This is a genomic window from Mycolicibacterium xanthum, assembly GCF_019710635.1.
GTDB classification, from domain to species: domain Bacteria; phylum Actinomycetota; class Actinomycetes; order Mycobacteriales; family Mycobacteriaceae; genus Mycobacterium; species Mycobacterium xanthum.
Genome location: NZ_JAIFZS010000003.1, coordinates 1 through 115055, shown reverse-complemented (window position 1 = coordinate 115055; position 115055 = coordinate 1). Strand labels below are relative to the sequence as shown.

Annotated in this window: 104 protein-coding genes, 3 tRNA genes and 1 pseudogene (1 of these 108 running past the window's edge); 51 read left to right on the top strand and 57 right to left on the bottom strand. The window is 69.2% G+C overall.

All coding sequences use genetic code 11. The features are described 5' to 3' along the window. Positions 1–1139 carry the 3' portion of a WXG100-like domain-containing protein gene (locus JDV09_RS02855; protein WP_255604740.1) on the top strand. Its footprint begins 394 nt before the window's first position, so the window shows 1139 of its 1533 coding nt (coding positions 395–1533); its start codon lies off the left edge, out of view; the stop codon is at positions 1137–1139. Positions 1140–1252: 113 nt separating this feature from the next. Here the strand turns inward: JDV09_RS02855 and JDV09_RS02850 are convergent, their stop codons facing one another. From JDV09_RS02850 to JDV09_RS02840, 3 genes are all read right to left on the bottom strand, one after another. After that, positions 1253–4375 carry an ATP-binding protein gene (locus tag JDV09_RS02850; RefSeq protein WP_308123980.1) on the bottom strand — a complete coding sequence of 1041 codons (3123 nt, stop codon included), beginning with the start codon at positions 4373–4375 and terminating at the stop codon, positions 1253–1255. Between the two features lie 302 nt (positions 4376–4677). Continuing rightward, positions 4678–4750: transfer RNA gene (locus JDV09_RS02845), tRNA-Arg, on the bottom strand. A gap of 50 nt (positions 4751–4800) precedes the next feature. Then, positions 4801–4889: transfer RNA gene (locus tag JDV09_RS02840), tRNA-Ser, on the bottom strand. Between the two features lie 94 nt (positions 4890–4983). Between JDV09_RS02840 and hisC the strand changes: the two genes are divergently transcribed. Genes hisC through JDV09_RS02820 form a run of 4 tightly spaced genes read left to right on the top strand, consistent with a single transcriptional unit; the run spans position 4984 to position 7847 of the window. Then, positions 4984–6039 carry a histidinol-phosphate transaminase gene (gene hisC / locus JDV09_RS02835; protein WP_221367599.1) on the top strand — a complete coding sequence of 352 codons (1056 nt, stop codon included), beginning with the start codon at positions 4984–4986 and terminating at the stop codon, positions 6037–6039. Continuing rightward, entirely contained in the window at positions 6036–6518 is a 483-nt protein-coding gene (locus tag JDV09_RS02830; RefSeq protein ID WP_221367598.1) for a DUF4334 domain-containing protein, read from the top strand. Before hisC ends, JDV09_RS02830 begins: the two co-directional genes overlap by 4 nt. A 19-nt stretch (positions 6519–6537) precedes the next feature. Beyond that, complete coding sequence (locus tag JDV09_RS02825) at positions 6538–6987, top strand: hypothetical protein (protein WP_308123979.1); 450 nt, start codon at positions 6538–6540, stop codon at positions 6985–6987. Positions 6988–7022: 35 nt separating this feature from the next. Next, positions 7023–7847, top strand: coding sequence for a crotonase/enoyl-CoA hydratase family protein (locus JDV09_RS02820; protein ID WP_221367596.1), 825 nt, complete (start codon positions 7023–7025; stop codon positions 7845–7847). Positions 7848–7856: 9 nt separating this feature from the next. Here the strand turns inward: JDV09_RS02820 and JDV09_RS02815 are convergent, their stop codons facing one another. Then, on the bottom strand, positions 7857–8201 hold the full coding sequence (locus JDV09_RS02815; protein WP_221367595.1) for a hypothetical protein: 345 nt from the start codon (positions 8199–8201) through the stop codon (positions 7857–7859). Between the two features lie 182 nt (positions 8202–8383). Between JDV09_RS02815 and JDV09_RS02810 the strand changes: the two genes are divergently transcribed. After that, entirely contained in the window at positions 8384–8722 is a 339-nt protein-coding gene (locus tag JDV09_RS02810; RefSeq protein ID WP_221367594.1) for a nuclear transport factor 2 family protein, read from the top strand. Positions 8723–8727: 5 nt separating this feature from the next. Here the strand turns inward: JDV09_RS02810 and JDV09_RS02805 are convergent. Further along, positions 8728–8817: transfer RNA gene (locus JDV09_RS02805), tRNA-Ser, on the bottom strand. A 10-nt stretch (positions 8818–8827) separates the two neighbouring features. Beyond that, positions 8828–9340 (bottom strand): MarR family winged helix-turn-helix transcriptional regulator, encoded by a 513-nt coding sequence (locus tag JDV09_RS02800; RefSeq protein WP_221367593.1) that lies wholly within the window; start codon positions 9338–9340, stop codon positions 8828–8830. Between the two features lie 78 nt (positions 9341–9418). On the opposite strand from JDV09_RS02800, the gene JDV09_RS02795 reads away from it, so the two are divergent. Further along, positions 9419–10393, top strand: a complete 975-nt coding sequence (locus tag JDV09_RS02795) for an NAD(P)H-quinone oxidoreductase (protein WP_221367592.1) — start codon at positions 9419–9421, stop codon at positions 10391–10393. Between the two features lie 9 nt (positions 10394–10402). Here the strand turns inward: JDV09_RS02795 and JDV09_RS02790 are convergent, their stop codons facing one another. Further along, entirely contained in the window at positions 10403–11599 is a 1197-nt protein-coding gene (locus JDV09_RS02790; RefSeq protein ID WP_221367591.1) for a cysteine desulfurase-like protein, read from the bottom strand. 388 nt (positions 11600–11987) lie between these two features. Between JDV09_RS02790 and JDV09_RS02785 the strand changes: the two genes are divergently transcribed. The 4 genes from JDV09_RS02785 to wzm are packed head-to-tail and all read left to right on the top strand — an operon-like array spanning position 11988 to position 15213. Then, positions 11988–12509, top strand: a complete 522-nt coding sequence (locus tag JDV09_RS02785; protein ID WP_221367590.1) for a bacterial proteasome activator family protein — start codon at positions 11988–11990, stop codon at positions 12507–12509. 40 nt (positions 12510–12549) lie between these two features. Next, positions 12550–13347 carry a galactan export ABC transporter ATP-binding subunit Wzt/RfbE gene (gene wzt / locus JDV09_RS02780; protein WP_221367589.1) on the top strand — a complete coding sequence of 266 codons (798 nt, stop codon included), beginning with the start codon at positions 12550–12552 and terminating at the stop codon, positions 13345–13347. Next, complete coding sequence (gene glfT1, locus JDV09_RS02775; protein WP_221367588.1) at positions 13344–14375, top strand: galactofuranosyltransferase GlfT1; 1032 nt, start codon at positions 13344–13346, stop codon at positions 14373–14375. The genes wzt and glfT1 overlap by 4 nt, the downstream gene beginning before the upstream one ends. A 7-nt stretch (positions 14376–14382) precedes the next feature. Then, entirely contained in the window at positions 14383–15213 is an 831-nt protein-coding gene (wzm, locus tag JDV09_RS02770) for a galactan export ABC transporter permease subunit Wzm/RfbD (protein ID WP_221367587.1), read from the top strand. A gap of 7 nt (positions 15214–15220) precedes the next feature. Here the strand turns inward: wzm and JDV09_RS02765 are convergent, their stop codons facing one another. Continuing rightward, positions 15221–15655: a pyridoxamine 5'-phosphate oxidase family protein gene (locus JDV09_RS02765; RefSeq protein WP_221367586.1), complete on the bottom strand. Its 435-nt coding sequence runs from the start codon at positions 15653–15655 to the stop codon at positions 15221–15223. 243 nt (positions 15656–15898) lie between these two features. On the opposite strand from JDV09_RS02765, the gene JDV09_RS02760 reads away from it, so the two are divergent. From JDV09_RS02760 to JDV09_RS02725, 8 genes are all read left to right on the top strand, one after another. Next, positions 15899–16306, top strand: coding sequence for a GtrA family protein (locus JDV09_RS02760; protein ID WP_221367662.1), 408 nt, complete (start codon positions 15899–15901; stop codon positions 16304–16306). Between the two features lie 28 nt (positions 16307–16334). Beyond that, positions 16335–17720: a decaprenylphosphoryl-beta-D-ribose oxidase gene (dprE1, locus tag JDV09_RS02755; protein ID WP_221367585.1), complete on the top strand. Its 1386-nt coding sequence runs from the start codon at positions 16335–16337 to the stop codon at positions 17718–17720. After that, a complete protein-coding gene (gene dprE2 / locus JDV09_RS02750; RefSeq protein WP_221367584.1) occupies positions 17721–18494 on the top strand; it encodes a decaprenylphospho-beta-D-erythro-pentofuranosid-2-ulose 2-reductase in 774 nt (257 codons plus the stop codon). It abuts the gene before it with no gap. Then, on the top strand, positions 18494–20362 hold the full coding sequence (locus JDV09_RS02745) for a galactan 5-O-arabinofuranosyltransferase (RefSeq protein ID WP_221367583.1): 1869 nt from the start codon (positions 18494–18496) through the stop codon (positions 20360–20362). The genes dprE2 and JDV09_RS02745 overlap by 1 nt, the downstream gene beginning before the upstream one ends. A gap of 4 nt (positions 20363–20366) precedes the next feature. After that, positions 20367–23579 carry an arabinosyltransferase domain-containing protein gene (locus JDV09_RS02740; protein ID WP_308123978.1) on the top strand — a complete coding sequence of 1071 codons (3213 nt, stop codon included), beginning with the start codon at positions 20367–20369 and terminating at the stop codon, positions 23577–23579. Between the two features lie 75 nt (positions 23580–23654). Beyond that, a complete protein-coding gene (locus JDV09_RS02735; protein ID WP_221367661.1) occupies positions 23655–26894 on the top strand; it encodes an arabinosyltransferase domain-containing protein in 3240 nt (1079 codons plus the stop codon). Further along, a complete protein-coding gene (locus JDV09_RS02730) occupies positions 26891–30139 on the top strand; it encodes an arabinosyltransferase domain-containing protein (protein WP_372452832.1) in 3249 nt (1082 codons plus the stop codon). Before JDV09_RS02735 ends, JDV09_RS02730 begins: the two co-directional genes overlap by 4 nt. Before the next feature lie 59 nt (positions 30140–30198). After that, entirely contained in the window at positions 30199–31014 is an 816-nt protein-coding gene (locus tag JDV09_RS02725) for an MBL fold metallo-hydrolase (RefSeq protein WP_221367660.1), read from the top strand. A gap of 37 nt (positions 31015–31051) precedes the next feature. On the opposite strand, the gene JDV09_RS02720 is transcribed toward JDV09_RS02725, so the two are convergent. The 17 genes from JDV09_RS02720 to glf all read right to left on the bottom strand — a co-directional run bounded on the left by JDV09_RS02720 (position 31052) and on the right by glf (position 55594). Further along, positions 31052–32359 carry a hypothetical protein gene (locus JDV09_RS02720; protein ID WP_221367580.1) on the bottom strand — a complete coding sequence of 436 codons (1308 nt, stop codon included), beginning with the start codon at positions 32357–32359 and terminating at the stop codon, positions 31052–31054. Positions 32360–32519: 160 nt separating this feature from the next. Next, a complete protein-coding gene (locus tag JDV09_RS02715) occupies positions 32520–33926 on the bottom strand; it encodes a serine/threonine-protein kinase (RefSeq protein WP_221367579.1) in 1407 nt (468 codons plus the stop codon). A gap of 25 nt (positions 33927–33951) precedes the next feature. Continuing rightward, positions 33952–34410 (bottom strand): RDD family protein, encoded by a 459-nt coding sequence (locus JDV09_RS02710; RefSeq protein ID WP_308123977.1) that lies wholly within the window; start codon positions 34408–34410, stop codon positions 33952–33954. Then, positions 34394–34813 (bottom strand): hypothetical protein, encoded by a 420-nt coding sequence (locus JDV09_RS02705; protein WP_372452831.1) that lies wholly within the window; start codon positions 34811–34813, stop codon positions 34394–34396. The genes JDV09_RS02710 and JDV09_RS02705 overlap by 17 nt, the downstream gene beginning before the upstream one ends. After that, the gene (locus JDV09_RS02700; RefSeq protein WP_308123976.1) at positions 34810–35826 is read right to left on the bottom strand and encodes a DUF4331 family protein; all 1017 of its coding nucleotides are present in this window, start codon (positions 35824–35826) and stop codon (positions 34810–34812) included. Before JDV09_RS02700 ends, JDV09_RS02705 begins: the two co-directional genes overlap by 4 nt. A gap of 26 nt (positions 35827–35852) precedes the next feature. Beyond that, complete coding sequence (locus JDV09_RS02695) at positions 35853–37403, bottom strand: acyl-CoA carboxylase subunit beta (protein ID WP_221367578.1); 1551 nt, start codon at positions 37401–37403, stop codon at positions 35853–35855. 4 nt (positions 37404–37407) lie between these two features. Next, on the bottom strand, positions 37408–42894 hold the full coding sequence (gene pks13 / locus JDV09_RS02690; RefSeq protein ID WP_221367577.1) for a polyketide synthase Pks13: 5487 nt from the start codon (positions 42892–42894) through the stop codon (positions 37408–37410). A gap of 55 nt (positions 42895–42949) precedes the next feature. Next, positions 42950–44839: a long-chain-fatty-acid--AMP ligase FadD32 gene (gene fadD32, locus JDV09_RS02685; RefSeq protein ID WP_221367576.1), complete on the bottom strand. Its 1890-nt coding sequence runs from the start codon at positions 44837–44839 to the stop codon at positions 42950–42952. A gap of 174 nt (positions 44840–45013) precedes the next feature. Next, a complete protein-coding gene (gene culp6, locus JDV09_RS02680) occupies positions 45014–46021 on the bottom strand; it encodes a carboxylesterase Culp6 (RefSeq protein WP_221367575.1) in 1008 nt (335 codons plus the stop codon). A 57-nt stretch (positions 46022–46078) separates the two neighbouring features. Beyond that, entirely contained in the window at positions 46079–46516 is a 438-nt protein-coding gene (locus tag JDV09_RS02675) for a DUF732 domain-containing protein (RefSeq protein WP_308123975.1), read from the bottom strand. 106 nt (positions 46517–46622) lie between these two features. Then, complete coding sequence (locus JDV09_RS02670; protein WP_221367574.1) at positions 46623–47525, bottom strand: alpha/beta hydrolase-fold protein; 903 nt, start codon at positions 47523–47525, stop codon at positions 46623–46625. 150 nt (positions 47526–47675) lie between these two features. Next, entirely contained in the window at positions 47676–48734 is a 1059-nt protein-coding gene (locus tag JDV09_RS02665) for an esterase family protein (RefSeq protein WP_221367573.1), read from the bottom strand. Between the two features lie 229 nt (positions 48735–48963). Then, positions 48964–50946 carry a terminal beta-(1->2)-arabinofuranosyltransferase gene (gene aftB / locus JDV09_RS02660; protein WP_308123974.1) on the bottom strand — a complete coding sequence of 661 codons (1983 nt, stop codon included), beginning with the start codon at positions 50944–50946 and terminating at the stop codon, positions 48964–48966. Then, on the bottom strand, positions 50924–51859 hold the full coding sequence (locus JDV09_RS02655; protein ID WP_221367572.1) for a decaprenyl-phosphate phosphoribosyltransferase: 936 nt from the start codon (positions 51857–51859) through the stop codon (positions 50924–50926). Before JDV09_RS02655 ends, aftB begins: the two co-directional genes overlap by 23 nt. Beyond that, on the bottom strand, positions 51856–52395 hold the full coding sequence (locus JDV09_RS02650) for a phosphatase PAP2 family protein (RefSeq protein WP_221367571.1): 540 nt from the start codon (positions 52393–52395) through the stop codon (positions 51856–51858). Before JDV09_RS02650 ends, JDV09_RS02655 begins: the two co-directional genes overlap by 4 nt. After that, a complete protein-coding gene (locus JDV09_RS02645; protein ID WP_221367570.1) occupies positions 52388–54337 on the bottom strand; it encodes a glycosyltransferase in 1950 nt (649 codons plus the stop codon). The genes JDV09_RS02650 and JDV09_RS02645 overlap by 8 nt, the downstream gene beginning before the upstream one ends. Before the next feature lie 12 nt (positions 54338–54349). Then, the gene (glf, locus tag JDV09_RS02640; RefSeq protein ID WP_221367569.1) at positions 54350–55594 is read right to left on the bottom strand and encodes a UDP-galactopyranose mutase; all 1245 of its coding nucleotides are present in this window, start codon (positions 55592–55594) and stop codon (positions 54350–54352) included. Between the two features lie 226 nt (positions 55595–55820). Here glf and JDV09_RS02635 point away from each other — a divergent pair, with 226 nt between their 5' ends. Further along, a complete protein-coding gene (locus JDV09_RS02635) occupies positions 55821–56744 on the top strand; it encodes a hypothetical protein (protein WP_221367568.1) in 924 nt (307 codons plus the stop codon). A 150-nt stretch (positions 56745–56894) separates the two neighbouring features. Further along, positions 56895–58526 (top strand): N-acetylmuramoyl-L-alanine amidase, encoded by a 1632-nt coding sequence (locus JDV09_RS02630; RefSeq protein WP_221367567.1) that lies wholly within the window; start codon positions 56895–56897, stop codon positions 58524–58526. 6 nt (positions 58527–58532) lie between these two features. Here the strand turns inward: JDV09_RS02630 and JDV09_RS02625 are convergent, their stop codons facing one another. Genes JDV09_RS02625 through JDV09_RS02615 form a run of 3 tightly spaced genes read right to left on the bottom strand, consistent with a single transcriptional unit; the run spans position 58533 to position 60896 of the window. After that, complete coding sequence (locus JDV09_RS02625; protein ID WP_221367566.1) at positions 58533–59369, bottom strand: HAD family hydrolase; 837 nt, start codon at positions 59367–59369, stop codon at positions 58533–58535. After that, a complete protein-coding gene (locus tag JDV09_RS02620; RefSeq protein WP_221367565.1) occupies positions 59366–60112 on the bottom strand; it encodes a lysophospholipid acyltransferase family protein in 747 nt (248 codons plus the stop codon). The genes JDV09_RS02625 and JDV09_RS02620 overlap by 4 nt, the downstream gene beginning before the upstream one ends. A 4-nt stretch (positions 60113–60116) precedes the next feature. After that, on the bottom strand, positions 60117–60896 hold the full coding sequence (locus tag JDV09_RS02615) for a lysophospholipid acyltransferase family protein (protein ID WP_221367564.1): 780 nt from the start codon (positions 60894–60896) through the stop codon (positions 60117–60119). A gap of 134 nt (positions 60897–61030) precedes the next feature. On the opposite strand from JDV09_RS02615, the gene JDV09_RS02610 reads away from it, so the two are divergent. Together JDV09_RS02610 and JDV09_RS02605 are read left to right on the top strand one after the other, a co-directional pair. Beyond that, complete coding sequence (locus tag JDV09_RS02610; RefSeq protein WP_221367563.1) at positions 61031–62593, top strand: Rieske 2Fe-2S domain-containing protein; 1563 nt, start codon at positions 61031–61033, stop codon at positions 62591–62593. 4 nt (positions 62594–62597) lie between these two features. Continuing rightward, on the top strand, positions 62598–62939 hold the full coding sequence (locus JDV09_RS02605; protein WP_221367562.1) for a hypothetical protein: 342 nt from the start codon (positions 62598–62600) through the stop codon (positions 62937–62939). A gap of 8 nt (positions 62940–62947) precedes the next feature. Here JDV09_RS02605 and serS read toward each other — a convergent pair whose 3' ends face one another. After that, positions 62948–64204 carry a serine--tRNA ligase gene (gene serS / locus JDV09_RS02600; protein WP_221367561.1) on the bottom strand — a complete coding sequence of 419 codons (1257 nt, stop codon included), beginning with the start codon at positions 64202–64204 and terminating at the stop codon, positions 62948–62950. 94 nt (positions 64205–64298) lie between these two features. Between serS and JDV09_RS02595 the strand changes: the two genes are divergently transcribed. Genes JDV09_RS02595 through JDV09_RS02585 form a run of 3 tightly spaced genes read left to right on the top strand, consistent with a single transcriptional unit; the run spans position 64299 to position 66289 of the window. Beyond that, positions 64299–65678, top strand: coding sequence for a septum formation family protein (locus JDV09_RS02595; RefSeq protein WP_221367560.1), 1380 nt, complete (start codon positions 64299–64301; stop codon positions 65676–65678). A gap of 4 nt (positions 65679–65682) precedes the next feature. After that, a complete protein-coding gene (locus JDV09_RS02590) occupies positions 65683–66033 on the top strand; it encodes a metallopeptidase family protein (RefSeq protein WP_221367559.1) in 351 nt (116 codons plus the stop codon). A 55-nt stretch (positions 66034–66088) separates the two neighbouring features. Next, the gene (locus JDV09_RS02585) at positions 66089–66289 is read left to right on the top strand and encodes a hypothetical protein (RefSeq protein WP_221367558.1); all 201 of its coding nucleotides are present in this window, start codon (positions 66089–66091) and stop codon (positions 66287–66289) included. Here the strand turns inward: JDV09_RS02585 and JDV09_RS02580 are convergent. Next, complete coding sequence (locus JDV09_RS02580) at positions 66269–66973, bottom strand: histidine phosphatase family protein (RefSeq protein WP_221367557.1); 705 nt, start codon at positions 66971–66973, stop codon at positions 66269–66271. The genes JDV09_RS02585 and JDV09_RS02580 overlap by 21 nt on opposite strands. Further along, complete coding sequence (gene pheA, locus JDV09_RS02575; RefSeq protein ID WP_221367556.1) at positions 66970–67902, bottom strand: prephenate dehydratase; 933 nt, start codon at positions 67900–67902, stop codon at positions 66970–66972. The genes JDV09_RS02580 and pheA overlap by 4 nt, the downstream gene beginning before the upstream one ends. Positions 67903–68014: 112 nt before the next feature. Here pheA and JDV09_RS02570 point away from each other — a divergent pair, with 112 nt between their 5' ends. From JDV09_RS02570 to JDV09_RS02560, 3 genes are read left to right on the top strand one after another with little or no spacing between them, the layout of a single operon-like run. After that, positions 68015–68815: a DUF2470 domain-containing protein gene (locus JDV09_RS02570; RefSeq protein ID WP_221367555.1), complete on the top strand. Its 801-nt coding sequence runs from the start codon at positions 68015–68017 to the stop codon at positions 68813–68815. Positions 68816–68866: 51 nt separating this feature from the next. Further along, entirely contained in the window at positions 68867–69631 is a 765-nt protein-coding gene (locus tag JDV09_RS02565; protein ID WP_221367554.1) for a CPBP family intramembrane glutamic endopeptidase, read from the top strand. Between the two features lie 51 nt (positions 69632–69682). Further along, positions 69683–71032: an LCP family protein gene (locus tag JDV09_RS02560; protein ID WP_372452829.1), complete on the top strand. Its 1350-nt coding sequence runs from the start codon at positions 69683–69685 to the stop codon at positions 71030–71032. Positions 71033–71037: 5 nt separating this feature from the next. Here the strand turns inward: JDV09_RS02560 and JDV09_RS02555 are convergent, their stop codons facing one another. The 3 genes from JDV09_RS02555 to JDV09_RS02545 are packed head-to-tail and all read right to left on the bottom strand — an operon-like array spanning position 71038 to position 73271. After that, positions 71038–71859, bottom strand: a complete 822-nt coding sequence (locus JDV09_RS02555) for a glycerophosphodiester phosphodiesterase (RefSeq protein WP_221367553.1) — start codon at positions 71857–71859, stop codon at positions 71038–71040. Between the two features lie 4 nt (positions 71860–71863). Continuing rightward, a complete protein-coding gene (locus tag JDV09_RS02550) occupies positions 71864–72886 on the bottom strand; it encodes a DUF4328 domain-containing protein (protein ID WP_221367552.1) in 1023 nt (340 codons plus the stop codon). A gap of 34 nt (positions 72887–72920) precedes the next feature. Beyond that, positions 72921–73271 (bottom strand): rhodanese-like domain-containing protein, encoded by a 351-nt coding sequence (locus tag JDV09_RS02545; protein WP_221367551.1) that lies wholly within the window; start codon positions 73269–73271, stop codon positions 72921–72923. 374 nt (positions 73272–73645) lie between these two features. On the opposite strand from JDV09_RS02545, the gene JDV09_RS02540 reads away from it, so the two are divergent. Beyond that, positions 73646–73804: a hypothetical protein gene (locus JDV09_RS02540; protein ID WP_221367550.1), complete on the top strand. Its 159-nt coding sequence runs from the start codon at positions 73646–73648 to the stop codon at positions 73802–73804. Positions 73805–73853: 49 nt separating this feature from the next. On the opposite strand, the gene JDV09_RS02535 is transcribed toward JDV09_RS02540, so the two are convergent. Further along, on the bottom strand, positions 73854–74207 hold the full coding sequence (locus tag JDV09_RS02535; RefSeq protein ID WP_255604736.1) for a S26 family signal peptidase: 354 nt from the start codon (positions 74205–74207) through the stop codon (positions 73854–73856). A 22-nt stretch (positions 74208–74229) separates the two neighbouring features. On the opposite strand from JDV09_RS02535, the gene sodN reads away from it, so the two are divergent. From sodN to JDV09_RS02520, 3 genes are all read left to right on the top strand, one after another. Then, positions 74230–74652 (top strand): superoxide dismutase, Ni, encoded by a 423-nt coding sequence (gene sodN / locus JDV09_RS02530; protein WP_221367549.1) that lies wholly within the window; start codon positions 74230–74232, stop codon positions 74650–74652. A 182-nt stretch (positions 74653–74834) separates the two neighbouring features. Further along, a complete protein-coding gene (locus tag JDV09_RS02525; RefSeq protein ID WP_221367548.1) occupies positions 74835–75368 on the top strand; it encodes a peptidase in 534 nt (177 codons plus the stop codon). Positions 75369–75871: 503 nt separating this feature from the next. Continuing rightward, positions 75872–76270 (top strand): helix-turn-helix domain-containing protein, encoded by a 399-nt coding sequence (locus JDV09_RS02520; RefSeq protein ID WP_011782790.1) that lies wholly within the window; start codon positions 75872–75874, stop codon positions 76268–76270. A 40-nt stretch (positions 76271–76310) separates the two neighbouring features. Here the strand turns inward: JDV09_RS02520 and JDV09_RS02515 are convergent, their stop codons facing one another. The 3 genes from JDV09_RS02515 to JDV09_RS02505 are packed head-to-tail and all read right to left on the bottom strand — an operon-like array spanning position 76311 to position 79081. Further along, a complete protein-coding gene (locus tag JDV09_RS02515; RefSeq protein ID WP_221367547.1) occupies positions 76311–77480 on the bottom strand; it encodes a hypothetical protein in 1170 nt (389 codons plus the stop codon). Then, positions 77477–77968 (bottom strand): ImmA/IrrE family metallo-endopeptidase, encoded by a 492-nt coding sequence (locus JDV09_RS02510; RefSeq protein WP_221367546.1) that lies wholly within the window; start codon positions 77966–77968, stop codon positions 77477–77479. Before JDV09_RS02510 ends, JDV09_RS02515 begins: the two co-directional genes overlap by 4 nt. Positions 77969–78028: 60 nt before the next feature. After that, positions 78029–79081: a hypothetical protein gene (locus JDV09_RS02505; protein WP_221367545.1), complete on the bottom strand. Its 1053-nt coding sequence runs from the start codon at positions 79079–79081 to the stop codon at positions 78029–78031. A gap of 210 nt (positions 79082–79291) precedes the next feature. On the opposite strand from JDV09_RS02505, the gene JDV09_RS02500 reads away from it, so the two are divergent. From JDV09_RS02500 to rraA, 4 genes are all read left to right on the top strand, one after another. Beyond that, a complete protein-coding gene (locus JDV09_RS02500) occupies positions 79292–79957 on the top strand; it encodes a DUF6474 family protein (RefSeq protein ID WP_221367544.1) in 666 nt (221 codons plus the stop codon). A gap of 6 nt (positions 79958–79963) precedes the next feature. Then, positions 79964–80524 carry a copper resistance CopC family protein gene (locus tag JDV09_RS02495; protein ID WP_221367543.1) on the top strand — a complete coding sequence of 187 codons (561 nt, stop codon included), beginning with the start codon at positions 79964–79966 and terminating at the stop codon, positions 80522–80524. A gap of 74 nt (positions 80525–80598) precedes the next feature. Then, entirely contained in the window at positions 80599–81102 is a 504-nt protein-coding gene (locus JDV09_RS27135) for an Rv3852 family protein (protein WP_221367542.1), read from the top strand. A gap of 44 nt (positions 81103–81146) precedes the next feature. Beyond that, positions 81147–81635 carry a ribonuclease E activity regulator RraA gene (gene rraA, locus JDV09_RS02485; RefSeq protein ID WP_221367541.1) on the top strand — a complete coding sequence of 163 codons (489 nt, stop codon included), beginning with the start codon at positions 81147–81149 and terminating at the stop codon, positions 81633–81635. Here the strand turns inward: rraA and JDV09_RS02480 are convergent. Further along, positions 81616–83100: a flavin-containing monooxygenase gene (locus JDV09_RS02480; protein ID WP_221367540.1), complete on the bottom strand. Its 1485-nt coding sequence runs from the start codon at positions 83098–83100 to the stop codon at positions 81616–81618. The genes rraA and JDV09_RS02480 overlap by 20 nt on opposite strands. A 363-nt stretch (positions 83101–83463) precedes the next feature. Here JDV09_RS02480 and JDV09_RS02475 point away from each other — a divergent pair, with 363 nt between their 5' ends. After that, positions 83464–84093: a TetR/AcrR family transcriptional regulator gene (locus JDV09_RS02475; RefSeq protein ID WP_221367539.1), complete on the top strand. Its 630-nt coding sequence runs from the start codon at positions 83464–83466 to the stop codon at positions 84091–84093. A 24-nt stretch (positions 84094–84117) separates the two neighbouring features. Beyond that, positions 84118–85332: a DNA polymerase IV gene (dinB, locus tag JDV09_RS02470; RefSeq protein WP_221367538.1), complete on the top strand. Its 1215-nt coding sequence runs from the start codon at positions 84118–84120 to the stop codon at positions 85330–85332. A gap of 13 nt (positions 85333–85345) precedes the next feature. On the opposite strand, the gene JDV09_RS02465 is transcribed toward dinB, so the two are convergent. Together JDV09_RS02465 and JDV09_RS02460 are read right to left on the bottom strand one after the other, a co-directional pair. Further along, a complete protein-coding gene (locus tag JDV09_RS02465) occupies positions 85346–86350 on the bottom strand; it encodes a PHP domain-containing protein (protein WP_221367537.1) in 1005 nt (334 codons plus the stop codon). Between the two features lie 13 nt (positions 86351–86363). Then, positions 86364–86930 carry a TIGR03086 family metal-binding protein gene (locus tag JDV09_RS02460; protein ID WP_221367536.1) on the bottom strand — a complete coding sequence of 189 codons (567 nt, stop codon included), beginning with the start codon at positions 86928–86930 and terminating at the stop codon, positions 86364–86366. A 62-nt stretch (positions 86931–86992) separates the two neighbouring features. Here JDV09_RS02460 and JDV09_RS02455 point away from each other — a divergent pair, with 62 nt between their 5' ends. Then, positions 86993–87853 carry an LLM class F420-dependent oxidoreductase gene (locus tag JDV09_RS02455; protein ID WP_221367535.1) on the top strand — a complete coding sequence of 287 codons (861 nt, stop codon included), beginning with the start codon at positions 86993–86995 and terminating at the stop codon, positions 87851–87853. 518 nt (positions 87854–88371) lie between these two features. Here the strand turns inward: JDV09_RS02455 and JDV09_RS02450 are convergent. After that, entirely contained in the window at positions 88372–89838 is a 1467-nt protein-coding gene (locus JDV09_RS02450) for a glutamate synthase subunit beta (protein ID WP_221367534.1), read from the bottom strand. Continuing rightward, a complete protein-coding gene (gltB, locus tag JDV09_RS02445) occupies positions 89831–94459 on the bottom strand; it encodes a glutamate synthase large subunit (RefSeq protein WP_221367533.1) in 4629 nt (1542 codons plus the stop codon). Before gltB ends, JDV09_RS02450 begins: the two co-directional genes overlap by 8 nt. A 513-nt stretch (positions 94460–94972) precedes the next feature. Here gltB and JDV09_RS02440 point away from each other — a divergent pair. After that, positions 94973–95767 (top strand): PaaI family thioesterase, encoded by a 795-nt coding sequence (locus JDV09_RS02440; RefSeq protein WP_221367532.1) that lies wholly within the window; start codon positions 94973–94975, stop codon positions 95765–95767. A 3-nt stretch (positions 95768–95770) separates the two neighbouring features. On the opposite strand, the gene JDV09_RS02435 is transcribed toward JDV09_RS02440, so the two are convergent. The 3 genes from JDV09_RS02435 to JDV09_RS02425 all read right to left on the bottom strand — a co-directional run bounded on the left by JDV09_RS02435 (position 95771) and on the right by JDV09_RS02425 (position 97692). Next, entirely contained in the window at positions 95771–96325 is a 555-nt protein-coding gene (locus tag JDV09_RS02435) for a Dps family protein (protein WP_221367531.1), read from the bottom strand. Positions 96326–96396: 71 nt separating this feature from the next. Beyond that, positions 96397–97308 (bottom strand): DNA-3-methyladenine glycosylase family protein, encoded by a 912-nt coding sequence (locus tag JDV09_RS02430; protein WP_221367530.1) that lies wholly within the window; start codon positions 97306–97308, stop codon positions 96397–96399. 6 nt (positions 97309–97314) lie between these two features. Then, entirely contained in the window at positions 97315–97692 is a 378-nt protein-coding gene (locus tag JDV09_RS02425) for a DUF427 domain-containing protein (protein WP_221367529.1), read from the bottom strand. A 41-nt stretch (positions 97693–97733) separates the two neighbouring features. On the opposite strand from JDV09_RS02425, the gene JDV09_RS02420 reads away from it, so the two are divergent. Beyond that, entirely contained in the window at positions 97734–98207 is a 474-nt protein-coding gene (locus JDV09_RS02420; RefSeq protein ID WP_221367528.1) for an SRPBCC family protein, read from the top strand. Here the strand turns inward: JDV09_RS02420 and JDV09_RS02415 are convergent. Continuing rightward, on the bottom strand, positions 98204–99598 hold the full coding sequence (locus tag JDV09_RS02415; RefSeq protein WP_221367527.1) for an NAD(P)/FAD-dependent oxidoreductase: 1395 nt from the start codon (positions 99596–99598) through the stop codon (positions 98204–98206). The two genes, JDV09_RS02420 and JDV09_RS02415, sit on opposite strands and share 4 nt — an antisense overlap. Before the next feature lie 68 nt (positions 99599–99666). On the opposite strand from JDV09_RS02415, the gene JDV09_RS02410 reads away from it, so the two are divergent. Beyond that, positions 99667–100134 (top strand): DUF4262 domain-containing protein, encoded by a 468-nt coding sequence (locus tag JDV09_RS02410; protein WP_221367526.1) that lies wholly within the window; start codon positions 99667–99669, stop codon positions 100132–100134. Here the strand turns inward: JDV09_RS02410 and JDV09_RS02405 are convergent. Then, positions 100098–100370, bottom strand: a pseudogene (locus JDV09_RS02405) (NAD-dependent epimerase/dehydratase family protein); the annotation flags it as partial. The gene JDV09_RS02410 and the pseudogene JDV09_RS02405 sit on opposite strands and share 37 nt — an antisense overlap. A gap of 46 nt (positions 100371–100416) precedes the next feature. Beyond that, positions 100417–100935: a nuclear transport factor 2 family protein gene (locus JDV09_RS02400; RefSeq protein ID WP_221367525.1), complete on the bottom strand. Its 519-nt coding sequence runs from the start codon at positions 100933–100935 to the stop codon at positions 100417–100419. Between the two features lie 83 nt (positions 100936–101018). Here JDV09_RS02400 and msrB point away from each other — a divergent pair, with 83 nt between their 5' ends. After that, a complete protein-coding gene (gene msrB / locus JDV09_RS02395; protein ID WP_221367524.1) occupies positions 101019–101486 on the top strand; it encodes a peptide-methionine (R)-S-oxide reductase MsrB in 468 nt (155 codons plus the stop codon). Next, positions 101483–101992, top strand: coding sequence for a peptide-methionine (S)-S-oxide reductase MsrA (gene msrA / locus JDV09_RS02390; RefSeq protein ID WP_221367523.1), 510 nt, complete (start codon positions 101483–101485; stop codon positions 101990–101992). Before msrB ends, msrA begins: the two co-directional genes overlap by 4 nt. A gap of 104 nt (positions 101993–102096) precedes the next feature. Here msrA and JDV09_RS02385 read toward each other — a convergent pair whose 3' ends face one another. After that, positions 102097–103494 (bottom strand): cytochrome P450, encoded by a 1398-nt coding sequence (locus tag JDV09_RS02385; RefSeq protein ID WP_221367522.1) that lies wholly within the window; start codon positions 103492–103494, stop codon positions 102097–102099. 102 nt (positions 103495–103596) lie between these two features. Here JDV09_RS02385 and JDV09_RS02380 point away from each other — a divergent pair, with 102 nt between their 5' ends. After that, the gene (locus tag JDV09_RS02380; RefSeq protein WP_308123973.1) at positions 103597–104205 is read left to right on the top strand and encodes a TetR/AcrR family transcriptional regulator; all 609 of its coding nucleotides are present in this window, start codon (positions 103597–103599) and stop codon (positions 104203–104205) included. Here JDV09_RS02380 and JDV09_RS02375 read toward each other — a convergent pair. After that, positions 104188–104778, bottom strand: a complete 591-nt coding sequence (locus JDV09_RS02375; RefSeq protein ID WP_221367521.1) for a TetR/AcrR family transcriptional regulator — start codon at positions 104776–104778, stop codon at positions 104188–104190. The genes JDV09_RS02380 and JDV09_RS02375 overlap by 18 nt on opposite strands. Positions 104779–104831: 53 nt before the next feature. Here JDV09_RS02375 and JDV09_RS02370 point away from each other — a divergent pair, with 53 nt between their 5' ends. Beyond that, positions 104832–105557 (top strand): class I SAM-dependent methyltransferase, encoded by a 726-nt coding sequence (locus JDV09_RS02370; protein WP_221367520.1) that lies wholly within the window; start codon positions 104832–104834, stop codon positions 105555–105557. Here the strand turns inward: JDV09_RS02370 and mmpH are convergent. The 4 genes from mmpH to JDV09_RS02350 form a co-directional block, all read right to left on the bottom strand. Further along, positions 105554–106618, bottom strand: coding sequence for an MMP endo-(1,4)-3-O-methyl-alpha-D-mannosidase (mmpH, locus tag JDV09_RS02365; RefSeq protein WP_221367519.1), 1065 nt, complete (start codon positions 106616–106618; stop codon positions 105554–105556). The two genes, JDV09_RS02370 and mmpH, sit on opposite strands and share 4 nt — an antisense overlap. Continuing rightward, positions 106611–107336: a class I SAM-dependent methyltransferase gene (locus JDV09_RS02360; protein WP_221367518.1), complete on the bottom strand. Its 726-nt coding sequence runs from the start codon at positions 107334–107336 to the stop codon at positions 106611–106613. The genes mmpH and JDV09_RS02360 overlap by 8 nt, the downstream gene beginning before the upstream one ends. Next, positions 107330–108565 carry an MMP alpha-(1->4)-mannosyltransferase gene (gene manT / locus JDV09_RS02355; protein WP_221367517.1) on the bottom strand — a complete coding sequence of 412 codons (1236 nt, stop codon included), beginning with the start codon at positions 108563–108565 and terminating at the stop codon, positions 107330–107332. Before manT ends, JDV09_RS02360 begins: the two co-directional genes overlap by 7 nt. Before the next feature lie 215 nt (positions 108566–108780). Next, positions 108781–109236, bottom strand: coding sequence for a PPOX class F420-dependent oxidoreductase (locus JDV09_RS02350; protein ID WP_221367516.1), 456 nt, complete (start codon positions 109234–109236; stop codon positions 108781–108783). 47 nt (positions 109237–109283) lie between these two features. Between JDV09_RS02350 and JDV09_RS02345 the strand changes: the two genes are divergently transcribed. Next, positions 109284–109595 carry a DUF222 domain-containing protein gene (locus JDV09_RS02345; RefSeq protein ID WP_221367515.1) on the top strand — a complete coding sequence of 104 codons (312 nt, stop codon included), beginning with the start codon at positions 109284–109286 and terminating at the stop codon, positions 109593–109595. Positions 109596–109618: 23 nt separating this feature from the next. On the opposite strand, the gene JDV09_RS02340 is transcribed toward JDV09_RS02345, so the two are convergent. Then, positions 109619–110164, bottom strand: coding sequence for a hypothetical protein (locus JDV09_RS02340; RefSeq protein ID WP_221367514.1), 546 nt, complete (start codon positions 110162–110164; stop codon positions 109619–109621). A gap of 87 nt (positions 110165–110251) precedes the next feature. Next, a complete protein-coding gene (locus tag JDV09_RS02335; RefSeq protein WP_221367513.1) occupies positions 110252–112624 on the bottom strand; it encodes a hypothetical protein in 2373 nt (790 codons plus the stop codon). 148 nt (positions 112625–112772) lie between these two features. Between JDV09_RS02335 and JDV09_RS02330 the strand changes: the two genes are divergently transcribed. The 3 genes from JDV09_RS02330 to JDV09_RS02320 all read left to right on the top strand — a co-directional run. Next, positions 112773–113450, top strand: a complete 678-nt coding sequence (locus tag JDV09_RS02330; protein ID WP_221367512.1) for a PAS and ANTAR domain-containing protein — start codon at positions 112773–112775, stop codon at positions 113448–113450. Beyond that, entirely contained in the window at positions 113447–114013 is a 567-nt protein-coding gene (locus tag JDV09_RS02325; RefSeq protein ID WP_221367511.1) for an isochorismatase family protein, read from the top strand. The genes JDV09_RS02330 and JDV09_RS02325 overlap by 4 nt, the downstream gene beginning before the upstream one ends. A gap of 109 nt (positions 114014–114122) precedes the next feature. Then, a partial coding sequence (locus JDV09_RS02320) for an alpha-amylase family glycosyl hydrolase (protein WP_255604745.1) occupies positions 114123–115055 on the top strand: 933 nt, incomplete at its 3' end.

Here is a 115055-nt window from a genome sequence, read left to right as displayed (position 1 = left end):
ACCTGATCCAACCGCTGCTGCAGGCGCTGCCCGGCCTCGGTCCGCTGGCCGGTACCGCCATGACCTGGCCGTCGGGCAACCCGGCGATGATGGGCCTGACCGCCATGCAGTGGCGCAACTTCTCCACCGGGTTCGCGTTGATCGAGCCACAGCTGGCCGGCATCAGATCTGCGGTGAGCGCGCAGTCGATCCCCGAGGGCGCCACCATCATCGCCGCCATCGACAGCCTCGGCCAGGCGATCGCGGCGTTGGCCGACGTGGCTTCGTCGGTGGCACAGGCTGTTTCGGACTTCGCCCACACCGTGCAGGACGCTCAAGACGCCATCCGGCGGCTGCTGGACCGGTTGTCGATCGGCGGCCTGTGGGACACCGTCACCGGATTGCTCACCGGCGAGGGCGACGACATCCTGCGCGAGGTCGCTCGTGATGTGGGGTGCGTGCTCGAGAATTTCCAGTCGCAGGTCAAGGGCATCGTCGGCCTGCTCGACGAGCTCGCGATCCTGATCGGCGACGCGGCCACCGTCTTCCAGAAGTGGATTCGCCCGGTCCTGGTCGAGAATTTCGGCGCCGGGGTGGGCAACGCCCTCGCCGACGGGGTGACGCTGCACACCGACATCCAGGTGGGGGCGATCACCGGGCTGATCGAAACCGTGGCGGGGACGGTGGCCCTGGCCGACGTCGACACCTGGATCGGCAACGCCGAACTGGCGGTCTCGGTGGTCCGGGATCCGACCACGTTGCCCGGTGTGGTGGTCGACACGTTCCAGGACTTCGTCGCCTGGGATCAATGGTTCGGCGAGCATCCCGGCCGCGGCGCCGGCGAGACCGCGTTCAACGTCGGCTCGCTGTTCACGCCGGGCGGGACCCTGTCGAAGACGGGCAGTGTCGCCAGGGGGCTGAACCTGACCAGGCGAATACTGAACCGGGGCCGGGTACCACGGTTGGTTGAAATCAGCGGTAGGACAACGGGTGCCGCCAGGGTGGTCCCCGGAATCCCGCAAGGCGCAGGCGCCCAGGGCGGCCCGGGCGGCCGTGCACCCGTGGAACAGCCAGGCCGGACGCCCACGGGCCCGGCGCCGCGGCGGGAGACCCGGCCATCCCCGACTGGGAGAGCTGAGGGAGGCTCGGACACCGGTTGAGCGCTCATCGGCAAGGGTGCGCAGGTCAATCGAATCCGCGGGATCGTGGCGAGACGGGCGGTGTCTTCGGCGGCTGACATGCATGTGATGCCGGTCGTTTCACGGCACCGCCGCTACATGTCTTCGGCCAACTTCATGTGCCCCTCGAAACCGAGCGCTGTCGCCATGTCGCGGTATCGGTCCCGATAGCTGCGATAGCCGGCCTCGTCACCATGTGCCCTCGCCAGCAGTGCGCGCAGCCTCCGCAACGGCAATTCGTGGAGCACGAAACCGGGTTGGGTTGGCACGGCGGCAAGTTGGTCGACAACGTCCTGGGCTTCCCGAAGGTCCGTTTCGGTGCCACGGCCCAGCAGCGACTCCACCAGAACGGTGGTGGCGGGTCCGCGGTAGAGCATTTCACCACTGGCGAACAGGTCGCTCCGGACGACTCGGGCCCTCTCGATGGCACCATCGATGTCGCCGATTCGATGCTTGTGTTCCGCGGCCGCGATGTCGGCTATTCCCGCGGTGAGCAGGTCCCCGTGTCGTCGTGCTTGTTGCTGTCCGCTCTCCAGAATCGTCACGCCGACATCCTGCTCGGCATCAAGCTGACGGGTCAGAATCATGCCTCGCGCGATCCGGGCCCACGCCAACGACAGGTCGTCACCGAACCGCTCCGCATTTTGCAGGGCGACACACGTGTCCCGATCGATGATCGCGTCCGGCAGAAGCGCTCGGTTCAGAACGGGTACCGCGTAACCGGCTGTGGTGACGCTGAATTGGGTTATCCCGCCGACAGCGCGAGCCATGACGAGTCCGGCCTCGAGATCACCGCGCCACCTTGGATCTCCAAGGCTGCACCTGGCCACGCCACGAAGGGTCATCCCCCACGCCAGGGGTGATTCGAAGAAGAAGTTGCCCTTGGTGGTATCGCCATCGGCCATTTCGACGACCCGCTCGGCCAACCGAAGTGCCTCGGCTATTTCGCCCGCCTGGAGTTTTGGGTGGCCCGCCGTGTTCATCAGACCGACAATCAAGTCGGGATCGCCGATCGACTCGAGCAGGTGGGTGTATTCGTCTATCGGCGCAGCCAATTCGCGAAGTCGCCGGTTGAGCGTCCGCGACACCAGAAATCCGGACAGACCCATGGCCAGTGAGATGTGGTCGCCGGCTGCTGCGCACAGTGTTCGCAGTTCGTCGAAGCCGGTCTCGTCGATAACGCCACCCAGGCGGTACGCGGTGCCGCACAGCATGGCGCGGGGTGCTATCCGGAGCGCCAGCCGATCTGGAGTGCCTTCAGCGAGGCGGTCAGCGATGTCGCCGGCACGTTGCCAACTCGCGCGCGCAGCCCCGATCTCGCGGCTGGCGGCCCACGTTGCCGCGCGCATGTGCCATGAGTAGGCGGCGTGCCAGTCAGCCGCGGCCGCCAGGTGCTCCGCGATCAGTGCGGCGTTCTGGTCAGCCGATTCGAGGTCACGCGTTTCGATCGCGGCGGCCAGCCGCCGGTGCATCTGGGTGCGGTGGGATTTCAGTTGCGATTCGTAAGCGACGGTTCGGACGAGTGGGTGATGAAACACGTACTCGGGTTCGTGGGTGGAGGAGATCCGATCCAAGAACTGTGCGCGCACCAGGTCGTCGAGCACCGGCTCGACGCCTAGCGTGTCGAGCACATCGCGGGTGAACTTCGAACCGATGACCGCCGCCGCGCACAGCGTGCGCTTGGCCGCCGGACCCAAGCGGTCGATGCGGGCGGCGATGGTGGCCTGCACTGTGGCGGGCACGCTGACCTCGGCGACGTCGGCCGTCGAGACGTAGGCACCCCGACTGCCGAGCAGGACGCCGCGTTCGGCCAGCTCCCGGGCGATCTCCTGGGCGAAGAAGGGGTTCCCCGCCGCCCTCTCGACGATCAATGTGGCTACGTCGGTGACCGAAGGATCCGACCCGACCAGCCCGGCGACCAGCGCCGCGGATTCGGTATCACTGAGCGCGTCGAGGGCGATCGTGTGTGCGCCCGCCACCCGGGTAAGCGCCCCGTCGTACTCGGGACGGTGTGTGATCAGAACCAGCGACGGGGTGTGCGGAATCACGGCCAAGAACGCGGTCAGGATCGACTCGCTGACCTCGTCGGCCCAGTGTGCATCCTCGATCGCATAGACCGCTGCGGACTCTCGGGCCAGCAAGGCCGTGTTGACCAGAGCGGTCAACCGCCGCCGTCGTGCGTCCGGATCGATGTTCGGCAGAGCAACCTCGGGATCGGCGATGCCCAGGAGGTCGTCGAAGAGCAACAAATCCTCGGGGTCTGCGTCTGGAATCCGTTCCCGCACGCGGTCGCGGGCCTCCTGCCCGTCCAGATCACTCACCCCGGCGGCTGCCCGCAGCAGCCGCGCCACCACACGGAACGGAACGTCGACGGTGTGTGATTCGCAATAGGCGGTCAGAACCTCGACCTCCCGTTCGGCGGCCAGCGCGGCGACCTCCCGCACGAGCCGGCTCTTGCCGACGCCCGGGGACCCCACCACCGTGACCACGGCGCCGAGACCGTTCATGGCGCTCTCCAGGAGACCCCGGACAACAGCCATCTCCCTGCGCCGTCCCACCAGAGCCGACACAACACCTGCCGCACGATCATTCCGCTCCGGCACACCCAGCAACCGTCGCGCTTGCACCGGCTGGTCCGACCCTTTGATGTGAACACGCTCGGGTTCACCGAGCACCGCCGTGCCCTCGACCAGCCGCGCCGTGCAGGAACTGAGCATCACCCCGCCCGGCGGGGCCACCGACTCCATCCGCTGAGCCAGACCGACCTGCTCGCCGATCGCGGTGTAACCCGTTGCAGCAGTGCCGACCTCACCGGCGATGACCTGACCGGAGTTCAAGCCGATCCGCAGCCGGAGATCAATACCGTCTCGGCGCCCGACCTCATCGGCCAGATCACCGACAGCGCCCTGGACCGCCAAGGCAGCCCGGCAGGCCCGCAGAGCATGGTCCTCCAACGCGATCGGAGCGCCGAACAGCGCCATGATCCCGTCGCCGGTGAACTTGTCCACCGTGCCACCACAGCGGCGCACCACAGTGGCGGCCTGATCGACCAGTCCGGCCATGATCTCGCGCAGCCGCTCCGCACCGACGGTTTTGGCGATTTCCATCGAGTGGACCACGTCGGCGAACAGAACAGTGACCTGTTTGTACTCCGCTGGTGTGGTGGTCGAGGTCACGGGCGCGGCGCATTCGTGGCAGAACTTGGCCTTCGCGCTCAACTGTGTGCCACACGTTCCACACACCAGCCCTGCTGCTGTCATCTCGGGCGGCCCCCACCCCGGCTCACCGCACCATGGTGTCACCGTCGACCCACCAGCGGGTGGCATATCGACGCGGCGATCCCGACTTGGTGATCGCGAGCCGTATTCCGGCGATGTTCGAGGTCAGGCCGGTCGGCCGTGGTGACCGCTGGTCCACCGGTGTGGAGGGCCGCACCCGGTCGGAAGCGGAGGAATGCTGACGCGGGCGGCGCCGGTGTGCAGACTTGGCTGCGGTGCCGCGCACGACATGCTTTAGTGGGCGCGCCCGAAGGGATTCGAACCCCTAACCTTCTGATCCGTAGTCAGATGCTCTATCCGTTGAGCTACGGGCGCTTGGTGTGTTCAGTTTTCAGTTGTCGACGCCGGCGAGCCGGCCGTCAACGCGGAGGCGAGAGGATTTGAACCTCCGGTCCACTTTGAGGTGGACAACTCATTAGCAGTGAGCCCCATTCGGCCGCTCTGGCACGCCTCCTGACGTTTACCGCCGAGCCAAGAGCGTACACAGGGCAGACCTGCAGAAGCAAAGCACATCCAAAGGCGCCCGGGGCTGGCCATAAACTGAGCGGGTGTCCGCCCGACTGCGCCCCGAGCTCGCCGATCTGCCCGCCTACACCCCGGGCCGCACGGTGCCCGGTGCGATCAAGATCGCCAGCAACGAAACCGTGCAGGGGCCGCTGCCCAGCGTGCGGGCCGCGATCGAGAAGGCGATCGAGGGCATCAACCGCTACCCGGACAACGGCTACGTGGAGCTCAAGGAGCGGCTGGCCAAGCACGTCAACTTCGCCCCCGAGCACATCTCGGTGGGCTGCGGGTCGGTCAGCCTGTGCCAGCAGTTGATCCAGATCACCTCGACCGTCGGCGACGAGGTGCTCTACGGCTGGCGCAGCTTCGAGATCTACCCGCTGCAGGTGCGCACCGCGGGCGCCACCCCGGTGCAGGTGCCGTTGACCGACCACACCTACGACCTGGACGCGATGCTCGCCGCGATCACCGATCGCACCCGGCTGATCTTCGTGTGCAACCCGAACAACCCGACCAGCACCGTCGTCGACCCCGGGGCGCTGGCCCGCTTCGTCGCGGCGGTGCCGCCGCACATCCTGGTGGTGCTCGACGAGGCGTACGTCGAGTACATCCGCGACGACCTGGTGCCCGACAGCTTCGAGCTGGTCCGCGAGCACAGCAATGTCGTTGTGCTGCGGACGTTCTCGAAGGCCTACGGGCTGGCCGGCCTGCGCGTGGGGTATGCCGTCGCCGACCCGGACATCGTCAGCGCGCTGTCCAAGGTCTACGTGCCCTTCACCGCGACCAGCGTCTCGCAGTCAGCCGCGATCGCCTGCCTGGACGCCGCCGACGAGCTGCTGGAGCGCACCGACGCCGTCGTCGCCGAACGCACCAGGGTCTCCGAGGCGCTGCGCGACGCGGGCTACGACCTGCCGCCGTCGCAGGCCAACTTCGTCTGGCTGCCGCTGCCGGGCCGCGCCCAGCAGTTCGCCGCCGACTCCGCCAACAGCCGCATCATCGTGCGCCCGTACGGTGAGGACGGCGTGCGGGTCACCGTCGCGTCCCCCGCCGAGAACGACGCGTTCCTCGAATTCGCCCGACGCTGGATAGGACAGCCATGACCGCAGTGAGCACCGCCAGGGAGACCTTCACCGCGCTGAAGAACCGCACCGACCGGATCGGCGACGCCGAGCTCGACGAGTTCTGGGCGGCGCTGCCGCCGGCGACCATCGACTACATGATCGGCGAGTGGAAGGGCGGCGAGTTCGACACCGGTCACAAGGCCAACGGCTTCATGAAGCGGCTGAACTGGTTCGGCAAGACGTTTCACTCCGCCTCCGACGCCAAGCCGCTGGTCTGCCTGGACGCCGACGGCAACAAGTTCTCCAACACCGAGGCGATGAACGGCGAGGCCAGCCTGTGGATGGAGGAGTTCCGCGGCGAGCCGGTGGCGTCGATGGTCTACGACGGCCGACCGGTCCACGACCACTTCAAGGTCATCGACGACAACGCGGTCATCGGGATCATGAATGGTAAGGGCGCACTCGACGACAGCTCCGGCACCCCGCGTCACCTGTACTTTTATCTCGAGCGTTGCTGAGCCGCATATCGTGGCCAGCGTGAACACGCACGTGCGGCTGACAGCGGCCACCCTCGTCGGTCTCGCGGTCGTCCTGAGCCTGACCACGGCGTGCCAGCGCTCCACCGAGGGCGTTGTCGCGCAGACCACCGAACCGGGTCCGCCGCTGACCTCGGCGCCGACCACCTCCCGCCTCCCCACCATCCCCGGGCTGCCGGAACTGCCCAACATCCCGATCCCGAACATCCCGCTGCCGACGCGCAACACCAACGTTCCCGAGGTGCCCGCCCCGCCGAATGCGCTGACGATGACCTGCGAGGAGTACAAGGACCTCGACGAGCCCACCCGGGTCGCGGTGGTCCGGGCCATCCTGTCCGACGAGAACAACCCGCTGGGCCCCGACGGCGAGTTCGTCGGCCAGATCCTGGCCGACGCCGCGTGCCAGTTCCTGCCGGATGCCAAGGTCAGCCAGGTCCTGATGGGCAGCTGACCGGCCGGGCCGGCGGGCCGCTAACCTCTTGCTCCATGGGCAGCTCATTGGAATCAGTCACCGTCGAGATCGCCGAGCACGTTGCGGTGGTGACGCTCATCGGCCCCGGCAAGGGCAACGCGATGGGGCCGGCGTTCTGGGCCGAGCTCCCGGTGGTCTTCGCCGAGCTGGACGCCGATCCCGAGGTGCGGGCGATCGTGCTGACCGGGTCGGGCAAGCACTTCAGCTACGGCCTGGACCTGGCCGCCATGGGCGACACGCTCGGGCCGATGATGGCCGGGGGCGCACTGGCCAAACCGCGGGCGGAGTTCCACGCCCGGCTCAAGACCATGCAACAGTCGATCACCGCGGTGGCCGACTGCCGCACCCCGACCATCGCGTCGGTGCACGGCTGGTGCATCGGCGGCGGGGTGGACCTGATCTCGGCGCTCGACATCCGTTACGCCAGCGCCGACGCGAAGTTCTCGGTTCGTGAGGTGAAGCTGGCGATAGTCGCCGACGTGGGCTCGTTGGCGCGGCTGCCGCTGATCCTGTCCGACGGGCACCTGCGCGAGCTGGCGCTGACGGGCAAGGACATCGACGCCACCCGCGCGGAGAAGATCGGTCTGGTCAACGACGTGTACGACGACGCCGAGGCGTCGCTGGCCGCGGCGCGGGCCACCGCCGCCGAGATCGCCGCCAACCCACCGCTGGTGGTTCAGGGCATCAAGGACGTGCTCGACGAGCAGCGCACCGCCGCGGTGTCGGCCAGCCTGCGCTACGTCGCGGCGTGGAACTCGGCGTTCCTGCCGTCGAAGGACCTCACCGAGGGCATCACCGCGATGTTCGAGAAGCGGCCGGCGAACTTCACCGGCGAGTAGCGGACCGGCTCAGGCCCCACCGCCGCAACCGCCTCCGCCTCCGCAACCGCCGCCTCCGCAACCGCCGCCTCCGCAGCCGCCGCCGGTGCCGACGTCGATGCCGCTCGTCCCGACGACGTAGCCGGCGGCGCCCGCCGCGCCGGCGGCCCAGATCCGGTGCTTCTGCTTGCGGGATACGGCCGCGCGCTTGGTCTTCCACGTCTGCGGGCGGTACCTCAGCCCGACCACGTCACGCTGGTATCGCTGCGCCGGGGTCTCCCCGCGGCGGCGCCTCCGGCCCCCCAACACCAACGAGCACACGGAAACGATGAGCACCCCGCCGAGTGCCACGAGTCCCCACCTCGCGGCGTACATGGCAAGAGCGTACTGCCACACTGTTTCACCTGCACAGGGGCGGAATTCGAACTACCGGAGGTGCTCGCCGGTCAGCCGCGTCACCCGGCCTGGGACCACGACGGCGGGCTCCGTTGACAATCCACCATCCAGTGGGTACGAGTGGCTCACACCAGCCGTGATCACTGGGAGGGGTAACCAGCATGGATCCGCTTGCGCTCGTCGAGGCCTTCGGGGCGGCATGGGCCGACCACGATCTGCCGCTCGCGATGTCCTTCCTCAGTGACGACTGCGTATTCGACGCGACAGGCCCCGCTCCGGACGGGACGCGACATGTCGGGCATGAGGCGATCCGCGAAGCCTGGACGGCCATCTTCGACGATGCGGCATCGAGATTCGAGCCCGAAGAGACTTTCGCTGCAGGGGATCGTGTCATCCAGCTGTGGCGCTACAACTGGGACGGCGGGCACGTCCGCGGTGTCGATGTGTTCAAGGTCAGAGGCGACCGGATCACCGAGAAGCTCTCCTACGTCAAAGGGTAGGAGTGTGGCGGTGGCGGAGGGATTTGAACCCCCGGACGGTGTTAGCCGTCTCTCGCTTTCAAGGCGAGTGCATTAGGCCGCTCTGCCACGCCACCGCGGGACAGTCTAGACGCGGCCGACCTTGGCCGACGGCGCCCCGGTCCGCAGCCCGGTGCTGATCCTGCGGCAGTTCTCCCCCATCGCCGCGACCTGCGGACGTGACAGCCGGTCCAGGAAGTGGCTCCGCACGGCCGCGCCGTAGGTGCGCATGGCATCCGCCAGGGCCATCCGGCCCTCCTCTGTGATGGTGGCGACTACCCCGCGCCCGTCTTCCGGGCTGGCACCGCGGTTGACCAGACCCTGCACCTCCAGGCGCTGGATCTCCCGGGTGACCCGGCTCGGCAACGACATCAACGCCTCGGCGAGATCACCCATCCGGGCCGCGCCCGTCGGCGATTTGGCGAGCAGGTCCAGCAGGCGGACGTCGTTGAGGGTGAGCTTGTGCTCATCGGTCAGCATGTGGTTGATGGTCCCGTAGAGTCGCAGTGCGGCGTCCAGGAAATGCTGCCACGCCCGCTGCTCGGCGATGTCGAGCCCCGGCATGTCGCTTGCCGTGCGCCCCCCGATGATCCCCGCCATCGTCTCATAGTAGGGCGGGTTTGCTCGCCGCTGGTGGAAACCCGGCAGTGTCTGTTCGGCGTCGGTAGCGTGCAGGGAATGTTCGCCATCGTGGCCGAATCGCCGGGCCGGCTCGCCTGGACATCCGTTCCGGATGTGGCGCCCGCTCCGGGTGAAGTCCTGATCAAAGTCATCGCCGCCGGGGTGAACCGAGCCGACCTGCTGCAGGCGGCCGGCCGCTACCCACCCCCTCCGGGCGCCAGCGAGATCCTCGGCCTGGAGGTGTCCGGGACCATCGAAGCGGTCGGCGAAGGGGTCACCCTGTGGTCACCGGGGCAACCAGTCTGTGCTTTGCTGGCGGGGGGTGGTTACGCGGAGTTCGTCGCCGTCCCCGCCGGCCAGGTGCTCCCGCTTCCCACCGGGGTCGAGCCGGTGCACGCGGCCGGACTGCCCGAGGTGGCGTGCACGGTCTGGTCGAACCTGGTGATGACCGCGGGGCTGCGCGCCTCACAGCTGGTCCTGCTGCACGGCGGTGCCAGCGGGATCGGCACCCACGCGATCCAGGTGGCCCGCGCCCTGAACTGCCGGGTCGCCGTCACCGCGGGCTCGGCCAACAAGCTCGACCTGTGCGCCGAACTGGGCGCCGAGATCACCATCGACTACCGCAGCGACGATTTCGTCGAGATCATCCGGTCTGCGGGCGGAGCCGACGTCATCCTCGACATAATGGGTGCGGCCTACCTGGACCGCAACATCGACGCGCTGGCCACCGACGGCCGACTGGTGATCATCGGGATGCAGGGCGGCGTCAAGACGGAGCTGAACATCGGTAAGTTGCTCGCCAAGCGCGGCAGCGTGATCGCCACCACGCTGCGGTCCCGCCCGGTGGGCGGCCCCGGCGGCAAGACCGAGATCGTCGCCCGGGTCATCGACGACGTCTGGCCGATGATCGCCGACGGACTGGTCCGTCCGGTGATCGGGGCCGAGTTCCCGATAGCCGAGGCGCAGGCCGCCCACGAGCTGCTGGAGTCCGGTGATGTGGCGGGGAAAGTGCTGCTACGCGTTGACGATTAGCGCGACGGGTCAGCCGAGCGAGGCCAGCGCACGGACCAACTGGTCGACCTCGGCGGCGGTGCTGTAATGCGCAAGACCGATGGTCACCGCGCCACCGACGTCGTTGACCCCGATCACGTCGAGCACTCGCGAGCCGGCGTTTGCGATCGCCAGCACCCCGTTGTCGGCCAGTCGCTGCACCACCCGATCTGCCGGCACGTTGTTGACCGCGAAGCTGAGCACCGGGATGCGGTCATCCGGGCTGCCGATCACCATCACGGCGGGCAACGACCGCAATGACGTCAGCAGATAGTCGAACAGCCCACCCAGGTAGGAACCGGCCGACTGCATAGATGCCGCCAACCGCTCACGCCGCCCACCCTGGGCTGAATCATCAAGCCCGGCAAGATATTCGATGCTCGCCACTACACCGGCCAGTAGTCCGAACTGGTGTGAGCCCAGCTCGAGCCGGGCCGGGCCGGTGGCGTACGGGTTCAGCGACACCGATCCGAGCGTGTCGATGGCCGAAGGGTCCCGGAACACCAGCGCACCGATCGGGGGGCCGCCCCACGCCAGCGCGTTGACCGCCACCACATCCGCTTCGATCTCGTCGATGTCGATGAGCCGGTACGGGGCCGCCGCCGAATGGTCGACGACGACCAGGCCGCCGACCTCGTGCACCAACTTGGTGACCTCGCGCAATTCGGTGACGGTTCCCAAAGTCGAAGAGGCCGAGGTTATTGCGACCAGCCGCGTGGGCCGGGTGACCAGCTCTTCCCACTGCCAGGTGGGCATCTCGCCGGTCTCGATGTCGACCTCGGCCCACTTGACCTTGGCGCCGAATCGGTTAGCCGCACGTAGCCACGGCCCGATGTTCGCCTCGTCGTCCAGCCGGGACACGACGAGTTCGTAGCCGAGCCCCACCCGCCCCGACGCCGCGTCGGCCAGCGAGGTGAGCAGCACCGCCCGGTCGGGACCCAGCACCACTCCGGCCGGATCGGCGTTGACCAGATCGGCGACGGCCTGGCGTGCCGCGGCCAGTACCGCCGCGCTGCGCTGAGCCGCCGGATGCGGCCCGGTCACGCTGGGCATCGACCCCCGGGAGGCGGTCGACACGGCCCTGCTGACCGCGTCGGGGAGCAGCATGCCGTTCTGCGGGTCCAGATGCACCCAGCCATCGCCCAGCGACGGGTGCAATCCACGCACCCGGGCGACGTCGTATGCCATGCCAGCCCACCTCTTGTGCATCGGGATCTCGCCCTACCCGCCGATCTCCAGACCGGTTGGGGGACGCCCGACCCTCTTTCCGCTGCCCATGCCGTGCCGGAACGGGTCATCTGCGCAGCCATACTAGTCGAGCGCGCCGACGGCGCGGAGCGCTACCGGCTCCGCCGTTGCTGGCTCGATCATCGGCAAATAGGGTCAACGTGGCTGACCGGGGCAACCGGCCTACCCACCATATCCCGCCCGGCCGGAGTGGCGTTTGCCGGATCCGGCACGTCGCGCTGGACAAATCGGACGAGTGGGAGAGTATCGAGGACAACAGTCGGGCCCGCCCATCGGCGGCGTGCAGCCCGACCGCAGCCGGAGAGGAATGTTGGGGCACTCTAGGACCATGACGACCAACACCGACGACGACAACATCGAGATCATCGGCGGCAGTGCGGACGATCTCGCCGACCAGGCCGACGACGCCGACGGCAAGTCTCTGACCGACCTGGTCGAGCAGCCCGCCAAGGTGATGCGCATCGGCACGATGATCAAGCAGCTCCTCGAGGAAGTGCGGGCGGCACCGCTGGACGAGGCCAGCCGCGGCAGGCTGCGCGACATCCACCGGACCAGCATCCGCGAACTGGAGGACGGGCTGGCGCCGGAGCTGCGCGCCGAACTCGAACGGCTGACCCTGCCGTTCACCGAGGACGCCGTCCCGTCCGACGCCGAACTGCGGATCGCCCAGGCCCAGCTGGTCGGCTGGCTCGAAGGGCTGTTCCACGGTATCCAGACCGCGTTGTTCGCCCAGCAGATGGCGGCCCGCCAGCAGCTCGAGCAGATGCGCCAGGGTGCACTGCCGCCCGGCACGATGGCACCCGGGCAGCGGGGCGGGCCGGGACATCCCGGCACCGGCCAGTACCTGTGAGACCGACGTGCCAAGTTCTCCCGATTCGGCAGCACCCTCCATGCCCTACGTCGAGACCCGCAACGCGTGGGTCGAGTTCCCGATCTTCGACGCCAAGACCCGCTCGCTGAAGAAGGCCTTCCTCGGCAAGGCGGGTGGCGCGATCGGCCGCAACGAATCCAATGTGGTGGTCATCGAGGCGCTGCGGGACATCACGATGTCATTGCAGATGGGCGACCGCGTCGGGCTGGTCGGGCACAACGGCGCAGGCAAGTCGACCCTGCTGCGGCTGCTGTCGGGCATCTACGAGCCGACCCGGGGTGTCGCCACCGTGCGGGGCCGCGTCGCGCCCGTCTTCGATCTGGGCGTCGGGATGGACCCGGAGATCTCCGGTTTCGAGAACATCATCATCCGGGGGCTGTTCCTCGGGCAGACGCGGAAGCAGATGCTGGCCAAGGTCGATGAGATCGCCGAGTTCACCGAGCTCGGCGACTATCTGTCGATGCCGCTGCGCACCTATTCGACCGGCATGCGCGTTCGCCTCGCCATGGGCGTGGTGACGAGCATCGATCCCGAGATCCTGCTGCTCGACGAGGGCATCGGGGCGGTCGACGCCGAGTTCCTGAAGAAGGCCCAGTCACGACTGTCCGATCTGGTGGAACGCTCGGGGATCCTGGTGTTCGCCAGCCACTCCAACGAGTTCCTGGCGCGGCTGTGCAAGACCGCGATGTGGATCGACCACGGCACCGTCAAGATGTCGGGCGGGATCGAGGACGTGGTGCGTGCCTACGAGGGCGAGGACGCGGCCCGACACGTGCACGAGGTGCTCGAGGAGACTGCGCGCGAGAGCACAGCATGATCGGCGATGAGCGCTTGCGCGAAGAGCAGACCGGCACCGATGAGCGCTTGCGCGAAGAGCAGACCGGCACCGATGAGCGCTTGCGCGAAGAGCAGACCGTCTGCACGGTGGTGGTCACCCATCGGCGCGTCGATGAGTTGGCCAAGTCGCTGGACGTGGTTACCGCGCAGACCCGCGCCCCCGATCACCTGATCGTCGTCGACAACGACGACGACGAACGGGTTCGCGATCTCGTTGCCGGGCAACCGGTCCCGTCCACCTATATCGGTTCGCGCCGCAACCTCGGCGGGGCCGGTGGTTTCGCGTTGGGCATGCTGCAGGCGCTCGCGCTCGGTGCGGACTGGGTGTGGCTGGCCGATGACGATGGTCGCCCCCAGGACTCCGAGGTGCTGGCGACGCTGCTGGACTGCGCCGAGCGGTACGGCCTGGCCGAGGTGTCGCCGATGATCTGCGATCTGGACGAACCCGAACGCCTGGCCTTCCCGTTGCGCCGCGGCGTGGTGTGGCGCCGGTGGGTCAGCGAGTTGCGGGCCGAGGCGCCGCACGAGGACCTGCTGCCCGGTATCGCGCACCTGTTCAACGGTGCGCTGTTTCGCGCCTCCACGCTGGAGGCCACCGGCGTGCCCGACCTGCGGCTGTTCATCCGCGGCGACGAGACGGAGATCCACCGGCGGCTGTTGCGCACCGGCCTGCCGTTCGGCACCTGCCTGGATGCCATCTACCTGCACCCTCAGGGCGGGGACGAGTTCAAGCCGATCCTGGGCGGCCGGATGCACACCCAGTACCCGGACAACGCCGCCAAGCGGTACTACACGTACCGCAACCGCGGATATCTGCAGTCCCAGCCGGGGATGCGCAAGCTGATCCCCCAGGAGTGGCTGCGCTTCGGGTGGTATTTCCTGGTGTCGCGCCGCGACCCGGCCGGGCTGAGGGAGTGGATCCGGCTGCGGCGCCTGGGCCGACGGGAGAGGTTCTCCCGCAAGGAAGCGACGGGAAAAGGTTCCGGGGCGAGCGAAGCGACGGGATGAACAAGCGATGACTTTCATGGATGCCGCCGCGCAGTCCAGGACGTTCGGGCGTGCCTGGGCAGACCTGGTCGAGGGCTTCGGCAAGCGGGAACTGTGGCTGCACCTGGGCTGGCAGGACATCAAGCAGCGCTACCGGCGTTCGGTGCTCGGGCCGTTCTGGATCACCATCGCCACGGGAACCACTGCGGTCGCGATGGGTGGGCTGTATTCGAAGCTTTTCAAGCTGGAACTCTCCGAGCATCTGCCCTACGTCACGCTCGGCCTGATCATCTGGAACCTGATCAACGCGTCGATCCTCGAGGGCTCCGAGGTGTTCATCGCCAACGAAGGCCTGATCAAGCAGTTGCCGACACCGCTCTCGGTGCACGTCTACCGGCTGGTGTGGCGCCAGATCATCCTGTTCGCGCACAACATCGTCATCTTCGTGATCATCGCGATCATCTTCCCCAAGCCCTGGAGCTGGGCCGACCTGACGTTCATCCCCGCGCTGGCCCTGATCGCGCTCAACTGCGTGTGGGTCTCGCTGTGCTTCGGCATCCTGGCCACTCGCTACCGAGACATCAGCCCGCTGCTGAACAGCCTCGTGCAGCTGTTGTTCTTCATGACACCGATCATCTGGAACGAGGCGACCCTGCAGCACCAGGGCGCCGGCGACTGGGCCAAGATCGTCGAACTCAACCCGCTGCTGCACTACCTGGACATCGTGCGCGCCCCGTTGCTCGGTGCCGAGCAGGACCTGCGGCACTGGCTGGTGGTGCTGGCGCTGACGGTGATCGGCTGGATCTTCGCCGCGCTGGCGATGCGCCAGTACCGGGCACGGGTGCCCTACTGGGTGTGAGCCCGGTTCAGCCCGCGACCGTGCCGCTGTCGGGTTCCGGACCGAAGACGAACCGCCGTCCACTGAGCGACTCCGGCGTGATGCGCACGAACCGCAGCTTCTGGGTGGCCACCCACGGATAGAGCCCGGCGTGCTCGGCATGGGTGATCTCGTCGGAGGTGGTCAGCAGATGAGCGGAGCCGCGCACCACGACGCTCCAGCCCTCGACGACGTTGTGGTCGTCGGCCTCGAACAGCACATGCTCGTTGAGTACCGAGGTGAGCAGCTTGGTGCCCTCGGCGGTGCGGAACAGCAGGGTCTTGTTCTGCACCACGAAGTTGACCGGAAAGATCTCGGTCCAGCCGTCCACCGTGGTCACCAGCCTGCCCAGCGTCACCGCCGACAGCAGCTGCCAGCTTTCGTCGTCGCTGAGCTCGGTGACGGGGGCTGCGGTGGCGTCCATGCCCCCATCGTCGCCGGTACCGGCGCGCCCTTCAAGGGGAATGCGTCGACCCGGATGAGGGTCCAATGGCACTTCCCGCCGGCGCCGGCACCGAGCGTGTGTCCACTGCGATTCGAGGCCTCATTTTTCGCAGTAGATGCACGCTGGGCGAATTGGACCTTGCCCGGTGATCGCGTCCTGTGTCGGCGCTGCGCGCTGGCCACGACCGCCAACCCGTAAGCTGCCCGCGTGGCCGAGCCTCCGATGTCCCCGCAGCTGAGCCTGAGAACTCAGATCTGGCGCTTCATCGCGACCGGCGGGCTGTCGGCGGTCGTGGACTTCGGGCTGTATGTGCTGCTGTACCGGATCGGCGGGATGCAGCCCGACCTTGCCAAGACCATCGGCTGGATCGCCGGAACCACGACGGCCTACCTGCTGAATCGGCGCTGGACGTTTCAGGCGCCCCCGAGCACGGCCCGGTTGGTCGCGGTGTGGGCGCTCTACATCATGACCTTCACCGTCCAGGTCGGGCTCAACCACCTCTTCCTGCATCTGCTCGACTACACACCGACCGCGGTGGTCGTTGCTTTCGTGATCGCGCAGGGCACGGCGACCGTGATCAACTTCGTGGTTCAGCGCGCAATCATCTTCCGGCTGCGCAGCGTGGAGTAGTACCTGCCAGGCGGTACCCTCTGTGTCGATGTCGAGCACCGAGTTTCCGACCACCGCGAAGCGGCTGACCGGGTGGGGGCGCACCGCCCCGTCCGTGGCCCGTGTGCTGTCCACCCCCGATGCCGAGGTCATCGTCGAGGCGGTGCGGCAGGCCGCCGACGGCAAGGCCGGCCGTGGTGTCGTCGCTCGTGGGCTCGGCCGATCCTACGGCGACAACGCCCAGAACGGCGGCGGCCTCGTCGTCGACATGAGCGCACTGCACCACATCCACTCGATGGACGCCGACAGCCACCTCGTCGACGTGGATGCCGGGGTGAACCTCGACCAACTGATGCGCGCCGCGCTCCCACTGGGGTTGTGGGTCCCGGTGCTGCCGGGCACCCGCCAGGTCACCGTCGGCGGGGCGATCGCCTGCGACATCCACGGCAAGAACCACCACAGCGCGGGCAGCTTCGGCAACCACGTGCGATCGCTCGACCTCCTCACCGCCGACGGTGAGGTGCGCCACCTCACCCCCACCGGTGCGGACCACGACCTGTTCTGGGCGACCGTCGGCGGCAACGGGCTGACCGGGATCATCCTGCGCGCCACCATCGAGATGACCCCGACGCAGACCGCCTACTTCATCGCCGACGGCGACGTCACCACCGGACTCGACGAGACCATCGCTTTCCACACCGACGGCACCGAGGACAACTACACGTACTCCAGCGCGTGGTTCGACGCGATGAGCCCACCGCCGAAGCTGGGCCGGGCGGTGATCTCCAGGGGCTCGCTGGCGACGATCGACCAGCTGCCGGTCAAGCTGCAGAAGTCGCCGCTGAAATTCGATGCGCCGCAATACTTCACCGCGCCCGACATCTTCCCCAACGGGCTGGGCAACAAGGTGATCTTCGGAGCGGCCACGGCGCTGTGGTACCGGATGGGCAAGACCTACCGCGGCAAGGCGCAGAACCTGACGCAGTTCTACCACCCGCTGGACATGGTCGGCGAGTGGAACCGCGCCTACGGATCGATCGGTTTCACCCAGTACCAGTTCGTGGTCCCGACCGAGGCGGTCGACGAGTTCAAGCGGATCATGATCGACATCCAGCGCTCGGGGCACTACTCGTTCCTCAACGTGTTCAAGCTGTTCGGCCCCGGAAACGATGCGCCGCTGAGCTTTCCGATCCCCGGCTGGAACGTCTGCGTGGACTTCCAGATCAAGCCCGGGCTCAGCGAGTTCCTCACCGGGCTGGACAGGCGGGTGCTCGAGTTCGGCGGCCGGCTCTACACCGCCAAGGACTCCCGCACCACCGCCGCGACCTTCCACGCCATGTATCCCCGGATCGACGAGTGGATCGCGTTGCGCCGCAAGGTCGACCCCGATGGCGTGTTCGCCTCCGACATGGCCCGACGACTGGAGCTGCTGTAGATGGTCTTCGATGCGACCGGAAACCCCCAGAAGATCCTGCTGCTCGGCGGCACTTCCGAGATCGGCCTGGCGATCTGCGAACGCTATCTGCGCGACGCACCCGCTGGGATCGTGCTCGCGTGCATCCCCGGCGATCCATTGCGCGACGCCGCCAGGACCCAGATGGAGCAGGCCGGCGCAAGCTCGGTCGAGGTGATCGACTTCGACGCGCTGGATACCGCGAGTCATCCGGCGGTCATCGACGCGGCCTGGGCCGGCGGTGACCACAAAGACATAGACGTCGCGATCGTCGCGTTCGGGCTGCTCGGCGACGCCGAGGAGCTGTGGCAGAACCAGCGCAAGGCCGTGCAGATCGCCGAGATCAACTACACCGCAGCGGTGTCGGTGGGCGTGCTGGTCGGCGACAAGATGCGCGCCCAGGGCTTCGGCCAGATCATCGCGATGAGCTCGGCGGCGGGCGAGCGGGTCCGGCGGTCGAACTTCGTGTACGGCTCTACCAAGGCCGGGCTGGACGGGTTCTACCTCGGACTCGGAGAGGCGCTGCGCGAGTTCGGGGTCCGGGTCCTGGTCATCCGGCCCGGCCAGGTGCGCACCCGGATGAGCGCGCACGTCAAGGAAGCTCCGCTGACCGTCGACAAGGAGTACGTCGCCGAGCTCGCGGTCACCGCGTCGGCGCAGGGCAAGGACCTGGTCTGGGCCCCCGGCGCCTTCCGCTACGTGATGATGGTGCTGCGCCACATCCCCCGCCCGATCTTCCGCAAGCTGCCCATCTGATGCGTCCCGCCCTGGCCGTGTTCGGCCAGATGGCCGTCGCGTCGGCCATCAGCGTGGTGGTCGCGGTGGTCAGCCTCGCGGCGATCGCCCGGGTCGAGTGGCCCGCCTACAACTCGTCGAACCAGCTGCACGCGCTGACCACCGTCGGTCAGGTGGCCTGCCTGGTCGGCCTCGTGGCATCCGGCTGGATCTGGCGGCGGGGGCGACAGACGTCGGCCCGGCTGGGCGCGGTGCTGTTCCTGGCCGCGTTCTCCGTCGTCACGCTCGCGATGCCGCTGGGCGCCACCCGGCTCTACCTGTTCGGGATCTCGGTGGACCAGCAGTTCCGCACCGAATACCTGACCAGGCTGACCGACTCGCCGCACCTGCACGACATGACCTACATCGGGTTGCCGCCGTTCTACCCGCCGGGCTGGTTCTGGATCGGCGGCAGGCTGGCCGCGCTCACCGGAACCCCGGCGTGGGAGATGTTCAAACCGTGGTCGATCATCTCGATCACGGTGGCGGTCACGCTGGCGTTGGTGCTGTGGGCCGCGATGATCCGGTTCGAGTACGCGCTGGTGGTCTCCACGGCCACCGCCGCCGCTGCGCTGGCCTACTCCTCCGCCGAGCCCTACGCGGCCGTCATCGCGGTCCTGCTGCCCCCGATCTTCGTGCTGGCCTGGTCGGGTCTGCGCGCCGGCGGGCCGAGCGGCCGGGGCGGATGGGCGGCCGTGGTCGGGGTGGGGATCTTCCTCGGCGTCGCCGCGCTGTCCTACACCCTGTTGTTCGGCTTCGCGGCGTTCACGCTGACGGTGATGGCGGCGGTGGCCGCCGCGGCGGGCAGGCGACGGGACCCGCTGCTGCGGCTACTCACCATCGCGGTGATCGCCGGGCTGATCGCGCTCGTCGGCTGGGCGCCGTACCTGATCGCCGCCGCCCGCGGCACGCCCGCCGACACCGGCACCGCACAGCACTATCTGCCCTCCGACGGTGCCGTCCTGTCGTTCCCGATGTTGCAGTTCACCCTGCTCGGTGCGCTGTGCATGCTCGGCACGCTGTGGCTGGTGGTCCGAGCGCGGCACTCGACGCGGGCGGGGGCGCTGGCCATCGCGGTGTTGACGGTCTACGCGTGGTCGCTGCTGTCGATGCTGACCACGCTGGCGGGCACCACGCTGCTGTCGTTCCGGTTGCAGCCGACGCTGACGATCCTGCTCACCGCGGCCGGCGCGTTCGGGTTCATCGAGGTGACCCGGGCGGTCACCGCGCGGGTGCAGCCGCACAACGCCCGCGCCGTCGTCGCCGTCGCCACCGCGATCGGGGCGCTCGGGGCGGTGACGTTCGCCCAGGACATCCCCGGCGTGCTGCGCCCCGACATCGTGGTCGCCTACACCGACACCGACGGCTACGGCCAGCGCGCCGACCGCCGGCCCCCGGGGGCCGAACAGTACTACCGCGAGGTCGACGACCGGATCCGGCAGGTGACCGGCCGGCCCCGCAACGAGACCGTCGTGATGACCGCCGACTACAGCTTGCTGTCCTACTACCCCTACTACGGGTTCCAGGGGCTCACCTCGCACTACGCCAACCCGCTCGCCCAGTTCGACGAGCGGGCCGCGGCCATCGAGGGCTGGGCCCGGCTGACCGACGCCGACCAGTTCATCGAGGCGCTCGACGCCATGCCCTGGCCGCCGCCCACGGTGTTCCTGATGCGCCGCGGCGCGAACGACACCTACACGCTGCGACTGGCCGCCGACGTGTACCCGAACCAGCCCAACGTGCGCCGCTACCATGTGGCCCTCGACGACGCGCTGTTCGACGATCCGCGGTTCGACGTGTCCACGATCGGGCCGTTCGTCCTGGCCATCCGCAAGCCAATTACCATCTAGCCCCGTGGTCCGAGAGCCGGCAAATGGGGGTGCCAACCACCGCACAGCGCGCCTCATCGCCGTCATCGCGGGTCTGCTGGGGACCGCGCTGGCCGTCGCCACCCCGCTGCTCCCGGTCAAACAGACCACCGCCGAACTGAACTGGCCGCAGAACGGCGTGCTGGCCAGCGTCGACGCCCCGCTGATCGGCTACGTGGCCACCGACCTCGAGATCACCGTGCCGTGCCGCGCCGCCGCCGGGCTGGATCGGCCGGGCCGCACCGTGCTGCTGTCCACGGTCCCCAAGCAGGCGCCCAAGGCCGTCGACCGCGGGCTGCTCATCGAGCGGGTCAACAACGACCTGCTGGTCATCGTCCGCAACACCCCGGTGGTGAGCGCGCCGATGGACCAGGTCCTCGGCCCGGACTGCCGGGAACTACGGTTCACCGCGCACGCCGACCGGGTGACCGGCGAGTTCGTCGGCCTCACCGCAGAGCCCGACGGGGACGACGCGACCGCGCCCCGCGAGCCGTTGCGCGGCGAGCGCAGCGGCTACGACTTCCGCCCCCAGATCGTCGGGGTGTTCACCGACCTGTCCGGGCCCGCACCGCCCGGCCTGCAGTTCTCGGCGACCGTGGACTCGCGCTACAGCACCTCGCCGACGCTGCTGAAACTGCTGGCGATGATCGTCGGGGTCGCGATGACGGCCGTCGCGCTGGGCGCACTGCACGTGCTGGACCAGGCCGACGGAATGCGGCACCGCCGGTTCCTGCCGCCGCGCTGGTGGTCGATGACCCCGCTGGACGGGCTGGTCACCGCGGTGCTGGTGTGGTGGCACTTCGTCGGGGCGAACACCGCCGACGACGGCTACATCCTGACGATGGCGCGGGTGTCCGAGCACGCCGGCTACATGGCCAACTACTACCGGTGGTTCGGCACCCCGGAGGCGCCGTTCGGCTGGTACTACGACCTGCTCGCGCTGTGGTCGCACGTCAGCACGGCCAGCGTGTGGATGCGGTTGCCGACCCTGCTGATGGGGCTGGCCTGCTGGTGGGTGATCAGCCGTGAGGTGATCCCCCGGCTCGGCTCGGCGGTCAAGCACAGCCGCGCCGCGGCCTGGACGGCGGCCGGGCTGTTCCTGGCGTTCTGGCTGCCGCTGAACAACGGCCTGCGCCCGGAGCCGATCATCGCGCTCGGCATCCTGCTGACCTGGTGCTCGGTCGAGCGCGGGGTGGCCACCAGCCGGCTGTTGCCGGTCGCGATCGCCATCATCATCGGTGCGCTGACGCTGTTCTCGGGCCCCACCGGCATCGCCGCGATCGGTGCGCTGCTGGTCGCCGTGGGGCCGCTGAAAACCATCGTGGCCGCCCACACGTCGAGATTCGGCTATCTGGCGTTGCTGGCGCCCATCGCGGCGGCGGCCACGGTCACGATCATCCTGATCTTCCGCGACCAGACCCTGGCCGCCGAGCTCCAGGCCAGCAGTTTCAAGTCGTCGGTCGGCCCGAGCCTGGCCTGGTTCGACGAGCACATCCGCTACTCCCGGCTGTTCACCACCAGCCCGGACGGGTCGGTGGCACGTCGCTTCGGCGTGCTGACACTGCTGCTGGCGCTCGCGGTGTCGGTGGCGATGACGTTGCGCAAGGGCCGGATCCCGGGCGCGGCGGCGGGCCCGAGCCTGCGGATCATCGGCATCACCGTCATCTCGTTCCTGGCGCTGATGTTCACCCCCACCAAGTGGACCCACCACTTCGGCGTGTTCGCCGGACTGGCCGGGTCACTGGGCGCGCTGGCCGCGGTGGCGGTCTCGGCGGCGGCGATGCGCTCGGCGCGCAACCGCGCCCTGTTCACCGCGGCCGTGCTGTTCGTCACCGCGCTGTCGTTCGCGACGGTCAACGGCTGGTGGTACGTCTCCAATTTCGGGGTCCCGTGGTCCAACGACTTCCCGGAGTTCCGATTCGGCTTCATGACGATGCTGCTCGGCCTGTCAGCGCTGGCCCTGCTGGTGGCGACGTGGCTGCACTTCACCGGAAACGGTCACCCACCGCCGGAGGGCGACAAGGCGGGCCGGCGGCGGATCGCGCTGCCCCCGCTGGCGATCGCCACCTGGGCGCTGGTGGTGTTCGAGGTGCTGTCGCTGACCCTGGGCATGATCAACCAGTACCCGGCGTGGAGCGTGGGCCGCTCCAACCTGCAGGCGCTCACCGGCAAGACGTGCGGCATGGCCGAGGACGTCCTGGTCGAACAGGATCCCAATGCCGGCCTGCTCCAGCCGGTCGGGGTGCCGGTTGGCGACGGCCTCGGCGCGGCCACCTCCGAAGGATTCAGCCCGAACGGCATTCCCGCCGACGTGTCGGCCGATCCGGTGATGGAGGAGCCCGGCTCGGACAACTTCGCCGACTCCGCCAGTGGCGTGGTCACCGGCAGCGAGGCGGGCACCGAGGGCGGCACCACGGCCGCCGCCGGCGTCAACGGGTCACGTGCCCGGCTGCCCTACGGGCTGGACCCGGCCCGCACCCCGGTGCTGGGCAGCTGGCGCGCGGGCACCCAGCAGCCCGCGTTCCTGCGCTCGGCCTGGTACCAGTTGCCGCCCCGGGAACAGGCCGGTCCGCTGCTCGTGGTCTCGGCGGCCGGCCGCTTCGACCCCGACGAGGTCACCGTGCAGTGGGCCGGACCCGACGGTCAGCCCGCCAGCGACATCGAGTTCGGCGACATCGGCGCCGCGCCGGCGTGGCGGAACCTGCGGGCGCCGCTGTCGGCGATCCCGGCGCAGGCCACCCGGATCCGGCTGGTCGCCACCGACGACGACCTCGACCCGTCGCACTGGATCGCGCTGACCCCGCCCCGCATCCCCGAGTTGCGCACGCTGCAGGACGTCGTCGGATCCACCGATCCGGTGCTGCTGGACTGGCTGGTCGGCCTGGCCTTCCCGTGCCAGCGCCCGTTCGGTCACCAGAACGGCGTGATCGAGGTGCCCGAGTGGCGCATCCTGCCCGACCGGTTCGGCGCGGAGGCCAACTCGCCGGTGATGGACAACCTCGGCGGCGGCCCGCTGGGCATCACCGAGCTGCTGCTGCGCGCGACGACGGTGCCCACCTATCTGAAGGACGACTGGTTCCGCGATTGGGGTGCCCTGCAACGGCTCACGCCGTTCTACCCCGACGCCGAACCCGCCCGCATCGATCTGGGCTCGGCGACGCGTAGCGGCCTGTGGAGCCCGGCGCCGCTGCGTCATTAGGTTCGTCGCATACCATCGAGCCTCGTGTCCGCCCCGCCTGTCCGCCTGATCGCGATCGTCGCGGGATTCGTCGGGATGGTGCTGTGCGGGTTGACCCCGCTGCTGCCGGTGGTCCAGGCGACGGCGACGATCCACTGGCCGCAGACGGTCGACGCGGACGGCAAGATCATGGACGTCACCGCACCCCTGGTGTCGGGGGCGCCCAAGTCGCTGGATGCCGTCATCCCGTGCCAGGCGATCGCCACGCTGCCCGCCGAGGGCGGGCTGGTGTTCGCCACCAACCCGCCCGGCGGAATCGACGCCGGCCGCAACGGCCTGTTCGTGCGCGCCTACCCCGACACCGTGGTCGTCGCGTTCCGCGACTCGGTGGCGGCGGTCGCGCCGCGCGACGCGGTGGACGGCGGCGCGTGCAGCACCCTGCATGTGTGGGCAAACGTGGCCGAGGTGGGCGCGGACTTCGCCGGCATCCCGGGCGCCACCGGCACGCTGGCCGCCGAGAAGCGCCCTCAGGTGTCCGGGGTGTTCACCGAACTGCGGGCGCCGGCCGGAGCCGCCCCGGCGGGAGCATCAGGCGCCGACAGCGGCGTGACGGCCACCATCGACGTCGACACCCGGTTCATCACCACACCGACGACGCTGAAGCTGGCGGTGATGGTGCTCGGCGTGCTCTGTGTGCTGGCCTCGGTCGTGGCGCTGTCGGTGCTGGACCGTTCCGCGGGCCGGCGCCCGACCGGCGGTTGGCGACGGTACCGTGCGGGGCCGGCGACGTGGCTGGCCGACGTCGGCGTGATCGGCGCACTGCTGGTGTGGCACGTCGTCGGCGCGACGTCGTCGGACGACGGGTACAACGTCACGATCGCCCGGGTCTCCGGAGAGGCCGGCTACGCCACGAACTACTTCCGCTACTTCGGCGCCTCCGAGGCCCCGTTCGACTGGTATCAGAGCGTGCTGGCCCACCTGGCCTCGGTGAGCACCGCGGGCGTGTGGATGCGGCTGCCCGCGACCGCCGCCGCGATCGCCACCTGGTTGATCCTCAGCCACGGTGTGCTGCCCCGGCTGGGCAGGCGGCTGGCCGCCAACCGCGTCACGGTGTGGACGGCGGGAGCGGTGTTCCTCGCGGCGTGGCTGCCGTTCAACAACGGGTTGCGCCCCGAACCGCTCATCGCGTTCGGCGTGATCGCGGTGTGGATGCTCACCGAGCGGGCGCTGGCGACCCGGCAGCTGTGGCCCGCGGCGGTGGCGGTGGTCGTCGCGATGTTCTCCGTCACGCTGGCGCCGCAGGGCCTGGTCGCGCTGGCGCCGCTGCTGGTCGCGGCCCGCGCGCTGTGGCGGGTGATCGCCGGCCGGCGCCGCACCGACGGGCTGGCCGCCCAACTGGCCCCGCTGGCCGCGGCGGCATCGCTGGTGTTCGTCATCGTGTTCCGCGACCAGACGCTGGCCACCGTCGCCGAGTCGGCCCGCATCAAGTACACGGTCGGCCCGACGATCCCGTGGTACCAGGATTTCCTGCGCTACTACTTCCTCACCGTCGAGGACAGTGTGGACGGCTCGCTGACCCGGCGGTTCTCGGTGCTGGTCCTGCTGCTGTGCCTGTTCGGCCTGCTGGTGGTGCTGCTGCGCCGCGGCAGCGTGCCCGGCGCGGTCAACGGGCCGGTGTGGCGGATCGTCGGCAGCACGGCGGTGGGCCTGCTACTGCTGACCTTCACCCCGACCAAATGGGCGGTGCAGTTCGGTGTGTTCGCCGGCCTGGCGGGCGCGCTGGGCGCTGTCACGGCGTTCGCCTTCGCCCGGGTCGGCCTGCACAGCAGGCGCAACCTCGCGCTCTACGTCACCGCGCTGCTGTTCGTGCTGGCGTGGGCCACCTCGGGCATCAACGGCTGGTTCTACACCGGCAACTACGGTGTGCCGTGGTTCGACAAACAGCCGGTAATCGTCGGCCAGCCGGTCACGACGATCTTCCTGGTGCTTGCGATCGCCTGCGGCCTGCTGGCCGGCTGGCTGCACTTCCGCATCGACTATGCCGGCCACACCGAGGTCGCCGACACCGGCCGTAACCGCGCGATCGCGTCCACCCCGCTGCTGGTGGTGGCCACGATCATGGTGGTGCTGGAACTGGGATCGATGCTGAAGGGCGCCGCGGGCCGCTACCCGGTCTACACCATCGGCTCGGCGAACCTGGCAGCGCTGCGTTCGGGGTTGTCCGACGCCAGCTGCGGCATGGCCGACGACGTCCTGGTCGAGGCCGACACCAACGCGGGCCTGCTGACGCCCGTTCCGGGACAGCGGTTCGGAAGGTACGGCCCATTGGGCGGCGACAAGCCCGTCGGCTTCACCCCCAACGGGGTCAGCGACACCCTCGAGCCGCCCGAGCCCTTCGTCGGCAACCCGGGCATGGTGAACTCCGACGCCCCGGTGGACAAGCCGAACATCGGCATCGGCTACGCCGCCGGGACCGGCGGCGGCTACGGCCCGGAAGGGGTCAACGGATCGCGGGTGTTCCTGCCGTTCGGGCTCGATCCGGCCCGCACCCCGGTGATGGGCAGCTACGACGAGAACACCATGGCCGCCAAGGCCACCTCGGCCTGGTATCAGCTGCCGTTCACCGCGGGTGAGCATCCCGCGGACCGGCCGCTGGTGACCGTCGCCGCGGTGGGCGCGATCTGGTACTACAACGAGGACGGTTCGTTCAACTACGGCCAGTCACTCAAGCTGCAGTGGGGTGTGCACCGGCCGGACGGGTCCTACCAGGCGCTCGACGAGGTCCAGCCGATCGACGTGTTCAACCAGCGGGCCTGGCGCAACCTGCGTTTCCCGTTGTCGTCGGCTCCGCCGGAGGCCAACGTGGCCCGCATCGTCGCCGACGATCCGAACCTGTCGGAGGATCAGTGGTTCGGCTTCACCCCGCCGCGGGTGCCGATCCTGCAGACCGCCAGCGAGTTCCTCGGCGCCCAGACGCCGGTGCTGATGGACATCGCGACCGCGGCGAACTTCCCGTGCCAGCGCCCGTTCGCCGAGCACCTGGGGGTGGCCGAGCTGCCGGAGTACCGAATCCTGCCCAACTTCAAGCAGATGGTGATCTCGTCGAACCAGTGGCTGGCCGCAGAGAACGGCGGGCCGTTCCTGTTCATCCAGGCGCTGCTGACCACCTCGGCCATCCCGACGTATCTGCGTGGTGACTGGTACCGCGACTGGGGTGCGATCGAGCGCTACGACCGGGTGGTGCCGGCCGAGCAGGCGCCCGACGCCGTCATCGAGGAGGGGTCGGTACGGGTGTTCGGATGGAGCCGGGGCGGACCGATCAGGGCACTGCCGTGAACGGCGAATCGGGCACCGCCGTGAACGGCGAATCAGACACCGCCGTGAACGGCGATCAGGGCGCTGCCGTGAACGGCGGGGACGTTAGGGTGACCCGGTGGGTCGCCGCCATCGCCGGCCTGCTCGGGTTCGTCCTGGCAGTGGCCACCCCGCTGCTGCCGGTCACCCAGACCACCGCGACACTGAACTGGCCGCAGCAGGGGCAACTCGGCGACGTGACGGCCCCGTTGATCTCCCAGGCCCCGGTGAGCCTGACCGCGAGCGTGCCGTGCCAGGTGATCCGCGACATGCCCGCCGACGGCGGCCTGGTGCTCGGCACGGCGCCGGCGGACGGCAGGGATGCCGCGCTGAACGCGATGCTGGTCAACGTCACAGAGTCCCGGGTCGACGTGATCGTGCGAAACGTCGTGGTGGCCACCGTCGACCGCGACCGGGTCACCGGCACACCCGGCTGCTCGCGCCTGGACATCACGTCGTCGCTGGACGGCACCTACGCCGAGTTCGTCGGGCTGAGAGACACCGACGGCGAGCCGCTGCGCACCGGCTTCGACGATCCCAACCTGCGGCCCGCCGTCGTCGGGGTGTTCACCGACCTGGCCGGCCCCGCGCCGCCCGGGCTGTCGTTCTCGGCGATCATCGACACCCGGTTCAGCACCCATCCCACGGCGCTGAAGCTGGCGGCGATTCTGCTCGCGATCGCCTCGACCGTGGTCGCATTGCTGGCGTTGTGGCGGCTGGACCGGCTAGACGGGCGGCGCATGCACCGCCTGATCCCGACCCGCTGGCGTACCGCAAGTCCCGTCGACGCCGTGGTGGTCGGCGGGTTTGCGCTGTGGTACGTGATCGGCGCGAACTCCTCCGACGACGGCTACATCCTGGCGATGGCCCGGGTGGCCGACCACGCCGGCTACATGTCGAACTACTTCCGCTGGTTCGGAAGCCCCGAGGACCCGTTCGGCTGGTACTACAACCTGTTGGCGCTGATGACCCATGTCAGCGACGCCAGCATCTGGATGAGGCTGCCCGACCTGATCTGCGCGCTGGTGTGCTGGCTACTGCTCTCGCGCGAGGTACTGCCCCGGCTCGGCCCGGCGGTGTCGGGCAGTCGCGCGGCCATGTGGGCGGCCGGACTGGTGCTGCTGGCGGCGTGGATGCCGTTCAACAACGGGCTGCGCCCGGAGGGACAGATCGCCACCGGTGCGCTGATCACCTATGTGCTCATCGAGCGCGCCATCACGACGGGCCGGCTGACCCCCGCGGCGGCGGCGATCACCACCGCCGCCTTCACGCTCGGCATTCAGCCCACCGGCCTGATCGCGGTCGCCGCGCTGGTGGCCGGTGGGCGGCCGATCCTGCGCATCCTGATGCGCAGGCGTCAGGTGGTCGGCACCTGGCCGCTGGTGGCTCCGCTGCTGGCCGCGGGCACGGTGGTGCTGGCCATCGTGTTCGCCGACCAGACATTGGCAACGGTGCTGGAGGCCACCAGGATCCGCACCGACATCGGGCCCAGCCAGGAGTGGTACACCGAGAACCTGCGCTACTACTACCTGATCCTGCCCACCACCGACGGCGCCATCTCCCGCCGGGTGGCCTTCCTGTTCACCGCGATGTGCCTGTTCCCGTCGCTGTTCATCATGTTGCGGCGCAAGCGGATTCCCGGCGTCGCGCGCGGACCCGCGTGGCGGTTGATGGGCGTCATCTTCGCCACGATCTTCTTCCTGATGTTCACCCCGACCAAGTGGATCCATCACTTCGGGCTGTTCGCTGCGGTGGGCGCGGCGATGGCGGCCCTGGCGACCGTGCTGGTGTCCCCGGTGGTGCTGCGTTCGGCACGCAACCGGATGGCGTTCCTGTCGCTGGTGATGTTCGTACTGGCGTTGTGCTTCGCATCCACGAACGGCTGGTGGTACGTCTCCAACTTCGGTGTGCCGTACAACAATTCGGTGCCGCAGTTGGGCGGGATCACGGTCAGTGCGGTCTTCCTTGCGCTGTTCGCCGTCACCGCGGTGTGGGCGTTCTGGCTGCACGTCTCGTCGCGGCCGGGCTCACGGGTGGTCGACCGGTTGACCGCGGCGCCCATTCCGATCGCCGCCGGTTTCATGGTGCTGGTGTTCATCGGGTCGATGACGGTCGGCATGATCCGGCAGTACCCCACGTACTCGAACGGTTGGGCCAACGTGCGGGCGTTCGTCGGCGGCTGCGGCATGGCCGACGACGTACTCGTCGAGCCCGACTCCAACGACGGGTTTCTGACCGCACTGCCCGGCGACTGGGGGCCGCTGGGACCGCTCGGCGGCGAGAACCCGGTCGGCTTCTCGCCCAACGGTGTTCCGGACCGGATCATCGCGGAGGCGATCAGGCTGAACAACCCGCAGCCGGGCACCGACTACGACTGGAATGCGCCGAAGAAGCTGTCCCGGCCGGGTGTGAACGGGTCGACGGTTCCGCTGCCCTACGGGCTGGACCCCGCCCGGGTCCCGGTGGCGGGCACCTACTCCGAAACCGCGCAGCAGGAGAGCCGGCTGGCCTCGGCGTGGTATGAGCTGCCGCCCGCCGATGACGGGCATCCGCTGGTGGTCATCACCGCGGCCGGCACGATCGCGGGCACCAGCGTGGCCGAGGGCTACGCCTCGGGGCAGACGGTGGAACTCGAGTACGCCACCAGGGGACCGGACGGTGCGCTGGTGCCAGCCGGACGCGTCAGCCCGTACGACATCGGACCGCAACCGTCCTGGCGCAACCTTCGCTACCCGCGCTCGCAGATCCCCACCGACGCGGTCGCGGTGCGGGTGATCGCCGAGGATCTCTCGCTCGGACAGGGCGACTGGATCGCGGTGACGCCCCCACGGGTGCCCGAGGTCCGCTCGGTGCAGGAGTACGTCGGCTCCGAGCAGCCGGTGTTGATGGACTGGGCCGTCGGCCTGGCGTTCCCGTGCCAGCAGCCGATGCGGCACGCCAACGGGGTCACCGACATCCCGAAGTTCCGCATCTCGCCGGACTACTACGCCAAGCTGCAGAGCACCGACACCTGGCAGGACGGCGAGAACGGCGGCCTGCTGGGCATCACCGACCTGCTGCTGCGGGCCCAGGTGATGTCCACGTACCTGTCGCACGACTGGGGACAGGACTGGGGATCGCTGCGCCGCTTCGACACCGTCGTCGACGCCCAACCGGCCGAGATCGACCTGGGCTCGGCCACCCACTCCGGGCTCTGGTCACCCGGCCCGATGCGGATCAGGCCTTGACGGGCCGGATCCCGTTCGGCCGCGCGGTGTTGTCGCGGGTGGTGGAGACCCGCGTCCGGATGAGCACATCGCTGTTCGCGCAGACCCCGCCATCGGCCTGGTCCGCGCAGGCCGACCTGCTCGAGCCGCTGTTCTGGGACCGCACCACCGACGAGTGGAAGATCGCGATGCAGACGTGGGTACTGCAGGTCGACGGGTTGACGGTACTGGTGGACACCGGGGTGGGCAACGACCGGGACCGCCCGCACATGCCGCCGCTGGACCATCTCGACACCGGGTTCCTGGACGCGCTGGCCGCGGCCGGGGTCACGGCGGAGGACGTCGACGTCGTCATCAACACCCATCTGCACACCGACCACGTCGGGTGGAACACCCGCCGCGAAGGCAGGCAATGGGTGCCCACCTTCCCGAACGCCCGCTACCTGATGCCCGAACCGGACTTCCGGTTCTTCTCGCCCGACGGCGCGGGCGATACCGAGGCGATGCGGATCGTGTTCTGCGACAGCGTGTTACCCGTCGAACCGCAGATCGAGCTGTTCTCCGGTGAGCACCGGATCAGCGAGTCCCTGTGGCTGCGGCCGGCCCCCGGCCACACCCCGGGATCGTCGGTGGTGTGGCTGGACGCCGGGATGCCCGCGGTGTTCGTCGGCGATCTGACCCACTCGCCGATCCAGCTGTCCAGACCCGGCGACCCGTGCGCATTCGACGTGGACCCGACCGCCGCGGCCGTCACCCGCAGGCGGGTGCTGACCGAGGCGGCCCGGCGGCGCGCCGCGGTCATCCCCGCGCACTACCCGGGCCACGGCGGCGCCACCGTGGTCGCCCGCGGCGACGCGTTCACGGTCGACGACTGGCTGCCGCTGCCCGCGATCTGACCTCGTCACCGAACGTGCCTCCCTCCCGGGCTTTCGCCTACTGGTCGGCCTGGAGGAAGGTCCGGAGCCGGACCAATTCTTCTCGGTCACACTGGTATTCCTGCCAGGTCCAATACATCACGATGTCGTTGGTGGCGGCCTCGAGTTCGGCAATCCGTTCGAGGGCTTGGGGCACCGTCCATCGGTGTGCCTGGTCGAACCAGAAGAGGCCGCACCGGAACACGCCACCGGGCCGATCATCGAGATGGTTCCGGATAGACCGAGCCTGTTCTTTGTCGACCGGTCGATAACCTCGACCGTCAGTCACCATGTCGGCCCAGTCGAGACATCCCGGACTGCCGGCCATCCAGCCCGCTCGCGTTCCCCAATAGCGTTGACCACGACGAGGCGGATCCTCCGATGCCGGGATTCGGATAAGCGCCCCATCGACGGCGGTGAAGTACCGCCAATCGCTTATTGCTGGGGCACCGGGCCGACCGTCTGCGGCGGGAGTTCCACCAAGTGCAGCCGCAGCGTCGATCGCGCTGAACACCGTGTCGGCTTCGTCGGCGGTGAGAACGCCGAGATCTTCGGCAGCATTGATCCAGTACAGGTCGTCATCATCACGTTTCGTCTCGGCGCGGCTGTAGACCTCTGCCCATGAGGCCGGGCCAGTTGGCTTTGCAGGGCGATCCCCCCAACGGGACACAAGTTGGTCAACCAGCTCGCCGAATCCCAAGCTGCCGCAACGGTACCGCTCGATGATCGCCCGGACCGTCCCGCTGTCGATGTCAGAGACGCGACCGTAACGACTGTCGACATCGGCCGAGCCACAGCGGATACGGAGAAATTCCGCTGCGTCCGACAGGTAGGCGGTGAAGAGCATGAAGAGCATGTTGCAGGCTTCGGCATACGCCAGCTGAGCCAGTCGCTCCGCAAGTTCGCAGGCTTCCTCGCGGATGAGGCGGCTGGCCTCCATCGGGGAGAGCCCGTCGATCTGTGGAGTCATCCCGCGGACGGTCATCGAATATTCGACCCAGAACGCATCCACGACGAAGAACTCGGCCGGGTCGAGGCCGAAGTCGGGATCGGTGAGCCGCACAAGCTTCTCGCCGCTGTCATTGCCGGCCAGAAATTTCAAGCGGGCAGCACGGGGGATTCCCACCGATCCCGCTTCCCAAAGGTCGCGAACCAGATGGCGCTGTTGCGCGCGGCGCTCCGCCGACCAGCGCACCCAGCCCCGTTCCAGTCTCCCGCACAATGTGCGGGAATCCACGTTATCGCGACGGAGCTGCTGGAGCGTTTGCTCGACGAACTCGGTGTGGTTCTGCCACTCCTCGTCGCGGTACCCAGATGAGTCGCCCATCGATCCCCCTGAACTCATCGACCGAGCACCACCACTGACGGCGGTGGCCTTCGCAGACATGGTGACTCACACCGAACGTCTGGTCGGCAATTCCGCTGAAGAATCGCAGCTGCCGGCCCCAAAATCGGCCACCTCAGCGACATGCCGCGCGCCTATCCGCTCAGGGAGTGTCGTTGGCACCCGGGTCGGTGTTCTCCTGCAGGATGCCGTCGTGGCAGTCGACGTGGCTCTGCCCGGTCTGCTCCATGCAGACCAGCACCGGGGTGTCGTCGTCGGCACCGACGGACTGCTGGTCGGGAGCCGGCGCGCCGCTGGGGCGCCGAATCTCACCCGGATACAGCGACCACAGCGGCTCGCCGGTGGACGACATCCTGGCGCAGTAGGCCGGGTCGCCGTCCTCGGTCACCCCGGCGGCGCCCAGCGTCGCGCAGTCCGCGCCGACGACGACGACCGGCAGCACCACCTTGCCGTTCGAGGCCGACGGCGTCCCCGACGCGGTCGATCCGGTCTCGTCGGCGTGCCGCCGGTGCCGGTCGTAGAGCACCAGGAACACCACCGAGGCGACCGCCAGCAGCGACAACATCAACGCCAGCGCCAGCATCACCCGCCCGCGCGATCGCCGGGCCGCAGGCGGCTTGGCGTGTCTGGCGCCGGCGGAGGACGGGGCGGCGGCTGCCGCCATCATCGTCTCCGCACCGCGTGCCCCCGCCGAGCTGACCGACGCCGTCCCGGTCCTGTTCGCCAGTGCCCGCGCGAAGTCGGCACACCGCTCGTAACGGTCGGCGGGAGATTTCGCCAGCGCCTTCTGCAGCTTCCCGCTCAGCCCGGACAGCTCGGGTCGGCGCTGCGCGATCGACGGTGGCTGCGCCGAAAGGTGTCGGCTGATCACGATCGCGGGGTTGGAGTGCTCGAACGGCGGCGCGCCGGTCAGCAGCTGGAATGCCGTGGCCGCCAGCGCGTACTGGTCGGCGCGGCCGTCGATGCGCTGATCGGCGGTGAGCTGTTCGGGCGCCGAGTAGGCCACGGTTCCGACCGTCATGTTGGTCGCGGTGAGGGCGCTGACCTCACCCACCCGGCGGGCGATCCCGAAGTCGGCGAGCAGGATCCGCTCGTTCTCGGTTTCCGGGTCCGCGATCAGGATGTTCGCCGGCTTCACGTCGCGGTGCAGCAGGCCGCGCTGGTGGGCGTAGTCCAGTGCGTCACCGACCGCCGCCACGATCCGGGTCACCAGGTCGGGTGGCATGCCGTGCGGATAGCGCGCCGCCAGCAGCGCGCCGGCATCGGTGCCCTCGACGTGGTCCATCGAGATCCACAGCCGCCCCTCGTGTTCACCGCGGTCGTGTACCGCGACGATGTGGGGGTGCCACAGCGTGGCGGCGATGTCGGCCTCGCGGTTGAAACGGGCGCGGTACTCGCTGTCGGTGGACACCGACGCCGAGAGCACCTTCAGCGCGTCGTAGCGCGGCAGCCGGGGGTGTTTTGCCAGGTAGACCTCGCCCATGCCGCCCGATCCCAGTAACCGGGTGATCGTGTAGCCCGCGATCACCTCGCCGTTGGTCAGCGGCATGGGCGAATCCTACAAGCGGCGCCGTTCACCGGCGCGCGTAGACGACCCTGGTGCCCAGCACGATGTCCTGCAGCGATCTGCGCCGGGGGTCCACCGCCACCCAGGCCAGCCCGATCGGGAAAACCACGTAGCCGACACCCCGCAGCAGTGCGATGTGGGGTTTCAGCCGGGAGCCCCCGCGGCCCACCACCTGAAGACCCATCACCACGGCCCCGGCGGTACAGCCCGAGACCGACCAGCAGGCGGCCAGGTAGGTCACCGCGGCACCGAACACGACGGCCCCGGAGAAGACCAAATCCATTGCCGGCAACTGGAAGGCACCCGGCCGGACCGCCAGCAGCGCCAGCAGCAGGCCGACATACATCATCCCCAGCAGCACGCCGACCACACACAGGTCGATGACGGCGGCCACGCTTCTGCTGACGATCCCCGCGGCGCGTGCCGGATCGGGCACACCCGGCTGGTCGCTATCGGGACCGGTCACGCCTGCCCTGCCGGCGGCCCAGCATCCGGTCGACGAACCCGGCGACCGCGTCGTCGGCCCGCTCGCCCTGCGACCGCACGTCGGTCATCACGTCGGCGGTGACCGACGTGGTGGACTCGCGGATGATGGTGGGCAGATCGACGCCGTCGATGACCTGATCGGCGAGGTTGATCAGGTCGATACGGGCGATGACGGCCTCGATCGCCTCGGCATCCAGCTTGTCACGGATGATCGCGGTCAGGTCCAGTTCGTCGATGACGGCCGCCATGATCAGCGACAGTACGGCCTTGGCCTCGAGTCTGCCGCGCGTGAACAGCCCACCCAGCACCGGCAGCCCTTCACAGACCCGGTATGCGTCGACGAGCATCGACTGCGGGGGCCGCGAGTCGGGTTCGGTGGTCACGGCCGGCGCGAGTGCGGGGCACCGAGGTAGGGGAACGCGGGCAGCAGGTCGTCGTGTGGGGCGAGCCCCGACGGGGGACACCCGCCGTCGGTCAGGAAGCCCAACCGGTAGTCGGCGACGTCGTCGGTCAGTGTGCGGCCGTTCGGGTATGCGGTCGGCTTGCCCGGGCGGTAGGTCAGCATGTCCGGCAGCGTGCCCTCGGCGTTGATCGCCTCCACCGCGTCCTCGCGTCGGTATCCGCCGAGCTCGCCCATCACCTCGATGAGCGCCCCGATCCAGCGGTCCCGGTCCCGGTTGGGCTCACCGGCCGCGAACGCCCCGGGGGCGGCGCCGTCCAGGCCGGTCAGCAGGTCGGCGACCAGTGGATGGCCCGTCCGGTCGACGTGGCGCCAGGTGCGGTCCTCGAGCAGGCTGACGCGCGCCCAGATCCGCACGTCGGGACGTGCCCCGAGGTAGTCGGTGGGCAGTTCGATCGCCATCGCGATCACGTCGGCGCCGGCGTGCGCGTCCCGCCCCGTCCACGGGTTCTGCGCGCCGTCTCCGCCCAGCAGGTTCGCGATGCCGTCGCGGTCGACGAAGGCGGCGTCGCTGCGGGCGCCGACGAAGAACAGGAACCCACCCGATCGCCAGACGTGCGGCGTCTTGCCGAAGGAGACCTCGACGTCACCGAAGATGCGCGAGCCCGCCGCGGCGTCCACCCTCGCGGTGGCGCCGAGAGCGAGGTACACGTCGGCCTTCTGCCGAGCACCGTCCGGACCCTCGACGGGTTCGGAGAACACGAAGTTGAAGGCGATGTCGTTGCGCAGGTCGCCGTCGTTGTCGATGGCGACGCGATAGACGGCGCCGGGGCGCATCGGCCCGGCACCCGGGTTGGCCGTCAGGATCAGCACGGTGCGGGCCGGATCGTTCGGCGAGGCGAACACGTACAGATCGCACACGTCCAGCCTCGGGTCGTCGGGCGGCGCGCCGAGGCTCGGTCCGGTGATGTGATTCGACGTGATGTGATTCGACACAGCTCCATCCAACCGCAGGTGGCGCCCTAGATCGGGGTCAAACCGTGTTTGCGTTGCACGCGGTCGATCTGCTTGTCCCGCAGCAGGTGCAGCGAGCGGCGCAGCAGCAGCCGGGTCTGGTGGGGTTCGATGACCCCGTCGATGAAGCCACGCTCGGCCGCCACCCACGGGACGGCCATGGTCGCGTTGTAGCCCTCGATGAATTCGGCCTTGATCTTCTGCACCTCGGGCGCGTTCGGATCCGGGAACCGCTTGACCAGCAGCTGGGCGGCGCCCTCGGCGCCGATCACGGCGATGCGGGCGGTCGGCCAGGCGAAGTTGAGGTCCGCGGTCAGCTGCTTGGACCCCATCACCGCATACGCGCCGCCGTAGGACTTGCGCACCGTGATGGTCACCTTCGGCACGTCGGCCTCCACGACGGCGTTCAGGAAACGGCCGCCCCGCTTGATGATGCCGCCCTTCTCCTGCTGCACACCGGGCATGAACCCGGGCGTGTCGACCACGAAGATCAGCGGGGTGTTGAACGAGTCGCAGAAGCGCACGAACCGGGCGGCCTTGTCGGAGGCCTCGTTGTCGATGGCGCCCGACATGTACATCGGCTGGTTGGCGATCACGCCGACCGGCCGGCCGTCGACGCGGGCGAACGCGGTGATGATCGCCGGGCCGGACTGCTCGCCGACCGCGAAGACGTCGCCGTCGTCGAAGATCCGCAGCAGGATCTCCATCATGTCGTAGGCCTGGTTGTCCGAGTCCGGCACGATCGCGTCCAGCTCCAGGTCGTGCGGCGTCACCTCGGGCTCCATACCGGGGTTGACGATCGGCGCGTCGTCGAACGTGTTGGCCGGCAGGAAGCTCAGGTAGTCGCGCACGTACTGGAAGGCCGCGGCCTCGGATTCCACCACCTGGTGGATGTTGCCGTAGCTGGCCTGCGCGTCGGCGCCGCCGAGTTCGTCGAGGGTGACGTCCTCGCCGGTGACGTCCTTGATGACGTCGGGGCCGGTGACGAACATGTAGCCCTGGTCGCGCACCGCGACGACGAGGTCGGTCTGGATCGGCGAGTAGACCGCGCCGCCGGCGCACTTGCCGAAGATCAGCGAGATCTCCGGGACCAGGCCGCGCAGCAGCTCGTGGCGGCGGCCCAGCTCGGCGTACCAGGCCAGCGACGTCGCGGTGTCCTGGATCCGTGCGCCGGCCGAGTCGTTGATCCCGATGATCGGGCAGCCGACCATGGCGACCCACTCCATCAGCCGGGCCACCTTGCGGCCGAACATCTCCCCGACCGAGCCCTGGAACACCGTCTGGTCGTGGCTGAACACACCGACCGGCCGGCCGTTGATGGTGCCGTGGCCGGTGACGACGCCGTCGCCGAACAACGCGTTGGGGTCACCGGGCGTCTTGGCCAGCGCGCCGATCTCGAGGAAGCTGCCCGGGTCCAGCAGGGCGTGAATGCGGGCCCGCGCCGACGGGATCCCCTTCTTCTCCCGCTTGGCGACCGCCTTCTCCCCGCCGGGTTCCTTGGCCTCCTCCAGCTTGTCGCGGAGTTCGGCAAGCAGTTCGGCGGTAGTCCTGTTGGTCACTCGCCTACGCCTCCTGTTCGGTCCGGCTGCCCTCGATCGCGGTGATCGCCTCGCTCATGTGCGCGCCGACCTTTGCAATGTACGGCTCGTCGATGGCCTGGATGTGCTCGCCCCCGATCGGCACGATCTCGAGGTCGGTGACGAATTCACCCCAGCCGCCGTCGGGTCGGCGGGTGGCGTAGCGGGGCTCGAACATGATCGCGTCGTCGTGGTAGCGGTCGGCCATGTAGAGCGTGACGTGCCCGTCGTAGGGCTCGATCACCGCGGTGTCCAGCGCCCGGTTGTCCAGGTAGGACGTCCGCTGATGCTCGATGATGCCGCCGGGGATGTCCACGCCGCTGTCCTTGACCGCATCGAGCACGAACTTCACCTGCCCCTCGTCGTCGAGCTCCTCGAGCTGCTCGTAGGGCACCTCCGGGATCTCGACGTTGAACGTGCGCTGCGCGAACAGGGCGTAGCGGTCCCAGCGGGCGCGGATCTCCTCCTTGGTCTGCGGCACCTCCTCGCCGGCGCGCACGGTGTCGATCAGCCCGACGAACCGGACGTCGGCGCCGTTACGCTTGAGCCCGACGGCGCAGGCGTAGGCCAGCGCCCCACCCAGCGACCAGCCGGCCAGGACGTAGGGCCCGGTGCCGTACATCTCCATCAGCTTGGGCACGTACTCGCGGGCGCGTTCCGCGATCGACCCGTCGACCCGTTCCAGCCCGTACACCGGAGTGTCCGGCGGCAGCCGCTTGAGCAGCGGCTCGTAGACGACGGTGGAACCGCCGGCCGGGTGGAAGACGAACACCGGGACGCGGTCCGAGCCCTCCTTGGGCGCCCGCAGGGTGCGCACGAAGCCGTCCAGCTCACCGGCGTCCATCACGTCGCGGACATCGGTGGCCAGCGCCTCGATGGTGCGCGCGGCCTTGACCTGCTCGGCGGTGATGACGCCGTCGGCACGTTCGGAGAGCCGCTCGGCCATCTTCTGCGCGGTGGCGTCGTCGACGGCCGGCAGCTCGTTGAAGATGCCTCCCGGGGACTTGCCGGTGACGATCGCCCAGGTCGCGAACGTGACCCGCTCGGCGGCCTCCCGCGGCGGCACGTCGGCGCCGAGCGCATCGGTGACCGCCTCCTGGGTCAGCACCTTGGCGGCGATGCCGGCGGCGCTGGGCTTGTCGGCGGCCGGACCGGACGGGTCGGTCGGTGGCGGGGGAACCACGGGGCCCGACGGGTCGGTCGGCGGAGCGGGGACGCCCGCGACATTCGGCACCGGAGCGGGGACGCCCGCGACATTCGACATCGGCGGCGGGATGTCCAGCGGCGCCTGCGCCGCGGCGGCGTCGGCGTCCTCGGCGATCGGGTGGCCGGCCTCGGCCAGCTTGGCCTCGAGCTCGGCGACGGTGCTCGCCCCACCCATCATCTCGGCCTGCTCGGCGGCGATCTCCTCGGCGGTCTTGCCCTTCTGCGACTCGGCGATCTGGTCCACCTCGTCGCGGTGCTCGACCGCGTAGGTGATCAACTTCTCCACCGCGTAGAGGTTGGCGTCACGGACCGCGGTCAGCTGGATCGGCGGCAGGTCGAAGTCGTACTCGACGCGGTTCTTGATCCGCACCGCCATCAGCGAATCGAGCCCCAGCTCGATCAGCGGCACCTCCCAGGGCAGGTCCTCGGGCTCGTAGCCCATCGCACCGCCCACGATCGCCCCGAGCCGATCGGCGATCGTCTCGCCGGACTCCGGGGACCACTTCGCGAAGCCCGCCGCCAGGCCCGCACCGGCGGTCAGGTTGTCCTGCAGGATCGCCGCCTCCTCGGCCGCGCCTTCTTCGGACTCGGGTTCGGCCGGGGCCGAGGTGATCTCGGCGACCGTGCCGGCGCCGACCGCGGTCGGCAGAGCGGTCTGCGCTCCGCCCTTGGTCACGATCGCGTCGTAGACCAGCGTGAAGGACTCGTCGATACGGGCGTGCACCTGCACCGAAGCACCACCGGGATGGCGGGTCAGGGTGGTCACCAGGCGCGATCCCTCCCCCGGCACCGCCCGCTGCTCGGCGGCGGTCAGCTTCGTGTCCGGAAGCACCGCCGCCGCAGCGGCTTTCACGAGCGCAGCCAGCGCGGCCGAGTCGACGGCACCCCGGGCCGCGTACTCCCAGACGTGCCTGCCGTCGGGTGTTGCCACGTGGTTGCCGGGCATGACAGTCGAACTGTCGCCGGTGAAGTGCGCGTCCAGCCAGTGCGGCTTGCGCTTGAACCGGGTCGGCGGGATGTTCGCGAAATCCGTTGCCGGGTCCTGCGGCCGGTCCGACGGCAGCGGGAACAGGGTCCGGAAGTCCAGGTCATGACCGTGCACGAACAGGTGCGACATGGCCGTGGTCATCGAGTCGACCTCGTCCTGCTTGCGCGCCAGCGTCGCGATCAGCTGCGCGTCGTGCAGACCCGCGGCCGCCGTGGTCAGCCCGACCTGCATCAGCGCCACCGGATTCGGCGCCAGCTCCAGGAAGGTGGTGTGGCCGTTGTCGACGGCGTTGCGGATGCCGTGCGTGAAGTACACGCTGTGGCGCAGGCCCTTCTTCCAGTAGTCGACATCGTGAATAGGCCCCGAGCCGGCCCGGATCAGGTTGCCCTCGTGCACCGTCGAGTAGTAGGCGGTCTGCAGCGGATGCGCCTGGATGCCTTGCAGTTCGGCGGCGAGCTCACCCAGCAACGGGTCCATCTGCGAGGTGTGGCTGGCGCCCTTGGTCTGGAACTTGCGGGCGAACTTGCCCTCCGACTCGGCGCGGGCGATGATCGCGTCCACCTGGTCCGGCGGTCCGCCGATGACCGTCTGGCTCGGCGCGGCGTAGACGCATACCTCGAGATCCTTGAAGTCGGAAAAGACGCTCTCGATCTCCTCGGCGGAGTACTCGACGAGCGCCATCAGCCGGATGTACTCGCCGAACAGCATGGCCTCGCCCTCACCCATCAGGTGCGAGCGCGAACAGATCGTGCGGGTCGCATCCTCCAGCGACAGCCCGCCGGAGAAGTACGCCGCAGCGGCCTCCCCGAGCGACTGTCCCACCAGTGCAGCGGGTTTCGCGCCGTGTGACTTGAGCAGCTCACCGAGCGCGATCTGGATCGCGAAGATGGTGATCTGGGTGGTCTCGATGCCGTAGTCCTGCGCGTCGTCGAGGATCAGCTCGACGACCGAGTACCCGCGCTCGTCCTGGACCAGCGCGTCGACCTTGTTGATCCACTCGGCGAAGACGTCGTCGCGCAGGTACAGGCTCTTGGCCATCTTGCGGTGCTGGGCACCGAAGCCGGCCAGCACCCAGACCGGGCCGTTGGTCACCGGGCCGTCGGCGGACAGCACGATCGGGTTCGGCTTGCCGTCGGCCAGCGCGCGCAGCCCCTTGATCGCCTCGTCGTGATCGTGGGCCAGCACGACGGCGCGCGAGCGGCCGTGGTTGCGCCGCGACAGCGACCGGCCGATCGCCTCCAGCGATGACGCGCGGCCTTCCGCGCTGTCCATCCAGTCCGCCAGCTCGGCGGCGGTGGCCCGCTTGCGTGACGTCAGGAAACCCGAGACGGCCAGCGGCACAACGGGTGTGTGGTGCTCGGCCGCCGGGTCTTGCTGAGTCGCGGCCAGTTCCTCGCGAGCCACCTCGAGCAGTCGCAGCGCCTCGTCGGTCAGCCCGGGCAGTTCCGGTTCGGTGTCGAGCACCTCGCCGTAGAACGCCGGATCCCGCTCTGCGGCAACGCCCTCGTCGTCCTCGTCGTCGTCCTCGACCAGCACACCGCCGACGTAAACCGCCGGCTTGGCCGGTGCGGCCGTGGCCTCGACGACCGGTTCGTCGGCTTCGGGCTCGACCAGATCCTCGGGCAGCACCTCGCGCAGCACCAGGTGGGCGTTGGCGCCGCCGAACCCGAAACCGGACACCCCCGCGATGGCATGGCCCGAGTACCGGGGCCAGTCGGTGACCGTGTCGGCGACCCTGAGGTGTTCGCGGTCGAAGTCGATGTAGGGGTTGGGGCCGGCGTAGTTGATCGACGGCGGGATCTTGTCGTGGAACAGCGCCAACGCCATCTTGGCCAGGCTGGCCGCTCCCGCAGCCGATTCCAGATGCCCCACATTGGATTTCACCGCACCGAGCAGTGCCGGCCGGTCGGCCGCCCGGCCGCGGCCGACCACCCGGCCCAGTGCGTCGGCCTCGATCGGGTCACCGAGGATGGTGCCGGTGCCGTGCGCCTCGACGTAGTCGACGTTCCTCGGATCGATGCCGGCATCCTTGTAGGCCTTGCGCAGCACCGCTTCCTGCGCATCGGGATTGGGGGCCAGCAGGCCGTTGGAGCGGCCGTCGTGGTTGACCGCGCCGCCGGCGATGACGGCCAGGATCTGGTCGCCGTCGCGGCGGGCGTCGGCGAGCCGCTTGAGCACCACCATGCCGCCGCCCTCGGAACGGGCGTAGCCGTCGGCGTCAGCGGAGAAGGACTTGATCCGGCCGTCCGGCGCGAGCACGCCGCCGACCTCGTCGAACCCGACCGTGACCAGGGGCGTCACCAGCGCGTTGACGCCGCCGGCGAGCACCACGTCGGCGTCACCCGCGCGCAGCGCCTTGATGCCCTCGTGCACGGCGACCAGCGAGGACGAGCATGCGGTGTCGATGGCCATCGACGGGCCCCGGAAGTCGTAGAAATACGACACCCGGTTGGCGATGATCGAGCTGGCGGTGCCGGTGATGGCGTAGGGGTGCGCGGTGGCCGGGTCGGCCACGCCGAGGAAGCTGTAGTCGTTGGTGGAGCTGCCGACGTAGACGCCGACGTTCTCGCCGCGCAGGCTCGACGCCGGAATCCTGGCGTGCTCCAACGCCTCCCAGGTCAGTTCCAGCGCCATCCGCTGCTGCGGATCGATGTTGTCGGCCTCCATCTTCGACAGCGCGAAGAACTCGGCGTCGAAGCCCTTGATGTCGCTCAGGTAGCCGCCGCGGGTGCGGGCCTTGGCGACCCGTTCGGCCACCCGGGGCTCGGAGAGGAACTCCGACCAGCGCCCCTCCGGGAGATCGGTGATGGCGTCGCGGCCCTCCAGCAGGGCGGCCCACATCTCGTCGGGCGTGTTCATGTCACCGGGGAACCGGGTACCGACGCCGACGATGGCGATGTTCAATCGGCCCTCATCGGCCGGGCCGGCACCACGCGACCAGTCCTCGGCGTCGAGGTCCGCATCGTCGGGTTCCGGCTCGCCCTCGATGATGACCGTCGCCAGCGCCTCGACGGTGGGATGGCGGAACGCGACGGTGGCGGTCAGCGTGACACCGGTGAGGTCTTCGATGTCGCTGGCCATCGCGACGGCGTCGCGGGAGGACAGCCCGAGCTCGACCATCGGGGCCGTCTCGCTGACCGAGTCCGGCGACTGCCCGGTGGCGTTGCCGATCCAGTTGCGCAGCCACTCGCGCATCTCGGCCACGGTCATGTCCGGGCCACTCTGGGGGACCCCGTTCGTTGCCGGGGTGATGCCGGAATCGTCTTGTGCTTCAGCCATGTTCACATAACCTCACGTTCGACGCGGCGACCCCGGGGGCCGCTGTCTTGTGTCGTCAGTCCGACTCGTCCGGGAAGGCGTTGGCCACCTTCCCGCCGCGCAGGCTGCCGTCCAGGTAGGCCGACCGGCAGGCCCGGCGGCCGATCTTGCCGCTCGACGTCCGCGGGATCGCACCGGCCGGGGTGAGCAGCACGTCGCGCACCGTCACGCCGTGGCGGACCGCGATGGCGGCGCGGATGTCGTCGGCGATGGGATCCAGGTCCAGCTTGTGCGAGCCGGGCGCCCGCTCACCGACGATCACCAACTGTTCGGAGGTGTCGTCGGGATCGCGCTTGAGGCCCGCGTGCGTGTTCTCGAACACCTCGTCGGGAAGCTGGTTGGCGGGCACCGAGAACGCCGCGACGAAACCGGTGCGCAGCGCCTTGGTCGCCTCCTGGGCCGAGTACTCCAGATCCTGCGGGTAGTGGTTGCGGCCGTCGATGATCACCAGATCCTTGACGCGACCGGTGATGTAGAGCTCGCCGTCGTGATAGGCGCCGTAGTCGCCGGTGCGCACCCAGGTCGCGTCGTCGCCGGCCCCCTCGGCGTGCGACGGCGTGGTGCGCGACTTGAGCGTGTTCTGGAACGTCGCCACCGTCTCCTCGGGCTTGTTCCAGTAGCCGGTGCCCATGTTCTGGCCACTGATCCAGATCTCGCCGATCTGCCCGTCGGTCAGCTCGGTGGCGGTGTCGTTGTCGACGATCACCGCCCACTCGGCGACGCCGACCTTGCCCGCGCCGGCTTGCGCGACGGCCTTGGGGGAATCGTCGGGCACCTCGACGAAGCGGTGCGCGTTGAGCTCGTCGCGGTCCACCGAGATGATCTTCGGGGACTCGTTCCACGGTGTCGTCGAGACGAACAGCGTCGCCTCGGCCAGGCCGTAGGACGGCTTGATCGCCTGCGGGTGGAACCCGTACGGGCCGAACGCCTCGTTGAACCGGCGCACGGTGGCCGCCGAGATCGGCTCGCTGCCGTTGAGGATCGCCTTGACGTTGGACATGTCCAGCGGCGGCTCACCGTCCTTGGGCAGCCCGCGGGCGGCGGCGTGGTCGAACGCGAAGTTCGGCGCGACGGAGATGGTGCCGCCGGTGTCGCCCTCCTTGCGGGCCAGCTCCCGGATCCAGCGGCCGGGCCGGCGCACGAACGCCGCGGGCGTCATGAACGTCACGTAGTGGCCGATCATCGGCGACAACAGCACCGTGATCAGACCCATGTCGTGGAAGAACGGCAGCCAGGACACGCCGCGGTCGCCCTCTTCGCCCTGCAGCGCCTCGATGACCTGCACCACGTTGGTGGCCAGGTTCAGATGGGTGATCTGCACACCGGTCGGGATCCGGGTGGAACCCGACGTGTACTGCAGGTAGGCGATGGTGTCGTGGGCGACGTCGACCGGCTCCCAGGTGGCGCCGACCTCGTCGGGCACCGCGTCGACGGCGATCACGCGGGGACGCTGATCGGCCGGGCGGGTACGGAAGAACTTGCGCACGCCCTCGGCCGCGGCGGTCGTGGTCAGGATCGCCGACGGGGTGCAGTTGTCCAGCACCGCGTGCAGGCGGCCGACGTGGCCGGGCTCCGACGGGTCGAACAGCGGCACCGCGATGCGGCCCGAGTAGAGGGTTCCGAAGAACGCCACCAGGTATTCGAGGTTCTGCGGGCACAGGATGGCCACCCGGTCCCCGGGCTGGGTCACCTGTTGCAGGCGCGCCCCGACCGCGCGGTTTCGGGCACCGAAATCGGCCCAGTGCAGATCGCGCTCCACACCGTCGCGTTCGGTGGAGAAGTCCAGGAATCGGTAGGCGAGCTTGTCCCCACGAACCTTCGCCCATCGTTCGACGTGCTTGACCAAGCTGCCGTTGTCGGGGAACTTGATCAGTCCGTCCTTGATGAACGGGTTGTGGAAGGCCATCTGCTACTCCAATCGAACGGGATCGCTATCCCAAACCCCGAAGATCGTACCGGGGAGAAGGCTCCCCACCCCGCAACCGCCGGTCAGCGCTCTTAGATTTCCCTTAATCTCAAGTCATGCTAGGCGACCTGCGCGGCCGCGCCAAATCCCGGCGGACATCTTTCCGGTCACGTGTCAGCCATGTTTCGGCCGCGGCGCATTGTCGATCACGCCCTGTGCCCAGTTCAGGGTCCACGCCGTGGCCGGCTGACCGTCGAGGTTCCAGAACTCCGGTGTGGCGTACATCGCGTGCACGGGTTGTCCGGCACCGCCGGCCAGCACCTCCAGCGTCCTGGGCAGCTCGGTGATGTTGAACGCCGACTCCGGGGCGGCGCAGATCAGATCGCCGCTCGCGCAGATCTCGTTGGTCCGGTCGTCGAGCGCACCGAAACCGCCCGGCCGGGGTCCGGTCATCGTCAGCCCGAGTGCCGACAGCGTCGGCACCTCGTGCAGGGTGATCTCCGCACCCTGCCCGGCGGGGCTGGGGCCGATGTCCTGGCCCACGCCGTCCTGCCGGCGCCCGTCGGCGATCAACGTCACACCGATCACCAGATCCGCGTCGACAGGGCCACGCCCGTTGCCGATGTCGCTGGCGATGTCGCCGGCGATCACCGCGCCCTGGGAGAACCCGACCAGCACGTAGCTGGTCAGCGGGCAGCGGTTGTTCATGTCCGTCATCGCCTGCACCGCGGTGCGGGTGCCCTCGGCGCGGCTGTCGTTGTAGGACATCTGCGCGTCGGCCGACAGCGGATTGTGGAACTGCGCGGTGTAGGGAACCGTGTACACCTCGACACGGTCGGTGCCGAACTGCGCGACGATCGGGTTGGTCACGTTCAGCAGCAGGGCGGCCGGGAACTGCACCGGGTTGAACGGGTCGAGCTGCACCGACGACTCCCAGGTCCCCGGGATCGAGATCAGCTGCACATCCGGGCAGGACGCGTCCTGGAACTCGGGCCTCGGTCGCTTGATCGTCGGAACCGCGGTCGGCGGTACGGCGCTCGGCGGGATCGCCGACGGCGGAGTCGCCGGCCTGCGCACCACGACGATCACGATCGCCAGAACCAGCACGACGACCAGGCCGACCGCCGCGGCCGCCAGCAGCCCCAGCAGGCGGTGGCGTTTACGCCGGTCGGTCTTGGCCATGACGGTCTCGTACTCCTCGGGTGCGTGGGTGGTCGGGTCGATCCGTGGTCGGCTCTGCTAGCAGAGCTGCTCCGTCGCGACCCGAATGTAGTCGGCGGTCGCGGACCTCACCTCGACCGCCGACGGCACGATCGCCGAACCCCCGCCGGACTCGCTGACCTCGTTGCGCACCATCGGCATCACGAAGTCCCACACCTGCTGGTCGGTGTGCTTGGCGGCGCGGGCCTGACACACGTAGGAGCCGATGCTCAGCGCGGCGAGGTCACTCGACGGCTGCACCCCCGCGGCCTGCAAGCCGTCGAGGAAGTGCTGCTGCCGTGGGGTGACCATCAGCGCGTTGGATGCCATGCCGGGCTCCAACGGGCCGGGCAGATCCGCGGTGGACTGCCCGTGCGCGGGGGCCGTCTCGACCTCCGAGCTCAACCCGCCCATCATGTCGTCGCCGAAGGAGCAACCGGTCAGCCACGCCGCGGACGACGCGACCAGCAAGGACATCCCCGTCATCCCTGCCATTCCCGCCATCGTCGGTCGTGACCCGTGCTGCACGCCTCCAAAGTACCGGCTGCCGGCCGGTCCCCCCGGAAGGCTGACCGCGAGTGGGCTACCGGATGGTGGCGGCCAGCTCGCCGGACATCGCTGCAAGCTGCCCGCTCCACGAACCCCAGTCGTGGTTGCCCGTGGACGGGAAGTCGAAGTGCGCGTTGCTGCCGCCGATGGCCCGGTAATGGGCGTAGAACGTGCGGTTACTGCCCTGCGCCTGATCGCAGTAGCCGATCATCGCGGCGGGGTCGCTGCACGTCAGCGTCGCCGGGCTGAAGATCCACAGGCGGGCGTTGCTGTCGACCAACAGCTGCGCGTGCACGTCGGGGTCGTGCCATTTCCACCGGCCCAGCTGTGGCAAACCCCACATGTTGCGGGTGTCCACGCCGCCGTACTGGGCCATGCCGGCGGTGATGGCGCCGTTGAGGGCGGTGGCCGACGGCGTCAGGAATCCCGACAGCGATCCGGCGAACCGGTACCGGTCGGGGTGGAACACCGCCATCGTCAACGCGCCGGTGCCGCCCTGGGCGGCGCCGACGATGCCGTGCCCACCGGGAGCCAGTCCCTTGTTGGCGGCCAGCCAGTTCGGCAGCTCGACGGCCAGGAAGGTCTCCCACTGCTTGCTGCCGTCGGCCTCCCAGTTGGTGTACATGCTCCACGCCCCGCCGGCCGGGGCGGCCACCGAGATACCGAGCCCGGCCAGCGTGTTCATCGCGTTGCCCGCGGTCACCCAGTTGCTCACGTCGGGCGCGGCGTTGAATGCGTCGAGCAGCACGACCGCGTGGGGTCCGCCGCCCTGGAAGGCCACCGGGATGTCACGGCCCATCGCCGCCGACGGCACCATCAGGTACTCGACGCCGTCGGCCCGCGCCGGCAGGGTGGCCGGCGAGAACGGCGTCATGCTGACCACCAACAGCCCCACCGCCATCATCGCGGCTGTGATCAATCGGCTCAACGCACGCATCCGCCCCACCTCTCACTCCGTCGTAGACGCTGGCGCACATCCCGGCCAACGCAGGTAGTGAACCACATCACCATGACGGCCCGGGGCCCAAAACGACTGACGGCGGTGACTCACCCGAGGTGTGTCACCGCCGTCGACTCGGTCGTGGGCCTAGCCGCCGTCGACGACCGGCTCGGCCGGGGCCGCCGGAGCCGAGGGCTGCGGCACCGCGCTCAGCACCCGCTGGATGTCGGGCTTCATCTGCTGCAGCTGCTGGCCCCAGTAGGTCCACTGGTGAGTGCCGTTGGACGGGAAGTTGAACACGCCGTTCGTCCCGCCCGCGGCGATGTACTCCTCCTGGAACGTCTTGTTGGTGCGCAGCGTGAAGCCCTCCAGGAACTTCGCGTTGAACAGGTTGCCCGAGCTCATGCCGGCATCCAGTTCGGAGGGCTTGCCGTTGCCGCAGAAGATCCAGATGCGGGTGTTGTTGGCCACCAGCTTGCCGATGTTGACCATCGGGTCGTTGCGCTTCCAGGCGCTGTCGGCGTCTTCGGTCTTGCCCCACATGTCGTCGGCGTCGTAGCCGCCGGCGTCACCCATCGAGATGTTGACCAGCATCGGCCACCAGCCCTCGGACAGGTTCAGGAAGCCCGACAGCGACCCCGCGTACTGGAACTGCTGCGGGTGATAGATCGCCAGCGTCAGCGCGGCCGAGCCGGCCATCGAGAGGCCCACGGCGGCGTTGCGGGTCGGGTCGACACCCTTGTTGGCCGCCAGGTAGGCGGGCAGCTCACTGGTGAGGAACGTCTCCCACTTGTACGTCTGGCAGCCGTTGTTGCCGCAGGCCGGTGAATACCAGTCGCTGTAGAAGCTGGACTCGCCACCGACCGGCATGATCACGGCCAGGCCGGAGTCGAGATACCACTCGAACGCCGCGGTGTTGATGTCCCAGCCGTTGAAGTCGTCCTGCGCACGCAGGCCGTCGAGCAGGTAGAGGCCGGGCGCATTGACCCCGCCGCCCTGGAACTGCACCTTGATGTCACGACCCATCCCCGCGGACGGCACCATGAGGTACTCCACCGGCAGACCCGGACGGGAGAACGCCCCCGCGGTCGCCGAACCGCCGACGGCACCGATCAGCGCCGGCAGCACCGCGGCGACCAGGGTCGCCGCCGCGAGCCTGCGCCACGTCATCCTGGCTGCGCCGCGCAGCCTTCCAACGAGCTTCATGGTGTTGTTTGTCCCATCTTTCGTGAGCAGCATCTGGCCATCGGTTCCCCGGACCGGGCCTCGTTGCCCGTGTAGTCAACCACACCTTTGTGGTGATCTCTCTTCGCCGCGAACGCGCTGAACCCCCAGCCGGAGTCCCGTCGCGGCCCCCGTCACATCTCTTATCTGACGAACGTGGCTACCGCGTTACGAAAGCAGAAAACCCGGTCCGCCAGCAAATCCGCAGCGTTCAGGGCCCGGTGGCGGGCAGCCCGGTGTAGGGCGGATCGACCGGTTCGGGCACCGGCAGCCCGCACCGCTCGAGTTCGTAGCGGGGCACCCGGTCGATGCGGTAGCGGGTGAATTCCGCGGCGTGCAGCAGGTTGGACAGGAACCGCCGCGGCGTCATCGGAGCCCGGATCGAGTTCAGCACGGCGACGGTGTCCGGGCACTCCAGCGCGACCTCGGCCTGCCGGATCCAGTCCTCGTCCAGATAGGACGGGATGTAGGGATCCTCTTTGAGGAACGGCCCCTCGGCCACCGCCCAATCCGGGAACAGGTTCTTGTCGTGACCGATCCGGCCGTCCTCGATCCTGGCGGTGTGTGCCGCCAGTGGGTTAGCCAGACCGATCTGGTCGATCACCCGGACGTTGAGCCCCACGTTCATGCCGAGCATCCCCAGGTTTGTGAAAAACACTGTGTGCGGCCCTCTCTGCTCACCCGGCTGGGCGGGCGGCGGGTCCGCGGACGGCGGAATAGCTGGCACCACATCCCACTGGATGTAGTTTCCTGAGGGCAGCAGCAGGGCTCCGTCCGGGGTGTTCTCGATCGCTTCGAGCATCGCGCGCATCCGCGGGTAGTCCAGATAGTCCGCCGCGGTCAGCGGATGGGCGTGACCGGTCGCCTGCGCGTAGAAACGCCGCTCGTCGACGATGCCGGTATAGGTGACCCGGGTGGCATCGGCGCCCATTCCCGGCGAGTTGGCTGCCCACAGTGCCCAGCCCGCCACCGCGAGCCACAGCACGCCGGTGGCCCCCGCGTAGAGGTAGCCCGCCCCGCGGGCCATCCGGGTGCGGTCCGGCAGCATCAACGGGATCACCGCAACCGGGGCGATCAGGCAGAACAGCGGCGTCAGCAACACCCGGCCATGCATGAAATCGCCACCCTGGCGAATCCAGTACAACGCCTGCAGCACCCCGCTGAGCAGCATGAACGCCACCACCGCGGCCGGGCTCTGCACCATCCGCGCCAACCGCGGGCCGGCCGCGCCGCGACTTCCCCGGGCCGGCCGGCCCCGCAACAGCAGGACCATGACCGCCAGCCCGATCAACAGCACCGCCGGCGCCCACAACAGGTAGGGCCGGTTGAAGTTGGCCAGGTAGACGAAGCCCTGCTGCCATTTGGAGCCGGTCGCGTCCTTGGCCAGCGCGGTGCCCGGCACCACCAGGCCGTAGTAGCCCATCCGGAAGATCTGGTAGGCGACCGGCAGCAGCCCGCCGGCGACGACGACGAGTGCGCGCCGACGCCAGTCCGGCGCCGCGATCAGCATCATCACCAGGGCCAGACCGCCGATCAGCGCCAGCTCGGGCCGGACCAGCACACTGAGCCCGGCCACCACCGCCAGCGCGGCGTCGAACGCGCGCGATGTCGGCTCCCCTCGCCTGGCCTGCGACCAGCAGACCATCATCCACCACAGCAGGCCCAGGTAGGCCAGCACCAGGCCGTTCTCCAGCCCGGAGGTGGCGAAGTCGCGGGCGGGCGGCACGGCGATGTAGACGAGGGCGCCCGCGGGCAGCAGCACCGCGGTGCGACCCACCAGGCTGGGCGCGTAGAGCCGGGCGGTGCCCAGCATGACCAGCACCACGCCCGCCACGCTGAGCACCAGGGCCAGTACCAGCGCGACGTACTCCAGGCGGGCAGGCCCGGCGACCAGGCCACCCAGGTACATCAGGTAGGACCACGCCGTGGAGGTGTTGGCCTCGACCCGCTCCCCCGCATTGAACACCGGCCCGTTGCCCGCCAACAGGTTTCGCACCGTGCGCAACACGATCAGCCCGTCGTCGGCGATCCAGCGGCGCTGCCAGGCACCCCAGCCGAACAGGACGGCCACCACCGTGACGCTCACCCAGAGGCTCACCCGCACCGAGACGTGGTATGGGTAGGCGGGCCAGTCGTCGAGCCGGTCCGCTACCGCCGTGGCGCGCGGGCGCTCAACTGAGGAAGACTGCGGCACCGATGGTTCCGATCCAGGCCAGCGCCAGCAGCTGCAGCACCCGGTCCTTGAGCGCGATCTCCTCCGGCTCACCGGCCAGCCCGCCGTCGACGTCGACGGCGTAGCGCAGGATGGCGATCGTGAACGGCACCATCGAGATCACGAACCACGAGGCACCACCGGTGGCGTCCCGCTCGAAGGCCCACAGGCCGTAGCACAGCACCAGCGCGGTGGCCGACAGCGTCCACACGAAGCGCAGGTAGGAGCTGGTGTAGCTCTCCAGCGACCTGCGGATCTTGGCGCCGGTCCGTTCGGCCAGCTGCAGCTCGGCGTAGCGCTTACCGGCCGCCATGAACAACGACCCGAACGCCATCATCAGCAGGAACCACTGCGACAGCGGCACGTCGGCGGCGACACCGCCGGCGATCGCCCGGATCAGGAAGCCCGACGACACGATGCAGATGTCGAGGACGGCCTGGTGTTTGAGCCCGAAACAGTACGCCAGCTGGATGGCGATGTAGATCGCCATCACCAGTGCCAGGTTCGGGGTGACCAGCCACGAGATCGCCAGCGACGTGACCCCGAGCAACACCGCCAGACCGTAGGCCAGCCACTCCGGCACCACGCCTGCGGCGATCGGGCGGAACCGCTTGGTCGGATGGGCGCGGTCGGCCTCCACGTCGCGGGCGTCGTTGACCAGGTACACGCACGAGGCGGCCAGGCTGAACACGACGAACGCGAGCAGCACCTTGACCAGGACTTCGCGGAAGTCGTAGACATAGCGGTCATCGCCGAGTGCGGCCACCGGGGCGGCGAAGACCAGTACGTTCTTGACCCACTGCCGTGGACGCAGCGCCTTGACGATGCCGGTGACGAGGTTGCCCGGCGGCCCGCCGGCGGCGGCTGTTTCCTCCCCGACCTGGGATGCGCTCATGAGGGCCCTCCTTCGACCCGGTCGGCCACCCTGCCGACCGTCTTGCCGACCGCCTTGCCGACGATGCCGCCGATGACCACCCCGGCGAGCACGTCGCTCGGATAGTGCACACCGAGCACCATGCGGGACAGCGCCATCGGCGGAACCAGCAGCGCGGGCAACGGCAGCCCGGTGGGACGGGCCAGCAGAACCGCCGCTGCGGTCGTCGACGTGGCGTGCGCCGACGGGAAGCTCAACCGGCTCGGGGTGCCCACGTTCACCGCGATCGCCGGGTGGTGCGGACGCTCGCGGCGCACCACCCGCTTGATCACCACCGCGGCGGCGTGGGCGAGAAACGCGCCGACCCCGGCGGCCAGGTAGTCGCGCCGGCGGGACGGGACCAGCAGCGCACCGAGCGCGGCGAGCGCCAGCCAGCCCAGGCTGTGTTCGCCGAAATGCGACAGCCCGCGGGCCGTGGCGAGCACGCCCGGCCGGTCGGCGAGCGCGTGCTGGACCGCCACCAGCACGGCGTCCTCACCGTGCGGGGCGTCAGGCATCGCCGGCTTCCACACGATCCTGCCCGGAATTGAGCACCGACTCCCAGTTCTGCTTGCTGGTCAGCATCGGCAGCGCGTTGCGGTACACCCTGCGCATCCGGTTGAACTTGCGGGCCAGTGCGATGTGCTGGCGCGCCGAGGTCCGGAGCAGCTCGAACATCTTGGTGCGGTCACGCTGCCGGTAGACCACGCCGCGGCCGTCGGCGGTGGTGACGGTGACGCCGTCGACCATGCAGAGCAGGAACCAGCGTGCGTCCTGGGTGGCGACGTTGAGCTGGGGCCGCTCGTGGTGGGCCGGGTCGTGTTCGCTGAACTGGTGGGCCACGCCGCGCACCAGCCGGACCGCGATCGTCGGCAGCGACGTCGGGATCTTGATCCGCCTGCGCCGCTTGTCCGACGGCGGCGGCAGCGCGGTGGCGCCGGGCAGCACGACGGCGTCGGGGTAGTTCTGGCGCATCGCGCGCACGTCGGGCAGCGCGGACTCCAGGATGTCGAAGATGTGTTCCGGACCGGCCAGGAAGTCCGCCATCGCCCGGTTCTGGATCGCCACCGTCGAATATTCAAGGCACAGAAGATGTTTCAGCGTGGCCTTGACCGACGAGGCCAGCAGGCCGGTCACCTTGCCGTCCCAGTGCAGCGCGGCGACGACCAACCGGTTACGCAGGTGGAAGTAGGCCTGCCAGTCGATCGCGTCGTCCTTGTCGCTCCACGCCATGTGCCAGATCGCCGCGCCGGGCAGGGTGACCGTGCCGTAGCCGTGCTCGGCGGCCCGCAGCCCGTAGTCGGCGTCGTCCCACTTGATGAACAGCGGCAGCGGCTGCCCCAGCTCCTCGGCCACCTGCCGCGGGATCATGCACATCCACCAGCCGTTGTAGTCGACGTCGACGCGGCGGTGCAGCATCTTGCTGCGGTCCTCGTCCTGGTCGACCAGCGGGTACCTGGCGAAGTCGTGGTCGTACTCGGTGTTCGCGGCGTTGGTCCACATGAAGTTCGCCTGTTTGACGATCTCGCCCATCACATGCAGGTGCGAGGGCTCCTGCAGGTTGAGCATCTGCCCGCCGACCAGCGTCGGCGCCTTGGCGAAGCGGTTCATCGCCAGCGCCCGCAGCACCGAGTCCGGTTCGATGCGGATGTCGTCGTCCATGAACAGGATCTGTTCGCAGTCGGTGTTCTTCAGCGCCTCGTACATGACCCGGCTGTAGCCGCCGGACCCACCCAGGTTGGGCTGGTTGTGCACGGACAGCCGGTCGCCGAGCGCGGCGGCGGCCGCGGCGAAGCCGGGGTGGTCCTTGGCCTTGCTGGTGCCCTGATCGGAGACGATGACCGCGCCGATGACGTCGTCGACCAGCGGATCGGAGGTCAGCGCGGCCAGCGCGTTGACGCAGTCGGCGGGCCGGTTGAACGTCGGGATACCGACCGCGATGTTGGCCCGGCCGGGTGCGGGCAGCGGCGCGTACCAGCCGGCCCGCTGCAGCGTCACGGCGCTGTCGGTGGTGACGTCGAACCAGATCCAGCCGCCGTCCTCGAACGGGTCGAGCCCGACCTCGAACTCCACCACGGCGGGCTCGTCGTCGGTGCCGCCGCTGAACGACGTACCGCCATGGGTGATCCGGGCACCGGTGGCCTTGGTCCGGTACACGTCGACGCGGCCGCTTCCGCTCAGTTCGACTCGCAGCACCACCGACTCCAGCACCGACCAGCGGCGCCAGTAGCTGGCCGGGAATGCGTTGAAGTACGTGGCGAACGACACCTCCGATTCGGGGCCGATCTCCAGCTGGGTCCGGTTCGGGGCATGCGCCCGCCGGGCGTTGGTGTCGGATTCCTCGATGTAGAGCTTGCGCACGTCGAGCGGTTCACCCGGCCGCGGCTGGACGATGCGGGCCAGCAGGCTCACCGCCCGTGACGGTCCGGCATCGAGCGCGCCGGCCGGGATGTCACTCAACGGTGTCTCTTTTCATAAGGTGTTGCTTTCTGTCTCGGGGTCGGCCAGCGGCGCACCGTCGCGCAGGTGCGGCGCGAGCACGTTGTCGAACATGTTCAGCGCGCTGGCGATCGCCATGTGCATGTCCAGGTACTGATAGGTGCCCAGACGGCCGCCGAACAACACGTTGGCAGCCGCGGTCTCGGCTTTCGCACGGGCACGGTAGGCGGCCAGCACCGCGCGGTCGGCCTCGGTGTTGATCGGGTAGTACGGCTCGTCGTCGTTCTCGGCGAATCGCGAGAACTCCCGCATGATGACCGTCTTGTCGGTCGGGTATTCCCGTTCGGGATGGAAGTGCCGGAACTCGTGGATCCGGGTGTAGGGCACCTCGATGTCGTTGTAGTTCATGACCGGTGTGCCCTGAAAATCCCCGCAGTCGCTCAACACCTCGAGTTCGAAATCCAGGGTGCGCCATCCCAGCCGGCCGTCGGCGTAGTCGAAATAGCGGTCCAGCGGCCCGGTATAGACAACGGGAGCCGACGGGCTCTGCTCGCGCAACTGCTCACGCACGTCGAACCAGTCGGTGTCCAGGCGGACCTCGATGCGATCGTCGGCGGCCATGTTCTTCAGCCAGGCGGTGTAGCCGTCGACGGGCAGGCCCTCGAAGGTGTCGCTGAAGTACCGGTTGTCGAACGTGTAGCGAACCGGCAACCGGTTGATCGTCGAGGCCGGCAGCTCCTTGGGATCGGTCTGCCACTGCTTGGCCGTGTAGCCCTTGACGAACGCCTCGTACAGCGGGCGGCCGATCAGCGAGATGGCCTTCTCCTCGAGGTTCTGCGCGTCCTCGGTGGCGATCTCGGCGGCCTGCTCGTTGATCAGCGCGCGGGCCTCGTCCGGGCTGAAGTACCGGCCGAAGAACTGGCTGACCAGACCGAGCCCCATCGGGAACTGGTAGGCCTGACCGTTGTGGAGGGCGAACACCCGGTGCTGGTAGCCGGTGAACTCGGTGAACTGCCGCACGTAGTCCCACACCCGGCGGTTGCTGGTGTGGAACAGGTGCGCACCGTAGCGGTGTACCTCGATGCCGGTCTCGGGTTCGGGCTCGGAGTAGGCGTTGCCGCCGATGTGGTCCCGCCGATCGACGACCAGGACGCGCTTGCCCAACTGGGTGGCCGCGCGTTCGGCGATCGTCAGGCCGAAGAACCCGGACCCGACGACGAGGAGATCGAATTCGCCGGTGGGTGGTCCCGCGGCGACCCCGGGATCTTCAGAGTTCATCGGCAGCAAGGGTATCCGACCGCACCGCTGGGACCCGAGTCGGCCGAGCCGCCAAGGTCGCAATTGACTCACGATTCCGCATCGTCACTCTAATCCCAATATTCACATCAGTAACATCGTCCCCGTACGAAGATCCGGCAGCTCAACCCACGGCCGGCCGCACGGTGGCCGCTCGGGTCGGCCGGATCTTCGACGCCCAGATATTCCAGATATTGAGGAGACTTCCGTGCCGAACCGACGCCGACGCAGGCTCTCGACAGCCTTGAGCACAGTCGCCGCTCTGGCCGTCGCAAGCCCGGTAGCGATGGTCGCCGTGTCCGAACTCGGCGGCCCCGACAACCCTGCCCCCCAGCACCGCGAGTTCGTGCAGGCGGCCAGCATCACCGACCTTCCCGGCGAGTTGATCTCGGCCCTGTCCCAGGGTCTCTCACAGTTCGGCATCAACGTGCCGCCGATGCCCACCGGCCTGCTGACGGGCACGTCTTCGGCGCCCACCACGTTGATCCCCGGCCTGGGCAGCCCGAGCCTGACCTCCCCCGGCCTGCTGCCCGGCCTGGGGACCACCGGGATGCCGTCGCTGACCGATCCCGGCCTGGCCAACCCGGCGCTGACCAACCCGGCGCTGACCAGCCCGAGCGGCGCGGCGCCCGGTCTGACCACCCCCAGCCTGACCACGCCGTCGCTGACCGATCCGGCCCTGGCATCGCCCGGTCTGACCTCCCCGACGGTGCCGTCACTGACCGATCCCGCGCTGGCCACACCGGGCCTGACGACCCCGCCCGCGCTGACCGATCCCGGGCTGGGCCTCGCCCCGATCTCGACGGCGGGGCTCCCCGCGACCGGTGAGGTGCCGATCTCGGCGCCGATCGGGCTGGATCCGGCGCTGGGTGCCTATCCGGTGCTCGGCGACCCGTCACTGGCCGCTCCGGTCACGTCCGGCAACACCGGCCTGCTCGGCGATCTGTCCAGCGCCGCCGACACGCTGGGCGCCGGCGAGGCCATCGACCTGCTCAAGGGCATCGTGATGCCGGCGATCATGTCGGCGATCAAGCCGCCGGCCGCCGCCGCGGCCCCGATCGCCACGGCGGCCGGCGATGTCGCGACGGATGCGCCACTGGCGGCCGAGGCGGCCATCGACCCCGGCGCCTGAGCGGCAGCGCACGACCTCACAGTCCTGCCCCCTGACGGCACCGCAGAAGCACCGAATGCTCTGCGGTGCCGTTGCCGGTGCCGGTGATTGGTCGGGCAAAGAGCCGTGTCGAAACACGCGCATCATCTGGCTCATACGTAACATCAGTCCGTGCTGTGTCGCCGTCCTGCACCATCGATGCTGGTCACCGCGCTCGCGGCGACCGTAATGGTGCTGCCGTGGGCGATCACCGGCCCACCCGGCGATGAGCCCGCGGCCTCACAGGCCCCGGTGGTGGTGGCCCAGCAGCCGCTGACCGACCTGGGCGGGGGCGAGACCATCCGGGAGATCCACCAGGACACCGCGTTCTCGCTGGTCGCCCTGACCTCTGAGGATCTCACCGGCACCACCGCGCGAGTGCGCGCGAAGAAGGCCGACGGTTCCTGGGGACCGTGGTACGAAGCCGAGCAACTCGAGGGTGTGGGCGCCGACCTGCCGGGCCCGCGCGGCACCGAGCCGATATTCGTCGGACGCACCAACACCGTGCAGATCGCGGTCACCCGCCCCGCCGACGCGCCGACCACCCGCCCGGCCGCACCGCAGGCCGCAGAGCGGCGGCAGGGACCGCGCCCGGATCTGGGGTACGTGCCCGCCAACGTGGAGCAGCCGTTCGGCCAGAACATCAACGCGGTGCTGATCAGCCCCCCGGAAGCGCCCGCGGACCTGGCGCCGCTGCCCAACGCGGCGACGCCGCCGGGTCAGCCGCCACACATCGTCGGCCGCGGCCAGTGGGGCGCCGACGAGTCCATGCGCTGCGGTGACCCCCGCTACGACGCCAGGATCCAGGCCGGGGTCGTGCACCACACCGCAGGCAGCAACGACTACACCCCGGAGGACTCCGCGGGCATCGTGCGGTCGATCTACGAGTACCACACCCGCACGCTGGGCTGGTGTGACATCGCCTACAACGCCCTGGTCGACAAGTACGGGCAGGTGTTCGAGGGGCGCGCAGGAGGGCTCACCCGGCCGGTCGAGGGTGCGCACACCGGCGGCTTCAACCACGACACCTGGGGGGTTGCCATGCTGGGCGACTTCGAGACGGTGCCGCCCACCCCGATCCAGTTGCGGACCACCGCGCGCCTGCTGGGCTGGGTGCTGGGCCAGTCCGGTGTGGACCCGCACGGCCAGGTCGTCCTGCCGTCGGAGGGCGGCTCGTTCACCAAGTTCCCGTTCGGCGCGGCGGTGGCGCTGCCGACCATCTTCACCCACCGCGACGTCGGCAATACCGAGTGCCCCGGCAACGCGGCCTACGCGCTGATGGGCCAGATCCGCGACATGGCGGCGCGCTTCAACGACCCGCCGGGACCCGCGCAGCTCGCCGAATCGCTGCGCGGCGGCGCGATCTTCGCCAAGTGGGAAGCCCTCGGCGGCAGGAACAGCTACCTGGGCTGGCCGACGTCGCCGGAGGCCTCCGGTCTGGGTGCGACGCGCTACGTCACGTTCGAGCACGGCGCCATGTACTGGTCGCCGGACACCGGAGCCCAGCCCGTCACCGGCGGGATCTACACGGCCTGGGGGTCACTGGGCTTCGAACGCGGCGCGCTGGGCCTGCCGACCAGCGCCGAGATCCCCGAACCGCTGTGGATCGTGCAGAACTTCCAGCACGGCACGCTCAACTTCGACCGGGAGACCGCCCGGGTCACCCGTGTCATCGACGGTGTCGCCGTGGAGCTGACGCCGCCGGCGCCCGACGTCGCGCCGATCCAGCTCGAGCGGTTCACCCCGCCGATCAACCCCGTCTGAGCCGCCTCACGGCCACCACCGCTCCAGCACCCGGGCGACACCGTCCTCGCCGTTGGTCACGGTCACCTCGTCGGCGGCGGCCAGCGCGTCGGGATGGGCGTTGCCCATCGCCACGCCCAGGCCCGCCCAGGCCAGCATCGGGACGTCGTTGGGCATGTCCCCGAAGGCCACCACCCCGTCCGCGCCGATGTCCAGCGGACGGGCCACCTCGGCCACCCCGGTGGCCTTGCTCACCCCGAGCGGCACGATCTCGATCAGCCCGTTGTTGGTCGAGTAGGTGATGTCACCCTCGATACCCACGTGCCTGGCCAGCTCGGCCGCCATGTCCGCACTGGGGGCGCCGGCCTTCCGGATGAGCAGCTTGACCGCGGGTGCGCTGAGCAGGTCCTCGACGGAGACCTCGGTGTTGTCCGGATTCAGCCAGGCGTGCTCGTAGCCCGGTGAACTGACGAACTGCGGGGTCGCCGTGTCGTGCGCGCTGCGGCCCACCCGCTCCACGGCCAGGCCGGCGCCCGGGATCACCCGGGTGGCGATCTCGGCGAGCTCGGCGAGCACCTCGGCGGACAACGTGCGGGCCGCGACGATGCGGTCGGCCTCCGCGTCGTAGATCACCGCTCCGTTGGCGCACACCGCCATCGGGGCGAACCCGAGCTGGTCGACGACGGGTGGCACCCAGCGCGGCGGGCGCCCGGTGGCCAGGACGAAGGGGACGCCCGCGGCGACGGCCGCGAGCACGGTCGCACGGGTCCTGGCACTGACCTTCTCGTCGTCGTCGAGCAGCGTGCCGTCCACGTCGGTGGCGATCAGGGCGGGTGTGCGCCCCCATCGAGCCGGTCCCGTCATGCCGGATCGGCCCGCCTGCGGGCACGCTCGGCCAGCTCGGCCTCGTCGAGGACCTTGGCCTCGGCGGGCGTCGGCGCGGCTCCCCCAAGTCGGCGTGGCACCCAGAACGCTCCTTTCGGCTGCGGATATCCGGCCTGCACATCATGCAGCAGCCGAGTCATCGCCGCGCGCAGTGTGGCATCGAGCTCCTCGACGGTGCCGGTGGGCGCGATCGGTTCCCCGACCGCCACCGTGATCGGGATCTTCTTGCGTCCCAGCGCCCTCGGGTGGTCCTTGGTCCACATCCGGTGCGCCCCCCAGACGATCACCGGGACGATCGGCACCTGCGCATCCACCGCCATCCGCGCCGCGCCCGTCTTGAACTCCTTGAGCTCGAAGCTACGGCTGATCGTGGCCTCCGGGTACACGCCGACGATCTCGCCGTCGCGCAGCGACTGCACCGCCACCGAATAGGCGCCCGACCCGGCGGTGCGATCCACCGGGATCGTCTTGGTGTGCCGGATCAGCCAGCCGACGATCGCCACGTCGCCCATCTCAGCCTTGATCATGAACCGCATGCGCCGCCCGCGTCGGTTGGCGGCCAGCGCGGCGGGCAGCCAGTCGAGGTAGGAGGTGTGGTTGATCGCGATGACCGCGCCACCGGCGGCGGGCATGTTCTGCAGTCCGTGGAAGGTGATCCGTGTCCCGTTGGCCCGGACCGCCGTTTTCGCCACGATTTCCAGCGTGCGGAAGACCGGTTCCATCGGGCTACCCCGGCGCCTCGGTCGACCCACCGTCCCGCTCGGCGCGCGCCGCAGCGCGGGCGGCCGCCTCCTCGGCGTCCATCCGATTCGCCTCGGCCAGCGACGGCGCACCACCACCGAGCCGATGCGGAACCCAGAACGCGCCCGGCGGGTGCGGGCCGTAGGCGTCCTGGACCTGCCCGAGCAGATGCTGCATGCGCGAATGCAGCAGCGCGGTCAGGTCTGCCGCCGGCAGCGTGGGCTCGATGGGGGCGCCCACCGCCACCGAGATCGGCACCTTCGGGCGCCACATGTTCTTCGGGTGGCCCTTGGTCCAGATCCGCTGCGCGCCCCAGACGATGTGGGGCACGATCGGCACCCCCGCCGCGATCGCCATCCGGGCCGCACCCGATTTGAACTCCTTGATCTCGAAGCTGCGGCTGATAGTCGCCTCCGGATAGACGCCGACCAGCTCGCCCTCTTTGAGCTTGCGGCAGGCCTGGTCGAAGGAGGCCGAACCGCTGTCGCGGTCCACCTCGATGTGCCGCAGGCTGCGCATGATGGGGCCGGTCACCTTGTGGTCGAAGACCTCCCGCTTGGCCATGAACCGCACCTTGCGGCCGAGATGCTGCCGGTAGGCGGGCAGCCCGGCGAAGGTGAAGTCGAAGTAGCTGGTGTGGTTGATCGCGATCACCGCGCCGCCGGTGCGCGGCAGGTTCTCCACCCCGGTGACGGTGAATTTCAGCCCCTGGGCCCACCACACCAGTCGGGCGAGCTGGATGACGGTGCCGTATACCGGTTCCACAACCGCCAGCGTAGTGCGGGCCACAGCGCGGGACGAGCCCGGTCGCCGGCCGGCCGTGACGACGCACCGGGACCGCCCGGCTAAGCTGCCGAACGGGGCCCGCAGCCCCAGGCTCGCCGACAGAAGGGGTATTCGTGCAGGTCACCAGCGTCGGACATGCCGGATTCCGGATCGACACCAAGGCCGGCAGCATCCTGTGCGACCCATGGGTCAACCCGGCCTACTTCGGGTCCTGGTTCCCGTTTCCCGACAACAGCGCGCTCGACTGGGCGGCGCTGGGGGATGTCGACTACCTCTACGTCTCGCACCTGCACAAGGACCATTTCGATCCGCAGAACCTGAGCGAGCACGTCAACAAGGACGCCGTGGTGCTGTTGCCGGACTTCCCGGTGCCCGATCTGCGCCGCGAACTGGAGAACCTCGGCTTCCACCGGTTCCTCGAGACGACCGATTCGGTCAAGCACCGGGTCAGCGGCCCCACCGGAGACCTGGACGTGATGGTCATCGCGCTGCGCGCGCCCGCCGACGGCCCGATCGGCGACTCCGCCCTGGTCGTCGACGACGGCGAGACCACCCTGTTCAACATGAACGACGCCCGGCCCGTCGACCTCGATGTGCTGCACACCGACTTCGGCCAGATCGACGTGCACATGCTGCAGTACTCCGGGGCCATCTGGTACCCGATGGTCTACGACATGCCCGCCCGCGCCAAGGAGGCCTTCGGCGTGCAGAAGCGGCAGCGCCAGATGGACCGCTGCCGGCAGTACATCGCGCAGGTCGCGGCCACCTGGGTGATCCCGTCGGCGGGTCCGCCGTGTTTCCTGGACCCCGCGCTGCGCGACCTCAACGACGACCACGGCGACCCGGCGAACATCTTCCCCGACCAGGAGGTGTTCCTGGAGCAGATGCGCTCGCACGGTCACGACGGCGGGCTGTCGATGATCCCCGGTTCGGCGGCCACCTTCACCGGCTCGAACCTGGACTCGCTGACCCATCCGCTGCCCGACGACGAGGTGCACGCGATCTTCGGCCCGGGCAAGGCCGACTACATCGCGGCCTACGCCGAGCGGATGGCCCCGGTGCTGGCCGCCGAGAAGAGCGGCTGGGCACCCGCGGCCGGGGAGCCGCTGCTGGAGCCGCTGCGCGAACTGTTCGAGCCGATCATGGCCGCCAGCGACCAGATCTGTGACGGCATCGGATACCCGGTCGAGCTGCGGCTGCGTGGCGGCGGCCACGACGAGACGGTGGTACTGGACTTCCCCAAGCGGGTGGTGCGCGGCCCGATCCCGGACGAGAAGTTCCGCTACGGATTCGCGATCGCCCCGGAACTGGTCCGCACGGTGGTGCGCGACCGCGAACCGGACTGGGTCAACACGATTTTCCTGTCCACCCGGTTCTCGGCGTGGCGGGTCGGCGGGTACAACGAGTACCTCTACACGTTCTTCAAGTGCCTGACCGACGAGCGGATCGCCTATGCCGACGGCTGGTTCGCCGAGGCGCATGACGACAGCGCGTCGATCGAGCTCGACGGCTGGGAGATCCAGCGCCGCTGCCCGCACCTGAAGGCCGACCTGTCCACGTTCGGCGTGGTCGAGGGGGACACCCTGACCTGCAATCTGCACGGCTGGCAGTGGAGTCTGACCAACGGACGGTGCCTGACCAGCAAGGGCCACGAGCTGCGGTCGACCAGGCGGTGACCCGATGAGCCAGCCGCACCGCTTCTACGACGACGGGCTGATCCAGCTGGATCGCGAGGCCCTGACGCTGCGCCGCTATCACTTCCCGTCGGGGACCTCCAAGGTGATCCCGCTGCGCGACATCCGTGGCTACCAGGCCACCCCACTGGGCCTGTTCGTGCAGCGCTTCCGGCTGTGGGGCAGCTCGGATCTGCGCCGCTGGCTGCCGTTGGACGTCCATCGACCGCTGAAGTCGACGCTGGTCACCCTCGACGTGTCCGACAACTACCCACATCCGGCGTGCACACCGGTGCGCCCCGGGCAGTTCCTCGAACTGCTCGACGACCTGCTGGCGGATCAGCGCTAGGCCGGGTACTACTTCGGCTCGAGTACCTCGGTTCCGACGTACGGCACGAGGGCCGCGGGCACGCGCACGCTTCCGTCGGGCCGCTGGTGGTTCTCCAGGATCGCCACCAGCCACCGGGTGGTGGCCAGCGTGCCGTTGAGCGTGGCGGCGGTCTGCGGCTTGCCGTTCTCGTCGCGGTAGCGCACCGACAGCCGGCGGGCCTGGAACGTCGTGCAGTTCGACGTCGACGTCAGCTCGCGATACGTGTTCTGCGTCGGCACCCACGCCTCGCAGTCGAACTTGCGCGCCGCCGAGGATCCGAGATCACCCGCGGCGATGTCGATCACCCGGTAGGGCACCTCGATGTGGGCGAGCATCTGACGCTGCCAGCCCAGCAGGCGCTCGTGTTCGTCCTCGGCGTCCGCGGGCCTGCAGTAGACGAAGCCCTCGACCTTGTCGAACTGGTGCACCCGGATGATGCCGCGGGTGTCCTTGCCGTAGCTGCCGGCCTCCCGCCGGAAGCACGACGACCAGCCGGCATACCGCAGCGGCCCGGCCGACAGGTCGAGGATCTCGTCGGCGTGGTAGCCGGCCAGCGGCACCTCGGAGGTCCCGACCAGGTACAGATCGTCGGCCTCGACCCGGTAGACCTCGTCGGCGTGCGCGCCCAGGAAACCGGTGCCGGCCATCACCTCGGGCCGCACCAGCACCGGCGGGATCATCAACGTGAAGCCGTTCTCGGTGGCCACCCGCACCGCGAGCTGGAACAGGCCCAGCTGCAGCAGCGCCCCCGCCCCGGTGAGGAAGTAGAAGCGGCTGCCCGACACCTTCGCGCCGCGCTCCATGTCGATCAGCCCGAGCGATTCGCCCAGCTCGAGGTGGTCCTTCGCATCGGCGATCGTGGGCGGCTCACCGACGGTGTCCAACACCACGAAGTCGTCCTCGCCGCCGGCGGGGACGCCGTCGACGATGATGTTCGAGATCGCCATATGCGCCGCGGTGTAAGCCTTTTCGGCCTCGGCCTGGGCGGCTTCGGCCGCCTTGACCCGCTCCGCGAGCTGCTTGGCCGCGGCCAGCAGCGCCGGCCGCTCGTCGGGCGACGCCTTGCCGATCGACTTGCTGGCCGACTTCTGCTCGGCACGCAGGTTGTCCGCGGCCGACACGGCGGACCGGCGGGCGGTGTCCGCCGCGGCGAGCGCATCGACGAGAGCGGGGTCCTCACCACGGGCCTGTTGCGATGCGCGCACCGCGTCCGGGTTGTCTCGCAGCACCTTGAGGTCGATCACATCGGGCAACCCTACGGGGTCGGCCCGGGAGCCGGCGCAGCCGCACAACGTTACAACTGCATCACTTGTCGCTGCATGTGACACGCCTGTCACAATGGAGCAGATGGTGGAGGGATCCGAACGCGAAGAGAACGACTCGACCCACTGGTGGCGCAGCCTGCGGGCCGAGTCGACGCGGCGTGCGCTGCTGCTCACGGCCCTGGGCGGCCTGCTGATCGCCGGTGTGATCACGGTGCTGCCGCAGGCCGACCGCTCGGGCGGGCTGACCGCCAACGCGATCTCGCTCGGCCCCCGGGGCAACGACACGTTCGACCACGCCAAGAGCGGCGACTGCCTCAACTGGCCGGATCGCACCCCCGATGCCGCCGAGATCGTCGACTGCGGCGCCGAGCACCGTTTCGAGGTCGCCGAGTCGGTGGACATGGGTGCGTTTCCCGGCAGCGAGTACGGCACCGACGCCGCTCCGCCGTCGCCCGCCCGCATCCAGCAGATCAGCCAGGAGCAGTGCTCGGCGGCGGTCAAGCGCTACCTGGGCGCCCGGTTCGACCCCAACAGCCGCTACTCGGTCAGCATGCTGTGGTCGGGCGACAAGGCCTGGCGGGCCAACGGCGAGCGCCGGGTGCTGTGCGGCCTGCAGCTGCCCGGTCCCAACAATCAGCAGCTGGCGTTCGCCGGCAGGGTCGCCGAGATCGACCAGTCCAAGGTGTGGCCGCCGGGCACTTGCCTGGGCATCGACCCGGCCACCAACCAGCCCACCGACATCCCGATCGACTGTGCGGCGCCGCACTCGATGGAGGTGACCGGAGCGGTCAATCTGGCCGAGAAATTCCCCGACGCGCTGCCGTCGGAGCCCGACCAGGACACCTTCATCAAGGACACCTGTACCAAGCTGACCGACGCCTACCTGGCGCCTATCCAGCTGCGCAACACGACGCTGACCCTGATCTACAGCACGGTCTCGCTGCCGAGCTGGTCGGCCGGAAGCAAGCAGGTGTCCTGCAGCATCGGCGCCACACTGGGCAACGGCGGCTGGTCGACGCTGCTCAACAGCGCCAAGGGACCGCTGATGATCAACGGGCAGCCGCCGGTGCCGCCGCCGGACATCCCGGTCGAGCGGCTGAACCTGCCGCCGATCCCGATTCCGGACGGGGGTTCGTCCTCGTCGTCCTCGTCCTCTTCGGGCAGTTCGTCCCAGTCGACCTACAGCCAGAGCCCGAGCCAGCAGACCGAGCACATGCCGCAGCTGTCCACCGGAACGGGATCGCAGCCCGAGCAGGCGCCCGCGCCTGCCGACGCCCCGCCCCCGCAGGGCAACACCTTCCTCAACGGCCCGCCGCCACCGCCGGTCGAGGTGCCGCCACCTCCGCCGCCGGATCCGGCCCTGCCGCCTGCCGCAGTGCCGCCGCCCGGCCCGTTGCTGCCGCCACCGCCGGCCGAGCCGCTCCCGCCGGCACCTCCGCCGCCGGGGATCTGATCGCGTGGCCGTGCGGATGACTCCGCAACGGTTCGAGGAGTTGGTCGGCGATGCGCTGGACCTGATCCCGCCCAGGTTGGCCGCGGCCATCGACAACGTCGTGGTCCTGGTCGCCGACCGCCATCCCGACGAGCCGGATCTGCTCGGCCTGTACGAGGGTGTCGCGTTGACCGAACGGGACTCCTGGTACGCCGGGTCGCTGCCGGACACGATCACGATCTACCGCGAGGCGCTGCTGGATTTCTGCCACAGCGACGACGAGGTCGTCGACGAGGTGCGGGTCACGGTGATCCACGAGATCGCCCACCACTTCGGCATCGATGACGACCGGTTGCACGAACTGGGCTGGGCCTGACCGGTGCGCCGCGCGGCAACCCCGCCGTGGGGCCCCGGGGTGCTATGAACGGGTCATGACCGCCGAGTGCCGCGCCTGCAAGGCCGGCCTCGGGCATTGCCACGGGACGCTGATCCACCATCCCCACCGGCGCGACGAATGCACCGAACCCGATTGTGCGACCCCCGACACCGCGCATGCGCTGCACATCGACTGCGGGGCGGTCGGGTGCGCCTGCGCCAGCGCCGATGCGGTGTCAGCCCATCGGGTCGGCTGAGGTACCGGCATCCCCGGCGATCGCCGCGGTGGGTTCCGGATCGAACGGAGGGCTCAGCCGTCCCCAGCGCAGGCAACTCCAACGCCCGTCGGTGATCGGCGCCAGCACCACCGATTCTGTGTTGGCCAGGTGGTTGTCGATCGCGAACCGTCCGTCGACTCCGGCGAGCACCGCCGACACCAGGCGGATGGCCGCGCCGTGGCTGACCACGACGATGTCGTCGTGCCAGCCCTCGTCGTCGAGGTGGCGCCTGCGTAGCCGCTCGAGCACCGGGACGTAGCGGTTCAGCACGTCGTGTCCGGTCTCCCCGCCGGGCAGTGCCAGGCCCAGCTCGCCACCGTGCCAACGCCGGTACACCGAGTTGAACTCGTCGTGGGCACCCTCGTCGGTGCGGTCCTCCAGGTCGCCGACCTGCACCTCGTGGATGCCGTCGAACTCGTGCAGCCGGGCCGCGGCGCTGATCTCTGCGCTGATTGCCGCGCTGATTTCCATGGCGGTCTGCACGGCGCGGGTGGCGATCGAGTGCACGATCATGCCGGGCCGCCGATCCAGGGTCCGGGCGAAAGCGCGGGCCTGGTCGCGGCCGAGCCCGGTCAGCTCGGCGCCCGGCGGCCGGGTGTCCAGGCGCCGATCGACGTTGCCGTGTGATTGTCCGTGCCGTACCAGCACCAGCCGGCCACTCACGGCCGGCCCGCCCGGATCCGGTCCAGCCAGGCGGTGGCCTCGTCCGTCGCCGGCGGCGCTGTGCCCACCATGTCACCGGTCGGCCAGGACCCCAGGTAGCGAAGGTCGGCGCACCGGCGGTGCAGTGCGCGCAGCGCCTCGGCGACCGAGTCGTCCTCGACGTGGCCCACGAAGTCGAGGAAGAACATGTAGGTGCCCAGCTCGGTGCGGGTGGGGCGGGACTCGATGCGGGTCAGATCGATGTCGCGGATCGCCAGCTCCGTCATCGCCGAGACCAGGGCCCCCGGCTCGTTGTCCAGCCGGAGCACCACCGACGTGCGGTCGGCCCCGGTGCGCTTCGGCGGTGGCGCCGGCTTGCCGACCAGGACGAACCGGGTGCGCGCGTTGGGTTCGTCGACGACACCCGCCGCCAGGGTATCCAGCCCGTAGCGTCGCGCGGCCAGTTCCGTCGTCACCGCGGCATCGGCGTGGCCGCCCGCGACGTCCTGGGCCGCCGCGGCGTTCGAATTGGCGGGAACCAGTCGAGCTTTCGCAAGATGCTCGGACAGCCAGTGTTTGACCTGGGCGGCGGCCACCGGGAAGGCCGCGACGGTCGCCACGTCGGAGCCGGCCAGGCCGGGCCGCACGGCGATGGCGAACGCCACGTCGAGCGTGAGCTCGGCGTAGATCTGCAGCGGGGTTCCGGTGGCCAGGCTGTCCAGCGTGGGCAGCACCGATCCGTCGATCGAGTTCTCGATCGGCACGACCGCGAAATCGGCCTGCCCGGACCGCACCGCCGCCAATGCGAGCGGGGTGCTCTCCGCCGGGATCGGGGTGACGCCGCGGGTGTCGAGCAGGTCGGTCTGCGGGATCAGACCGTTGGCCTCGATGGCGCGCAGGGCGGCTTCGGTGAAGGTTCCCTCGGGGCCGAGATACGCGATGCCTGCCACCACTCCAGCGTATCGGTTCGAAGCGGTAATCCCATTCCGCTGCATGAAGGCCTTGCGCGCCTTGGCCATCGCTAGTTAAGTTAGGCTCACCTTATCAATGAGGGGCGGCGAGATGACACCTTCGGTACCGACCACCGCTGAGCGGATCCGCAGCGCATGCGCACGCGGCGGCGGGGCGATGCTCGCCGCGGCCGGGACCGAGCCCCACCCGACGCCGATTCGTCACTTCCTCGACGACGGGTCGTTCGCCGTCACCTCCCCAGTCGACGGTGCGGTGACCGCGCTGGTCGTCTCGACGGGCAGCGCCGGCGTCCCGGCCGTGCTGGAGATGACCGACTACGCGCCGCTGCCGCTGCGCGAGCCGGTGCGGTCGCTGGTCTGGATCCAGGGCAGGCTGCATGCCGTTGCGGCCGCCGAGGTCGCCGGCCTGCTCGACCTGGTGGCCAGCACGGACCCCGATCCCGCCTTACTGCAGGTCGATTCGGGTCGGCACCAGAACAACGAGGATGCCGGTCCGGAGGCCCGCTACACGCTGCTGCGACTGGAGGTCGAATCCGTCGTCGTCGCCGATTCCACCGGCGCCGAGTCCGTTCCGGTCGCGGCACTGCTGGGCGCCCGCCCGGACCCGTTCTGCACGATGGAGTCCTGCTGGTTACAGCACCTGGAGGCCGCCCACCGCGACGTGGTCGACCGGCTCGCCGCACGCCTGCCGCAGGCACTGCGCCGGGGGCGGGTCCGGCCGCTGGCCCTGGATCGCTACGGCGTGCAACTGCGGGTCGAGGACACCGACGGCGACCACGACGTCCGGTTGGCGTTCCCCAGTCCGGTCGACGACGTGAACGGACTGAGCCGGGCGATCCGGGTGCTGATGGGCTGCCCGTTCCTCAACGGGCTGCGCGCGCGAGGTGCCTGAGCCCGGCGCGCGACACCTCGGCGCGAGACCGGCCCGGCTACCGTAGCTGCGGTGACCGAGTCCCCACCCGACCTGACCGATACGCAGCGGCGCGCCCTGCGCATCGAGATCGCCGTGGTGCTGGCGGTCACGTTCGCGCTGAGTGCCTACATGGCGCTGCTCAGCCTCATCGAGAGCGTGCTGCAGGGTCTGTCGGGTCAGACCGTCGCGCTCAACCCCCGCCGCTCGCCGTTCGACCTCATCGACCTGGGCATGAGCCTGGCCGGGCTGTTTCAGCTGCTGGCGTGGGGCGCGCTGGCGGTGTATCTGCTGTGGCGCAGCGGTGACGGTCCGGCCGGGGTCGGCCTGGGCCGGATCCGTTGGCGCCAAGATGTTCTCGGCGGTGTCGGGCTGGCGACCCTGATCGGTGTCCCGGGGCTGGCGCTGTACCAGATCGCCCGGATCCTCGGGCTGAACGCCGCGGTCGAACCCGCCGAGCTCAACGACACCTGGTGGCGGATCCCGGTACTGCTGCTGATGTCGTTCGGCAACGGATGGGCCGAGGAGGTGATCGTCGTCGGGTTCCTGCTCACCCGGTTGCGCCAGCTGCGGGTCAACCCGTGGGTGGCGCTGGCGATCTCGGCCCTGCTGCGCGGGGCCTATCACCTCTATCAGGGGTTCGGCGCGGGCCTGGGCAACGTCGCCATGGGTCTGGTGTTCGGCTACGCCTGGCAACGGACCGGGCGGCTGTGGCCGTTGATCATCGCGCACACGCTGATCGACGCAGTCGCGTTCGTCGGCTACACGCTGCTGGCGGGTCGGCTCGGCTGGCTGTAGCTGCGCGGCGAGGTCCGCGACGACGCCCGCTCGAGCACGTACATTCTTGCTGTGACCGACAAGCGGCCGCCGTTTCCGGGGCCCGCTCCCCCGCCCCGGCCGGGCGGCGGGCCGCCGCGGCACCCGGAGCCGCCTCAGGTGATCCGCCGCGATCCCAACTACCGGCCCGCCTGGCCGCCGAATCCGCCGACTCCGCAGCGCAGGCCGCCGGCCCCGCCACCACAACCGCCAGGGCAGCGCAGACCGCCGCCCCCACCACCAACGGATCGGCCGCCACCCCCACCACCAACGGATCGGCCGCCACCCCCACCACCAACGGATCGGCCGCCGCCCCCACCACCGCGCGGGCCGGCACCACCACCGCGCCGGCCGGGACCACACCGGCCGCCTCCGCCGCCATCGGCCCCGCCGGCTGCGCGCACGCCCGGCAAGCCCCGGCGGCGGACCCGCCGCTGGGGACGCATCCTGCTCGCCTGCCTGGTGGTCGTCATCGCAGGCACCCTCGGCACCGGCCTGTGGGTGGACACGTCACTGACCCGCGTCACGGCGCTGACCGACTACCCGGAACGGCCGGCGCAGGGTGCGGGAACCACCTGGCTGCTGATCGGATCGGACAGCCGCGAAGGGTTGAGCGCCGAGCAACAGGCCGACCTCACCACCGGAGGCGACCTGGGCAGCGGACGGACCGACACCGTCATGCTGGTGCACCTGCCCGCGCCCTTCTCGGGCACCGCGGCGACGATGGTATCGATCCCGCGCGACTCCTATGTGCCGATCCCCGGATACGGCAGCGACAAGATCAACGCGGCATTCGCCGTCGGCGGGCCGCAGCTGCTGACACAGACCGTGGAGCTGGCCACCGGGCTGCGCATCGACCACTACGCCGAGATCGGCTTCGGGGGGTTCGCCGGTCTGGTCGACGCCGTCGGCGGCGTGACGATGTGCCTGGCCGATCCCATCAACGACCCGCTGGCCGGGATCGATCTGCCGGCCGGCTGCCAGCGGCTCGACGGCCGCAGCGCTCTCGGATTCGTGCGCAGCCGGGCCACGGCGCGCGCCGACCTGGACCGGATGACCAACCAGCGCCAGTTCATGTCGGCGCTGGTGCACCGCGCAGCCAGTCCGGCCGTCCTACTCAACCCGTTGCGCTGGTACCCGATGATGCGTGCGGCGGCCGACACCGTCTCCGTCGGCGAGGGCGATCACGTCTGGGATCTCGCCCGGTTGGGCTGGTCACTGCGCGGCGATCTGACCACCGTGACCGTCCCGATCGGCGAGTTCACCGAAAACGGGTCCGGCTCGATCGTGGTGTGGGACAGCGAGGCCGCCCAGCGGCTGTTCGCGGCGCTGGGTTCCGACTCGCCGGTTCCTCAAGACGTGCTCGACGCCGCCGATCAGTAGCGGAGTCAGTCCCGACCCGCGCCGGTCAGACCGTTCTCCAGCCAGGCCTTGGTGCGGCCGGGGTGGTTCGTCGCGATCCAGGCCACCCCGAGGTCCCGGCAGTACTGCACGTCCTCGTAGTGGTCGACGGTCCAGCAGTACAGCGCGCGGCCCTGCGCCGCTGCGCGGTCCACCAATTCGGGGTGTTCGCGCAGCGTGGCGATCGAAGGGCCGACCGCGGTGGCCCCGACCGTGGTGGCCGCGCTCCCACCGAGATAGCGCGACGTCTCGCCCAGCAGCACGGTCGGCAGCATCGGCGCCGCACGACGGACCCGCCACACCGCCGCCGCGGAGAACGACATCACGACCGCCCGGGACAGATCCGCCGACGGCGGCGACGCGATTCCGTAGCGGTGCAGCAACGCCAACACCTTGCTCTCCACCAGTGCGCCGTAGCGCACCGGGTGTTTGGTCTCGATGAACATCTTGATCGGCCGATTCCAGTCCAGCACCAGGGTCACCAGGTCCTCGAGGGTGAGCAGACCGGTGTCACCGTGGCTGCCGTCGGCACGCCAGCTCGGATGCCAAGCGCCGTACTCCAGTTCCCGTAGCTGGGCCAATGTCATCTCGCTGACCAGCCCGGTCCCCGTCGACGTGCGGTCCAGACTGCGGTCGTGCACGCACACCAGGTGCCCGTCCCTGGTCAGCCGGACGTCACATTCCACGGCATCGGCGCCTTCCTCGAGCGCCCGTTGGTAAGCGGCCAGGGTGTGCTCGGGACGGTCGGCTGAGGCACCTCGGTGGGCCACCACGAACGGATGGCCGCCGACGGTCTCGCCCGAGCTCATAGGCCTATGCTGCCGGGTTCTCCCCTTCGGGCTCAACCGCACAGGCAGGATCGGTGTCCTTCGGTTCGTCGGTCTCGACGGCCACCATCACCCAGCGCTTGTACGGCCGTTCCACCGGTTGCCGCTCGAATCCGAGCAGTACCCGCAATGCCAACAACACCGCTGCCAGCCCGAACAGATAGGCCACGATGGTGGTGACCGTGTTGTCGGCGATGCCCTGGGCGTCGGTGGTGAAACTGGTCGCTATCGAGAAGCCCGACAGCGCGGTGCTGGCCAGCCACACCATCCACCACGCGACGATCGGCCTGCGCAGCCCGTTCAGCCGGTCCTCGATCTCGGCCAGCTCGACGACGAACACCGGAGCCCACGCCAGGTTCACCAGCGGGATCAGACAACCCGCGCGCAACGCCCACGTCGACCTCGGCTCCGGGCGCTGGTGATGCGCGAACGCGGCGGCCCGCCGTGCGATCAACCAGTTCGTCAGCACCACCGCGCTGGCGACCACCATGAACACCGCGATGACGCTCGCGGCGACGCCCACCCAGGTCGCCACGCCCGCAACCCACCGGTTGAGCAGCACGGTGCGGTTGATGATCAACAGGACGTAGCGCAGCAGGTGGATGAACGCGGCGGCGCCCAGCACCGCCATCGTGGCCAGCAGGGTGGCGCGGACCGCGGCCACCGACGGGCCGGCCCGGACCACCTGCGCCTCGCCGGGCGACTCGAAGTATTCGGTCAGTCCCCACCGCGGAATGACCGGGTAGCGAGGGGTGGGACCCAGCGGGCGGCGCCGCACGCGCGGCGGTGGCGGGGCACCCGGGCGAACCGCCACCCAGCGGTAGCCGGCGGGCAGCGACGCGCCGGAACGGGGCGGCACCGCTGGCATCGACCCCGGCCGCGGTGCCCATTCCGGCTGGGCAGCGGGACCCGACGGGGCGAGCAGCGTGCCGTTGCACCGCGGGCACCAGACCCGTTGCCGGTCACGGACGTTCCACCGCGTCCCGCACTGGGAACACACCTGGATCATCGCACCAGCCTAATTGCGTCGCCGCGGTGCCCGGTCAGACGGTGCCCGGACCACCGTCGTCGGTCACCACCGGACGGCCGGCGCCCGTCCACGCCAGCATCCCGCCCGTCACGTTGACCGGTTCGTAGCCGTTGCGGGCCAGGAACTGGGCGACCCGCTGGGACCGGCCCCCGGCGTGACAGACCACGAACAGCTGCGCCTCGGTGTCGATCTCCGCCATCCGTGCCGGGACGTCGCCCATCGGGATGTGCTGAGCACCAGGCGCATGCCCGCGCCGCCATTCGTCGTCCTCGCGGACGTCCAGCAGCACGACCGGGCCCTCGGTGTCGTGAAAGGTCAGCGGCATGTCTTCGATGGCCACCTGCGGCACAACTGTGTCGTCCATGACGCCATGCTGGCACGACGGTGGTGGGGCACACCAGCAAAAGAACCCGGGTAGCAATCCGGACGCTATCCACAGTTTGCACAACTTCATCCACAGGACACATGCCCAGTCCGGCCTCGTGAGCTTGCCCAGTCGGGATCGACACCGGCCGGTGCTGTGGATAACGCGACCCCGCAACGCCACGGCGATCAACAGGGCGCAGGCCGCGGCAGCGAAATCGCTCGTAGGGCTAAGTAATCGCGGTGTAATACTCAGACACCTGTGCCCGATTTCTCAGCAGGGAACAAGAGAGGTTATGATCGGCGTCACACGAGCAGCTTGTGACAGAGATCTCACCGGGAAAGGGTGTGCAGCGTGCAGGGGAGGAGCTTCTGATGGCGTCGTCTTCGACGGGTTCGGGGTCGGCATTCCCGCCATCCGAGTGGAACACCCCATCGCGCGTGTACACCCGAAGCCAGTCGATGGCCTTCCTGCGCGCCGGCGTCATCGCCCTCGTGTTGCTGGGCATTCTCGCCCTGATCGTCCTGACCTGAGCCCCGGCCCACTGCCTCCCGCTGAGCCCCGGCCCACTGCCTCCCGCTGCTAGCGGGCCCGCCTGCCCCGCGCCGTGAACACCACCCGGTAGGACCCGGCCACCGACACCGGCACCAACTCATCGGAGCCGACCGCTCCGGGTGCGGCCGGATTGTCCGAACGGAACTCGAAGATCGCGTCCCGGCCGCTGCCGTGGACCGCCGTCACGCGCTTGACCAACCAGCGGGTGGACTGCCAGGGATGCGGGAACAACCGCAACTGCCCCACCCTGGGCGCACCGAAACGTACCGCGAGCAGCCCGTCGCCCGGCTGAAGTGCCGGGCGCATGGAGTCCTCCACGACGACGAAGCTGCGCAACGGCGAGCGCCAGCGAATGGGTCGCGGCCGATGGTTTCGGCGCATGGCCTAAGGGTAAGTTAGGTCCATGCTGCATCGACTCTTCGCCAACTCCACCCCCGCCCATGCCCACTGCGACCTGTACTGCGGCGTCTATGACCCCGCGCAGGCCAAGATCGAGGCACTGTCGTGCCTCAAGACGCTGCAGAAGTACCACGATTCCGACGACGACCACTTCAAGACCCGCGCCATCCTGATCAAGGAGCAGCGCGCCGAGGAGGTCAAGCATCACCTGATGGTGCTGTGGGCCGACTTCTTCACCAAGGACCACTTCGAGCAGTTCCCGAACCTGCACCAGCTGTTCTGGGACGGCATCCACGGCGCCGGCGACGTGAAGAAGTCGCTCGACGTCGCCGTCGCCGAGAAGCTGCTGGCGACCATCGACGAGATCGCCGACATCTTCTGGCAGACCGAGAAGGCCAAGGGTATGGGCGTGTACCCGCCCGCCTGACGCAGCGCTCGTCCACCACGACGGATAACCACCCGGCCCGGCCACTTCGGCCGGGCCGGTTTTTTGGTTCCCCCCGGGTTGCCGGTCGTGTCCACTTGCGTGCCGGTACGGACCTGCCGCATTCTGAGCGGATCGACCCACAGGCGTGTCGGGCTATCTGCTCCAGGGTGCCGGGAGGCGAGATGGATTTCGGGTCCGGGCGGGCGATCGAGATCGCTCCGTTTCATTCGCGTGGATCGCTCAAGGGCTTCGTGGTGTCGGGGCGGTGGCCGGATTCCACCAAGGAGTGGGCACAACTGCTGATGGTCGCGGTGCGCGTCGCCTCCCTCCCCGGATTACTTTCCACCACAACGATTTTCGGTGTCCGCGAGGAACTGCCCGACCAGCCCGAGCCGGGCACCGTGGGCCTGGTCCTGGCCGAGGGGCCGGTGGTCGGCGATTCCGCGGTCGGCCCGGGTCATTTCGCCGATCGCCAGCCGCCGGCGCTGATGATGCTGCATCCGCCGTCGGAGACCACCCCGTCGCTGCCGGAATGCAGTGGAGCCGCATCGGGCTGCGTGCTCCTCCCCGGACTTCCCCACCTCGGCCTCGAGCATCGGGCCGCCTGGGTGGAGGCGGAATCCGACGGCACCGTCACCTCGATGGTCAGCCGGGTCGGCGTCGACCCGATCAGCCATCCCGACACCGCCATCCTCGCCATGCTGCTCGCCGCGTAGGCGCGACGCCCGGGCCGAAGCGCGACGCCGACCTGGTCACGGTCGGCACCGGACCTCGGCGGGCATGCCACTGGCTACCGCCACCGTCGGCACCCACCGCGCGCCGGCAGAACGCCGCAGATCGTGCCGCGACGAGGCGCGGAGCACGGACCCGCCGCGTTGAGCGAACAGTCCACAAGAGGGTGCCAGCAAACTTCGAGGATGCCATCAGTCAACGATCCCGCGGTTGCCCGCCCAATTGGGCACCCGATCGACCCGTTGAGTTTCGGCACAGCCCTGGGGATGGTAGCTACGCTGGCGTTATTATTTGCCTAGTCGCACGGTAGCCGTCGCGGCGCCGAGTCCCGGCACCATACCGCCCCCAGCCGGCGGCAATGCACCCCAGCCTGAACCGGACCAACTTTTACGTCGTTTGCACTTGGTTGTGCCCACAACTATGGCTACGATAGTCAGCAAATACGCCGCCCTGCAATGCCGCTCTTTTCCCCCTGGAGGTCAAACCGATGAGCAACACGTTCGCCGCTCGCCTTAACCGGCTGTTCGACACGGTCTACCCGCCAGGACGCGGTCCGCACACCTCCGCGGAGGTGATCGCGGCATTGAAGGCCGAAGGTGTCACCATGTCCGCGCCGTACCTGTCGCAGCTGCGTTCGGGCAACCGAACCAACCCCTCCGTAGCGACGATGGCCGCGCTTGCCAACTTCTTCCGGATCAAGCCGGCCTACTTCACCGACGACGAATACTACGAGAAGCTCGACAAGGAGCTCACGCTGCTCGCGGGCATGCGCGACGAGGGTGTTCGCCGGATTGCGGCCCGTACGGTCGGCTTGTCGGCCGAGGCTAAGCAGGACATCGTCCAGAAGGTCGATGAACTCCGTCGTCGCGAGAACCTCGACGATTAGCCGCGTCGCCGCGGTGACGTGGCGGTCGGCGAATCGGGGTTCACGCCGGCTCGGGGTTACCGGCACCTCGGGTGCGTCGGCGGTACTGCTTTGCGATCTCGAGGATCCATTCCCGGTCGGAGTGTGAGTCGGGCTGACGTAACCAAGCCAGACCCGGGAAGGCCGCCCGGTCCGCCCCTGTCGCACCGTCGGTGTCCGCGTAGATCCAGTCGGCGATCGCTTCGGCCTGTTGCACCGGGGTCACCTCCGGAGCGGACAGATCGGCACTCTCGACCAGGTCCGGCAGATCATCGACGTCGGCGGCTGCGCCGCCCGCGCTGTCCACCCGGCGCAGCGCGCGCTCTGCCGCAGTGGCCTCCAGGAAGAGCGCATCGGAGATCAGCGACATCCGCTCGGCCACCCGGAACGCGAGCGGTCCCCGTGGACGCACTCCGATCCCGATATCGGGGTGGCGCTCTCCGAGCTCGGTGAGCAGCGGCTGGATCAGGCGCAGTTCGCGGCGCGCCCCGAACCAGTCCTCCAGGCTGGGAAGCAGCGAACCGGCCGCGACAACGAGCATCGCGCAACCCAGCAGGGTCGCCGCCGCACCCACCCCCACCAGCCCGGACGTGCCGAGGGCACGAAGCACGAAGAAGGCCAGGGCCAGCACGATCAGCACGATCCCCACCGTGAAGACGAACAGCGCCCGCCCGCGCCGCGTCCGGTTGGAGTGCCGCAACCCGGCCCAGACCACCAGGCTCAGCGCCAGCAGCACGTACAGCAGCGGCAGCAACCACGGCAGTGCATTTCCACCGGAACCCAGGTTGCGTCGCAGATACTCCTCGGGCGCCATCTCCGGCTGCTGGCCGGCTGCGAAGAACACGACGAGGCTGACGACGGCGATCACCGCCGCGACGAAGTACTGTGCGAACGCGATCTTCCTGGCGGTCGAGGGGCTCCGGATCGACGAGACGGTGGTGATCATCACGCAGCTGCCGGCGGCGCTCGCGATCAGGGCGACCTGACTCAGTCCGACGGAGATGTTGGGCCAGTGGACCGCCGTGTCGATCAGCAGTGTCAGCGGCAGCCAGTTGAGTGCGGCGACGACGCCGAGACTGCCGAGTGCCAGGATCATCGCGGTGCTCACCAGCGATTGCTTGTTGACCAGGGCCCAGCCGATACGCAGACCGGTGGCCAACCCGAGCAGACCGGCGATCACCCAGATGATCAACCAAACGCCTCTCCGAGGCGGACCTGCACGATCGACGAGCGATCGGAGGGCAGCCGGCCAAGCCGGTAGATGAGCAGCGCCGCGAAGTCCTCGGCCTCCTGCTCGGCGTCTTCGCCGTTGGGTCCCATACAACCGGTGCGCTGGTTGAGCATGTAGCCGATCAGGTCACTGCCGGCCAGCTCGGTCTGCTCCTCGGCTGCTTGCACAACCGGGATGCCGTCGTGGCACAACACCAGATGACCGAGTTCGTGCGCCAGCGTGCGGTCCCAGGTCGGTAGCCCACGCTGGATCAGGAAGACGTCATGGTCGACGTACTGACGCCACTGGCCACACACCCCGGGCGGTAGTTCTGCGGTCGTGATGTCGATACGTCGTCCGCGGTTGTCGCTGACGGCGTCGACCAGACGGGTCAGTGACACCTCCCCGTGCCGCGGAGCCAGGTCGAGTACCTCGCTGACGGCACGGGTGACGTGACGGCTGGCAGACATGACACCTCCTCTCGATGGTCCACTATGCGCTGCTCACCACGCCGGGGTGGGCAGTTCCCGCTAGTTCATGAAGCGTGCGATTCCAATGGTGCGCACCGCGTGCCCGGCCTTGGCCTGGCGGTACCCGAGCAACCCGCCGGCACCGGTGAGCACCAGAATCCCAGCCAACCCGGGCAATGCCAGGGCAGCCACCTGAGACATACCCGCGGTGCGGAGATACTCCCCGTAGCCGACCCGGTAGGACGCCGCCGGGACCCGCACGTTGGCGCCCGCGGTCGCGGGCGCCGACTGCCGGGCCTGCGGTGGTGTCGCGCTGGCCTGGCGCGGGGCGGCGGGCAATCCGGGGGAGCCGGCCCCGGCTGCGGGGAGGCCGGCACCCGCGGCGGGCCCGATCGGGCCCGCGACGACGAGGGGCGCGCTCATCGGCGCCCCAGCGACACCGCCGGCGCCCACCCCGATGCCGGGCACGGTGTCGATCGCGTCGGGCCGCACGGGATCGCCGAGCGGCGGTAGGACCTCGGGCAGTTCGTCCGCCGACGGCACCGAACGGATCGGGCCGGCCGGCAACCGGGAGGGGAGCCCTCCCCCGAACCGGTAGTCCCCACCCGAGCCGACCTCCTCGGGCGCGACCCGCGGCGGCGGCCACGGCCATGGCCAACCACCCGGGCCGCAGTCCTCGTCGCCCTGCTCACAACACGGAGGCCGGGGCTTCTCCTCGGCCTCCGGGTCGACCGGGTCGCCGTCGGCCCCACCATCGACGGCCAGGTCAGCTGGCTCGCTGTCCGGGTCGGCGCCGGGGTCGATGGGGTCGTCCTCCGAACCGCTGGGGTCGATGGGGTCGTCCTCCGGACCGCTGGAATCCCCTACGTCGACCGCGGCGGCGGCGTCCGTCGCGGGACGCCCACTGCTGCGGGCGGGCGGGTCCGACCGTTCCTCGTGACCGTCGTGCCGGTGCCCGGGCTGCCGCGACGATTCCGCCGTCGCAGCGCCCGCGACGTCCTCCTTGGTCGACGCCCCGGGCTCGGCAAAGGCCGGCGCGGTGGCCGTACCCCCGGCCAGCAGGCCAGACGCAACCAGGCAGGCCGCTGCCCCGATGCGCGCACGCGAACCCACGTCGTCACCACCCCTTGAGGCGTTCACCCCGTCCCGACCCGATGATCAGCCGATTCTCGCACAAACCCGCGGGTCAATTTGCTGAGAGCCACAAACACCCCGGCCGTCGGGCCGCGGAAACGCCGCTGCACACCGAACGCTAGGGTGGGTCATCGTCCCCGCCTGATCCCGGGCCGGGACGCGCCGACGAAAGAACGGGAGGCCGCTGGGATGGGTCTGTTCAGACGACGTAAATCCCGGGCAACCCGGCGGGCCGAGGCCCGCGCGCTCAAGACCAAGGCCAAGCTCGAGGCGAAACTGTCGGCCAAGAACGAGGCCCGCCGGTTCAAGGCCGAGCAGAAGGCGCAGGCGCATGCGCTCAACGCGCAACTCAAGGCCCAGCGGGCCAGCGACCGGGCCGCACTGAAGGTTGCTGAAACCGAACTGAAGGCTGCCCGCGAGGGCAAATTCCTCTCGCCCTCCCGGGTTCGCAGGGCACTGACCGTGTCACGTTTGCTGGCGCCGGTGGTGGTGCCGCTGGCCTACCGTGCCTCCATCGCCGCACGCGGGCTGATCGACGAGCGCCGCGCCGACCGTTTGGGTGTGCCGTTGAGCCAGCTCGGCCAGTTCTCCGGGCACGGCGCGCACCTGTCGGCCCGCATCGCCGGAGCCGAGCAGTCACTGCGCACGCTCAGCGAGAAGAAACCCAAGGATCCCAAGAACGCCGAGGCCAAGCAGTTCGTCGCGGCGATCGACGAAAGGCTGCGCGACCTCGCTGCGGCGGTGACAGCCGCCGAGAACATGCCGCCGGCGCGCCGGCGGGCAGCGCACGCCGCCATCGCCGAACAGCTCGACGGCATCGATGCGGACCTGATGGCCCGGCTCGGCGTGGTCTGAGATCGCATGCCGGCACGTCACCGATGGACCGCCGCCCTGGCCATCCTGACCGCCGTGAGCTGCGGTTTCGTTGGCGCCGCCCTGATCGGCGCCGGTTCGGCCCGGGCGCATGCCGCGCTGATCGCGAGCGACCCGGCCGGTGACGGCGAGCTGGCCCAGCCGCCGGTGCGGGTCAGCGCCACGTTCAACGAACCGATGCAGGCCCAGTTCGCCGCGATGGCCGTGATCGGCCCCGATAGGCAGCAGTGGTCGGATGGGGATCCGACCGTCGACGGCGCGCAGATCGGCGTCGGGCTGCGGCCCGGTGCACCGGCGGGCGTATACACCGTGAACTACCGCGCCACGTCGGCCGACGGTCATGTCGTGTCCGGTTCGTGGTCCTATCGGGTGACTGCGGCGCCTCCGGCGACCAGCCCACCGCCAGGCTCCCCCACATCGACCGTCGCGAACGCGGCACCGCCCTCGACCCCCACCACCACCGATGACGACCCGCCGGTGTGGCCGTTCGTCGCGGCGGCCACGGCGATTGTCGCCGCCGCGGCGTTGTGGGCGGTACGGCGGTCGTGACCCCGCGGGGGCCGAGGACCGACCTGGCATGATGGGGTCCACTGCCGGGTGCAGACACTCAAAGGAGCAGCGACATGGCAGACGAGCCGGAGCGGCCCGACGAAAGTCCCGACGCCGCAACCCCTGCGGCACAACCCCCGGTGCCGCCGACGAAGAAGGCCCCCGCCGCGAAGAAGGCCACCCCTGCGAAAAAGGCCGCTGCGGCTAAGAAGACTCCCGCCAAGAAGGCACCGGCCAAGAAGGCCGCGGCCAAGGCCGCGAACAAATCCGCGGAAAAGGCCACACCTGCCAAGAAGGCTCCAGCGAAGAAGGCCGCACCGGCCAAGAAGACCCCGCCGCCGCCCGCCGCCGCGCCTGCCCAGCTCGCCGCGACCAACGGCAGCCTGGCATCGGCCGCCAAAGAAACGGCTGCGCAAGCGAAGTCGACGGTCGCCACCGCAAGCGACGCCGTCTCCACCCCGGCGCCGGCCACCACGGCCCCCCGCGAATCCGCGCTGCTGCCCATCGCCGCGGCCGTCATCACCGGCCTGCTCGCCATCGTCGTCGTGCTGTGGGCCGCGCGGCGCGGCGGCGACTAGACCGGGCCCGGCCGGAGCGATCCGGCCCCTGGGATAATGGCGCGGTGACCGTGACACCGCGCCCCACCGCTGACCTGGTCGACGACATCGGGCCCGACGTCCGCAGCTGCGACCTGCAGTTCGGCCAGTACGGCGGCCGCCCGCAGTTCGCAGGACCGATCACCACAGTGCGGTGTTTCGAGGACAACGCACTGCTCAAGTCGGTGCTCTCCGAACCCGGCCACGGCGGGGTGCTGGTGATCGACGGCGCCGGATCGGTGCACACCGCGTTGGTCGGCGACGTCATCGCCGAGCTGGGCAGGTCCAACGGCTGGTCCGGCCTGATCGTCAACGGCGCTGTACGCGACGCATCGACTCTGCGCACCCTCGACATCGGCATCAAGGCGCTGGGAACCAATCCGCGTAAGAGCACCAAGACCGGCGAGGGCACCCGCGGCGAGGCCGTCGAGTTCGGCGGCGTGGTGTTCACCCCCGGCGACATCGCCTACAGCGACGATGACGGGATCGTGGTCGTCACACCGTCCGGGCGGTAGATGCCGCGGGAACCCGGCGCCGCGAGAAGTCGAGCTCGCCGTCGTCGACCTTGCAGCTGCGGATCATCCGCAGGTCGATCAGATAGTTCTGCCTGAGCTGCCAGGGCGACTTCGAACCCGTCTTCGGCAGCTGGTGCAGCGCACGCTTGATGTACCCCGACGTGAGGTCGACGAACGGCCGCCGTTCGACGTCGTCTCCGGGATCGTGTGGGACGACGATGTCGTATCCCTTCTCGTCCATGTAGCGCAGCAGCCGACTGACGTATTCGGATGTCAGGTCGGCCTTCAGGGTCCACGAGGCGTTGGTGTAGCCGAAGGTGAACGCCGTGTTCGGCACGCCGGACAGCATCAGGCCGCGGTATGCGACCGTCTCGGTGACGTCCAGCGGTGTGCCGTTGCGCAGCACCTGGGCGCCGCCGAAGAACTGCACGTTCAAACCCGTTGCGGTGACGATGATGTCGGCGTCCAGTCGCTCGCCCGACTTCAGCAGGATCCCCTCGGGGGTGAACCGTTCGATCTCATCGGTGACGACATCGGCGGCACCCTTGCGGATGGCCTTGAAGATGTCGCCGTTGGGGGCCAGACACACGCGCTGATCCCACGGCTTGTAGTTCGGGCTGAAGTGCCGGTCATAGTCATAGCCCTCCGGCAGACGCCGTTCGGCCATGGTGCGCAACGCCTTCCGGAACGTGTCGGGCGCGACGCGGGCAAGTTGGTACTGCGCCATGGACTGCAGGATCGCCTTCCAGCGCACCGCCCGGTAGGCGATCTTCTCTGGGAGACGCCGGAACGCGCGCGCGGCGAACGGGTCCTTGTCGGGCAGCGACCCGATGTAGGTGGGCGTGCGCTGCAGCATCGTGACATGTCCCGCGCCGCTGTCGACGAGCGCGGGGATCAGCGTGATCGCGGTCGCTCCGCTGCCTATCACGACGATCTTCTTGCCCTGGTAGTCGAGATCCTCCGGCCAATGCTGCGGATGCACGATGGTGCCGCCGAACTCGTCTGCACCGGTAAACGTGGGCGAGTAGCCATCGTCGTAGTTGTAGTAGCCGCTGCAGGCCCACAGGAACCCCGCGTTGATCTGGATCAGCTCGCCATCACGCTCGATCGTCAACTCCCAGTGGCCTTCTTCGTCTGACCAGTTGGCGGCGAGCACCCTGTGGCCGTAGCGCACGTGCTTGTCGATGCCGTTCTCGGTGGCGGCCTCGTTCAGGTAGTTCCAGATCGAGGGACCGTCGGCGATCATCTGATCGGTCGCCCACGGCTTGAAGTGGAACCCCAGGGTGTACATGTCCGAGTCGGACCGGATTCCGGGGTACTTGAACAGGTCCCAGGTGCCGCCGAGCTTGTCCCGCCGTTCGAGGATCACATAGTTCTTCTCGGGACACTGGCCCTGCAGATGCCAGGCGGCACTGATGCCGGAGATCCCGGCTCCGACGATAACGACGTCGACAAATTCGGTCATGTTGTAAACGCTATCAACGCCTCGTCGAAGGAGTCAACGCAGTGTCGAAACGATCGACACCGTGTAAAGTGACCGCCGTGACCACCGCCAGATCGTCACTGCCGTGACCACCGCCCGATCGTCACTGCCCTGACCACCGCCAGATCGGCACTGCCGTGACCACCGCCCGATCGTCACTGCCCTGACCACCGCCAGATCGGCACTGCCGTGACCACCGCCCGATCGTCACTGCCCTGACCACCGCCAGATCGGCACTGCCGTGACCACCGCCCGATCGTCACTGCCCTGACCACCGCCAGATCGGCACTGCCGTGACCACCGCCAGCTCGTCACTGCCGTGACCACCGCCAGATCGTCACTGCCGTGACCACCGCCAGCCGGGCCCGCCACGGCCACGGCCGGCGCACGGTGCGCCCGTCCGGCGACGACCGCGAGGTGGCGATCCTGGAGACCGCCGAACTCATGCTCGAGCGGCGGCCGCTGGCCGAGATCTCGGTCGACGACCTCGCCCGGGGGGCCGGGATCTCGCGACCGACCTTCTACTTCTATTTCCCGTCCAAGGACGCGGTGCTGCTCACGCTGCTCGAACGGGTCATCGCCGAGGCCGACGCCGCGCTGCAGCGACTGGTCGCCGACCGGCCCGCCGACCGGCTCAGCATCTGGCGGGACGGCATCAACGCGTTCTTCGAGACCTTCGGCGCTCACCGCGCGGTGTGCGCGGCCAGGTCGTCCAGCCCCGAGGCCCGGGCCCTCTGGGCGACCTCGATGCAGCGCTGGATCGACCACATCGCCGCAGTCATCGACGCCGAGCGCGCCAACGGCGCGGCTCCGGTGACCGTACCGTCCGTCGAGTTGTCGACGGCGCTGAACCTGCTGAACGAATCTGTGATGACGGCGGCGTTCACCGGCCACCAGCCGGCGATCCCGGATCACCGGGTGCTGGACAACCTCGTCCACATCTGGCTGAACGCCATCTACGGCGCCTCCCACTGACCTGTCGGCATCCGATGCGAACATATGTTCGTGTCCGACGTGGCTGCCATTCTCCACGCGGACCTCGACTCGTTCTACGCGTCGGTGGAGCAGCGCGACGATCCGTCGCTGCGCGGGCGCCCGGTGATCGTGGGCGGCGGGGTGGTACTGGCCGCCAGCTACGAGGCCCGGGCCTATGGGGTGCGCACCGCGATGGGCGGGCGGCAGGCCCGGACACTGTGTCCGCACGCCGTCGTCGTGCCGCCCCGGATGAGCGCGTACTCGCATGCCAGCGCAGCGGTGTTCGACGTCTTCCACGACACCACCCCGATCGTCGAGCCGCTGTCGGTGGATGAGGCGTTCCTCGACGTCTCCGGGCTGTACCGGGTGTCGGGAACGCCCGTACAGATCGGCGCCCGGTTACGCGAACAGGTCCGCGAGCGGGTCGGGCTGCCGATCACCGTCGGCATCGCCCGGACCAAGTTCCTCGCCAAGGTTGCCAGCCAGGAGGCCAAACCCGACGGGCTGCTCCTGGTGCCGCCGGACCGCGAGCTGGCGTTTCTGCACCCGCTGCCGGTGCACCGGCTGTGGGGGGTCGGCGCCAAGACCGCCGAGCGGCTGCGCGCGCACGGCATCGAGACGGTCGCCGACATCGCCGGGCTCAACGAGACGACGCTGGGCTCGCTGGTGGGCGGAGCCATGGGCCGCCAGCTCTACAGGCTCTCGCGCAACATCGACCGGCGCCGGGTCGTCACCGGCCACCGGCGCCGCTCGGTCGGGGCGCAGCGCGCGCTGGGCCGGGCCGGCAACGACATGTCGCCCTCCGAGGTCGACGCGGTCGTCGTCAACCTCGTCGACCGGATCACTCGGCGGATGCGCACCGCCGGCCGGTCCGGTCGCACCGTCGTACTCCGTCTGCGATTCGACGACTTCGGCCGGGCCACCCGCTCACACACCATGCCGCGCGCCACCGCGTCCAACGCGGAGATCCTGGCGAGTGCGCGCACCCTGGTCGACGCGGCCGGCCCGCTGATCGCCGAGCGTGGGCTGACCCTGATCGGGTTCGCGGTGTGCAACATCGACCGCGACGGCGCCCAGCAGCTGGAGTTGCCCTTCGGGATACCGCCGCTGTCGGTGGACCGAAACGACATCGATACGGCCGTCGACGCAGTCCGGGGCCGCTTCGGCAACTCGGCATTGACCCGCGGGGTGCTCATCGGCCGCGGCCCCGGCCTGGAGACCCCGCTGCTCCCGGACTGAGCGCTGCGACTCGTTAGCGGGCGGCCCAGTCCAGCAGCTTGTCGGCAGGCCAGGTGTTGACGATGCGATCGGCGGCCAGGCCCGTATCCAGCGCGCGCTGGGCGCCGTAGCCGAGGAACTCGAGCTGCCCGGGCGCGTGCGAGTCGGTGTCGATCGAGAACACGCACCCGATGTCGATGGCCAGGTTCAGCAGCCGGGTCGGCGGGTCGCGACGCTCGGGGCGGGAGTTGATCTCGACGGCGGTGCCGTTGTCCCGGCAGGCGGTGAAGACCTTCTCGGCGTCGAACTTCGATTCGGGCCGCACACCGCGCCCTCCGGTGACCAGCCGGCCGGTGCAGTGACCGAGCACGTCGGTGTGCGGGTTGGCGATCGCGTTGAGCATGCGCCGGGTCATCGCCGGGGCGCCCATCGCGAGCTTGGAGTGCACGCTGGCCACCACGATGTCGAGGCGCTCGAGCAGGTCCGGTTCCTGATCCAGCGAGCCGTCCTCGAGGATGTCCACCTCGATGCCGGTGAGGATGCGCATCGGGGCGACCCGCTCGCGCACCTCGTCGATGACGTCGAGTTGGTGTCGCAGCCGATCGGCCGACAGTCCGTTGGCGACCCGCAGCCGCGGGGAGTGATCGGTCAGCGCGCAGTACTCGTGGCCGAGGTCGCGGGCTGCCAGCATCATCTCCTCGATCGGCGCCGATCCGTCCGACCAGTCCGAGTGCACGTGCAGGTCGCCGCGCAGCACGGCGCGGATCTCGCCACCACCGAGATCCTCGGCGGATTCCCGCAATTCGACCAGTACGTCCGGCTCTCGGCCGGCCCACGCCTGCGCGATCACCGCCGCGGTCTTCGGCCCGATCTTGGGCAGCGCCTGCCAGCTGTTGGCGGCGCCGTGCCGGTCGCGCTGCTCGCCGGTCAGTGCGGCGATCACGTCGGCGGCGGTGCGGTAGGCCATCACCCGGCGGGGATCCTCGCGCGCGCGGTCCTTGTAATAGGCGATCTGCCGTAACGCCGCTACCGGGTCCATGGGTCCAGTGTGCCTACGCCGGCCAGCCCGGCTCCCGGCCGGTCATCGCCACCACCCGATCCAGCAGCGGCGCGTCGCCCGGGACCACAACGGGGGCGTCGAACAGGCCCTCGACCGGGTTCTCGGCGAACGCCGCGACGTGCGGCAGGATCAGCCCGAGCAGATCCTCGTCCACCCGGTAGGGCAATCCCACGGCGCGGGCCAGGTCCCAGCCGTGGACGACGACCTCCGTCAGTGCGATCAGTCCACCGACCTCCGCGGGGAAGTCGATGCCACCCGCACGCGTCATCCTCTCCCAGGCTGCCGAATCCAGCCAGGCGGCGGCCAGCCCGACCAGCCGGCGCGGGTAGTCGCTTCGCCAATCGTCATCCAGGGATGCGCCGGGGACCGGCGGCGTATCCGTCAGCTCGCCGAACTCCTTGCGCGCCGCGGCGGTGAACGCCGACGCCAACCCGCCGAGGTGGGTCACGAGCGCGGCGGCATCCATCTCGCGGCACGGCGTCGGACGCGACAGTTGGTCGTCGCCGACCGCGGCCAGAAGCTCGGCGGTGCGTGCACAGGCGGTGGTCATGTCGATCATGTCGATACCGACCCGCGCGCAGCGGTGAACTCATCGATCACCCGCGTTCTAGAGTCGGGGAGGTGAGATTCGCGTTCAAGACGTCACCGCAGAACACCACCTGGTCCGACATGCTCACGGTCTGGCGAGCCGCCGACGACATCGAGGTCTTCGAGTCGGGCTGGACCTTCGACCACTTCTACCCGATCTTCTCCGACCCGACCGGTCCGTGCCTGGAGGGCTGGATCACCCTGACCGCACTGGCCCAGGCCACCACGCGGCTGCGGGTCGGCGTGCTCGTCACCGGTATCCACCACCGCCACCCGGCGGTGCTGGCCAACATGGCATCAGCGCTCGACATCGTCTCCGGCGGGCGCCTCGAACTGGGTATCGGTGCGGGCTGGAACGAGGAGGAGTCCGGCGCCTACGGCATCGAACTCGGCACCATCAGGGAGCGTTTCGACCGCTTCGAGGAGGCCTGCCAGGTTCTGATCGGGCTGCTGTCACAGGAGACGACGACGTTCGACGGCACGTTCTATCAGCTGACCGACGCACGCAACGAACCCAAGGGGCCGCAACGCCCGCATCCGCCGATCTGCATCGGCGGCAGCGGCGAGAAGCGCACGTTGCGGATCACCGCCCGGTACGCCGACCACTGGAACTTCGTCGGCGGTACACCCGAGGAGTTCGCCCGTAAGCGCGATGTGCTCGCCGCACACTGCGCCGACATCGGTCGCGACCCCGCGGAGATCACGCTGTCGTCGCACATCCGGCTCAGCCCGGACCACGACTACGACGCGGTGATCGAGCAGGCCGCCGCGCTCGGTGCCGAGGGACTGGACCTGGCGATCGTGTACCTTCCGCCGCCCTACGATCCGGCGGTGCTCGAGCCACTTGCCGACCGGATCCGGGCGTCGGGACTGCTTGACAGCAAAGTCCGCTGACGGTCACGGAGCGATAACGGCTAGGCAAACATCCGATCACTGCCCGTCCCGCGCGGGTAACCGGCGGACGGCGGGTTCGCTAGTAGCCGAATCGAAGGAGTTCGTCAGCGGTGACGAGTCGCTCCGCCTTGGCGGGGAACTCACGGCTCTTCAGGGGATGTCGGAACAATGACCAGGCCATTCGACCCACCCGGGACCGGGCAATCGGGTTGTGGTACACGGTGATCACTCCTGCGGTGCGCAATAGCTGATCCGGGGAGCCACTTTACCGCAGCACCCTCACCAAGTCATTAGATACCGACCCGCTGGCAAACCACCGGAGGCACGCCGATGAATGTTGCTTATGTTTTTATAGTGACTGAAGTGACCAGAGTGACAGATGTGACAAACGTTGGCCGTCGCCGACGCCGAACGTGCAAGGACGGTCGTGATTTCTCGCGCGGGATGACCCTCGGTGCACTCTCGTGTGGCCGCCGGCTCCGCCGCCATGAGCGCACGCTCGGTCTCGGCGAACCGCTCTACCGCTGCGGGACGGCCGTTGGCTTGATCGGTGCCGGTAGCGCGGTGCGCCCCATCAGGTGCCGGTCCACCGCGGCGGCCGCCGCGCGGCCCTCCGCGATCGCCCACACGATCAGCGACTGCCCCCGGCCCATGTCACCGGCCACGTACACGCCCGGCACCGACGTCGCGAACTTCGCGTCGCGCGCGACGTTGCCCCGCTCGTTGATCTCCACCCCGAGGTCGGTCAGCAGCCCCGGACGCTCCGGGCCGGTGAAGCCCATCGCCAGCAGCACCAGATCGGCGTCCAGCTCGAAGCCGGTGCCCTCCACCTTCTCGAACTTGCCGGCCTTCATCGCCACCTCGTGGGCCCGCAGACCGGTCACCCGACCGTTCTCGCCGACGAACTGCTCGGTGTTGACCGAATAGACCCGCTCGCCACCCTCCTCGTGCGCGGAGGTGACGCGGAACATCAACGGGTAGGTCGGCCACGGCGTGGATGGGCTGCGGTCGGCCGGAGGACGGGGCATGATCTCGAACTGGTGCACGCTGGCCGCGCCCTGGCGGTGCGCGGTGCCCAGGCAGTCCGCACCCGTGTCGCCGCCACCGATGATGATGACGTTCTTGCCCTTGGCGGTGATCGGCGGCTGTCCGTCCGCGTCGGTCACCGGGTCGCCCAGCTGCACCCGGTTGGCCCACGGCAGGTACTCCATGGCCTGGTGGATGCCGTCCAGCTCGCGCCCGGGGATCGGCAGGTCGCGCCGCTCGGTGGCCCCACCGGCGAGCACCACCGCGTCGAACTGGGATCGCAACTGCGCGGCGGTGACGTCGACGCCCACGTTCACCCCGGTACGGAATTCGGTACCCTCGGCGCGCATCTGCTCGAGGCGCCGGTCGACGTGGCGCTTCTCCATCTTGAACTCGGGGATGCCGTAGCGCAGCAGCCCGCCGATGCGGTCGTCGCGCTCGAACACCGTCACGGCGTGGCCGGCCCGGGTCAGCTGCTGGGCGGCGGCCAGACCCGCGGGGCCCGAACCGACCACCGCGACGCTCTTGCCGGTCAGCCGGTCCGGTGGAAGCGGAACAACCCAGCCCTCGGCGAACGCGTTGTCGATGATCTCGACCTCGACCTGCTTGATGGTCACCGGGTCCTGGTTGATGCCCAGCACACATGAGCCCTCGCACGGCGCCGGGCACAGCCGCCCGGTGAACTCCGGGAAGTTGTTGGTCGCGTGCAACCGCTCGATCGCGTCGTTCCAACGTCCAGTGCGCACCAGGTCGTTCCACTCCGGGATCAGATTGCCCAAAGGACATCCGTTGTGGCAGAACGGGATACCACAATCCATGCACCGCGACGCCTGCTCGGTGAGCACGTCCTTGGAGAAGTCCTCGTAGACCTCGTTCCAGTCACGCAGCCGCAGGTCGACCGGTCGACGGTGCGGCGTCTCGCGATGGGTGATCTTCAGGAAACCGCGGGGATCAGGCACCGGCGGCCGCCATGATCGCCTCGTCGACGTTCTCGCCGGTGCGTTCCGCCTCGGCGATCGCCTGCAACACCCTCTTGTAGTCGCGTGGCATCACCATCTTGAAGTTTGTCATCTCATGCTTCCAGTCAGCCAGGATCCGTTGTCCCACCATGGAATCGGTGGCATCAACGTGAGCCTGGATCATGTCTCGGACATACTCGCCGTCGTCGGAACCCAACTCTTCGAGTTCGACCATCTCGGCATTGAGGTTCGCGGCCAGCGCGTCGGCGGGGTCATAGACGAAGGTGATGCCGCCGGACATGCCCGCCGCGAAGTTCCGTCCGGTAGGGCCGAGGATCACGACGCGGCCACCGGTCATGTACTCACAGCCGTGGTCACCGACGCCCTCGACGACGGCATGCGCGCCGGAGTTGCGCACTGCGAACCGCTCGCCGACCTGCCCGCGCAGGAACAACTGCCCGGCGGTGGCACCGAACAGCGCGACGTTGCCGGCGATGATGTTGTCCTCGGCCACATACTCTTCCGGCGCTCCGTCCGGCGGGCGCACCACGATGCGTCCACCCGACAGGCCTTTACCGAGGTAGTCGTTGGCATCGCCGTACACCCGCAGCGTGATCCCCTTGGGCACGAACGCACCGAAGCTGTTTCCGGCCGAACCATCGAAGGTGATGTCGATCGTGCCGTCCGGAAGTCCCTGGCCGCCATAGGCTTTGGTCACCTCATGGCCCAACATGGTGCCCACGGTGCGGTTGACGTTGGCAATCTTGGTCGAGAAGCGCACCGGCGTGCCGTTATCGATGGCCTCCCGGCTCTGCACGATCAGCTGCTGGTCGAGTGCCTTGTCCAGACCATGGTCCTGCCGTGAGCTGCAGTACAGGTCCTGGTTCATGAAGGCGGATTCGGGCTCGTGCAACACCGGCGCCAGGTCCAGCTTATGGGCCTTCCAGTACTCGGCGGCCTGCGTGGTGTCCAACACACCAACCTGCCCGACCATCTCGTTGAGGGTGCGGAACCCCAACTGCGCCATCAATTCCCGGACTTCCTCGGCGATGAACAAGAAGAAGTTCTCCACGAATTCCGGCTTCCCGGTGAACCGCTGCCGCAAGACCGGGTTTTGGGTCGCCACACCCACCGGGCAGGTGTCGAGGTGGCACACGCGCATCATGACGCAGCCCGATACCACCAGCGGCGCAGTCGCGAATCCGAACTCCTCGGCACCGAGCAGGGCCGCGATCACGACATCGCGTCCGGTCTTGAGCTGGCCGTCAACCTGCACGACGATGCGGTCACGGAGTCCGTTGAGCAGCAACGTCTGCTGGGTCTCGGCCAGACCCAGCTCCCACGGTGCACCGGCATGTTTCTGCGACGTCAGCGGCGTGGCGCCGGTGCCACCGTCATGGCCGGAGATCAGCACCACGTCGGCATGGGCTTTGGAGACCCCGGCCGCGACGGTCCCGACGCCGTTCTCCGACACCAGCTTCACGTGGATCCTCGCGGCGGGGTTGGCGTTCTTCAGATCGTGGATCAGCTGCTTGAGGTCCTCGATCGAGTAGATGTCGTGGTGCGGCGGCGGCGAGATCAGGCCGACGCCTGGTGTCGAGTGGCGGACCTCGGCCACCCACGGATACACCTTGTTACCCGGCAGCTGGCCGCCCTCACCGGGCTTGGCACCCTGGGCCATCTTGATCTGGATGTCGCTGCAGTTGGTCAGGTAGTGACTGGTGACACCAAATCGGGCGGATGCGACCTGCTTGATCGCGCTGCGCCGCCAGTCACCGTTCTCGTCCCGATCGAAGCGGTCGACGGACTCGCCACCCTCACCCGAGTTCGACCGGCCACCCAGCCGGTTCATCGCGATCGCCAGCGTCTCGTGGGCCTCGGCGGAGATGGAGCCATAGCTCATGGCGCCGGTGGAGAAACGCTTGACGATCTCGCTCGCGGGCTCGACCTCCTCGAGCGGCACCGCCGGCCGCACCCCGTCACGGAAGTTCAGCAGACCGCGCAGCGAGGCCAACCGCTCGCTCTGGTCGTCGACCAGTCGGGTGTATTCCTTGAAGATGTCGTACTGCCCGGTACGTGTCGCGTGCTGAAGCTTGAAGACGGTATCGGGGTTGAACAGGTGATACTCCGCACCCTCCCCGGCGCGGCGCCACTGGTATTCACCGCCGACCTCCAGTTCGCGGTGGGCCCACTCGTCCGGCCGGTCCAGGTAGGCCAGGGCGTGCCGGGTCGCGACATCGCCGGCGATGTCATCGAGGTCGATGCCCCCGACCGCGCAGGTCTGCCCGGTGAAGTACTCGTCGAGGACCTGTTGGCTGACCCCGATCGCCTGGAAGAGCTGGGCGCCGGTGTAGGACGCCAGCGTGGAGATGCCCATCTTCGACATCACCTTGAGCACGCCCTTGCCCGCTGCCTTGACGTAGTTGGCCTTGGCCTGGTCGCTGGTGATGCCCGTGATCACGCCACGGTCGACCATGTCCTCGATCGACTCGAACGCCATGTACGGGTTGACCGCCGCGGCGCCGAATCCGACCAGGCACGCCATGTGGTGCACCTCGCGGGCGTCGCCGGACTCCACGACCAGCCCGACCTTGGTACGGGTGCGGTCGCGGACCAGGTGATGGTGCACCGCCGACACCGCAAGCAACGACGGGATCGGGGCCATCTGCTCGTTGGACTCGCGGTCGGAGAGCACGATGATGCGGGCCCCGTCGCGGATCGCCGCGGAAACCTTGGCGCGGATGTTGTCGAGTGCCTCCTTGAGGCCCCGGCCGCCGCGGTTCACCGGGTACAGGCAGCGGATGACCGCGGCCCGCATGCCGTGCTTGTGGCCGCGGATCTCGTGGTCGGGGTCGACGCAGATGAGCTTGGACAGATCGGCGTTGCGCAGGATCGGCTGGGGCAGCACGATCTGGCGACACGAGTCGGCATCCGGGTTCAGCAGGTCGCCCTCGGGACCGACCGTGCCCTGCAGACTGGTGACGACCTCTTCGCGGATGGCGTCCAACGGCGGGTTGGTCACCTGGGCGAACATCTGCTGGAAGTAGTCGTACAGCATCCGTGCCCGTGCCGACAGCACGGCGATCGGGGTATCGGTGCCCATCGATCCGAGCGCCTCGACGCCGGTGCGCGCCATGGGCGCCACCAGCAGGTTCAGCTCCTCGTAGGTGAATCCGAACATCTGCTGGCGTAGCACCACGCGGTGGTGCGGCATGCGCACGTAGTCACCCGGTGGCAGTTCGTCCAGATCGAACAACCCGGCCTCGAGCCACTCCCCATAGGGCTTTTCGGCGGCCAGCTCGTCCTTGATCTCCTCGTCCTCGACGATGCGGCCCTGCGCGGTGTCGACAAGAAACATCCGGCCCGGCTGCAGACGCATCTTCTTGACGACCTTGCCCGGGTCGAGATCGAGCACACCGGCCTCGGACGCCATCACGACCAGACCGTCGTCGGTCACCCAGATCCGGGAGGGCCGCAGGCCGTTGCGGTCCAACACCGCGCCGATCACGGTGCCGTCGGTGAAGCACACCGACGCCGGGCCGTCCCAGGGCTCCATCAGCGATGCGTGGTACTTGTAGAACGCCCGCTGGGCGGGATCCATCGACTCGTGACGCTCCCACGCCTCCGGGATCATCATCAGCACGGCATGCGGAAGGCTGCGACCGCCCAGGTGCAGCAGCTCGAGCACCTCGTCGAACCGCGCGGTGTCCGACGCCCCGGGCGTGCAGACCGGCACGATCTTGTCGAGATCCTGGCTCGCACCGTCTCCGCGGCTCGCCGCGCCGCCACCGAATACGTCGGTCCTGATCAGCGCCTCACGCGCCCGCATCCAGTTCTCGTTGCCGGTGACGGTGTTGATCTCGCCGTTGTGCGCCACCCGCCGGAACGGGTGCGCCAGCGGCCACGACGGGAACGTGTTGGTGGAGAACCGGGAATGCACGATGCCCAGCGCGCTGGTGAGCCGGTCATCCTGCAGATCCAGGTAGAAGGCCTTCAGCTGGGGGGTCGTGAGCATGCCCTTATAGACGAATGTCTGCCCGGAAAGGCTTGGGAAGTAGACGGTCTCACGCCCCGGACCATCCTGGCCCGGGCCCTTGGTGCCGAGTTCGTGTTCGGCGCGCTTGCGGACCACGTAGGCGCGGCGCTCGAGTTCCATGCCCTCCGCGCCGGCGATGAAGACCTGGCGGAACGTCGGCATGGCGTCGCGGGCCAGCGCGCCCAGCGAGGAATCGTCGGTGGGCACGTCACGCCAGCCGAGCACCTGCAGTCCCTCGGCCTCGGCGATCTTCTCGACCGACTCACACGCCGCGGCGGCGTCCTTGGACGACTGCGGCAGGAAGGCGATGCCGGTGGCGTAGCTGCCCGGCTCGGGAAGTTCGAAGTCGACGACGGCCCGCAGGAATTCATCGGGCACCTGAAGCAGGATGCCGGCACCATCGCCGGTGTTCGGTTCGGCGCCCTGCGCCCCGCGGTGCTCGAGATTCAGCAGGGCCGTGATGGCCTTCTCGACGATGTCGCGGCTGCGGCGACCGTGAATATCGGCCACCATCGCCACACCACACGCGTCGTGCTCGAACGCGGGGTTGTAGAGCCCCTGCGCACTCCTGCTGCTGGGCGCCATTCCCACCTACCCTTTTCATGCACACGCCGACACGGCGCGTTGCTGACGGCAACCGTCGACTAGAGCGTTAGCCGGTCCGGCGACGGGGGTGCCTTCGTGCAGCATTGAACGGCGGCCCTTTTCCCAATCGCCACAAGTGCTGAAAACGATATGACAAAGGGCCCCTGACATGCCAACTTAGGACAACCTAAGCATATTCGCCAGGTGTGACACGCCCCTCAGCGCGCAGACGCCGGATCACGGGTGAATAACGTTGCCGCGGTGGTCATTTGACGACGGACGCGACCGAGCTCGAGTGGCAGCAGCGGATCCGGACCGGCGGCCCGGGTCGTCTCGATGTTTGCTGAATCGGACTTGTCTAAGCCTTGCGCTGCGACGACGAAAGCTATGCGATTTGCACACAGAGTGGCCGGATTCTTAGAGAAATGCAATGGCGTCCACCCGCACCCCGCCCGGTTACGGGCAAACCCGCCCCGGCCTGCGCCGCCACCGGAGGCCTGTCAGGCTGCAGGGATGCCCTATCCGCTGAACACCCCACTCGGCCGCTTCGGGATCGAGACGTCCGAGGAGGGCGACGAGCGGTGCGTCGCGAGCATCCCCGCCGGCGGGATGGCCAACCCGATCACCGGCGCTCCGACGATCGCCCCGCTGGCGATGCTGGTCGACCACGTCGGCGGGCTGATCAACCACCGCCGGCGCGCCCCCGGCGAATGGACGGTCTCCAGCGAACTGTCGCTGGAGATCGGCCGCGACGCCCTGGCCGCGATCGCTTCCGCCCGGGACACCCCGGTCGTCGGGGTGTCGCGCCCACTGGGCCACAAGGGGCTCGGGGTGTGCGAGCTCAGCGTGGGCACCGAGGTGATCGCGACCGCGACCGTGCGGTCCTTCTACATCACCGCGCCCGCCGGCCTCACCGCCCGGCCGGACGGGCCCACCGGATCCCTTCCCGGCACGTCTCTTTCCGATCTGATGTCCGTTCACGTCGGCGAAGCCGGCGGGACGGCAACGGTGTTGATGCAGGATGTCGATCCGGTGCTGAACAACGGGATCGGTGTGGTGCACGGCGGGGTGTCGTCGATGGGGCTCGAGCTCGTCGGTTCGGCCGAAGTGAACCGGGCCGAACCGGGGGCACCGTTGCGAACTGCGTCGCTGCGGGTGAACTTCCTGCGCCCCTTCCACGGCGGCGGCGAGGCGCACTACGCCGCCACCCCACTGCACACCGGCCGCAGCAGCGGGGTGGCCGAGACGCGGGCCGTGGGCGCCGACGGGCGCGTGGCGATCGTCGCCCGGCTGACCGCTTACCGATGAGCACTAATCCTGGCTCTTCTTCCTCGCCTTGCCCGCGGCGGCCTTCTCGGTCCCGGCGCCTGCGTTGGCCAGTTGGCCGCCGGAGTTCTCCAGGTGCGCACGGACGAACCACTGGAACTTCTCCAGCTCGCCGGCGTGTGAGATCAGCATGTCCTGCGAGACCAGGTCGAGTTCGTCGAGGCGGTGAATCGACTTACGGGTGTCCTCGATGACGCCGGTGTAGACCAGGTCCAGCGCGGCCAGGTGCGCCTGGACGGTGTCGCGTCCGACCGAGTAGTCGTCCCAGGTCCGGTCGTTGAGGATGGCACCCGGGGTGCCTGTCGGCGAGCTGCCCAGCGCGGCGATCCGTTCGGCGACCTCGTCGGCGTAGCCGCGCACCAGGTCGACCTGCGGGTCGATCATCTCGTGGACGCCGATGAAGTTGGGGCCCACCACATTCCAGTGCACGTGCTTGAGTGTCAGATGCAGATCGTTGTAACGGCTCAGCGCCTGCTGCAGCAGTTCGGCAACCTCGGCACCCTGCTTCTCGGTCATTCCCGGAACGGTGAATGCAGTCATGATCAACTCCTTCGCGTGTCAGGCAGGCGGGTACCCGACGGCGTGGCGCGGTAATCACGACGAAAGCTGTGTCACATCTCGGCCAGGTTCGGAATCGGCATCCGGGGACCGAACCGCGGCATGATCGCCAGCCCGCTGACCTCGAGCAGACGCACCGCGCGGTGCCGGTGCGGCCGCAGCGGCTCGAGCAACTCCACCATTCGCGCGTCGTCGATGGGGTGGCCGAGCAACGTCCTGCCGACCACGGTCGCAAGGTGGTAGTCGCCGACCGAGAGTGCGTCGGCGTCACCGAAGGCGCGTTGGGCAGCCTCCGCGGCCGTCCAGATTCCCACCCCGGGCAGCGACGTCAGCGCCTCGCGAGCCGCCTCCGGGGCCCGCGTGGCCAGCCGCTCCAACGCGTCGGCGCGCTGGGCGCAGCCCACCATCGTGCGGGCCCGGCCGGGGTCGACGTTGGCCAGATGGAACTCCCAGGACGGGATGCGCCGCCACGCGTCGGCGGTGGGCGGCACCCGCATCGGCACCGGAACCGGCCCCGGCGCCGGCGCACCGTAGCGGGTCACCAGCCTGCGCCAGGCCCGCCGGGCGTCCTTGCCCGCGACGCGTTGTTCGAGCACCGCCGGGATCAGCGCCTCGAGGACGCGTCCCGTGCGGCCCAGCCGCAGATGCGGCACGCGCCGCTGCGCCGCGGCGACGGTCGGCTCCTGCGGGTCGAAGCCGGCCGCATCGTCGTGGGCGCCCAGCAGGGCGGGCAGCGCATCGGTGAACTCCGTCGCCCCCGGGCCCCAGGCCTCACAGTCGACGGCGTCCGGGCCGCCGCGGCAGATCCGTGCGGTGACCGGGCCGCTGGACATCAGGCTGGTGCGCCAGATCGAGCCGTCGGCCGCCTCGTGGTAGCACGGGTCGCCGCGGCCGCGACGCAGCGGTGAGAGCGTCAGGCCCGGACTGGCCGGCCCGGGGAACACCACGGTGGCCGTGCACACCACGTCAGCCTATGTGTGCACCCGGACATCGACCTTGTCCGGATAGAACGCGACGTGACCGGCGATCGCGGCCACTGCGGGGCAGGGTGTCGGGTAGCACCACACCGCATCGGCCACGGTGTCGCCGCCGGCGGTGACGAAGTGGTAGTACCCGGCCTCACCCTTGTACGGGCAATAGGAGGTGGTGTCGCTCGGGGTCAGCCGGCCGTCGGCCACATCGGCGATCGGGATGTACTGCACGGCGGGATAGCTGGCCTCGCGAAGCGTCAGCGCGTTGTCGGACTCGGCGACGACATCGCCGCCGAGCAGCACAACCACCCGCCGCCCGGTCGGCTCGACGGTGATCGGGTGCGCCGCCGATGGGGTGCGGACGGGTCGGTCGGTCATAACCACATCTAACGCCGACGCGGGCCCGATACCATCCCTGCATGGTCGAATCGGCAGCCCCGGACGCAACGGCATCGGTCACCGTCGCCGCCGACCCGGCGGCGGTGTACGCACTGATCACGGACCTGGCCACGTTGGCGACGCTGGCCGAGGAAGCCGACGCCATGACGTGGCACAAGGGGACCTCGGCCAGTCCCGGCGCGGTTTTCAAGGGACACAACCGCCACGGTTCGCGGACATGGACCACGAAATGCACGGTGACGGCGGCCGACCCGGGCCGGGCCTTCGCCTTCGACGTCCACAGTGCCGGGATCCTGCCGATCTCGCACTGGCGTTACGACATCGAGCCCGCCGAGGGTGGCTGCGTCGTCACGGAATCCACCTGGGATCGCCGTCCCCGGTGGTTCCTGCGCCCCGCCGCGCTGGCCACCGGGGTCAGCGACCGCACGGCCGCCAACTCCGCGCACATCGAGCTCACCCTGCAGCGACTCAAGGACCGCGCCGAAGCCGGTTAGTGCGGCCGGCCGGCGATCTTGTCGGCGACGACCGCGATCGGCGACGTGCGCGTGGTCCCGCGCGCCTCGTGCCAGTCGGCGGCCCGGTAGGCCAGGTACATGCCGCGCACACCGAGCCAGCGCAGCGGCTCGGGTTCCCAGTCGCGGCTGCGGTGGCCGACCCACGGCAGCTCGGTGAGGGGGGTGGCCCGGCCGAGCACCAGGTCGGCCAGCGTGCGCGCGGCGAGGTTGGTTGCGGTGACGCCGTGCCCGACGTACCCGCCCGCGGCGCCGAGGCCGCTGGCCGGGTCGAACGTCACGGTGGCCTCCCAGTCCCGCGGGACCGCCAGCACCCCGCACCAGCCGTGGGCGATCGGCACGTCGGCGACCTGCGGCAGGATCGTGTGCAGCGTGGCGCGCAGGCGGCGGATCGTGCGTTCGGGGACCCGGCCGTCACGGTCGATCGCCGAACCGTAGCGGTAGGGCACGCTGCGCCCGCCGATGGCGATGCGGTCGTCGACGGTGCGCTGGGCGTAGAAGAAGCCGTGCGCGGTGTCGCCCAGTGTTTCGCGCCCCGCCCAGCCGATGTCGTCCCACCGCTCTGCCGGGATCGGCTCGGTGGCGATCATCGAGCTGTTCATCGGCAGCCAGAGCCGCTTGAGCCGCGGCAGCGCCGCCGTGAAACCCTCGGTGGCACGCAGCACGACCGGGGCGCTGACCGCACCCCACGGCGTCGTCGCGACGCCGGCGGCGATGCCGGTGACCGGCGAGCGTTCGAAGATGTCCACGCCCATGCGTTCCACGCGGTCCGCCAGGCCGCGGGCCAGCATCGCCGGCTGGATGCGCGCGCAATGCGGGTTGTGGTAGGCCGCGACCACCCCGTCCAGCGCAATGCGTTGTACTGCCTCGTCCGCGGAAAGGGCCTCGACACCGTCGACCTGCCAGTCCCGTTCGGCCGACATCGCGGCCGCCAGCCGGCCGGCCTGCGCGGCGTTGCGGGCGACCTCCAGGTTTCCGCCCTTGACGATGCCCGCCTCGATGCCTTCGGCCGCCGCGATGTCGATGACCTCGTCGACCGCCTCGTTGAGGAGGCGCTGCCAGGCGACGACCCCGTCGCGGCCGTACCGGCGGGCCATCCGCCCCCGGTCACCGGGAACCAGACCGGACAACCATCCGCCATTTCGGCCCGATGCCCCGAACCCGGCGAACCGCGCCTCGAGCACCACGATCCGCAGCGACGGGTCGGCGCGTTTGAGGTAGTAGGCGGTCCACAGGCCGGTATAGCCGGCGCCGACGATGCAGACGTCGGCGTCCCTGCTGCCCGGCAGCGGCGCACGGCTGGCCGGCAGTCCGTCGAACCAGTGTGAGACGTGACCGTTGACGGGCTGGGCGGCGGGTTCGGCGGTGGGCACCGACAGATTGTGGCAGGACGAACGGCCGAGTCGGCCGGAATGTCGGTGCCCGGGTGCAGGCTTGCCGCATGTGCTGGCTGTGCGACCACCCCGCTTCGACTCGGCAGAACTACCTGGATGTGTTGGGCGCCGAGGTGCGCCGCAACGGCTGGGCGGTGCAGTACGTGCAGGATTCCCGCACCCCGTTCGCCTACACGGTGGGTCTGCACGACTGGGACCGACCGGAGCTGATGGTGACGGGGGTGTCGGCGGCACGGGCGGCACGGCTGCTCAACGCGATGGCCGCCGAATCCTTGCGCACCGCCGCGCCGCCGCCCGGCAGCCGGCTGCGGGTCCCCGGCGGCCCGCTGGCGGAGTTCGTCGAGGTCGACCATCCGGATGCCCATCTGTGCTGGGCGGTGAAGTTCGCGCGGTCCGACATCCGCGCGCTGCAAATGGTGTGGGCCGACGGGCACGGGCGGTGGCCGTGGTCGGCGTCGTTCTGCGACGGCAGGCGCCGTCAGCCGGTGCTGGGGCTGCGCGCACCGGCGGCCTGACGCCAGGCGTCGCGAAGCCCGACCCAGAACGCCGCGGCATCGCGGATGGACTCTTCGACCGGGCGGGCCCACCAGCCCAGCTCGTTCTTCGCCTTTGCGCAGTCCAGCGGTGCTTCGGCGCGCAGCAGCCGCAGCGAGTCCAGCGACATCCGCTCGTCGGTCCCGGTGATGCGGCCCTTCAGGCGGCCCAGCGCGGCCATCGCGTAGGCCACCGGCAGCGGGTGACCAGCGCCCGGGTGGCATGGCTGCCGAGGTAGCCGTTGGCGCCGATGACCAGGGCGGTCATCGGCCTGCCTCCGCGGCATGCCCGAACTTCGCCATCCACTCCGCGGCGACGTCCGGCAGGGTTCCCAGTTCCTCGGCCTTCCTGCACCACTTGACCGTCGCCGAGACGAACCGCAGCGGGTTGTAGATGTCTTCCTGACGGCACCACTTCCCGTCGCCGGCGTAGGTGACGATCGAGATGTTGGTGGCGCTGATGATGGTGCCGTCCCCGGGGTCGCGCATCGGGTTGTCGAGCTCGCAGATGATCCGTCCGGTCGCCTCGTCGACGACGCTCCACAGCGACGGGAACGCCGTCATGTAGCTGCCGGGGAAGGTCTCCATCGTCTTCCAGATCCAGGGCCGGACCTGCTCGCGGCCCCGCATCGTGCCCGCGGCGTGCTCGATGTAGAGGACGTCGTCGGTGTATTGGTCGACCCAGGGATCCCAGTCCCGGGTCCGGGCCGCCCGATCGACCGTCTCCTCGAACCGCGCGAACGCGTCGATCAATTCGTCGCGGGTGAAAGTGTTGCCCGTCACACCAGAAACTAGAACACGTTCTACCCACTGTTGTCGAGGCTCGGCCGGATTAAAACCGCTGCCCACGCGGTTATAGGGGCACTATGGCGCGCCAATACCAGAAGAATCCGGCGGCGGTCGGTGCACTGTCGCCCGAGCAGTATCACGTGACCCAGCGCAACGGCACCGAGCGTCCGTTCACCGGCGAGTACTGGGACAACCACGAACCGGGCATCTACGTCGACATCGTCTCCGGGGAGCCGTTGTTCGCCTCGACCGACAAGTTCGACAGCGGTTCGGGCTGGCCGAGTTTCACCAGGCCGATCCTCGAGCCCGACGGCACCGAGAACATCGTCTCCAAGCGGGATTTCTCCCACCTGATGATCCGCACTGAGGTGCGCTCCACGCACGCCGACAGTCATCTCGGACACGTCTTCCACGACGGACCCCGGGAGCGTGGCGGCCTGCGTTACTGCATCAACTCGGCGGCACTGCGGTTCATCCATCTCGACGACCTCGAGGAGAGTGGGTATGCAGATTACAGGGGACTTTTCGTGAAGGAGGAGGCGTGAGCGACTACCAGCGGGCCGTACTGGCCGGTGGCTGCTTCTGGGGCATGCAGGACCTGATCCGCAATCATCCCGGGGTGGTGTCCACCCGGGTGGGTTACACCGGCGGCCAGAACGACCACCCGACGTACCGCAACCACCCGGGCCACGCCGAGGCGGTGGAGATCGTCTACGACCCGGCCGAGACCGACTACCGGGCGCTGCTGGAGTTCTTCTTCCAGATCCACGATCCGACTACTCGCAACCGGCAGGGCAACGACGTAGGGACCAGCTACCGCTCGGAGATCTTCTACGTCGACGACGAGCAGCGCCGGGTCGCCCTGGACACCATCGCCGATGTCGACGCCTCCGGGCTGTGGCCCGGCAAGGTGGTGACCGCGGTCAGCCCGGCGCCCGACTTCTGGGAGGCCGAGCCGGAGCACCAGGATTACCTGCTGCGCAACCCCAACGGGTACACCTGCCACTTCCCCCGGTCCGGCTGGAAGCTGCCCAGGCGCACGCAAGTCTGATTCACCGCACCGCAGTGGTGGCCTGATTCACCGCACCGCGCCCAAGACTGATTCACCGCACCGCGGTGGTGGCCTGGTTCACCGCACCGCGGTGGTGGCCTGGTTCAGCGGCGGCGGCGCATCACGACGCGGCCGCCGTCCCGGGGGGTGTAGGCCACTCCCCGGGGGTGCACCTTCTCCCCTGGCGCGGTGGCCGTGTCGATCACGAAGTGGCGCAACACCGTTCGTACCACCACATCCATTTCGACGTTGGCGAACGCCGCCCCCACGCACCGTCGGGTGCCGCCGCCGAAGGGGATGTGGGCGAAGGTGTTGGGCCGCTGCCCGATGAAGCGCTGCGGGTCGAACCGGTCGGGGTCGGGGAAGTCCTGGCTCCGCCGGTGCAGTTGGTTGATCGCCACCACGATCGAATACCCCTGCGGGATGACCCATTCCCCGAGTTCGAAGGTCGGTGCGTAGACGTGCCGACCGGCGAAGTCGATCACCGTGCGCACCCGCTGAACCTCCAGGATGGTGGCCTGCCGGTACTCGTTGCCGTCGGTGTCGGCCTCCGCGGCGAGGCTGGCCAGCACCTCGGGGTGGCGGCTGATCCGCTCAAAGGCCCAGCCCAGCGTCGCGGCGGTGGTCTCATGGCCGGCGGCCAACAGCGTGAGCAACTCGTCGCCGATGTCCTGGCGCGACATCGACGAGCCGTCCTCGTAGGTGCTGCGCAGCAGCAGCGCGAGCACGTCGTCGCGGTTGTCGAGATTCGGATCGGCCTGCACCGCGTCGATGAGACGACCGATCACCTCGTCGTATTGCCGCCGGTAGGCCGCTAGCCGTCCCCACGGACTGAATCGCCCATACGTGCGGTGCGGCGTCGGCAACACGGCCAGCCGGGACCCGAGGGTGACCCACGGCGGGATGATCCGGCGCAGGTCGTCCAGATGTGCCCCGTCCGCGCCGAACACCGAACGCAGGATCGCGTTGAGGGTGATGCGCATCATCGGCTCGAGGGTTTCGAACGCCTCGCCCTCCGGCCAGCCGGCCGCCTCGCGCAGCGTCTCCTCCTCGAAGATCGTCTCGTAGTTCTTGATGCTCTTGCCGTGGAAGGGCGGGGTGAGCAGCCGTCGCCTGCTCCGGTGATCGGCACCGTCGAGGGCGAACACCGAACCCGACCCCAGCACCCGCGACAGGTTGGGCTGGATGTTCCCGACGTCGTCGGTGTTGGCCATGAACAGCTGCTTGGCCAGCGCCGGGTCGGCGACGATCACGGTGTGGCCGAACACCGAAAGTCTCATCGTGAAGACCTCGCCGTAGCGGCGAACCAGCTGCCCGATCGTCCGCTTGCGCGACGCCGAGAAGGCCAGCGCCTGCAGCGCCCGCGGGATCCGCGGCGCCGGTGGCAACCGCACCTGCGCGGGGGACCTATCCGGCTCGGCGGGGCCGGCCCGCCGCGCGTCGGCCCCGGTGTCGATCGTGCTCTCGTCGATCCCGGTCTCGTCGATCGTGGTCTCGCTCATCGGACTCTCCCGCCGCCGGTGGGTTTGGTACTGCCATGTACCGCTGTCGCCGTCCGGTACGGTACCGCTTGGTACCAGCGTGGCGCAAGGGTGGCAGGAGGTGTGCAGGTTAGCAGCGAGCGGACCGCCGGACCACCAGCCGCCGAAGCGGCGGTGGTGGCCCGGCTGCTGGACGGCCTGGCCGCATCCATCGGGGAGCGCGGCTACCGCGACACCACCGTCGCCGACGTCGTCCGGCACGCCCGCACCTCCAAGCGGACCTTCTACGAGCAGTTCGCCAGCAAGGAGGAGTGCCTGATCGAACTGCTGCGCCGCAACAACGACGACCTGATCGCCTCGATCCTGGCCGCCGTCGACGCCGAGGCCGACTGGCGGACCCAGATCCGGCAGGCCGCCACCGCCTACGTCGATCACATCGCGGCGCGGCTGGCCGTCACGCTCAGCTGGATCCGGGAGGCCCCCGGGCTCGGTGCGGGCGCGCTCCCGCTGCACCGCCACGCGATGGGAAGCCTGACCGACATGCTGGTCGAGCTCACCACCAGCGCGGGTTTCCGGCGGGCCGGGCTGGCGCCCATCGCACCACCGCTGGCGTTGATCCTGCTCGGCGGGCTACGAGAGCTCACCGCGCTCTACGTCGAGGACGGCGGCGACGTACACGACATCGTCGAACCGGCGGTGACGGCCGCGACGGCGCTACTCGGCCCGCACTGAAAGGCAGCCCAGCATCAGCCGGGCGGACTTCTCCAGCTTCTGCGCGATCTCCTGGTACGACGTGTAGCCCATCCCGGCCCGCACCAGCGCGCCGGAGTAGAGCATCTCCAGCGCGTCGATGACGTCGGGATCGACGGCCGGGCCCAGCGCGTCGGACAGCCGTTCCCTGATGTCGTGGCCGATGCGCTGGCGGAGCACCTCCACATCGGGATCCCTACCCAGCAGCGCCGTCGTCACCGCGCCTGCGAACTCCGGTTCGTCGGCGACCAACAGCGAGATGTGGCCGAGCACCTCGGTGACACGGGCCGCGGGGTCACCGGATTCGTGGGCCACCTCGGGCGATCCGGCGAGACGGCGCCAGAACACCTCGGCGACGAGATGTTCCTTCGACGAGAAGTAGGTGTAGGCCGTCGCGGCTCCCACGCCGGCCTCGGCGGCCACCCGGCGCACGGTCAGCCCGGCAAACCCATCGCGACTGAGCAGGTCGACCGCGGCCCGACCCAGGCGGTCCACGGTGTCCGCCTGCCTGGCCGTCAGACGGCGCCGAGTCGACTCCAAAGCCGGATCGGACACATGTCCGGACGCTACTACAACGACCTGGTGCCAGCAACGGTAAGTTGGGTCCGATGAACGACACGACGACGGGCCGGCAATCCGATACCGACACGACGGCGAGCCGTCGATCCGGGACCGGGTTGCCACCGGCCGCCGCCGCGTTGTTCGAGCTCGCCGAACGGGTCACCGGATTCATGCCGGCCGACGAGGGGCGCGCGCTCTACGACACCGCGCTGGGCTATCTGGGCGACGGTATCGGGGTGGAGATCGGCACCTACTGCGGGAAGTCGACGGTGCTGCTCGGCGCGGCCGCGCAGCAGACCGGTGGACTGGTCTACACGATCGATCACCACCACGGCTCCGAGGAACACCAGGTGGGCTGGGAGTACCACGACAAGACGATGGTGGATCCGAGCACGGGCCTGTTCGACACCCTGCCGACGCTGCGGCACACCCTCGACGCGGCGGCACTCGACGATCACGTGGTCGCCGTCGTCGGGCGCTCTCCGGTGGTGGCCCGGGGCTGGGGAACGCCGTTGCGGTTCTTGTTCATCGACGGCGGGCACACCGAGGAGGCGGCCAACCGCGACTTCGACGGCTGGGCCCGCTGGGTCGACGTCGGGGGCGCACTGGTGATCCACGACGTGTTCCCCGATCCCGCCGACGGCGGCCAGGCGCCGTTCCACATCTACCGTCGCGCGCTGGACACCGGCGATTTCCGGGAGGTCCGGGCCACCGGTTCGATGCGGGTGCTGGAGCGGACCGCGGGGCACCCGGGCGTGCTGGGCGCGAACTAGCGCCCGCTGGCTGCGCACTCGCAGTCGTAGTCGCCCTCGAGACCACGCGGCAGGCCGGTTCCGCGGAAGATGCCGGCGCCGGCCGTCGTCGAGGTCAGCGCGTCGGCGGCCAGGATGACGGCCGCGCCCGTCCAGGTGGTGCGTTCCACCGGCCAGCGCTTGCCGTCGGCGTACACCAGACCCGTCCAGTAGGAGCCGTCGTCTTCGCGCAGATGGTGCATGGCCGCGAACTGCTCGTGCGCCCGTGTCCGGTCACCGATCGCTTCCAGCGCCATCACCAGCTCGCAGGTCTCGGCGCCGGTGACCCATGGGCGGTCGTCCACGCACCGGATGCCCAGACCGGGAACCACGAAGTCGTCCCAGCGCTCATCGATACGGGCGCGTGCCCGCGATCCCCGTAGCGCACCGCCGAGCACCGGGTAGTACCACTCCATCGACCAGCGGTCCTTGACGACGAACGACTCGGGGTGCTCCGCGATGGCATGGCCCAGCCGGCCCACCGCCACCTCCCACTCCGGCTGTGAGGCCTCGATGAAGTCGGCCAGCGCCAGCGCACACCGGATGCTGTGGTGAATGCTCGCACAGCCGGTCAGCAAGGCCTCCTCGGAGATGCCGGAAGGGCTTCTGGCCCAGGCGATCTCACCCGTACTGAACTGAAGCTCGAGCACGAAATCGATGGCCTTGGCCACCACCGGCCACATGGCTTCGGCGAATCTGCGGTCCCCGGTGACGAGCACGTGATGCCACACCCCGGTGGCCACGTAGGCGCAGAAGTTGCTGTCGCTGTTGGGATCCTCGATCACGCCGTTGCGCACCTGGATCGGCCAGGTGCCATCGGGGCGCTGGGTGCGACGTGACCACTCGAACGCTGCGCGCGCCGGTTCGAGCAGTCCGGCCACGGTCAGTGCCATCGCGTTCTCGATGTGGTCCCACGGGTCGGTGTGCCCACCCTCCGACCACGGAATGGCACCCGAGGCTTCCTGGATGGCGGCAATCGACTCGGCCGTCTGCAGGCACTGCTCGGGCGTGAAAACGCCTGGGATTCCCGGGATCTCAGACATCTGCGCCTACGGGCTTCCGGAAGTACAGCGCGACGCTCTTGCCGATCAACGGGTTGAGCGCCGACTCCGCGGTGCGGGTGAGCCAGGGCTGGCTCACCATGTCCCAGACCAGGAGTTTGTGATAGGCCGCGACCGCCGGGTGGTCCGACTTATTCATCCCGACAGCACATTTGAGCCACCAGTATGGCGAGTGCAGCGCGTGTGCGTGGTGGGTGTGCCTCAGCTCGAGGCCGTGTGCCAGCACCTTGTCGCGGAGTTCGTCGGCGCGGTAGATCCGGATGTGACCACCCTCGTTGGCGTGGTACTCGTCCGACAGCGCCCAACAGACCCGCTCAGGCAGCCAACGCGGAACGGTGATGGCCAGCGCCCCACCGGGTTTGAGAACCCGAACCAGCTCGGCGATGGCCCGTTCGTCCTCCGGTACGTGCTCGAGGATCTCCGAGGCGATCACGCAGTCGAAGGTGGCACCGGCGTAGGGCAGGTCCAACGCATCGCCCTTGACCGCTTCACCCCTGGCCGACGCGGGCACCTCACCCTTGTCCTTCATCGCGGTCATGATCTCGTCGACGTCGTTGAGATCAGATGCGCTCTGGTCGAACCCGATGACATCGGCACCGCGACGGAACGCCTCGAAGGTATGCCGGCCCGCGCCACAGCCGACGTCGATGACCTTGGTTCCCGGCCCGACCCCGAGCCGGTCGAAGTCCACGGTCAGCATGCGGCGACCCGCTCACAAGCCTGCCGGTATACCGCGACAGTCTGTGCGGCAACGGATTCCCAGCTGAACACCTCGAGCGCGCGGCGGCGCCCGTTGGCGCCGAGTCTGCGCAGTTCCAGTGGCGAGTCCAGCAGTTCGCCGAGCACCGTCGTCAACTCCTCCACGTCGGCGGGGGTGACCAACCTCGCGCATTCACCGTCGGTGCCCACCACCTCCGGCAGGGCGCCCGCCCGGCTCGCCACGATCGGGGTACCACTGGCCATCGCCTCGACCGCGGGCAGCGAGAAGCCTTCGTAGAGCGAGGGAATGCAGGCGACCTCGGCCGAGGCCAGCAGATCGGCCAGCTCGGCATCGCTGAGCCCGCTGGAACTGTGCACGATGTCGCTGATCCCCAACTCGGCGATCAGCTTCTCGGTCGGCCCGTTGGGCTCCAGCTTGGCCACCAGTTGCAGTTCCAGATCGCGCTCCACCCGCAGCCGGGCGACGGCGTGCAGCAGGTGGCTGACGCCCTTGAGCGGAACATCGGCGCTGGCGATCGCGATGATGCGGTTTCGCACCCGGCGCGGCGACGGTTGGAACAGTGCGGTGTCCACGCCCAGCGGCACCACGTGGAGCTGATCGGCGCCGACCCCGAAGTCCTCGGCGATGTCGGCCGCCGACGTCGACGACACGGTTATCAGCTCGGGAATCTGACGGGCGACCACCTTCTGCATCTCGGCGAAGCCGTACCACCGGCGCACCAGCGGCTTGCGCCACCATTTCGCGGCGGCCACGTCGAGCACGCGGTCGCGGGTGATCGGATGGTGCACCGTGGCCACCACCGGCAGCCCGGACTCGGCGATGGTCAGCAGACCGGTGCCGAGGCACTGGTTGTCATGCACGACGTCGAAGTCGTCGCGTCGCTCGGCGAGCAGGCGGGCGACCCGCAGGCTGAACGTCTTGGGCTCGGGGAACCCCGCGGTCCACGTCGTCAGCAGCTCGCGAAGGTCGATGCTGGTCTTGATCTCGTTGGGCCGCGGGACCCGGAACGGGTCGGGCTCGCGATAGAGGTCGAGGCTGGGCACCTTGGTCAGCCGCACGCGGGGATCCAGCCCGCCCGGGTAGGGCTGGCCGGAGAACACCTCCACGTCGTGGCCGAGTTCGACCAGTCCGCGGCTGAGGTGCCGGACATAGACTCCCTGACCCCCGCAATGGGTCTTGCTCCGGTAGGACAGCAGGGCGATACGCATGCTCAGCTCACATGTCCTGCGCGGCGTTCAGCCGCGCCGGTCCAGGATGAAAGGCAGCCCTGAGCTGGCCGAACCACGTGGAGCAAGGAATCCGAACCCTCCTGGACATGTGTCCAGACTATAGTTTGACGTGCTAGCGGGCGCAACGCGTCCGCTAGCTCTGACTACCACAATCGGCCGCTGCCGTCCTGTTCGGCGCCGGGGCGGGCCGGCCGTCAATGCGGTGGAAAACCGCCGGTCGCGACCGGACCCCAGCGCCGTGGGGTGACCCTGATCAGGCACTTGCCCTGGTCCACCATCGCCCTGCGGTACTCGTCGAGGTCGGGGTGTTCCCCGGCGACGGCGCGGAAGTACTCCACCAGCGGTTCGACGGCGTCGGGCAGGTCGACGACCTCCGCCGGGCCGTCGACCTGGACGTAGGGCCCGTCGAAATCGTCGGAGAGCACCACCACGCTGGCGCGCGACCGGCGGCGGATGTTCGCCGACTTCGCCCGCTGGGGATAGCTCGCGATCACGATCCGCCCCTCGGCGTCGACCCCGCCGGTCACCGGCGAGCTCTGCAACGATCCGTCGGCCCGGAAGGTGGTGAGCACCATAGGGTGCCGCGGCCGGATGAAGTCGAGGAGTCCGGGCAGCGCCACCACCTCGGCGGTGGCGAATCGTGTTGCCATGGGGTCAGCCTATCGACGTGTCGGTGCCCAGGCCTACGCTGTCGAACATGAGTTCGAACAATGTGTCGGCGGTGCTCGACGCCGCCGACGAAGCCCTCGAGGGACTGACCCACCTCCCGTTGCAGTCCCTTCGCCCGAGCGATCAACGGGCCCTGCTGTTACGACTCGAGGCGATGGACAAACGATTGGCGTCGGTGCAGCGCCGACTGCTGGGCCGGATCGTCGCGGGCGCACCACCGGGCGGGATCGCCGGCGCCCCGTGGGCCGAGGTGCTCGCACGCCGGCTTCGAATTTCGGTCGGCGAGGCGCAGCGCCGCATCGCCGAGGCTGGCGGGGACGCCGGGCCGAAGACAGCCTGACCGCTGCCCCGCGACCCGGGAGATCACGTCGTGGCGGCCCGCGGCGACGGCCTCGGCAGCACGAACGCGAACGGCCGTCGATAGCCCAGCGGAGTCAGTCGCGCGTTTCGCACGTCCGCCACATCGACCACGCGGACCTCACCCGAGGACGGCTCGTAGCAGTGCAGCGCGTCACCAGTTGCCTTGACGATGAGGACCCAGTGTCTCGGGACGACCGCACCGATCAGCATCGCCACCGGCCAACCCGCCCGCACGGCGGACTGCACGTCAGCCATTCGGTCGCGCCGGCCCCGGAACGATCGCCACCGGTAGCGCCTCCCGCGGACCCGGGCGTGCACGGTGATGGCGTGTGCCATGCCCATCGGGGTGGTACCCAACATCCGCGGCCAGACCCGGTTCACCGAAGCGTGCACCCGGGCCTGTTCGGCCGCGAACCAGTCACGTCCGGTGACGGTATCGGTCAGCGCCGACCGGTAGGTGGGGTCCAGTAGCGCCCCGGCCACCACGGCCACCGTGGGACCGCACGTCGTACCGTCGCGCTGTCGAAGCTGCCGCGCCGCGATCCCCATCGGCCGTCGTCCTTGTCTGGTGGGCTCCGTCCATCCTGGATACCCGCCATGCGCCAGCCGGTCAACGCGGTCAGAGCACCTCCACGGTCAGAGCGCCTCCACGGTCGGCGGCGCCGTGCCCGAGGGGTCGATGGCCGTCCCCTTCGGCAGCACCAGGGACTGCAGCAACCCCATCGCGGTGTAGTACTCCGGCCGGCACCAGAATCCCGAATGCCCGCACACCGGGCCGTCCACGTCGATGTCGAAGTCCCCGTGATCCGGATCGACCTGGGGCACATCGAGAATGCGCACATCGACCGACTGCAGCGCTTCTTCGGGTGCGATCTGCTCCGGACCCGCGACGAAGAGCACCGAATCGTCGAACACCCACCCGCCGATCGGGTCGGTACGCGCCCACAGGTTGATCCAGCGTCGCCGCCCGTCGGCCGGAAACGGGACGACGGTGGCGAGCGTGTCACCGCCGAAGTAGGCCGGGAAGTAACGCGCGTACAGCCGGCGCAGCGGTGAGCCGAAGGTCAGCAGCGGATACTGCTCGTAGTCGTCGGTGCACTGCAGCAGCGTGGCCGCGGCGATGATCGTGCCCTGGCTGTGCGCGACCAGCACCACCTTGTCCTTATTTTCCCGTCCCGCCACGGGTTTCGTCAGCTCGCTCATTCGCATGCGCAGGTCGTACACGGTGCGCCCGCCGTACGAGGGCGGGGTGAGCGGATGATTCGCCCTGGGCCAGAACGTGATGACATCCCACAGAATGGCCACCATGCGCCGGACCTGGCGGTTGCGCAGCGACCAGGCCACCAAACCGACCAGGACCACGACGAACATCACCGGAACGGTGACGACCACCGGGCCGTGACCAAACTTGCCGTCGACCCAGTGCCGCGCCGCCGGCCAGAACACCAGCACCGGGGTGGCGACGATGATGATCACCACCGCGAGCGCGACCAGCGCGGCCAGCACCTTCGCACCGACATCGGGCAGGCCGGCCAACGCCCGGGCCCGCGCGATCCTGCGACGGGTGTCCTTCGGCAACCCCGACTCCGGCGGGTCGGCGTCGGGCGCCACGTCGACGAACGCCGCCGTGTCGCGGACCGCCTTGCGCCACATCAGCCCTGCGGCCACCCCCAACGCGACCGCGAGTATCGTCCCGGCCAGCGCAGCCCACACGTAGGCCTGCGGAACGATCAGCGGCGTGGCGTTTCCCGGCGCCTTCCCCGCATCATCGACCGAATACACCGCGGTACCCAGGATCTGTGCCGTCAGGATGCCGATGCCGACGCTGAACCCACCGCCGACCAACCACCCCAGCAGGGCCACGAACAGTCCCGCGTACCCGCCCAACGCGGCGTCCGTCGCCACCCGGCCGGCCGTCGCGACCCGGCCGCCGATCGCCACCGCCATACCGACGAACACCACCGCAAACAGCAGCGCCTGCACGCCGAACAGCACGTAGATGGCCAGGTGCAGGACGGGCAGAAACGGTCGGCCGGGTGGCACATCGCCGGGCCAGGCCGCGACGGCGAACCACGTGACACCGAGGACGACCAACGCCGCGGTCCGCAGCACCGGCAGCCAGGCTGCGGCGAAGTCGGACTGATCACCGCCCCGGCCGGTCGCCCTGGTCCAGCCCGTGGCCGCCACCGACACGACCAACATCGCCACGCCGAGGCACAGCAGCACCAGGTAAAGGAAGCGCAGCGCCCCCTCCGTGCCGATGCGCAGCGGGACCGCGGCCAGCAGTGCCGCCAGCCCCGACGCCCACGCGGTCACGTGGCAGGCCCGCATCAGCGGCACCGACGGGTCGCGGCACCAGAATCCGTCGTTGGCCAGCGGTGACCCCGCCCCCGATTGCACCGCCGCATCCGGTACGAGCTTGTCCTTGGGCACCTGCCCACCCGATTCCTCGCGACCCCTCAGCCACAGCAGCAGGATCATCACGACCAGCACCAGCCCCCCGGCAGCCAGCCGGCACCCGGCGGAGCGACCGGTCAGGTAGGCCAACGGCCCCCAACCGGAGCTGCAGGACTCGACCGCGCCGCACTGCCACACCGCGACGTCGAGCACCGCCACCGCCGACGCCATTAGAAACGTCATCGTGAACGACAGCGCGAGCAGTCGCAGGGTCGCGACCACCAACCGGGCCGCCCGCGGGTGCACCGCGGGCAGCAGCATCCAGTGTGCGAGGTTGATGAGGCTGAACGGCAACAACAGCAGCCACAACGCCCGGCTCGCCTTGCGGGAGGTCAAACCGCCCCACCAATAGGCCTCCATCAACCGCCGAGGACCGTCCTTCGCCGGGCCGGCGGCGGCGTCCTCGACCCACTCGACCCGCCGGAAGAACGCCGCATCCCTGTCGCCCCGGACCTGGACGAGCAGCTCCTTCGGACAGCTCAACACGGCCTCTGGCGGCGAACCGGACACGCCGTGCACCCGCAACTCGACAACCGCGATCCCCCCAGACATGCACACATCTTGCGTCCAGTACGCGTCGTTGACCTACAACCTGGCCGAATTCGGGTAGTCGGCGGACCGGAATCGGGTAGTCGCGGGCCGCTGCACGAGCTCGGCGTTCCCAGGGTGGATGCCCGCGCGGGCAGGCTAGTGTGCTGCTGTGGCCGGCGGAGACTCTCTGGAACGGGCGCTCGCCGGAGGGGCGCCCCAGCGCGTGGGCTGGTTCCGGTTCTACTTCGACGACGAGCACTGGGAGTGGTCCGAGCAGGTGCAGATCCTGCACGGCTACGAGCCCGGAACGGTCACCCCGACGACCGCGCTGGTGCTGTCGCACAAGCATCCCGACGACTACCAGCAGGTCGCTGCCACCCTCGACGAGATGCGCAGAACCCACCGCACGTTCTCCACCCGGCACCGGATCATCGACACGGCCGGCGAGGTGCACGACGTCGTGGTGGTCGGTGATCAGCTCAACGACGAGTCGGGCCGGCTGGTCGGCACGCACGGGTTCTACGTCGACGTCACGCCGAACGAGGCGATGGACAAGGCCATGATGTCGGCTGCCCTGGCCGAGATCAACGAGAACCGGGCGGTCATCGAGCAGGTCAAGGGCATGCTGATGCTGATCTACCGGGTGAACGCCGACACCGCGTTCGAGTTGCTGCGCTGGCGCTCCCAGGAGACCAACGTCAAGCTGCGACTGCTCGCCGAGCGGTTGCTGAGCGACTACGGCGAACTCCTCTACGAGGAGGAGTTGCCGCCCCGGGCCACCTTCGACCATCTACTGTTGACGGCTCACCAGCGGGTGGACCGCGGCGGCGATACCGTGGGTCTGTGACTGGCTCGAAAACCGCGCTCATCATCGTCGACGTGCAGAACGACTTCTGCGAGGGCGGCTCGCTGGCGGTCAGCGGCGGCGCGGCGGTGGCCCGCGGCATCAACGACCTGCTCGCCGGCGACCCGGGATACGACCACGTGGTCGCGACCAAGGACTTCCACATCGACCCGGGCACGCATTTCTCCGACCACCCCGACTTCGCCGATTCCTGGCCGCCGCACTGCGTGGCGTCCACGACGGGAGCGGAGTTCCACCCCGACCTGGACACCGGGCCGATCGAGGCGGTGTTCACGAAGGGCCGGTACGCTGCGGCCTACAGCGGGTTCGAGGGCGCAACCGACGACGGCACCCCGCTCGCCGACTGGCTGCGGGCACACGGTGTGGACAGCGTCGACGTGGTCGGCATCGCCACCGATTACTGCGTGAAGGCGACCGCCGCCGATGCCGCCGCGAACGGCTTCCGCACCAGGGTCCTGCTCGACCTGACCGCCGGGGTGTCCCCGGCCACCTGCGCCGATGCGGTCGACGCGCTCGAGGCGGCCGGGGTGCAGGTCACCTCCTGACACTGTGACCCACCCGACGGTTGCGTCACCCGTCCGGTGGGCATCCCGTATCGTCGCCATACCTCAGGAGGGTTCTTTGACCGAGATCGCCAGCACGCCGGGCAACGTCATGGCGTTGGAGCTGTGGCCCGGCAAGGCGTACCCCCTCGGGGCAACCTACGACGGCTCGGGCACCAACTTCGCGTTGTTCAGCGAGGCCGCCGAGCAGGTCGAGTTGTGCCTGTTCGACGTCCAGGGTGTCGAGACCAGGGTGACGCTGCCCGAGGTGGACGGGTTCGTCTGGCACGGGTTCATTCCCAACATCGAACCGGGACAGCGCTACGGCTACCGGGTGCACGGCCGCTACGACCCGGGCGCCGGGGTGCGCTGCAACCCGAACAAGCTTCTGCTGGACCCCTACTCCAAGGCGATCGACGGCAACTTCGCGTGGAACCAGTCGTTGTTCGGCTACGACTTCGGTGACCCCGACAGCCGCAACGACGAGGACTCGGCGTCCAGCATGCCCAAGTCGGTGGTCATCAACCCGTACTTCGACTGGGGGGTGGACCGCCCGCCCCGACACGAGTACGCCGACTCGGTGATCTACGAAGCTCACGTCAAGGGGCTGACCAAGACCCATCCCGACATCCCGGAACAGATCCGGGGCACCTACGCCGCGGTGGCGCACCCGGCGATCATCGACCATCTGACCGCACTGGGCGTCACGGCGATCGAGCTGATGCCGGTGCACCATTTCGCCAACGACTCGACGCTGATCGAGAAGGGCCTGTCCAACTACTGGGGCTACAACACCATCGCGTTCTTCGCCCCCGACGCCAAGTACAGCTCCAACCCCAACCCCGGTGGGCAGGTGCAGGAGTTCAAGGCCATGGTGCGCGCCCTGCACGAGGCCGGCATCGAGGTCATCCTCGACGTGGTCTACAACCACACCGCCGAGGGCAACCACCTGGGCCCCACGCTGTCCATGCGGGGCATCGACAACGCCGCCTACTACCACCTCGTCGGCGACGACAAACGCTACTACATGGACTACACCGGGACC

Coding starts and splice junctions, on each gene's coding strand:
- JDV09_RS02830 (WP_221367598.1), top strand. CDS start 6,036: ATGACCGCAGTGAGCACCGCCAGGGAGACCTTCACCGCGCTGAAGAAC.
- JDV09_RS02820 (WP_221367596.1), top strand. CDS start 7,023: ATGGGCAGCTCATTGGAATCAGTCACCGTCGAGATCGCCGAGCACGTT.
- JDV09_RS02815 (WP_221367595.1), bottom strand. CDS start 8,201: ATGTACGCCGCGAGGTGGGGACTCGTGGCACTCGGCGGGGTGCTCATC.
- JDV09_RS02810 (WP_221367594.1), top strand. CDS start 8,384: ATGGATCCGCTTGCGCTCGTCGAGGCCTTCGGGGCGGCATGGGCCGAC.
- JDV09_RS02800 (WP_221367593.1), bottom strand. CDS start 9,340: ATGGCGGGGATCATCGGGGGGCGCACGGCAAGCGACATGCCGGGGCTC.
- JDV09_RS02795 (WP_221367592.1), top strand. CDS start 9,419: ATGTTCGCCATCGTGGCCGAATCGCCGGGCCGGCTCGCCTGGACATCC.
- JDV09_RS02790 (WP_221367591.1), bottom strand. CDS start 11,599: ATGGCATACGACGTCGCCCGGGTGCGTGGATTGCACCCGTCGCTGGGC.
- JDV09_RS02785 (WP_221367590.1), top strand. CDS start 11,988: ATGACGACCAACACCGACGACGACAACATCGAGATCATCGGCGGCAGT.
- wzt (WP_221367589.1), top strand. CDS start 12,550: ATGCCCTACGTCGAGACCCGCAACGCGTGGGTCGAGTTCCCGATCTTC.
- glfT1 (WP_221367588.1), top strand. CDS start 13,344: ATGATCGGCGATGAGCGCTTGCGCGAAGAGCAGACCGGCACCGATGAG.
- wzm (WP_221367587.1), top strand. CDS start 14,383: ATGACTTTCATGGATGCCGCCGCGCAGTCCAGGACGTTCGGGCGTGCC.
- JDV09_RS02765 (WP_221367586.1), bottom strand. CDS start 15,655: ATGGACGCCACCGCAGCCCCCGTCACCGAGCTCAGCGACGACGAAAGC.
- JDV09_RS02760 (WP_221367662.1), top strand. CDS start 15,899: ATGTCCCCGCAGCTGAGCCTGAGAACTCAGATCTGGCGCTTCATCGCG.
- dprE1 (WP_221367585.1), top strand. CDS start 16,335: ATGTCGAGCACCGAGTTTCCGACCACCGCGAAGCGGCTGACCGGGTGG.
- dprE2 (WP_221367584.1), top strand. CDS start 17,721: ATGGTCTTCGATGCGACCGGAAACCCCCAGAAGATCCTGCTGCTCGGC.
- JDV09_RS02745 (WP_221367583.1), top strand. CDS start 18,494: ATGCGTCCCGCCCTGGCCGTGTTCGGCCAGATGGCCGTCGCGTCGGCC.
- JDV09_RS02735 (WP_221367661.1), top strand. CDS start 23,655: ATGGTGCTGTGCGGGTTGACCCCGCTGCTGCCGGTGGTCCAGGCGACG.
- JDV09_RS02725 (WP_221367660.1), top strand. CDS start 30,199: ATGAGCACATCGCTGTTCGCGCAGACCCCGCCATCGGCCTGGTCCGCG.
- JDV09_RS02720 (WP_221367580.1), bottom strand. CDS start 32,359: ATGGGCGACTCATCTGGGTACCGCGACGAGGAGTGGCAGAACCACACC.
- JDV09_RS02715 (WP_221367579.1), bottom strand. CDS start 33,926: ATGCCGCTGACCAACGGCGAGGTGATCGCGGGCTACACGATCACCCGG.
- pks13 (WP_221367577.1), bottom strand. CDS start 42,894: ATGGCTGAAGCACAAGACGATTCCGGCATCACCCCGGCAACGAACGGG.
- fadD32 (WP_221367576.1), bottom strand. CDS start 44,839: ATGGCCTTCCACAACCCGTTCATCAAGGACGGACTGATCAAGTTCCCC.
- culp6 (WP_221367575.1), bottom strand. CDS start 46,021: ATGGCCAAGACCGACCGGCGTAAACGCCACCGCCTGCTGGGGCTGCTG.
- JDV09_RS02675 (WP_308123975.1), bottom strand. CDS start 46,516: ATGTCCTTGCTGGTCGCGTCGTCCGCGGCGTGGCTGACCGGTTGCTCC.
- JDV09_RS02670 (WP_221367574.1), bottom strand. CDS start 47,525: ATGCGTGCGTTGAGCCGATTGATCACAGCCGCGATGATGGCGGTGGGG.
- JDV09_RS02665 (WP_221367573.1), bottom strand. CDS start 48,734: ATGAAGCTCGTTGGAAGGCTGCGCGGCGCAGCCAGGATGACGTGGCGC.
- JDV09_RS02655 (WP_221367572.1), bottom strand. CDS start 51,859: ATGAGCGCATCCCAGGTCGGGGAGGAAACAGCCGCCGCCGGCGGGCCG.
- JDV09_RS02650 (WP_221367571.1), bottom strand. CDS start 52,395: ATGCCTGACGCCCCGCACGGTGAGGACGCCGTGCTGGTGGCGGTCCAG.
- glf (WP_221367569.1), bottom strand. CDS start 55,594: ATGAACTCTGAAGATCCCGGGGTCGCCGCGGGACCACCCACCGGCGAA.
- JDV09_RS02625 (WP_221367566.1), bottom strand. CDS start 59,369: ATGACGGGACCGGCTCGATGGGGGCGCACACCCGCCCTGATCGCCACC.
- JDV09_RS02620 (WP_221367565.1), bottom strand. CDS start 60,112: ATGGAACCGGTCTTCCGCACGCTGGAAATCGTGGCGAAAACGGCGGTC.
- JDV09_RS02605 (WP_221367562.1), top strand. CDS start 62,598: ATGAGCCAGCCGCACCGCTTCTACGACGACGGGCTGATCCAGCTGGAT.
- JDV09_RS02595 (WP_221367560.1), top strand. CDS start 64,299: ATGGAGCAGATGGTGGAGGGATCCGAACGCGAAGAGAACGACTCGACC.
- JDV09_RS02585 (WP_221367558.1), top strand. CDS start 66,089: ATGACCGCCGAGTGCCGCGCCTGCAAGGCCGGCCTCGGGCATTGCCAC.
- JDV09_RS02570 (WP_221367555.1), top strand. CDS start 68,015: ATGACACCTTCGGTACCGACCACCGCTGAGCGGATCCGCAGCGCATGC.
- JDV09_RS02555 (WP_221367553.1), bottom strand. CDS start 71,859: ATGAGCTCGGGCGAGACCGTCGGCGGCCATCCGTTCGTGGTGGCCCAC.
- JDV09_RS02550 (WP_221367552.1), bottom strand. CDS start 72,886: ATGATCCAGGTGTGTTCCCAGTGCGGGACGCGGTGGAACGTCCGTGAC.
- JDV09_RS02545 (WP_221367551.1), bottom strand. CDS start 73,271: ATGGACGACACAGTTGTGCCGCAGGTGGCCATCGAAGACATGCCGCTG.
- JDV09_RS02540 (WP_221367550.1), top strand. CDS start 73,646: ATGGCGTCGTCTTCGACGGGTTCGGGGTCGGCATTCCCGCCATCCGAG.
- JDV09_RS02535 (WP_255604736.1), bottom strand. CDS start 74,207: ATGCGCCGAAACCATCGGCCGCGACCCATTCGCTGGCGCTCGCCGTTG.
- sodN (WP_221367549.1), top strand. CDS start 74,230: ATGCTGCATCGACTCTTCGCCAACTCCACCCCCGCCCATGCCCACTGC.
- JDV09_RS02525 (WP_221367548.1), top strand. CDS start 74,835: ATGGATTTCGGGTCCGGGCGGGCGATCGAGATCGCTCCGTTTCATTCG.
- JDV09_RS02520 (WP_011782790.1), top strand. CDS start 75,872: ATGAGCAACACGTTCGCCGCTCGCCTTAACCGGCTGTTCGACACGGTC.
- JDV09_RS02510 (WP_221367546.1), bottom strand. CDS start 77,968: ATGTCTGCCAGCCGTCACGTCACCCGTGCCGTCAGCGAGGTACTCGAC.
- JDV09_RS02500 (WP_221367544.1), top strand. CDS start 79,292: ATGGGTCTGTTCAGACGACGTAAATCCCGGGCAACCCGGCGGGCCGAG.
- JDV09_RS02495 (WP_221367543.1), top strand. CDS start 79,964: ATGCCGGCACGTCACCGATGGACCGCCGCCCTGGCCATCCTGACCGCC.
- JDV09_RS27135 (WP_221367542.1), top strand. CDS start 80,599: ATGGCAGACGAGCCGGAGCGGCCCGACGAAAGTCCCGACGCCGCAACC.
- JDV09_RS02480 (WP_221367540.1), bottom strand. CDS start 83,100: ATGACCGAATTTGTCGACGTCGTTATCGTCGGAGCCGGGATCTCCGGC.
- dinB (WP_221367538.1), top strand. CDS start 84,118: ATGTTCGTGTCCGACGTGGCTGCCATTCTCCACGCGGACCTCGACTCG.
- JDV09_RS02465 (WP_221367537.1), bottom strand. CDS start 86,350: ATGGACCCGGTAGCGGCGTTACGGCAGATCGCCTATTACAAGGACCGC.
- JDV09_RS02460 (WP_221367536.1), bottom strand. CDS start 86,930: ATGATCGACATGACCACCGCCTGTGCACGCACCGCCGAGCTTCTGGCC.
- gltB (WP_221367533.1), bottom strand. CDS start 94,459: ATGGCGCCCAGCAGCAGGAGTGCGCAGGGGCTCTACAACCCCGCGTTC.
- JDV09_RS02440 (WP_221367532.1), top strand. CDS start 94,973: ATGCCCTATCCGCTGAACACCCCACTCGGCCGCTTCGGGATCGAGACG.
- JDV09_RS02435 (WP_221367531.1), bottom strand. CDS start 96,325: ATGACTGCATTCACCGTTCCGGGAATGACCGAGAAGCAGGGTGCCGAG.
- JDV09_RS02425 (WP_221367529.1), bottom strand. CDS start 97,692: ATGACCGACCGACCCGTCCGCACCCCATCGGCGGCGCACCCGATCACC.
- JDV09_RS02420 (WP_221367528.1), top strand. CDS start 97,734: ATGGTCGAATCGGCAGCCCCGGACGCAACGGCATCGGTCACCGTCGCC.
- JDV09_RS02410 (WP_221367526.1), top strand. CDS start 99,667: ATGTGCTGGCTGTGCGACCACCCCGCTTCGACTCGGCAGAACTACCTG.
- msrB (WP_221367524.1), top strand. CDS start 101,019: ATGGCGCGCCAATACCAGAAGAATCCGGCGGCGGTCGGTGCACTGTCG.
- JDV09_RS02385 (WP_221367522.1), bottom strand. CDS start 103,494: ATGAGCGAGACCACGATCGACGAGACCGGGATCGACGAGAGCACGATC.
- JDV09_RS02370 (WP_221367520.1), top strand. CDS start 104,832: ATGAACGACACGACGACGGGCCGGCAATCCGATACCGACACGACGGCG.
- mmpH (WP_221367519.1), bottom strand. CDS start 106,618: ATGTCTGAGATCCCGGGAATCCCAGGCGTTTTCACGCCCGAGCAGTGC.
- JDV09_RS02360 (WP_221367518.1), bottom strand. CDS start 107,336: ATGCTGACCGTGGACTTCGACCGGCTCGGGGTCGGGCCGGGAACCAAG.
- manT (WP_221367517.1), bottom strand. CDS start 108,565: ATGCGTATCGCCCTGCTGTCCTACCGGAGCAAGACCCATTGCGGGGGT.
- JDV09_RS02350 (WP_221367516.1), bottom strand. CDS start 109,236: ATGGCAACACGATTCGCCACCGCCGAGGTGGTGGCGCTGCCCGGACTC.
- JDV09_RS02345 (WP_221367515.1), top strand. CDS start 109,284: ATGAGTTCGAACAATGTGTCGGCGGTGCTCGACGCCGCCGACGAAGCC.
- JDV09_RS02340 (WP_221367514.1), bottom strand. CDS start 110,164: ATGGGGATCGCGGCGCGGCAGCTTCGACAGCGCGACGGTACGACGTGC.
- JDV09_RS02335 (WP_221367513.1), bottom strand. CDS start 112,624: ATGTCTGGGGGGATCGCGGTTGTCGAGTTGCGGGTGCACGGCGTGTCC.